Below are 115,343 nucleotides of genomic sequence, written 5' to 3' on the forward strand. Positions count from 1 at the left end.
CTGAAATCTTTATTAAAAGATCCACTGTGCGAGGCATGGGAAGGAGATAAAGATGTTACAAGTCAGGAGACCTGCCGCTTTCTTAAACAAGAAACTTTCGCGATCTGAAGTTTTATTGATCTGATGGATTATTTCAGGGATTTCCAAAGTTCCTGTCATTATTCTGTTGTTTTGATACTATTTCATTTCGCTTTAATTAATAATGAAATATGACTACAGAAGAAAGAATTGAAGCTGCCGAAACCAGAATCTTTAAAGCGGTTTTCCCTAACACAACCAATCATTATGATACCCTTTTCGGAGGTACTGCCATGCAGCTTATGGATGAAGTAGCCTTTATTGCAGCGACTCGTTTCGCAAGAAAAAGAGTGGTAACAGTAAGCAGTGATAAAATCGATTTTAAAAAACCTATTCCTGCAGGAACGATTGTAGAGCTTATCGGAAAAGTTTCATATGTTGGAAAAACCAGTATGAAAGTAAGTGTGGAAATCTATACAGAGCAGATGTATTCTTATGAAAGAGAAAAAGCAATTGTAGGTGACTTCACCTTTGTAGCAATTGATGAATTCAAGAAACCAATCCAGATACTATAAATAAAAATTTTCGGGCGGCCTTTGGCCGCCCGAAAATTTTATGATATTTATTTTACTCTAAATTCAGAATAAAACATTTCTGTTTTTTTGATATCAGAAAGGCCAAACAAGTGACTTTTATTAATTACAGGAATAACTTCCAGCCTCCATGTTCCCAACTGACCATCCTTATCAAACTCAGATTATTTTAAGACCTTTTCTGTTTCCAGACCTCTGCTCAACAACATTTCAAAAGCCTCTCCCATTTCGTCTGACGCTCTGGTAATAGCATTTTCAAGCATATTTCTGATCTGTTTTTCAGTCACTCCAGCTTCTGTCCAGCTTTTCCCGGAAGTATAGGAATTAAGAATAAAAGGCATAATTCTGTCGATAGAACATGCAAAAATAGCATCTGGAGTTGCTTCTTCCTCAAACTCAAGCCATAGATTAAAGAATTCTGTTCTTAAAGGTTCATCCAGAATTCCGAAGATCTTCTGTGCGGAAATCTTTTCTCTTTCAAACTTCCCCACCATTGCTGCCTCATCAAAAAGGAAAGTATCACCTGCCTCAATCTCTACAAGATCATGAATCGAAAGCATTCTTATAACTCTTAACAAATCAATATCTGTGCGGTTTTTTGCATACGGATAAAGGATTTGGGCAAGAATAATAATCTGCCATGAATGCTCTGCTGTATTCTCTCTTCTGGAATCGTCTGCATTATAATTTCTTCGCTGTACATTTTTCAGGGCATCTACTGCCAGGATAAAATCAATTTCTTTCTGGATCTTCATCTTACTTATCTTTATTATATTGTTCTGATGTATATACCTTGGTTTTGGTTACCCATTTATTGTTTACTTTTTCTTTCGTGATCACTTTTACATGGTCTTCACTAGTCATATCCACTTCTTTTTCAAAAACTCTATCCAGTCCTTTATTCGGAATTATGGCATATTCTGTAGTGAAAATATCACAACATCCCGATTTTCCGGAAGTGATAAGACGTTTGCGTTTGGAATCAACATCAAAAATATCAAACCCATTCGATGCCAGATCCGTAAGCTCTTTACTTTTTACAAAACTCATTCTTGTACTGTTGAAAACGTATACATCATATGAAGCACTGTGATAGTTCCCCATATTTCCGTTCCTTATAGCTATATCTTCGGTACCATCAAAATTAAAATCATCTATGATAAGCGATCTCTGTTCATCGGTCAGCGTCATCATTTTTCCGGGCCTCGGTTTTTGATCCGGCTTTAAGTCTATTACCAGGTCATCAGATACAAAAGTCTGGACCTTGGTATTGTTGTTATTAAACAGATCTACTGTACTTTTGCCTTTACAACTACCTTCAAAACAGTTTTCAGAATGAATGACAGCACTATAATTTTTTGATATATTTTTGACTTCAAGCTGGTATTGCCCAAAACATAAAGGTCCTAATAATATAAAAGCGGATAAACTCCTGTAATAATTCAAAATATTCATGTTCATAGTAATATAGGTTCAAATGTTTTTTAAAAACGTCCAAACAAAAATACGAATCATTACTCCGATTTCAAAACCCAAACGTATTTACATGAGTGACAAAACTTGAAAAGATAACAGTCAGTTCTGTTATTTTGAATTTTGGATATTTTGTACACAAAAATTATCCAAATACTTCACTAATTATTTGGATCACTATACATAAAACACATTTTTACCACAGGTAAAAAACCAGGTATATAAACTATCAGTAAAAACGGTTTTCATCCTCTATATTTTTCCAAAATTCATCAAAATCTTAAACTTTTCAAAAGACTTTTTTCTCAAAATAAGATTTTCAAAAATATGAATTAAAAATTATAACACTGATTATTAGTTAATTAAATGTTTTATTTTAAAAATTTCACTACTTTGTATTGCATAATACCATTTTATTTACATATCTTTGTAATGTAAAATTAGAATAGGCTCAACTAGCTAGGAGCATTTTTCTAAAAATATAACCTAATTAACAAACTTATACAAGATGAATACTGAAAATACCAAAGCGCAAATGCGAAAAGGAATTCTGGAATTCTGTATTCTAAGTCTCATTAATAATCGCGAAATGTATGTTTCCGATCTTATAGATGAGCTGAAAAAAGGAAAACTGGATGTAGTGGAAGGTACCCTCTACCCTCTTCTTACAAGACTTAAAAACGGAGAGTTTCTCTCTTACAGATGGGAAGAATCTACAGGCGGGCCACCCCGAAAATATTATCAGATCACGGAAAAAGGAAAACTTTTCCTGAATGAACTTCTAAATACGTGGAATGAGCTTACAGCCTCAGTAAACCAAATCACACAACAACATTAAAAAACAAAGCTATGAACAAGACACTCTCAATAGGACTCGCAGGTTTTTCTTTTACGATAGAAGAACACGCATATATAAAGCTCAGCGATTACCTGAACGCTCTGAGAAGCTCACTGGATGCTTCCGAAGCAGATGAGGTAATGCATGACATAGAAATAAGAATGGTGGAGATCTTCAGAGATTCTCTGGGAAAACGTGAAGTGATCAACGATACAGATGTAGAAAAAGTAATCGCACAGATCGGAACCCCTGAAAAAATCGAAGAACAGGAAGAGGCTTATTTTTCTGAAAAAAATACAACTAAAAATACCAATACAGGAACTAATTACTCAGATAAGAAACAATTGTTCCGTGATCCTGAAAAACAAAAAGTAGCAGGTGTTTGTGCTGGTTTAGCTCAGTATGTAGGAATGGATATTACGGCTATGAGAGCGATTTGGCTGGGGGTTTTCGTCTTAGGAATCTTCACTGCAGCAATCTCCTCTTCATTAATAGGTCTTCTTTATGTAATTCTTTGGGCCGTACTTCCAAAGGCTGAAACTGCAGCAGATTTCCTGAAAATGCAGGGAAAGCCTATGAACTTCGACAATCTTAAGAATGAGTCTAACAAATTGGTACAGTTTGCCAATGAATCCACTCAGAGAGTCGGAGAAATCTACAACGAAAACAAGCCTTACATCAACAATGCAGGAAGTGGAGCATGGAATATAATCAAATATATTGTAGGAGGAATCTTCGTATTGATGGCGGTAGGAAGTATTATCGGAGTATTTGTGTTATTTGGTCTTTTCGGAATGGATACAGATTTTCCCGGGGCTAATCAGATCAGATTTTATATGGATGATCAGGGACTTGATAAAGTATTGGCAGCCATAATGGTAATCGGAAGCTTAATCCCTGCTATTCTGTTCAGTTTATTAAGCATCAAGATCTTTTCTCCAAAAACAAAGTTGAGAAACATCGGATGGGTAATAGGAGGTTTATTCCTTCTTCTAATAGGACTGGGAACTTACTTTGGAATCAGTATGGCTAAGAAAAATCTGATCTACAAAGGAAGTAAAGAAGATACTGAAAATGTAGCGATCAATACAACTTCTGATACGATATATGTAGACATGAAACAGGTAAGTATTCCACAGAACTACAAAGCGTATGATGATGATATTTATTCGGATAAGAAAAATGTGTATGAAGAAGATTATGTTTCTGTAGAAGTTACAAGAAAGCCGGATATCAAAACACCATACCTTATTATCAAAAAAGAAGGAAACGGATATAACTTCCCTATCCAGCTTACCGTTCCTGTAGAAGTAATTAATAATAAAGTAATGCTTCCTAACTTCGTAAAGTATCCTTATGATCACAGATTCAGAGATTACAGAGTGAACTATGAACTTGTAGTACCACAGAAAATGCGGGTAATCTCAATGAACAAAAACAGAATCAATATAGATGGAGATCTGGATGGTGATGGTATTAATGATGATGATCAGAACAGAGATGAAGACGAAAACGGAATCAGAATTGAAAAGAATAAAATCACAGTAAACGGTTCCAGCATAGAATATAACTCTGATGACAAGGACAGCATTATCATCAATGGTAAAAAGGTTCCGAATAACCAGGCTAAGAAAGTAATTGATTCTGTAGCATCTGATATTAAAAAGATCAACAAGGATGTAGATATCAAAATCAAGGACGGAAAAAACGAAATATCCATACAAACTAAATAATTAACTACAGAGAGTGGTAGAAGGTGTGAATGGAAAGCAACCGTTTGAAATTCACACCATTCTTCTCTCAGAAAAGTGAAAAAAGCTACTATTTAGTTCTCTATGTGAAAAAATTGTTTTAATTTCGTATAGTTAAAAATTTAATAACCAACCAACACTAAAAAAACACTCTTATTATGATACAATTTGCAATGGAATTCGTAATGAAAATCGTAGATTTAATCAACGGTTTGTTTTAAGAGCAATAATATTTCAATATATTTGTAAAAGTATAACCAATTTGGTTATACTTTTTTGTTTTTAATCCAAGAATCTATGAAAAAGCTGATAGGCAAACTGATGTTAAAATTATTAGGATGGAAAGTTGTCCTGCAGGGCGATGTTAACGTCCTCAACAGATGTATCCTGGTGGTGGCACCGCACACCCATAATATGGAATACATTTTAGGAAATTTTGCCTATTGGTCCCTGAATAAACCTTTGAAAATCATCATCAAAGATGCTCACACCAAAGCCTGGTACGGAGGAATTGTAAAAGGACTGGGAGGAATTGGGATAGATAGAAGCCAAAAAAACGACCTTGTTAATTTTGTGGCCAGTCAGTTTGCTAAGGAAGATTTCAGCCTTGTGATTACCCCGGAAGGAACAAGAAGCTGGGTTCCGAAATGGAGAAAAGGATTCTACCATATGGCCATGGCAGCAAAAGTGCCTATTGTACTGGCGGCAGGAGATTTTAAAAGAAATATTGTTTACCTGGGTTATACCATTCCTTATGAAAGAATTGCATCTGTCCCATTTTCTGAAATCATGCAGGAAATTCAGGATTATTATGTAACAAACGATATTGTACCTAAAATTCCGGCCAACTGGAACCCTAATATTATGGGAACAGGCGAATAATCAATTATTATATATTAATCATCACATATCTTTATAAAAATGAAAGGTCAGACCAAAGAAGAAATACTAGCATTCATCAACAATTGGGGTGATGAAACCCTTGCAAAAGCAATGGAAATTAAATTCATCGATATAGATTTCGAAAATGAAACTCTTACTGCCACCATGCCGGTATTGCCAAGAACACACCAGCCTTTTGGAATCATGCACGGAGGAGCAAGCTGTGTATTGGCTGAAACGCTGGGTTCAAGTCTTTCTAATATTTTCATTGATGGTGACAAATACTATGGTGTAGGAACCAATATCAACTCCAATCACTTAAGAAGTAAAAAGGATGGAATTGTAACAGCCACTGCCAGATTCATCAGAAAAGGAAAAACAATGCACGTTTCTGAAATTGAAATCAAAGATGAAAAAGGAACACTTATTAACCATACTACGATGACAAATAATATCATTAATAAGTAGGTTGAATTGACAGTAAAGAATCAAAGGCTCAAATTTTTTTGAGCTTTTTTTATATTCTTACTGCAACCTTTTCATTTTTTTGCATCTTATAAGAAACCAACAACCATGAAAATTCAAATTTTAGTTTTTTTAACTGCTTTCTTATTCTGTATTTCCTGTAATAATGAAGATTCAACTCTTATAGAAAAGAAAGCATCTTATGACGTCTATCTTGGCGGGGTGGATGAATTTAAAGCCTGTTACTGGAAGAACGGGCAGCAAACCTTTGTACAGGAAGGAGAAAACCTGATGGGAACTAAAATTATTGTTGATAATAATGATGTGTATCTCTTCTGAACAAATATAGATAAGATTGACCCAAAACCTGCATGGTATTTCTGGAAAAATGGGATAAAACATACTCTGTCAGAATATTTAAATGCATCAAATGACCCAAATTTTTCCGTTGGAAATGGGATCGTTCATAACGGGAATATTTATTTTCTAGGGACTTTAACCAATCCTTCACCTACCTCTCCAGAGGACAAATACCAATATTGTTACTGGAAAAATGGCGTAAAAACAGTAATATGGCAGTGTTTAATAATGACATCTATATATCTGTTCGCAAAAACTTTAATTATTCTTCAAATCCGTCTCAATCTTATATGCTAACAAAATATACCAATAATCTGAATAATTTTATTAGCTCTGCTAAAAATATTTCTTCAGGAAATGATACCTTTGCAGAAAGGAAAATCAACTTCGGAATTTCCTATATTATTTCCGGTTAGTGATTTTCAAAATCCATTCATAACTCATGATTTATTTCAAACTTCCCTTCAATGAAGGATTGCATACTGTAGAGGAAACAAACGATAAAGATGCTGTCAATTTTTATTCTTATAACAGCCTTACCCAAATTAACTTTAATGGAAATATCATCAAAGCCGATCCAATAAAGTTTCATGATCTCTCTGTTACCAATGAATTCCTTCCTGAGGATACAACCGGTTTTACAGCAGAAACCAAAGAGGAATACTGCAATACTTTACAGCAGGTAATTGAAATCATTAAAGAAAACAATCTTCCTAAACTGGTTTATTCAAGAAGAAAAATCTTTACAGCCTTTAATACGATTGATTATAAGGCTAGTTTTGAGAATTTATGCCAATCCTACCCTAATGCCTTCAGGTATTTGTTTAATGACAGAGAAAATGCGTGGATGGGGGCCTTTTCGGAAGTATTGGGAAAATTCAACAAAGCTACACATGAGTTTGAAACTATGGCATTGGCAGGAACTCTTCCTGTTTCTGAAGAATGGACAGAAAAAGAAATTGAAGAGCAAAAACCGGTTACCTCTTACATTCAGACTATTCTTAAAAACTATTCTGATCAGGTTCAGCAATCCGAAACGTATGACCATGTTTCAGGGAATATCAAGCATCTCCGTACAGATTTTAAAACAACTATAAAACCTGATGACCTTGATAACCTGATTCAGGATCTACACCCTACTCCGGCAGTTTGTGGTATACCTAAGGATTTTTGCAATGAAAACATCAGAAAGTACGAGAAATTTCCGCGTGAATTCTATGCCGGTTATATAAAAGTGGAAACTGAAGAGAGTGTTCTTTATTTTGTAAATCTTAGATGCGCAAGGCTTTATAAAGATTCTGTACACGTTTTCGTAGGAGGTGGAATTACTGCTCAAAGTAACCCAGAAAAGGAATGGACGGAAACAGAGCTTAAGTCTGAAGCTATTTTGAAAAACCTGGTTGTCTCCTAGTAAATAGAAAGTTTGTGTTTCAATAGTAAATTTTGGCTAAAGCCAATAATGGAATTATTTCATTTACTAGGATGGGCTAAAGTCCACCTCTATTGATACTGATACCAAATGGATATGTATACGGGAATAGTTGTTTAATGACAAGATCTTTTATCTTTTATCTTTTATCTTTTATCTTTTATCTTTTATCTTTTATCTTTTATCCATAAAAAAACCTCCTTCAAAACGAAAGAGGCTATATCTATAAATATTTAATTTATTTACTTCTTTACACCGATTCGGCTCCAGGTATCCATTACAAAAAGAAGGATAAGGCCTATTGCAGCAGCAGATGCAGAAAATACAAACTTAATGTTGTCTTCATCAGCGATAAGGTCATTCTGCCAGTTGATAGCATAAAGGTTGATGGCAATGAAAACAATGAACAGTATTAAAAATACTTTATAAAACTTCTTCATAATTTTTAAAAATTAACATAATTCAGCACCAATTGGGCAAAATTTGCAGTGAATAATTTAATTGAAATCGCTAAAAGAATAATACCGAAAACTTTCTGAAGAATCATCAAAGTTGCATCTCCTATTTTCTGCTCCAGCCATTTCGCTGATTTCAGCACCAAATATACGAAAATTGTATTAAGAATAATTCCGCAGATAATATTAATATCATGAAATTCAGCTCTGAGGGATAATGCTGTTGTTAAAGTTCCGGCACCTGCAACCAATGGAAATGCGATGGGCACGATGGATGCAGCCTTTGCTTCCGTTGTTTTATTGATCTCTATACCTAAAATCATTTCAAGCGCTATGACAAAAATCACAAAAGCTCCGGCAATGGCAAATGAATTGACATCTACTCCGATCAGCTTTAGAATTTTATTCCCTACAAACAGGAAAACAATCATAATTGCTCCGGCAGTAATCGAAGCTTTTCCAGCTTCAATCTTTCCGAACTTCTGCTGAAGGCTTACTATAATAGGAACCGAGCCGATAATATCGATAACGGCAAAAAGAACCATAAAGCTGGTAACGATCTCTTTAAAAGAGAAACCATCAAAAATTTCCATCTCTTTGTAATTAAAAATTTCGCAAAAATATGAAAATAAACTGACTATTTGCTAATTTGTGAATATAAATTAACAATTGTTTTCAAAAGTTCTTCAATACCTTCTTGAGATTTCACAGGAGAATATTTCTCCATTTGAATTTTCTGCTGCAATCTTGCGTACTCTTCTGCAACTGAAGAACCTTTATGCTTTTCAAGAAAAGTCTTAAACTCAGCAACAGAGCCTTGGAAATACTGATTTCGTACTTCCTGATCCAACTCTTCCAAAGTGGTAAAGAACTTTTCATACTCACCATTATCCTTGAGGTTTTCAAGATAACCAAAATAATCATTGATGTCCGTTTTCAGCAACTCTCTGATTTCTTTTTCTGTTTCAGCCACTGAACCTAAGGGTTTTTGAGATATAGTTTCATTAACTAATGCGCGCTTTTTTTGCCAAGTTTTAAATATCAGATAGACAACAAATAAGCCTAAAAGAATAGTAATATTGGTCAAAAGAATATTCCAGTGGAATTTACTTTTTTCTTTTACTTTAAATGAGGTGGTTTTTAAGACCGGTGTATTTACCGTTTCCAGCAGATTATTGGTATATTCATTTACCTTTTCTACTGTAGAACGGGACTCCATTACCTGGTCGTGTGAAAGTGCATTTACATCTAATGTTTTCTGGCCCAAATCCACATATTCCTTATTTTCAGGATCAAAAAAGGCAAACGGCTCTGTCTTAATGGAAATGGCTCCTGATTTATTAGGAATCACTACATAGTTAGCCATGATGGTACCTTTCATCCCGGAAGCTCCAGGAGAAACCTTCGATGTGATTTTTGGTGCAAAAACTTCATAGTCTGGAGAAGCTACAATTTTAGGAAGCTCCATATCGGGTAAATTCCCTTCTCCAGTAACCTTTACAACAACATTTAGTGGTTTTTTGGCTTCGGGTTTTTCCTTAGTTGTATTATGAACGCTTACACTGAAGTTTCCTACTGCATTTTTAAAACCATCAGGTGCTCCTTCCGGAAGCTTTCTTACATTAAGCTTTATCTTATTGGAAACAATTTTATTTTTGTTTGAATAAGTACTTACTGATGCTGATACTCCAGGAACTTCAACATATCCGGCTTCATTCGGGAATACCATAAACATGGCCAGGATCTGTGATGACATATTTCCGTTACCGGAAGGATCAATCTCGGATTTAGTGAAATTGATAGGATGTACATTGATATTTTCCTGTTGCGGAAGACGGATATTTTTTACTTTTCTGAGATTATCCATATTTCTGGAATATACTTTCAGAACAGCAATAGTAGGCTGATCCTGATAGACATCCCTGTCTTCGATTTCCATATTCAGAAACACTTCATTGGAAGTATTACCTGCTAAGGATCTTTTATCAACAATATCGCGGATATTAACGTCGAAAGGCTCTGTTTTATAGATTTTGTTATTTACAGTAACCAGTACGGACCCTATTTTGATTTTACCCTTTTTCTTGGGTTCAAGGGCAATTCTGGATACTTTTTGAGTAATAAGCGTATTGGTAGCAGGATCAATTACAGTATTGGTTACAGATCCACTGCCTATAATATTAAATTTTGAAAGGTCCGGAAGCTGGAAACCTGTCTGCTGAACAAGGTCTGTTCCATTAAGTTCGAGAACAATGGTAAGGTTTACAACATCTTTTCCACCATACTCTGTTTTATCAGCATCAAGAGAAAGATTTACCTGTCCGTAAGTAATTACGGATGCCAGAGTAAGCAATATGTAAATCAATCTATACTTCATCACCAATCTTTCTCGTTGCTTTCGGGCATCGAATAAGAATTTTTGTTTAAAATTCTTCTGGCGGTTTCTTTTTCTTTTTCGTTTATTTTATCTAAGAGCTGATTTTCAAGATTTTTGGGCATTTTACCCTCATTATTCTGATTCTGCTGAGGATTGCCTTGGTCACTTTTGCCTTCGTTTTGTTGGCCATTTCCCTGATCCTGCCTTTGGTCTTTTTTATCACCCTGATCATCACCTTTGTTCTGATCGCTTCCGCCGCCACCTTTTCCAGAGTTATTCTGCTGGTTTTTATTTTGTTGCTTTTCTTTTTCTTTCAGCTTGGCAATTTCATAATTCTTACGGGTAGCCTCACTGTAAGGGTTTTGTTTAAGCGCTTTTTTATAATAATCTGCCGCTTTTTCCGGCTGATTCATCTGCATATAGGTATTTCCTAAGTTATGAAGTGCTGCAGCCTTATCAGGAAGAGTTTGGGAAAGCTGTTGTGCTTTTTCAAATTCGGACTTTGCCTCTTCATATTTTTTACTTTTATATAAAGCATTTCCCATATTATAATGAGCCGTAAAATCCTTGTCATTGGATTTCACAGCCTCCATATATTTGGAGGACGCTCCATCATAGTCTTTACCGTCAAATTTCTGATTGCCTTCATGAACCAAAGTTCTGTAGTTTTCCTGCCCAAACAAAAAGCCTGAGAATGAGAAAGCAACTATAAACGATAAAAATATGGTTTTAGTATTCATTACTTGCAAAATTATTCCTTTATATGTTAAGAAACAGAGTTTTATTTGTTAAAATTCGGTTAAAGTATCCGTAGATATTCTTCTATAAATAAAGGAAAATTATAAATTAAAATCATTTTTAGGATTAAAAATATAAATTAAAAAGAAAAACAGGATAGAGACCGCTAAGAAATATTGATAATAATGATTGGCATTCTGTGATTTCACAAGTGTTTCCGATCCTGAAGACTTCTTATTGATCGCATCAATGATCCTATCCGGAGCTTCATTAATGTTATTTCCATCAATATAGGTTCCTCCTGTAGATCCCGCCATTTTATTTAAAGCTTCGGTCTGTCTTTTAGAAATTACAGTACCTCCGTTTATGTCTGTTTTATATCCCATCAGCTGCCCATCATTGTATACCGGAACGGGAGCTCCTTCATCTGTTCCTATTCCTACAGAGGTAATAGCTATTCCTTCTTTATTGGCAAGTCTTATTGCTGCATTATCATTTCCTTCATTATCCTCACCATCACTCAGCAGTATAATTTTCCGGGATCCTTTGCTTACATTTTTAAATTTTTCAGTAGCTGCCTGTATTCCTTTCAGAAAATCTGTTCCCTGAATCTTCATAGAGGTGGTTTCAATACCACTGATATAAGTTTCTGCAGAGTTATAATCTGTTGTTAATGGCATAATGGATATTGCCTGTCCCGCAAAAATGACAATTCCGATCTTATCGTTTTTCATTTTCGACATGGTCTGTATCATCACATTTTTCGCTTCCATCAGTCTGCTTGGTTCAATATCTTCAGCATTCATGGAATTGGAAACATCCAGCATAAAGATCACATTATTTAGTTTTTGGTTGCTTTTCACTTCTTCGGAACCATTCAGAAGATCAATGATGGAAAATATCAAAAACAAAGTTCCCAACAGATATAATGCCGGGAAGAACCTTGTAAATCCCGAACTTTTTTCAAATAAATTATCATGAAACTGGCTTGCTGCAAAGATGTCTCTCTTTTTCTTTCTCCATTTCAGAAAATGAATCAAAAAGGAAGCTAACAGCGGCAGAAGCAGCAGTAAGAACAAATACCAGTAATTTCCTAAAGACCAACTCATCAGCTTAAAATTTTATAAAACATCCATCTCAATAATGCATCCAGCACCAGCATCGCCAAAGCAATCCACAAAAAGATTTTAAAATACTCTTCATAGTTGTACAGCTTTGACACTTTCACATCAGATTTTTCCAGATGATTGATCTCATCATACACTTCTTCAAGACTGCTGTTGGAAGTAGCTCTGAAATACTTTCCGCCTGTCGTTTGGGCAATTTCTCTCAATGTATTCTCATCAATCGTCACCTCAGCCTCAGTAAAGATAAGATCTCCGAAAAAATCTACCGCTGTAGGCATCAGCGCATAACCGTTTGTTCCTATCCCAATGGTATATACTTTTATGTCATTATTTTTTGCAAGTTCTGCAGCAAGCTGTGGTGGAATTGCATTTTCTATATTACTTACCCCATCAGTCATCAGAATGATCACTTTACTTTTTGCTTTACTTTTCGTTAAATGATTTACGGCAACAGAAAGGCCTTCTCCGATGGCTGTCCCGGGCTCTAAACCTGTAGAATTAAGATTTTTAATCTCATCTATCACCACCTGATGGTCTGAGGTCACAGGAACTTTGGTAAATGCTTCTGCAGCATAAGCCACCACTCCTATTCTATCATTTGGACGTTTCTGTACAAATTTAATGGCAATATCTTTAAGAGCAGTAATACGGTCAGGATTTAAATCCTTCGCCAGCATACTGAGTGAAACATCAATAGACAGCATAATATCAACTCCTTTGGTATCATCCCTGTCCTGTGAAACTGTAAAGGTTCTCGGTCTTGCCATCGCAATAATAAGTGCAGACAGAATAATATACTTGGATATTTTCAATAAGAAAAGAATTCCTTGTATTCCACCACTCATTCCCATATTTTTTATGGTAGGAACTTTTATACCTTTTCTTTTATTTTTACCCGCATCTTTTACAAAAAGAGGAATAAACAGCAAAAAAAGCAGTAAAAACCACGGACTGTAAAACTCAAAATTAAACATCCTTTCTTAAGTTTTCAAATTCTAAATCCTGGGACGACCTTTTCACAAAATCTCTGATATCTGCAAAATCTTTCTCCATTGTAATCTGATCCGGGAATGTTTTGGCAAATTTCACCAGATCCCCTCTCAGGAATACTTCTTCAATAATTTTCTCATTATCCTGAGAAATGGTATTATTCTTTTTCATCACCTCAATAAGATCATCTGTCAAAAGAACATCAGCAGGAAGGCGATATTGTTTGGTAATAAAATTTCTGGATATTTCGATAAGTTCAACATAAAAGGAACGGAAATTACCTTCTTCAATATATTTTTTCTTTTTAAGAGAATCCAGCTCCTTTAAAGTCTGATTGGTAGCCACTACCGGAGATCCTTTTGCTTTTCTGCCCCATTTTACAATCATAAAAATGGCAATAATCAAAGCAATGGCTGCCAATGCTGCCAGAATATAAAGTTTGTAAAGCTCCCAATAATCCTGAGCAGCAAGTTTTATCTCCTTATTTTTCATGATATCATTAATCTGGTCTGCTTTCTGAGCAGTATTAATGACATCTATTTCATAAGGAATGGTTTTAAGAATTTTATCTCCAACTTTAAACTCCAGTTCCGGAATAGTAAACTTTCCTTCCTCAAAAACAGCAAATTCTATTTTCCTTTCATAAAAATTAGCGTTTTGCCCAATACTGTCCTTGGTTTCTTCAAAATGAAAAGGCAGCAGTTCGTTTTTGGCCGCAGAATTTACCTGCTCATTATTTAGATTATCAATCTTTATCGTAAGATGATTGAGTTCCCCCAGAGCCAGGGTTTTCTTCTCTACATTAGAAGATAAGATCTGTGAAAACGCATTTGCACAGACTAGGAAAGATAATATTAAAAGTATTTTTCTCAATGTTAAAATAATAATAAAGGCTAACGCCTGATTTACTGCGGGCAAAACCCGATGTTATTTTTTCTGAAAATAATTATACAACAATTTTGAATAATCTGAGCCGGTATTTACATTCATAAAACTGGCCGAACTGTTGGCAAAATCTTCCTCCAAAGCTCTTAATTTTTGTTTCTGAGCTTCAGCAAAGGTATATCTCCATCTTGCACTGGAAGTATTCGCCCATATCTGTTTTCCTGTTTCTACATCGTACAGCAAAGTATACCCTACATCAGGAATCTCATTATCTTTCTCATCAAATATCCGCATTCCTAAAAGATGATGCTTCTTTGAGGCTACTCTCAGCATTTTGGAATCATATTCGTCCTGAAAGTCTGAGAACAGGAAAACCAGAGATTTTCTTTTAAAAATTCCCATCATATATTCCAGCGCCTTATCTATTTTAGATTCTGCAGGGATATAATCTGCGGTAAGAATATTACTGATAATGGAAAGGATATGCTTTCTTCCTTTTTGGGGAGGAATTACTTTATACACTTTATCTGCAAAAAGAATCAATCCGACTTTATCATTATTCCCGGCTGCTGAAAATCCCAGGCTGGCTGCTATTTCTGCAACATATTCTCTTTTCAGCTGAGCTTTTGTTCCATAATCCATAGAGGCAGAAATATCTACCACAAGCATCATAGTGAGTTCCCTTTCTTCTTCCATTACCTTTACAAATGGCTCACGGAAACGCGCGGTTTTGTTCCAGTCGATTCTTCTTATCTCATCACCGAACTGATAAGGACGCACTTCTGAAAAAGTCATTCCCTGCCCTTTAAAGGCGCTGTGATATTGTCCCATCAAAGCAGCCTCCGTCTTTTTTCTGGTACGGATTTCTATCTGCTTTACTTTTTTTACAATATCTTTTATCTGCATAGAAGAATTTTATGTTTAAGGTTCAATGTTTCTTGTTTTCGACCTCTAGTTTTTAAACTCAATAGAAACATTCAACCATTCGTCGTCAAACTTTGGACTGTATTTTTTATAAAAGTTAATGGCCGGTTCATTCCAGTTCAATACCTGAAAAACCATTCCGCTATATTCATTAGATTTTCCATGTTCAAGAGTTGCATCAAACAGAAGCTTTCCGATCTGTTTTCCTCTCATTTTTTCTGTTACTACCAAATCTTCAAGATAGAGTCTTCTTCCTTTCCATGTTGAATATCGGTCATAATATAATGAGATCCCTACAATTCCGCCATTCAATTCTGCAACGAAAGCTCCCCAAACCGGAGATTTTCCAAATCCGTCTTCAGTAAACTGATCCAGGGTTACCGTTACTTCATGCAACGCTTTTTCATATTCTGCAAGCTCCTTAATCAAATCCAACATGGAAGCACAGTCTTCCTGAACTGCCTTTCTAATAGTAACATCACTCATTATGGTGCCTGTATTTTTGCTAAAATCCTGTTAATGATTTCTTCAGTTGTTATCTCTTCTGCCTCTGCCTCAAAAGTTAAGCCCATTCTATGTCTCAATACATCTTTAGCCAATGCTTTTACATCTTCAGGGATTACGAATGCTCTTCCTTTTAAGAACGCGTATGCTCTTGAAGCAATCGCAAGGTTGATAGATGCTCTTGGAGAAGCTCCGAAACTGATATAGTTTTTAAGCTCAGAAAGTCCGTAATTTTCAGGATAACGTGTTGCAAAAACCATATCCAGAATATATTTTTCTATTTTTTCGTCCAAATAGATTTGGTTGATAATCTCTTTTGCCTCAACAATATCCTGAAGTGAAATCACTGGTTTTACAGTGGGCTGATGGGATGTGGAAACCATTCTCATCACCAGTCTTTCGTCTTCAAAAGAAGGATAATCTATAGTACATTTCAGCATGAAACGGTCACTCTGTGCTTCCGGCAACAGATAAGTCCCCTCCTGATCGATCGGGTTCTGGGTAGCCAGTACTAAAAATGGCTTTGGAAGCTTCATGGTTTCATCACCAATGGTCACCTGCTTTTCCTGCATCACCTCTAAGAGTGCCGACTGTACCTTTGCCGGAGCACGGTTGATCTCATCCGCAAGAACAAAATTCGCGAATACCGGACCTTTTTTTATAGAAAAATCATTGTCTTTGATATTGTAAATCATGGTTCCTACCACGTCTGCCGGGAGCAAATCCGGGGTAAACTGAATTCTTGAGAACTCACCATGAACAGCATCTGCCAGAGTTTTGATGGCTAATGTTTTTGCCAATCCGGGAACACCTTCAAGAAGAACGTGCCCGTTTCCTAAAAGCCCTACCAATAAGCGGTCTACCATGTATTCCTGCCCAATAATCACCTTGTTGATTTCCTGTCTCAGAAGAGAAAATAAGTAGTTTTTTTCTTTTACTTTTTCCGTCAACTGACGGATATCCTCGGCTTGATATGTATCTGACATAGCTTGATTTAAATAAGTGGTAAATTTCTGATAAATACTTGCATTAATCAACATAATGAATGCCATATTTGAGTTAAAGTTTGTTAAATATTCCGGGTTTAACAAACTTTTAGAATTCAAAATAAATTCTGCTGCAATGATCTTATGGTCATATTTCAATCTTTCCCATTATAATTCAATTCATTATAAAAAATGTTGTGACAATAATTGCCACAACACCTTTTTATCAATTTATATTTTCCTTAATACGAAAACCCTATGTAAAGAAAATTACAGTTTTGTAATATTTATTGTAAATGCACCCTCCGGCATATCTACCGAATCTTCGTAAGACCCTACATTTATATAATATTCTGTTCCTGCAGTTGTTGTAATTGTCATTGTTTCAGCAGAACCGCCACCACCGTTATCCATTGTTCCTACACAAACCAAACTATTACAAGCTCCGCTGTACACTCCTATTTTAGGATCAAAAGTAGCCGCTGAAGGAGTAGCCTTGATCTTATACTGACTGCCATCTCCTGTAAATCTAAACCATAGACCATCGTTCATTCCATCATTAGCACATGCCAATATAAATCCGCTGTTATTAGTGGAAGACATCCCATCAGACTGTGTATAAGCATAAGGAAATGCAGTAGCCTGCAAAGCTCCGGAACATGCATCATTTACAGGCACAGGAGGAATTGTTTTGAAAGTATAGTCTGCACAGCCGGCAGACTCCCCGTTTGCCGAAACAGCTGTAACTTTTAAATAATAATTAGTATCATTGTTAAGAACAATAGATGGAGAAAGATTATAACCCACTCCGTTTACAGTTTGATGGTTAATAACATCCGTCCCTCCAGGGGTTGTACCTAAAGACACTCTATAAGAAGCTGCATCCATTACCGATTGCCAGGTAATACTAGGTGACAAAGAAACGAATTGAGCATTATTAGCTGGCGAAATCACGAAGGGACAGCCTGGAGCAGAATTCACCGTCAGACCTGAAATAGTTATTGCAGATTTATAATCTACTCTTATCCCTCCCGGCGGAGATGCCGGATCTACAACAGCACGGTCACCTTTGTAAACAAGAGTGGAATTCTGCAGGTAGGAATAAACACGAAAAACTTCATCAAAATTATTAATGTCAATACTTGGCGAATTTTCTTTAGCAGCCACTACCAGATTATCAATATTATTATAAGCGAATGGTGTTGTAAAAACTACTTCAACCTTATTCCCATTTTTAGTTACTGTACCCGCAAAAACCTGTGTCAGCTGAGCGGCGGGAACCCAGTCTGTATTGGATACAAAAGATATTTTTGGGGTATGCCCCAGATAAACGGTCCAATTGGATGAGTCATTAATGGTTGCAGAAGGATCAAGATAAAAAGTAAGACCCGTAATATTTCCTGCTGCATTAGCATTAACTTCCTGCTTAGGATAAATCTGCTGAACATAGGAATAAGAAAAAAAACTACTCACTGGTGCAGTTCCCAAACTTGTACTTCCGATATTGATATTGATCTGAGCATTCGCAGTAAACACTGCAAACAACAGGGATAAAAGTAAAATTCTTTTCATTATTAATAATATTACCATTGAATATAATGCTAATTTAATAATAAAATATTGATTCTTGTAATAAAAAAAAATATTCAATCATATCTATTTATTAATATGCATACTTTTAGCACCAACCCTAGTATTTAATTAAAATATTTAAACATTCAACAACAAAAACACTATTAATACAAAAACAAAACTAAACAATCATTATTTTTAATACATATTTTAATATATTTACATTAAATACCAACGATATGTATAAAAGATTATTTTTTGCAAGTCTATTCCTTACAGGTCTCTTCAAATCACAGACAACAACCGTGACGAATCTGATTTCAGATGCCGTATATTATGACGGCTATGCTGCTCCTGTAGCCAATCCGGTTCCTACCGGTCTGATCAGACTGGGAAATACCAGATACGCAAGAAAGCTTACAGATACTGAACTGGATTCCTTTAAGGCAAAAATTGCCATGAGAGTGACTATAGGTGCTTTATGTGATAATTATGATCGTCTGGGAGAGGTATTTCTGGCATTGGTTCCTAAGAATCAGCCCACCTATACAATGGATGATGCTAATGTGAAAAGAATTGAAGCTGCCCGATACATTACACCGTTCATGAACAAAAACCGTTCTCCAATAGAAGTTCCCTACACCTATGATATAAGTAATCTCTACAGTGTATTTCATAATACTGACCTGCGAGATACTTATGACATGTATATGGAATTGGATGTTTTTGGAGTTCCTTATGCTGCACAGAACGAGGTGCCAGGATGCACTGGCAGGATTGATGTTTTTTCAGGAAATCTGACCTTTTTCTCTACTGATGTCGGAGCAACCCCTACAGATTACAACACTCTTGTTCCTATATTAAGCTATAATAAACTCAACAACTACAACAGTACTGACACAACAGGAGAAACAGTAAGACTTGTCACCTTTAACCTTCCTGCTGCTGTTAACAATGCTAATTTCATTGTAATTTCTACCCCACACGGGGCCAATGCAGGTGGAGAAGAGTACATAAGAAGACAAAATTACACCTATATAGATGACGTGCAAATGCTGACGTATACTCCAGGAGGAATATCCTGTGAACCCTACAGAGCATACAATACACAGGGTAACGGAATCTATGGAGCAGTCCCAAAATCTTTTGATAACTGGACTTCATGGAACAACTGGTGCCCGGGAAATTCAGTACCTATCAGAGGGTTTACTTTACCCTCTATGACAGCCGGAAATCACACTTTAAAACATACCATTCCTACTGCCGTTTTTAACGGACAGGAAGGAGATGTTTATTTATCAGTTTACATGCAGGGAAAAAGTAATGCTACTTTAAATGTAAAAGATGTAAAAAGCATTGATGTAAATATCTACCCAAATCCTACTACTGATTTTGTCAATATAAGATCGAAAGAAGATGTAAAATCAATGATCCTTTACAGCATTGGTGGAAGAAAACTGGCTGAAACCTACAGGGAAACCAAAATTAATCTTTCCTCTTATCCCCCTGGAGTTTACTTTTTAAATATTATTCTGAAAGATGGGACCACATTTAAACATAAAATCATAAAAAAATAGTCATCATCAGTTAAAAGGTAAAAACTTATAAAAAACAGTTAACAAACAATAAAAAACCCTCCTTTGACGAAAAATCATCGGAGGGTTTCAGCTTCTTAAAAATTGATAAATATCTAAAAAGGAGTCGTTAAATTTTCTAAAACAGATTGTAATCCTGTCAGATTTCTACCTAAAAAGAAAATAATAAATAATCTATTTTTCCGGCATTGTGCAACTTTTACTTTAATCCTTTAGCCAAAAAATTGTCATTTCCAGTTTATTAAACTATTTTTGGTGATTAAAATTTTCTGCAAAATGAATTATCATTTTCAAGCACACAGACAGGTGAGAAGAAACCTTTTAGATATCCTACAGAACACTTCCCATGAGGATCTTCTGCTGATTCCGGATGGCTTCAACAACAATATTTACTGGAATATTGCCCATACGGTTGCCACTCAGCAGCTTCTGCATTATTATCTGAGCGGAAACCCTTTCCGTATTGATAAATATTGGATTGAAACTTACAAAAAAGGAACTTTACCGAACCTTAATGTTCAAAAATCAGAGGTGGAAGACCTGGAGTTTTTACTAACGGAAACCTCAAAGATATTAATGAAGGATTATGATAGTGATTTCTTTTCAGACTATACTCCCTATACTACCAGTTTCGGGATGGATCTGAAGAGTATTCAGGATGCCATTATTTTTAACAATATGCATGAAAGCCTGCATTATGGATATGCAATGGCGCAGAAAAGAGCAATTTTAGGAGAAAAGTACTAAAAGGAAACTGGAAGAAAGGAAGCTGGAAGTTCGTAATCATAATAAATCATGAACCACCTGCTCTAGATTCCGATAACCTTAAACATAAAATTTTAAACAAATCAATGAAAGACGATTTTATTTTCGGGCTGCGTCCCGTGATTGAAGCAATTGAAGCGGGAAAAACGATTGACAAGATCTTTGTGCAAAATGCACTTCAGGGTCCTATTTATGCTGAACTGAAAGCAATTTTAGCAAAAAATAAAATCCGTCCCAATTATGTTCCGGTTGAAAAACTGAACCGTTTTACAAGAAAAAACCACCAGGGTGTGGTTGCTTTTATTTCAGATGTTCCGTTTCATAAAGTGGAAGATCTTGTGCCACAATTATTTGAAGAAGGGAAAACTCCATTCTTATTAATTCTGGACAGACTTACAGATGTGAGAAACTTTGGAGCCATCTGCAGAACGGCAGAATGTGCGGGTGTAGATGCTGTTATTATTCCTGAAAAAGGTGCTGCTCCTATTAATTCTGATGCTATTAAAACGTCAGCCGGAGCGCTTTATAATATTAAAATCTGCAAGGAAAATAATCTTGCTCACGTTGTAGATTTCCTTCAACAGAGCGGAATTACTGTATTTTCAGCATCTGAGAAAGCTCAGAAACTGATCTATGATGTAAATTTCACAGAACCATGCGCTATCGTTATGGGAAATGAGGAAACAGGAATTTCTAAAGAAGTACTGCATCATTCTGATGAAAAAATAAAACTTCCTATTGAAGGAAAAACTCAGTCTTTGAATGTTTCCGTAGCATGTGGCGCAATCCTGTATGAAGCGGTGAGACAGAAAAGTCTGAAATAAATTAATTCGATAACACAACACTTAAAAAATCAGAAAATGAAAAATATAGCAGCAATAGCGCTATTATCATCTATAGCTCTTGTATCTTGTAAAAAAGAAACGGCAAAAATTACAAAAGTAGATCCTAAGACCGGAAAAACGGTTACCGTGGAAGTTCCTGCGGATTCTGTAGCGAAAGTTGCAGAAAACCCAGCAATCAGAGACTCTGCAGGGATTGTTTCTCAGTCTTTCAAACTTGAAAAAGGAAAAACTTATCCCCTTACTACCTACCAGAGAGATGTAAAAACGATGACTGATCCTCAGGGAAAATCTATGACAGCTACTGTAGAATCTACTGACGAAATGAACTTTATTGTAAATGATATTAAGGGAAATGTATATGAAATGACCCTTAATCTTGTTTCTAAAAGAAGCTCTCAGGCTGCACAGGGTAAAACGGTTGTAGTAGATACTAAGCTGCCTCTTCCTAAAGAAGATGATCTTAAAATGATCTGGAATATCAACAAAGCTCTTACCAATAATAAGCTTGATATGAAGATGGATACCAAAGGAAATGTGATTTCTATTACAGGTTTTGATGCGGTATATACCAAAGTTACCAATGCGGTAGGACCGCTTATCAAGGATGCTAATGAAAGAGCAAGTGTTGTAGCAAGTCTTAAACAGTCCTTCAATGAGAAAGTATTGAAAGATCAGTTCAATAAAAACCTTTCAATTATTCCGAAAAAAGGAGTAAAAATAGGTGAAAAATGGTCAACTTCTGAAAATGCAGATCCGAACGGAAGCATTAAAGTAACTTCAAATTATGTTTTAAAGAGCTTAGGAAACGGAATTGCTGAAATCAGTGTAACCGGAGGTATTCCCAAGAAAACTGAAAAGAAGGCTCAGGGACCAATCACTCACAGCATGAGCAGTGAACTTGCTCAAAACGGAACCATTAAGTTTGACGAAAATACAGGATGGATTATCAACCAGAACATTAATGTAAAAACTACACAGATTGAAACTATTTCAGACGGAAAACAATCCCAGTCTATGAAAAGTGTTTCCAATTCTTCTGTGATGGTAAACCCTTCTGCAAAATAAGTAAAGCTTAAAAGTTTAAGGATCAGAGACAGGAAAGTGATATCATGACCAGCATACCTTTGAACCTTAAACTTTAAATCTTAAATAAATTTATTATGAAGTACATTCTTGAGTTAGTACTCTCTGCCATTATTATATTCTTCGTCTGGAATATTCTGAAAAGAATCTTCTTTAAGACATTTTACAGCTACAGGTTCAATAACCAAAAGCAAAATAACAATCAGCAGGACCTACATAACTCGAATAAGAATAACAAAAAAAACCTTAAATGGGATGCAGAAACCGTAGACTATGAAGAGGTAAAAGAGAGTAATGACAAAAGGTGAAAAATCCGAGAAATAAAAGATCATAACCAGCATGGCAAAAAACAAAAACTTAATTTATATTGCAGCTTCATTAGTAGTATTTATAGTTTTAGCATTTTTATATTCCACTCCTGTATTTTCAGGAAAACAACTTTTCCAGCATGATATTGTACAGTACAGAGGGGGAGCAAAAGAACTTTTAGATTATAGAGCTAATACAGGAAATGAAACCTATTGGAGTGATTCCATGTTCGGGGGAATGCCGACTTACCAGATGGGTAGCCAGTTTAAAGGTGATATCATCAAGAAAATCGACAGCAATCTGAACTTTCTACCAAGACCTGTTAATTATCTTTTCCTTCTTTTTGCAGGTTTTTTCCTTTTGGGAATGGTCGTAGTCAGAAACTGGAAATATGCCTTACTAGGCGCAACCTTTTTCGGGCTTTCCACTTATTTCTATATCATTATTGCGGCAGGACACAATGGAAAAGTCAATACCATTGAATATTTCGCACCGCTTTTAGCCGGAATTTTATTAGTTTACATCAGAAAACAATACATCTGGGGATTCATTGTTACTACCCTGTTTATGGGGCTTCAGATAGCAGCGAACCACCCGCAGATGACCTATTATCTATTTCTGGCACTAGGATTTTTATTCCTGTCTGAGCTTATCAGGGCGATTCAGAAAAAAACTCCAATAAAACACTTCCTTATTTCTTCAGGAATCATTGCAGCATCTTGTGTGATTGGTGTTGGCATGAACTCTCAAAGGATCATGGCCAACTCTGAATATGTAAAGGAAACCGTTCGTGGAAAACAGATTTTAACCAATGACAGCCATACTTCAGGAAAATCCGGAATGGACAAGGAGAGTATGCTGATGTGGAGCTATGGGCAACTGGAAACTTTAAACCTTTTTATTCCAAGATTAATGGGTGGTGGAAGCCAGGAACCGGAAGCTAAGGAAATGATGAATAAAGTTCAGGAACTTGTTCAGGAAAATGTAGGTTCACAGGCTGAAATGGACAGAATTTCAAAAGGTTTCAGCGGAATGACTTATTGGGGTGACCAACCGGGAACTTCAGGCCCAGCCTATCAGGGAGCTATTGTATGCTTCCTTGCATTATTAGGATTTTTCTTTGCATGGAAAAAATACCGTTACTGGATCCTGGGAGCTTCTATTCTAACCATTTTACTGGCTTGGGGAAGTAACTTTATGCCATTATCTGATTTCTTTATTGATTACGTTCCGTTTTACAATAAATTCAGGGCACCGTCTTCTATCCTTGTTGTCGTGGAATTACTATTCCCTTTGATCGCAATTTTAGGATTATACAGATTCTTTACAGATGAAAAACTGACTGAAGAGTACAAGCAAAAAATTCTGACGTATGTAAGTGGTGGAACATTAGGATTATTATTAATTCTTTTAATATTTGGTAAATCATTGTTAGGATTTTCAACAGCAGGAGAGAAAACGTACTTCCCTCCTTTCCTTCTTGATTTTCTGGTAGATGAAAGGTACAAACTGTTTAGAATAGATGCTATAAAGGCATTTATTTACGTAGCCATTGCTGCCACAGTTCTATTTTTAAGTTTAAAGAAAAAACTTAGCTCTAATATTGCTTTGGTCATCATTGGTGTAGTAAGTTTATTTGACCTATGGACTGTAAATAAGCGTTATTTAAATGACGAAAATTATGTAGACAAGATTTTTGCTGAGAACCCTTTCCAAACAGAAAGTTCTGAACTTCTTGCTGAAAAAGTACAGGGAAATCCAAATCTTGAATCTATTTTATCTACCGTAAATATCAACAAGACATTAGAGACTATTGCGGATAAAGATAAAGCTCACTACCGAATTTATAACCAGACTTTAGGAGTTACAAGTGAGACTAATACTTCATATTTCAAAGCTTCTATCGGAGGTTACCACGCTGTAAAATTAAGGAGATATGATGATGTACTGAATGCATATATCAATAATATCGACAGTGTAAAAACCCCTAAAATACTCAACTTACTGAATGCAAAATATATGGTTTTCGGAGGTCCGGATCAGCCTCAGGTAGTTCCGAATCCTAAAGCAAATGGAAACGCATGGTTTGTAAGTGATCTTAAATTTGTAGATACTCCTAACGAAGAAATTAACTCTCTTGGGAAAATCGACAATAAAAAAACAGCTGTGATTGCATCTTCTGACAAAGCTTATTTCAGTAATAAACCTGTTCAGGCAGATTCTACAGCATTTATTAATTTAACTACATACCAACCTAACGAACTGGAATTCAAATCTCAGTCAAAAACGCCTCAATTGGCCGTTTTCTCTGAGGTATATTATCCTCACGGATGGAAGGTTCTTGTAGATGAAAAAGAGGTTCCTTATATCAAAGCAGATTATCTGCTTCGTGCAGTACATGTTCCTGCCGGGAATCACCACATCAGAATGGTTTTTGAGCCGGAAGTAATTGAAACAGGAAAATGGATTTCTCTATTAAGCTTCGGATTGTTTATCGCACTGGCAGCATTTGGAATTTTCTGGATGAATAAGAATAAGAAAAAAGAGACTCTTATCGAACAGAAAGCCTGATCAAAAAATTAATTAAAGCATTTCAATTCCGATTGGAAATTTCTGAATGAAGAGATAGAATGAGATTCTTCACTACCCTACGCTTCGTTCAGAATGACAATTGAAGGACAGACGACCAAAAGAATGGAACGAAAGAAAATATTGATTATCACCTATTACTGGCCTCCTGCGGGAGGTCCTGGTGTTCAAAGATGGCTGAAGTTTGCCAAATATCTGCCTGATTTCGGGTGGAAACCCGTTATCTATACTCCGGAAAACCCAAGCTATCCATTGTTGGACGAAACCCTGATGAAGGATGTTCCAAAAGATATTGAAATCGTCAGAACAAAGATCTGGGAACCTTATCAGCTGGCTGAAAAGCTTAATAAAAGCAACAAAAAATTCAAAGCAGGCCAATTTGATGTAGGAAAAAACCAGAGCTGGAAATCCAGACTTTCTATATGGGTAAGGGGAAATTTTTTTATTCCTGATGCCAGAGTTTTCTGGGTAAAGCCTTCTATTCAATTTCTGGAAAGATACCTGAAAGAACACAACATCGATACGATCGTAACTTCCGGTCCACCCCACTCTCTTCACCTGATTGGATTAGGTCTAAAAAATAAACTTCCCAATATTAAATGGATTGCCGATTTCCGTGATCCATGGACAGAGATCTCGTATTATAAACACCTGAAATTAACCAAAAGTTCAGACCAAAAGCACCGCCAGCTGGAAAGTGCCGTTTTCAAAAATGCAGATATTACCCTGGCCACAAGCTATACAGATGCTGAGAATTTCAAAAAAGCCGGAGCTAATGCAGTTTGTATCACAAACGGTTTTGATGAAAGTGATTCAAACGAAGGAAATAAACAGCACAACAAATCTTTTGTATTAAGTTATATTGGAGTTCTGGAACAGCTTAGAAATCCGGAGAACCTTTGGAGGTCATTGGATGAACTGGTAAAGGAAAATGCAGAATTTGCAAAACATTTCAGCTTAAAATTTGTAGGAAGAATTGATGATAAAATCCTTCATACGATTGAAAACTCAAGCCTGAAAAATCACATCCTGAATTTGGGGTATCTTCCACACGGTAAAGCTGTTGAAGAAATGCAGACTTCAGAGATGCTGCTGATCACCAATTTCCCGAATGAATCTTCAAGAGGAATTATTCCCGGAAAAATATTTGAATATCTGGTAAGCGGAAAACAGATTCTTTCATTTGGACCGGATAAAGCTGATGTTGCTAAGATTCTTGAAGAAACCCATGCAGGAAAACATTTCAGTTATGATGATTCTGTGTCTGTAAAAAAATTCATTCTGGAAAAATTCGACCTTTGGAAAAACGGAAATCTTTCTGAAAACACTCAACAGATAGAACAGTTTTCAAGAAAAAATCTCACTAGGCAACTGGCTGATATTTTATAAAGAAAGGAAGCTGGAAGAACTTTAATTGAAAAAAAACATCTGTAGTTTTTAATTACAATTGAAAATAAGAATAACACATGTTTTTCCCAATTCTATAACTTCCAGTTTCCAGCTTCCTACATCCAGCTTATAGCTTTTAAATTGTCCATTGGTCATTAACAACAGCAATGAGATAATATTTTCCCTGAAATTCTTCAAATACAAAACGGAGTGTTTTCCAGTCCATTTCACTATTTTTTTCTGTTCCTTTGATATAGTTTTCTGTAAAATCGCTTTTAGGATAGATCTCTTCAAGATTATTCAGCGAGTTTCCTCTGCCGAGAAATGTATTGAAAGAATATTGAGAAGCTGTAAAATCACCAGAGAACACCCATTTTCTTAGATAATCATTGATCGTCGCTTTATAAGGATCCCCTGAGCCGTCTTGCGCTCCCCAGGTAAACAATGTTTTGGTAGGCTGGTATTTTTCAAAATCTTCTTTCGAAAAATGCTTATCTGATTTCGGATCTACAAAAGCATACATTGAAAAATTAATCCCCTTCTCTGGGTGGATAAATGAAGCAAATTTCTTATAATCTTTAGCTTTTAAAGCCTGTAAAACCTCATCATTAGTCTTTTTAAGCGCTCCTTCTTTCAATGCTTTTTCTTTAGCAACTGCTGCACTGTCCAGCGGTTTCACACGGGTAACAGTATCAATTTCACTTGGAACTGGTTTTCCTGCCTCCTTTTTACAAGCTACTGCCAGTGCCAGTACCATCATTGAAATAAGTAGTTTTTTCATATTTTTAATTTAGTGGTGAATAAAAAAAGCACCAAAACTAATGCCAATACGAGATATAGGGAGTTTTAGGATTTGACACCTGAGCTATAAAACCGTATCTTTATTTTTATTCTTTGTTCCTAAGTGTCAATGATCTTATCCCTTCTTATGGATACAGTTTCCCAATTACATCGTACCTTTGTAATATGGAAATTTTGGATATTCTTATTATAGGAGCAGGACCTATTGGTATCAACTGTGCTATTGAAGCCAGTAAAAACAATTTGAATCATTTAATTATAGAAAAAGGAACTATTGTCAACTCATTGTACAACTATCCTTTGTATATGCGTTTCTTTTCAACAGCTGAAAAGCTGGAAATTGACGGTGTTCCTTTTATTTCTACCGCACCCAAACCGGGAAGACAGGATGCTTTGGAATATTATCAGGGAATTGCCCGACAAAAACAGCTGAATATCCATCTTTATGAAAAAGTACTGAAGGTATCCAAAAAATCTGATGCATTTGATATTGAAACAACGAAGGGAAGCTACAGAGCTAAAAATGTAGTGATTGCCACCGGATTTTACGATATTCCTAACCTAATGAATATTCCGGGTGAAGAACTTCCGAAGGTAAAACATTATTATACCGAACCTTATCCGTATGCAAAGCAGAAAGTGGTGGTGGTAGGATCCAGCAATTCAGCGGTGGATGCAGCTCTTGAAACCTATAGAAAAGGTGCAGAAGTAACTATGGTTATCCGTCATTCCGAGATTTCAAAAAGTGTAAAATATTGGGTAAAACCGGATATTGAAAACCGGATCGCAGAAGGAAGTATTAAAGCTTATTTTAATGCTGAAATGACAGCAGTAAAAGAAAATTCCGTAATTTTTAAGGATGAAAATAATCAGATGCATGAGATTGAAAATGATTTTGTTCTGGCCATGACCGGCTACCTTCCTGATTTTGAATTTTTAAAAAATTCAGGAATTGAACTAAATGGCGATTGCCTGAATCCTTTTTATAACCTTGAAACCATGGAAACCAATATTCCCAATTTATATCTTGCAGGAGTCGTGTGCGGCGGAAAAGATACGCATCTCTGGTTTATTGAAAATTCCAGGGTTCATGCTAATATGATTGTCAGTTCAATTCTTTGTAAGTGTACTGAAAATTCATAATTTTAAAACAGATCTAATTAATAATAAAAGCAGCAGATACAGATGGAGAGGAAAGTGTAGAAACATAAAGATATGATGAATAAATACTTGTTTTTGGGGATTCTTTCTATTCTTCTGTTGAGTTGTAAAGAAGAAAAAGGACAGGATAAATTTCCGGATATTCCGGTTTTCCCAGCTACCTCTAATTCCAACATCGTAATACAGCCTGTAGTTAATGAGATAAATAAAATCTTATATAATGATTCTTCTCTGGTTTACAAACACTATCCGGACACTATCAGTTTTTATTCTGTTCGCACTGGTGTGAGTCATAGTATTAAGAGCAGTGTTTTCGTATATGGTGACGGCTTTTTTATTGTAGAAAATAAAAACAAGGAATATGAAGCCCTTAATGATATTACATTAGAAAAACAGGACATAAAAATCATTGACGAATCTGCCAGATATAAAAGAGGAGAAGATAGTTTAAGAAGTATTCACACTCAAAAATCGGATTATGAAATCAACCAGATCAATGATTCATTGTTTATCCGGTATTTTTCTGCTGAATATAATATTCCGAAGGATAAAATTCCATATACAGATAATCTGAAAAAAGGAGATCTTTATGTACATACGGGGCAGGATCAATTTATAATATTGAATGCTCCTTATTCTTTGGATCAATTTCTAAGCCCTTTGCTACAGCCCACAGAAAAAAAAATACTTCCTAAATTTAAAAGGCATTTCACTTCTCTTGAAGATGCTCAGCCTCCTAAAAATATTTTTAAGGAATATGACTATGCCATGATGAACAAATCCTGGGTATGGGGCGGTGGCGGAAATCATTATGTTTTATCCATCCCGTATAGGGTTGAAACTGGGTATTATTATATCGATATATTCATGAATCAACAGAAGGGGAAATTCAAAATAATGTCAAGCAGCGATCCGGAATTTAAAATCATACCTCACAAAATCAACAACCAGCTTTATTTTGTAAATAACAGGCAATTGTATAAGGCTTTCACAAAATAGAAGATGAGTACAGTAAATATTCTACCTATCATCCTATTAATACTACAGCTGGCCGGAATCAGTCATGTATGGTACTCTTATTTATATAAAGACGGCCGGATTCCTCAGTCATTCATAGAATTGAATATTCTGGCTGTATTCAGTATTGGAGTCTTAACTCTTTTCCGGTTCAGATATTATAAACCTGGAAAAAAAAGAGGTTTATGGCTCTTTCCTGTTAGTATTTCATTTCTTATCATCCTTACTCTTCTTATTTCTTATACAGTAATGGGAATTGAAAAATACAGATAGTCCGTATCAAACCTCTAAACCATGAAAATTAATCCTATTACTATTTTAAATATCTTAATTACCATTTTTCTGATCATTGCCATTATGGTTATTGTCCTGATGATAAAAAATAAGATGAATATTTATTACATTTCAGCGGCGGCTATGGTAAGTTTCCTTCTGTCTTTTATTTTATACACCATAAACAAAGGGGTTACCATGTCAAGCCATACAGAAGAAATTAATAAGTATAAAGCAAAACTGGTATACCATCAGGATTTCTTTACAATTGCTACCTACACTCAGAATCAGATCATCTGCTGGAGTGAAATAGAAGCCATCTTCTTTATCAGTTCTCCACCTCTTGACGGAGATTATCATACTATGGAATATCGGATTTTTTTAAACAAAAAGCCTGAAACGGTACGCAAGCAGCCTCTTAAATGGTATGATAAGATCTTACCTGAGCCCAGACAGGAAAAATTCCCAATGGTAAAAATTGATGATTATTACAATGTTGATTTCAATACGTTTTACCCGTCTATTGAAAAGTTCTTACTTACCGAAAAAATATCATCTGCTTTCCTAAACGGTACATTTGGAAATGATGTGAAGTATACCCAAAAGCAAAATGAAATAATAGGTATTCCTTACAGTAAACCGCTAAAAACAACAGGCTTTTATAAGCTATTTGACAGGGGAACTTATGCTGATAATGGCAGTTTGAAAGATTACAGAGAGCAGGCAACAGAAATATAATTTTGTACCGCGTAGGCCAGAGTAACAGAAAAATTTGAATTTTAGCCCATGAATGATGATAAATTAAGAACAATGACATTCAATCCGGAAGGTTTTATTCTCAATATTCCCATATTGGATGAAACCCATTTCTTTTCCTGGGATTCTATAGATACGATTCTTTATGGTTCTGAAATACTATACCATGACCATTCAGAATTTATTATTTATCTGAACCAGCCGCCGATCATTAAATTAAAGGAAAACGCATGGTGGCTGAACAGACTTACCTTTTGGATGAAAAACAGAAAAAATAAAAAGATCAGAATCTCTGATGAATGGAACAGGGATTTTTCAGGCTTCATAAGTCATGTACAAAAATACCTTCATCATGTTCAGAATATTGATTTTGAAGAAAATAAAAGGAAAGGAACTCTTATCAGTAGAAACGAAATAAAGAAAAGTAACAGTTCTGTAACCACTGAAAAATGGAAACCGGTAAAAACAACAGATCTTCCATGGAAAATGGTATACGACAGGCATCACAGAACCGTTGAAGATATTTACAGCAGGGATAAGGGAATTTAAAATACCTCTAAAAGATCCGTTTTTGCTCACGTACAGAAAATGAGGAACTTTTCTCATCACTGTATATATCTGCTTATTTCAAGCTATTACAATATAAATTATAAAGCAGCCCAAAAATGGGCTGCTTTATAATTTCATGCAATTATGATTTTATTCAAAAAAAAATATTATTCATAAAAAATAAACATTCAGTTTTTTTAACACAATATGATTTTCAACGAAAAACAATCACAAAACAATGATAATCAATTATTTAACATAAAATAAAATATTTCAAACCTATGAGATTAATTTATACTTTTAACAACGTTATTATCAATTTAATAACCTAAAAAAGTAAAAACATGAAAAAAAAAATCTACCTATTTCTGGCCATTGCTGCCATAGGGAGCCAAAGCCTGTATGCACAGAATTTTTGGAAAAAGACAAAAGTCAATGAGAGAAATTTAATTGAATCCAAAAGAAACATTGGAGCTGATTACTCCAACACCTACTTACTGGATATCAATCAATTGAAATCAGTATTACAGACAGCACCTGTATCCAAGACAGGAATAGCCACCCGATCTACTGTAATCATAGACATTCCCAGACTGGATGGGGAGTTTGAAAGGTACAGTGTTTATGAAACTTCCAATATGGCACCTGAGCTAGCTGCAAAATTTCCGGATATTAAATCTTACAGAGGAGTATCTGTAAATGATCCTGGGAAAACCATCAGCTTTGGACTTTCACCAAAAGGAGTCAACATTATCCTGTTCAGCCCCGGCCAGAAACCAACGGTCATTGAACCAGCAACCAAAGATGCGCTTGTATATCTGGTAAGTCCGGCTGTACCGGAAGTACTTTCACAAATAGATAAATTTGATTGTTCTACTCAAGAGAAAAATAGTAATAATAAAGACGGAAACTTCCCTACAGACAATACAGATGATAAAAAATTCAGAACATTCCGGCTTGCAGTATCTGTAGATGGAGAATTCAGTGAATTTCATGGAGGTACTGTTGCCAACTCCCTGATCGCCATCAATAACCTGATTAGCTATATCAATCCTGTATACGAAAGAGATCTTTCTATCCACATGAATCTTATTGCTAATAATGATCAAATTATTTATTTAGATAAAACCACAGATCCTTATAGCTCTGCCGGGACTCTTAATAATGAGGTACAGACAGCAATAACCAGTACCATTGGAGAAGCTAATTATGATATTGGAATTTTATTTACTAATCAGACTGGAGGTGGAAATGCCGGAATGATTGCCTCTGTATGTCAGGACAGCCAGGGACAGGTAAATGGAGAAGTAGATAAAAAGAAAGGAAGTGCTTATGCAGGACCCGTAAATGGAACAGGACCTCAAGGGTTTATCTACGCGATGGTCATCGCACACGAAATGGGTCATCAATATGGTGCCAACCACACATTTTCCAGACCGGAAAATTTAGATGTAAAATTTATGTTATTTGGAATACTGCCTATCCAGACTATTACAAATCCAGTAACAGGTGCTAACAGAGAGCCTGGAAGTGGAACCACTATTATGGGATATCCTGGTGTAACAGGAACTCATGATGTTGATTCTAAACATAGCGATCAATTTCTTCATTACAGTATAAGCCAAATCAATAAATATGTTAAAACTACAAGCTGTGCGGCAACCGTTGAGATAACGAATACTCCACCCACTGTAAATGCAGGCCCTGATTATACCATTCCTAAAGGAACTGCTTTTAAACTAACAGCTACAGCCACAGATCCTGATAATAATAGTTTAACATATTCCTGGGAGGAAAGTGATATTGCAGAACCTAATGTACCTTTTAATGTTAATGTCACTATTCCTGTAGATGAAGCTGATGTTTCAAATCAGCTAAGACAGAATATGAAAAATTATTCATTCCCGGATCGTATGTCTACTGTAACTCCAAATTTCAGAGTGTATCCACCAACATCAAGTCCTACAAGATACTTACCTCCACTCAACGAAGTTCTTGAAGGGAGCTTATACAGTACCTGGAATATGACTTCTGATGTGGCCAGAAGTATGAAATTCATAAGTTTGGTAAGAGATAATGCTACTGGTGGTGGACAGACGGCAACAGATGAAGCCATCATAAATGTAGATGCAAGCACCGGTCCATTTAAAATTACATCTCTATCATTAAATCAGAATTACTCATCCGGATCCACGCATCTTTTAAAATGGAATGTGGCTGGCACCAACGCAGCTCCCATCAATACTCAGTCTGTTAATATTTTAATTTCAACGGATGGGGGAACTACTTTTACGCCACTTGTTTCCAATACGGTTAATGACGGGGAAGAAATGATTACCATTCCTTCTACTCCTGCCAAAAAAGCATTTATCATTGTAGAATCTGTAGGAAACATCTACTATGCGGCAAGTCCGGCTTTCGCTATTGATTACAATATAACTATGAACTGTACCCAATATCCGGCTGATGGTACTTTTGCATTCAGCCCGGGTTCACCTGCCAATATTAATATCAATGTATCCAATACCACTCTGATTGAGGACATCAATATCATCATGGATCTTACTTATACTGATATTAAAGAATCAGCATTGCTGCTTAAAGGTCCTAATGATCAGGGCAATCAGATATTCTGGCTTGGAAACTGCTCCGGAACCAATGTGTTAAAAGCAACCTTTGATCAGGAAGGTGAATCTCCAGTGATAAACTGTAATAATATGGGAACCAATCCACATATAGAACCTATAAGACTGGATCTGAGCAAATATTATGGCCAAAGTCCAAATGGAAACTGGCTTATAAAAGCACTGCATACATCGGATGTTCTTAACAATGTTACTGCAAACAGTACTTCAGGAACAGTAAATGCTGCCTCTATCGAACTTTGTACCAGACAACCAGTCTCTACACTTGCTGTAAATGATATGGCATTAGAAAAAGACGGATTCCAGATCTATCCTAATCCTTCTAATGGAAAGTTCAATGTCCTGATGAAAAAGAATGCTTCTACAGAGGTACATATCTTTGATATTGCCGGAAGATTGGTACACAGCCAAGCCGATATTACGAATGAAACCCGAATAGATCTGACCAGCTTTGCTAAAGGAAACTATATTATGGTCTTCAATGTAGGGGGTAAAAAAGTAGCTAAAAAAATCATTATCAAATAAATTTCAGATTTTTATTTCCAAGAAAAACCCAGCCGAATTGATTTCGGCTGGGTTTTGTATATTGTACAAGAAACGGTTATGAATTTAAACCAAATCCCCTTCCACTTTCTTCCTATCTTTAAGCATCCACGGAATAACAAAGTAAAATGCAATCGCAATTCCTGTTGCCAATATTCCTGTTCCAATCCATAGAGTATTAAAACCTAATTTATCAGCAATCAATGTTCCTATATAAGGAGTAATAATAAACGCGATGGAAAATGACATCCCATTCAGTCCCATATAGGCTCCTTTATTATTCTCTCCAGAACGAAGAGCTGTAATGGTTGCCATAAACGGAAGCGTCCAGATCTCCCCTATACAAAGCAATGTCATGGATACCAATAGGGTAACAATACTATAATCAAAAGCAAGCATTGCATACGAAAACCCACAAAGGAAAGTTCCGATCAGCATGGTAAAAGCCAGAGTAAAATATTTCTCTGAAAGCTGTACAAACCCCATTTCAAGAAGAACAATCAGAAAACCACTGTATCCTAAAATATATCCTATATTCTGTTGGCTTAAATGAGCGGTATCTTTGTAAAAGATCGTGAGTGTACTGAACAGCTGGAAGAAACAGATCGAGAACAGCATACATAAGAAACAGAAAATTAAAAACTTATTGTCCTGATAAGGAGAATTTTCCTTTTTAACAGCTATTGCTTCCTTTACTTTTTTAGCTTCCTGTTTGGCCAGTTTTGCCCGGCCTCTGAAAAACCAAATGTACATTAACCCCGCCAATAAAGCAGCTAAAGCATTACTGTAGAATAAAAATTCATAGGAAATAGCAGATAGAATACCTCCTAATGCCGGACCGATGGAAAAACCAAGGTTTACTGCCATTCTGTTCAGGGAAAATGCTCTCGTAATATTTTCCGGTTTGGCATATTTTGTAATAGCAACTGAGTTTGCCGGACGGAATGTTTCACTCACAATACTTTGCGCTAAAATAATCCCGGCCAATCCCGCTTCTGTTGTGAAAAAAGGGATCATACAGAAGAGAGGCACACTGAGCAGTAAACTCAGGCTCTGTACACTATATTCTCCAATCTTATCCGTGATCATTCCTCCAAACCATGAACCTATCACCGAACCTATTCCAAAAAAGCTCAGGACAATTCCTGAATTTTCAATACTGAAATGTAAATGATTGGTCATATACACTCCCAAAAATGGAAGTACCATAGAACCTGCCCTGTTGATAAGCATTACCAACGCCAGCATCCAACTCTCCTGTGAGAGTCCTTTAAAAGAACTCGTGTATACATTTATCAGTTTCACAATAATATTTTGGGGGAAAAATTTGAAAGTGCAAAGTTAGGGAAAAATAGGCTCAAATACCTTTATTTTAAGCCTTTTTCTAAATAACAATCATAAAAACAAACAATCAACTGCATCCGAATAAAAACAAATATTTTAGACACATACCCTTAATAAACATTTATAAAATTCGTAAATTGCAGTAACAATAGGCTTTTTAACCTTAAATTTCAAAAAAAATCTATAAAAAATCAATCAACAGCAAAAATGGTAACCTACGAAAACTTACACGATACGCTGTCTTTTTATAGTATTGACTGCCGGCAATCCTATTATATCTCCTCCGGAAACCCCATTTTCGAATTTCCTAAAGCTCCTTTCAGGATGGATTATTATGCCCTTTGCATCTGTACGGCAGGAGAAGTAAGTGTTGAAATAGACCGTCATCAGTATAAAGCTGATGCCCATAGCATTCTGGTTGCAGCTCCGTCTACTATTGTGAGATTTATGAAAACCAGTCAGGATTTCAGGATAAAATTATTATTCTTCGACAAGAATTTTCTGATCAAAAATATATCTAATCCTTTTATCATTGAGAAAATGAACCTGTTCTCCAACGGTTCCTACAGTATTGTAAAAACCTCTCCTAAAAATGCTTTGGTATTACAAAACCTTTTGGATTACCTCAAAAAGAAATCCAGAAAACAGGGAAAATTTACTGAAGAAATTGTTCGCACTATTATTTTCAATCTTCTGCTGGAAACCGCCGAAATTCTGGATGCTAAATATGCTACAGATCCTGAGAAAGAAGAAGGAAAAAAGGATCTCTATCTTAAATTCAGTCAACTTATCCGGGAAAATATCAGACTCCACAGAACCGTTCAGTTCTATGCCAATGAACTTTGTATTTCGAACAAATACCTTATTGAAATCATTAAAAAAGCCTGTGGCAAGACTCCTCATGAAGTTATTGATGAAACCCTGTTGAAAGAAGCCTATGTCATGCTGGGAAATCCGGACCTGACAATCTCGGAAATAGCTTTTGAACTTCAGTTCAATTCCACCTCTGCTTTTGGCCGTTTTTTTAAAAAGCACACTTCTCTTTCTCCTTCTGAGTATAGAATAACGGAAAATATCCAGTCGTAGGAATTTCGGGACACTAATTCTGACATTAGGGATATACATTGCTTTTTGAATAGGGGTACCTTTATCATGTTCATTAAAAACAACATAAAAATGAGTACGATCAATTCAAAATTCAACAAAGTTTTAAATACCTCTGACCAGTTTGGGAAAGTGAACCACGAACCGGATTCAAGCAAGGAAGTTCAGATTAACACTCCTGAAAAGACAATGCCTTTTTCAGACCAGATCGGAAACTATCAAAGAAATAAAGGAATTCCTTTACAATCCTACGAAAACAGTAAAATCTATATTGTCGGAAGCGGCATTGCAGGGATGTCTGCAGCATATTATTTCATCCGTGATGGCCATGTTCCCGGTAAAAATATTATCTTTCTGGATCAGCTGGCAATTGAAGGTGGATCACTGGATGGTGCCGGGAATGCAAAAGATGGGTATATCATCCGTGGTGGCCGTGAAATGGATATGACTTATGAAAATCTGTGGGATATATTCCAGGACATTCCTGCTTTGGAATTGCCTGCACCTTACAGTGTTCTGGATGAATACCGTCTCATCAATGATAACGATCCCAACTATTCAAAAGCAAGATTGATTCATAATCAGGGACAAATTCAGGATTTCAGCAAATTCGGGTTGGAGAAAAAAGATCAATTGGCGATTGTCAAACTTTTATTAAAGAAAAAAGAAGAGCTAGATGATCTGAGTATTGAAGACTATTTTTCAGAATCTTTTCTGAACAGTAATTTCTGGTTCTTCTGGCGTTCTATGTTTGCTTTTGAAAACTGGCACAGCTTACTGGAACTGAAACTGTATATGCACAGATTCCTTCACGCTATTGACGGAATGAAAGATTTTTCATGCCTTGTATTCCCTAAATACAATCAATATGATACCTTTGTTACCCCTTTAAAAAACTTCCTGGTAGAGAAAGGAGTACAAATCCAGTTCGATACTTTGGTAAAGGATCTTGATGTTCATATTAATACGGAAGGAAAAACAGTAGAAGGCATTATTACCGAGCAAAACGGAGAAGAAGTCAGAATACCCATCGGAAAAGATGATTACGTAATCGTAACTACCGGATCTATGACGGAAAGTACTTTCTACGGAGATAATAATACAGTTCCGGAAGTCACCATAGACAACAGCAGTGCCGGACAAAGTGCCGGATGGAAATTATGGAAAAACCTTGCAGCCAAATCTGAAGTTTTCGGAAAACCTGAAAAATTCTGTAGCCATATTGAAAAATCATCTTGGGAATCTGCAACATTAACATGCCGTCCTTCTGCATTTACTGAGAAATTAAAAGAATTATGTGTAAATGATCCTTATTCCGGAAAAACAGCTACGGGAGGTATTATTACGATTACAGATTCTAATTGGGTAATGAGCTTTACCTGTAACAGACAGCCACACTACCCTACCCAGCCGGATGATATTCTTGTAGTATGGGTATACGCCCTACTCATGGATCAAGAAGGGAACTATATTAAAAAAGCAATGCCTGAATGTACCGGAAATGAGATCCTTGCAGAACTGTGTCACCATCTTGGAATGGCAGATCAGCTTGATAACGTCATTGAAAATACGATTGTCCGTACTGCCTTTATGCCTTACATCACCTCTATGTTTATGCCCAGAGCTCAGGGAGATCGCCCGAGAGTGGTTCCTGAAGGCTGTACTAACTTAGGATTGGTTGGCCAATTTGTAGAAACCAATAACGATGTTGTATTCACGATGGAAAGCTCTGTAAGAACAGCCAGAATAGCAGTATATAATCTCCTTAACCTCAACAAGCAGGTTCCTGATATAAACCCATTACAATATGATATCCGACATCTGTTAAAAGCAACTCAGGCATTAAACGATTATAAACCTTTCCTGGGAGAAGGAATTCTAAGAAAAATCCTGAAAGACACTTACTTTGAACATATATTGGTTAACCGTCCTGAAGAAAAAGAGGAACATGAGTCTTTCTTTATGGAACAGGTTGGTAAATTCCAGGATTGGATCAAGGGAGTAAAAAGTTAGAAAACACTGGATTCCTACTATTGGAAAATAGAAGACGCAAAGTTTTTTATTGCTACTAATACACGAGTTATTTTATTAGATTATTCGTTGTAAAAAATAAAAAATCAGGACTTATTTCTAAGTCCTGATTTTATTTATATTCATTCCTTACAATTATTAAGGCTTGAAAGAATCTTTTAGTGTTACTGTACGGTTGAATACCAATTCAGTATCTGTAGAGTCCTGATCTTTTGTAAAGTATCCGATTCTCTGGAACTGAAGCGGTTCTCCAACAGCTACATCCTTCAGACTTGGTTCAGCAAAACCTTGAACTGTAGCGACAGATTCAGGATTGATGAAGTTTAAGAAATCTACATCTTTTTCAGCATCCGGCTGTTCTACCGTAAACAATTGGTTGTAAATTCTTATTTCTACAGGGATTGCATGTTTGGCAGATACCCAGTGAAGTGTTCCTTTTACTTTTCTTAAACTTTCTTCTGTTCCGCTTCCGGATTTACTCTTCTCATCATAAGTAGCATAGATCGTAGTAATTTCACCATTTTCATCTTTTTCTACTCTTTCAGCTTTGATGATATATGCTGATTTTAAACGAACTTCTCCGCCTAATTTCAGTCTGAAGAATTTATTGTTAGCCTCTTCTTTGAAGTCCTCACGTTCAATATATAATTCTCTTGAGAAAGGAATCTCTCTGGTTCCTGCATTTTCCTGTTCAGGATTGTTTTCTGTTTCTACCCATTCTTCTTTGTCTTCAGGATAGTTTTCAATCACTAATTTTACAGGATCTACTACAGTCATTACACGCTTAGCCACCTTATTAAGGTCTTCACGTACACAGAAATCAAGTAACTGAATTTCGATCAGGTTTTCTCTTTTCGCAACCCCTACTTTATCAATAAAGTTTCTGATAGAAGTGGGTGTAAACCCTTTTCTTCTCATCCCTGAAATGGTAGGCATTCTAGGATCATCCCATCCTGTTACTGCTCCTTCAGCCACCAATCTTTGCAGTTTTCTCTTAGAAGTAATCATATAAGAAACGTTCATCCTTGCAAATTCTCTCTGCTTAGGAGCTACTTTCGTTTCATCATATACCTGCTCCAGGTACCAGTTATAAAGAGGTCTGTGATTTTCAAACTCTAATGAACATAATGAATGTGATACCTGCTCCAGATAATCAGATTCACCATGTGCCCAGTCATACATCGGATAGATTTTCCAAGCAGTTCCCGTTCTGTGGTGAGGTCTTTTCAGGATTCTGTACATTACAGGATCACGCATATTCATATTGGGAGAAACCATATCGATTTTTGCACGAAGTGACATTGTACCTTCCTCAAATTCTCCATTCTTCATTCTTTCAAACAGATCCAATGATTCCTCTACCGGGCGGTTTCTGTATGGTGATTCCACTCCTGGTTCTGTAGGATTCTTTCTCTGCTCGGTAATCATCTCAGAAGGCTGCTCATCTACATAAGCTTTTCCATCTTTTATTAATTGTACTGCCCATTCGTAAAGCTGCTGGAAGTAATCTGAGGCATACAATTCCTTGTCCCATTTGAAACCTAGCCATTCAACATCTTTCTTAATAGAATCTACGAATTCCTGCTCTTCTTTTTCAGGGTTCGTATCGTCGAAACGAAGGTTTACAGGAGCGTTGTATTTTTCACCAAGACCAAAGTTGATGCAGATAGCTTTTGTATGCCCTACATGCAGGTAACCATTTGGTTCAGGCGGAAAACGGAAACGGATCTGATCTTTGTTCAAACCGTTTGCCAGATCATCTTCAATAATTTGCTCAATAAAATTGAGTGATTTTTTTTCTTCTTCCATTAAATTAGCTTTTATTTTATAGCAAAAAAAGTGGTACAAAGTTACGGAAAAATAAGCGTTTCTGAAAATGATAATTTTAAAGCCATTTGCATTGTAATTCAGTATTTTTCACTAATTTAGGTCAAGCTAAAACCATTGTACCAAATTATCGCTTATGGCCGTTTACATCTTAAGCAACCGGAAAATCATCCGTCATAAGGGTGAAAAAGTGGATTCTTTTTCCAATGACGAATACTCAATTCCTAATTTCAGGATTGCAAAATGTGATTTTGATAATTATAAGGAGCCCACTGCTGCTGCCAAAAAGAAAAAAGACTACACCAACAGAAACATCCTGAACTACAAACTGTTTTCAGAACCTGAAAAACAAGGCTATGAAGAAGTTCTGGAAGTTCTGCAGAATGAAAAAGGCATCAAAAAATCCTCTCTTACAGCCAATAATCTCGGCGGAACCCAAAGACTGTTCTACGAACTGTACAAAAATATGTCTGCCACTAAGGACCGAAGTGATGTACTGATATTTATTCATGGTTATCTGTACAATTTTGATGATGAATTAAAGGCTATTCTTGATCTAAAAAAAATATTCATTGACAATCCCGCTTCTCCTGTTGAACATATTTTATTTGTGAGCTGGCCGGCTTCTGGCAATATTATTCCATTGAGCTATTTTGACGACAAGGCATCAAGCATCAATTCCGGAACCTCATTATTGAGACTGTTTTACTTTTACACTCAGTTTTTAAAGGATATTTTTTCCAACCGTGATCTCATCCCATGTAACCAGAGAATTCATATCATGGCTCACTCTTTGGGCAACAGAGTACTTCAAAGCATGCTTTACAGTCTTAAAAGAGAGAATATCCTCAGAGTGATTGATCAGGTAATCCTATTGAATGCCGATGTATCCTATAAAGTATTTGAAGACTCAGAAGATTCCTTTAATAAATTACCATTGCTTGCCAACCGGATTTCCATTTATCTGAACAGGCAGGATCTGATCCTGGGAATCTCACAGTTTACCAAAAATATTCTTACCCCAAGGCTTGGTAAAAACGGGCCGAGTGATATTAGCCCTTATAAGGATATCGTATCTATCATCGACTGTACTTTTGTGAAAGATGATGTACTGAGCAGCTTTAAATTTGAAGTCGGAAATCATTGGGGATACCTTTCCAGCTCTCAGGTTCAGAGTGATATTTTTCAGAATTTATATGGAATAGATAGGAATCTTATCACCAATAGAACAATAAATAACGAAAATATTTTCACAATTGTTTCATAATGATTAATTAAAAAAATGCTATAAAATCAGACCTATGTTAAAGTTACCACAGACCTGACAAATGGCATAATGATTGCCAATTCAAATAATAGAGAATTACAATTTTTTTATCATGAAAAAGATTAAAAAAAAGTTTTCTTATATCTTGACCTATATAAGGAAAGCCATTTTTGTAAAAGATGTCATTTAATTACAACTACAATCTAAAAAAAAACCTATCCGAGCCAACAATTACTTTATTCCTTAAAACAAATCAAAATTTCATTTAAAAATTCCTACAGATCTATTGCAGGAATTTATTTTCTTGTTTTTTATAATAAATAATTTAAATCACTTCCACTAAAATTCTTTTTTTTTATTCTTAATAATGTTTGAGTGATTGATCATTTAATGCATTTTCTTACAATGCTAAAAAATATTCAAATTGATCTTTTTATAAAAAAAAATCCCCAACAATAAAACTGACCACTAGATAGTTATATAAATACACCCTAAGAAAAATAAAAAAAAATGCCCCTTTTTTTTCTTGAGAAGTTTGAAATAAAGATGTTCAATCTGGGTGTAAAAAGTAATATTACTGAACAGCTAGGGATAAGTATTTAATCTAAAGAATTCCCCGAAGCAAGTCTCAGGGTTAAAAGAGGAAAAGTTTGAAAAACGGTTGGTTTTTCCCATGAAGTATAGGAGGGAAGTACTAGCTGAAGAAATAGGAAATAGCCTCAAGTTAATATGAGTAGGTATTTCAGAACGCTATGAGATTCAATTTGTGAACAAGTGGTTACTATGTCAATACAGTTAGTCAGTACGGAAATAAAGATGTTATTCGAAAATATATTAAAAATCAAGGAAAAGAAGAATATAAAAAAATCCACGGTGAACAACTCAAACTATGGGGTTAACCAATACCTCGGGGTAGTTTGTTTAATGACTTGGTAATCTATTGAATATACAGTGTTTTATCCAATTGAACAATCTTTTTCTTATTTATTTCCTAAATGCGCAACAGGTTTTAACTAAAATATATCAAAAAAAATGAAAGAAAAAAACAGCAATCCATCCCGAAGGAAATTTATTCAGCAAACGGCAATTGCAAGTGCAGGTTTGTTGCTTGTAAATCCAATTTCAATTTTTTCGCAAACAAATAAGTCAAAAAAAATGAGCACAAATATTAAATCTAAAGGTTACGCAGGAAATGACGAGGTAGGAAAATTAACAGCCTGGAACTTTGAAAGAAGAGCGGTCGGCGACAATGATATTTTAATCGATATTAAATTTTCGGGTATTTGCCATTCCGATATTCATATGGTTAAAGGACATTGGGGCAAACAACAATATCCGCTAGTTCCAGGTCACGAAATTGCCGGAATTGTAACTGCAGTTGGTAAAAATGTAACCAAATTTAAAGTTGGCGACCAAGCTGGAGTTGGCGCTATGGTAAACAGCTGTATGCAATGCGACAGTTGTAAAAGTAGCCAAGAACAGCATTGTGAAACAACAGGATGGGTGGAAACTTATGGCACGCCAGATAAATCATCGCCTACTGGAATTACACAAGGTGGATATGCCAACAACATTGTAGTAACAGAACATTTTGCCATTAAAATTCCCGCGACTATTAAACTGAAATATGCAGCACCATTACTTTGTGCAGGTATCACGACGTATTCGCCAATAATGAAAGCAAAATTAAAAAAGGGCGATAAAGTTGGTGTGGTTGGCATTGGCGGTTTAGGTCATATTGCTGTGAAATTAGCGGTTTCAAAAGGTGCAAAAGTTTTTGCTTTTACCACGTCTGCTTCAAAAGTGAAAGATATTAAATGTTTTGGTGCAAAGGAAGTAATCGTGGTAAAATCGGCAGAAGATTTAAAACCCTACAAAGGCAAATTGGATTATATGATTTCTACCGTTCCTTATGCTTACGAAATGTCACCGTACATCGACTGTGTAAAACCTTACGGCTTTTTTACGCAAGTTGGGGAACCAATCAATGGTGTTTTGGAAATCAATAATTTCAATATGACTCAAAATCGAGTAAATTTTAATGGTTCGTTGATTGGTGGTATTAAAGAAACCCAAGAAATGATAGATTATTGTGCAAAAAATAAAATTTATCCTCAAATAGAAGTGATAAAAGCATCAGAAATAAATGAAGCTTGGGACAAAGTAGTAAACAAAGAAGCCCGTTATCGTTTTGTAATTGATGCCACAACATTTTAATCTAAAGAATTCCCCGAGGCAAGCCTCGGGGTTAAAAGAGAAAAAGTTCTAAATGAAGTTTCCGGAGAAACTTTACAACTCATATGCAAAGAAATTTCAGAGCGTTATGAGATTGAATTTATAGAAATTGGTTATGAATCAGATCATGGGTATTTTCTGATACAAAGTGTTCCTTCTTTGTCATTAAGCCAAATTGTTCGAACAATAAAAAGTATAACAGATAGAGAGTTATTTCGCCTTTATCCTGAAATAAAACAAATTCTTGGGGAGGAAATATATGGATAAATGGATTCTATGCTAATACTGTAGGGCAATATGGTAATAAAGAGGTTATTCGGAAGTATATTGAAAACCAAGGTAAAGAAAAACAATACACAAAAATTTATACAGGGCAACTCAAGTTATTCTAATATCTCGTGGGCCTGCCCTGAGGTAGTTTATTAGAAATAAGTAAATCAAATATTATGAATAAAACTATAATTGGTCATTACATTCACCCGGTCTTATTTTTATTGTATGTACCCTTATTTTTATTAACTTTGATCTTTTTCATTCTTTATAAACAGGATGCACTCAATACTGTCGCCTATATAGGTGTTCAAGAGCACTGGTTCTTTTTTTTAAATTCCAAATTATCACAATATCCCAAACTGCAATATAACTTAACTCAATTGGGAGATGCTCTTGTTCTTTTGCCTTTTCTATCCATTTTCGTAATCTACATCCCAAAAATCTGGCAGTCTTTATTATCTGCATCACTTCTGTCGGCTTTAGTTTGCAACCTTTTAAAAAGATTATTTACTGTACCAAGACCGGCAGCTGCATTTGATAATGAAAGCTTTGTCATCATAGGGAAAACATTATCTGGATACACCAGCCTGCCTTCCGGACATTCCATTACTATTTTTACAACGCTTACTATTCTGATGTTTACTTTTATGCCTCAGAAATCAGGATATAAATTCATATGGTGCTGTTCTCTGCTCTTAACAGGATTAATTATTGCATTCACAAGAGTAGCCGTTGGAGCCCATTACCCTCTTGATGTCATTATCGGAAGTATTATTGGATATATTTTAGGACTTTTAGGTATTTTTATCAATCACCAATATAATATATGGGCATGGGTTGGCAGTAAAAAATATTATCCGGTTTTTATCATAGCATTTACCATTGGTAGTATCATTTTAATTAACAAAATAATTAATGAGAATTTGATTATATTTTATTTGTCATTTATAAGCTTAATAATATCACTTTATATAATCACCTACACTTATGTTAAAAAATAATTTGAAATTATTGGATTTTGCCCTCTTAATGAGCTTTCTTAATTTCATATTCTTTCATATTCCCTTTTTTACCTTTGTCTTCAGTAAAGTTGATTATAAAAGTTTAAATGGCGTTGTGCTCATCATAAGTTTAATCATTCTCATGTTTGTTGCCAATGCTTTTGCGTTCTATTTAATCTTTTTTCTGTCGAGGATTGTTGGGAAAATTTTATTGGTACTTACCTTTATAATCAGTTCCATTGCGGTCTATTTTATCAATACCTATAGTGTTATCATTGATGAAAGTATGATTGGCAATATATTCAATACCAATTACGAAGAGTCCAGCAGCTTTTTTTCCATAAAATTAATTCTCTATATTATTTTCCTTGGTATACTTCCCGGCATTTATATCATTAATGTCAAAATCATTAGTATCCCACTAAAAAAATTTTTAATCACATCTTCATTAACTCTGTTATTCATAATTATTGTAGTATTTGCGAATGCAAGTAATTGGTTATGGATTGATAAAAATTCTAAAACATTAGGTGGTCTTGCCATGCCATGGTCTTATTCTGTCAATATCTCTCTTTTTTACATTCATGAATATAAAAAAAACGAAAAGGAAATTTTATTACCTCCCGCAACCATTGAAAATAATGAAAAATCAGTTGTCGTTCTGGTTATCGGAGAATCGGCACGAAGCCAAAACTTCTCGTTGTACGGATATGGAAAAAATACAAATCCATTGCTTTCCAAAGAACAAAATCTACACAGTTTTAAAGCCACCTCTTGTGCAACATACACCACTGCTGGTGTAAAATGTATTTTGGAACATACTAATACAGATGATCTGTATGAAATCTTACCTAATTATTTATATAGAAATAATGTAGATGTTATCTGGAGAACAACAAATTGGGGGGAACCACCGGTGCATATTAAAAATTATCAATCCAAAGAAAACCTGTTTCCAAATTGCAAGGGGGAAGACTGCAATTATGATGGGGTACTTTTAAACGGTCTCAAAGAGCAAATAGCAGCAAGCACCAAAAACAAAATATTGGTCATATTGCATACAAGTACAAGCCATGGTCCGACGTACAGTAAAAAATATCCATCCCGATTTGAGGTCTTTAAGCCTGTCTGCAATAGTGTTGAATTGGGTAATTGCTCTCAGCAGGAGCTTATCAATGCCTATGATAATACAATTGTTTACACAGATTACCTTTTATATAATGTCATTGAGGATTTAAAACAATTAAAAGACTATAAAAGCACAATGCTTTTCGTCTCAGACCACGGAGAATCATTGGGAGAAAAAAACCTGTACATGCATGGAATGCCCCTAAGTATAGCCCCTAAGGAACAGTATGAAATTCCTTTTATAGTATGGGTTTCTGATGGCTCGAGACAACTAAAGCCTAATGATATAGTTTCTCAAAATCACGTGTTTCACAGTGTTTTAAATTTCCTGAGTATACAAAGTCCAGTTTATAAAGAAGAGATGAATATATTTAAATAATGACCTCCCAACATTCATTTTCATTTTATTCAATTCTCGATATCTCACAATATTTACTTGTCTAAAAAATTGTATATCTGAAAAAAAATTCAGACATTTAACTATCATCAAGCTAAAATATTAACAATGAAAAATCTAAGAAAATTAAACAAAGGAGAATTAAAACAAATTAGTGGAGGACGACCTCCTCTTGGATGTAATAGCTGGAGTCCACAGGAAGGATGCTGCAGGGCATGGGCACCAGATTACTGTGGCGGCACTACCTGCCCGGATTCACCACCTCCATATTGCTAGGTAATTTTGCTCTATTCTATTTTGAATCAGCTTAACTCTTATTTCTGAGATCTAAAACCGGGTTCAAAATTATGACCTCATATAGCTCCAATGTCCCAACTTTGCGGCATTGGAGTTTTTTATTAAATAAGATGGCAGTCTCTATGCTCCCGACTGTTATTCACTAGATTCACTATCACCAAAACTCAATACCAATTATGAAAAATCTAAGAAAGCTAGAAAAAAAAGAATTAAAAACCATTCATGGAGGAAATATTCCGGTAGTCCCTATAGGCTGCAACAACTGGGATGCCAGAGCCAGATGCTGCAGAGAATGGGATTGGGAACATTCAAATAACCCAACCTGTTAATTCATTTTTTATTTTTTGAACCACAACAACTCATTTCTGAGCTCTAAACTGGATTCAAAATTATTTGTAAATAAAGCTCCGGTACCTAAACCTTGTGGCATCGGACTTTTTTTTGTGAATGTATATTGTGCAATGGCATTCAGGCCAATATTACTTTCTAACGCAGAAGTAATCCACCAGCCGATATTCTGTTCTTCAGCAAGGGAAATCCATTCATCAGATCCAGCAAAACCACCTATTAAAGCCGGTTTTAAAATGATGTACTGCGGTTTTACCGTTTCTAAAAGTTTTTTCTTTTCTTCCGGATCTGTAATCCCAATCAATTCTTCATCCAAAGCAATAGGAGTTGGCGTCTGGGCACACAATTCCGTCATATTCTTCCAGTTTCCGGCTTTAATAGGCTGTTCAATGGAATGAATGTGCAAATCTGCCAGCTGCTGCAAAACAACGGCTGCTTCTTCTTTACTAAATCCTCCATTAGCATCCACCCGAAGTTCCAGTTGCTCTTTTGAAAATTTCTTTCTTAGCTTTTGAAGAATGATATGTTCAGATTTCCAATCGACTCCAATTTTTAATTTAATGCAATGAAATCCTTTTCCCAGTTTATCCTGAATCTGTTCTTCCATATACCCCACATCTCCCATCCAGATTAATCCGTTGATGGTAATGGCAGATTCCCCCTCGGTAAACTCACTTGGAAAATAAAGATCAGCTCCAAATTTCAGGTTCAGAACGGCCTGTTCGTATCCAAACCATATCGAAGGGAAGTCTTTTAGTTCTTCTTTTAAGAAATCCGGATCCTGACTAATGTTTTCACAGAGCCATTTTAACTTGTCTTCATAATCAGACCTGTCATCAAAGCTCAGGCCTCTGAAAACAGCACACTCCCCTATTCCTTTTTTTCCATTTTCTGAAATTTCAAAGATGAAGGTTTCCTTATCAAGCAAAACGCCGCGAGATGTTCCACTCGGGCGCTTAAATTGTAATAAATATTTAAAATATGATGCTTCCATTATTTTACGCTGTCGATTCGCATAAACTCTTCTGCTTTCTCCACCATATCAATGCTTCCGCAGAAAAACGGAATTCTCTGGTGAAGTTCTGTAGGTTCTACTTCCAGAATTCTTCTGAATCCGTCTGTTGCTTTTCCACCAGCCTGTTCTGCAAGGAAAGCCATTGGATTACATTCGTATAATAATCTTAATTTCCCATTGGGTGCCTGAGAATAAGATGGATAAATATAAATCCCACCTTTCAGCATATTTCTATGGAAATCGGCAACCAAAGACCCAATATATCTGGAAGTATAAGGACGGTCTCCTTCCTCCATCTGGCAATATTTAAGGTAGTTTTTCACTCCCTGAGGGAATTTGATGTAATTTCCTTCGTTGATGGAATAGATTTTACCAGTTTTTGGGAAAGTCATATTGGGATGAGAAAGATAATAGGTTCCTAAGGATGGATCCAGTGTAAATCCGTTCACTCCGTTTCCTGTTGTATAAACGATCATCGTGGAAGAACCGTAGATGACATATCCTGCTGCAATCTGATTGACTCCTTTCTGTAAAAAATCTTCAAGCTGCACAGGCGTTCCCGGTTCAGTAACTCTTCTGTAGATAGAGAAAATGGTTCCTACGGAAACATTCACATCAATGTTTGAAGATCCATCTAAAGGATCAATCAACACTACATATTTGCTTAAATGTCCGTTTTCACCACATTTAATATCAATAAAATCATCATTTTCCTCTGAAGCAATACCACAAACAACCTCTCTTTGAGACAAAGCCGTAATAAAAATTTCGTTAGCGATTACATCCAGTTTCTGCTGTTCTTCCCCTTGAATATTCTGGTTTCCTGCAGCTCCTGTAATATCTACAATTCCGGCTTTATTTACTTCTCTGTTAACCACTTTCGAAGCCAATCTTATTGCACTTAGAAGACGAGAAAATTCACCTGTTGAATACTGAAAATCGTCCTGCTTATCGATAAGAAATTCTCCTAAAGTCTGTAATGGTTGATTTGACATATTTTTCTTTTTACGTTTTCCCCAAATTTCGGAAAATTTATTGCATTAAGAAAATTTAATTACAAAAGAACTTAAACCTTGTATATCAATACAATACAATCAAAACAAAACATAATACTGAATATCTGCCTGTGATTACCTCTCCATTTCTTTATCCCAAACTAATGAAAAATTCTGTTTACTTATTTTAATGCAGAACATGAAACGATTCAAATGAAAAATTGAAAAACAAATCTTATTATATTATATTTATTTTTGACCTTATCCTCAGGTTTTGAATAAAGTGACTTTCTATTAAATTCCTTATATTACAGATAATGACACCAAATTTTGTCATTCAAAAAAATAAATATCAAATAAATGTATGGAATAAATAAGATTCTTAATAGAGGTTAATCTCCTCTATTCCTGCATTCAAACATAGTCAGGCATTCCCTTCAGAGCTATTTTAAGGAAATCTTAATTTCATCACATCATCAGCCTATTTCATATCTCGCTGTAAATTTATAATTTTGTCCTCCGTAAAAAACTCATGTAATTTTTATCTAACAATTTTATTTTTAACAATTTAATGAAAATTTTCAAGTTTGGTGGCGCGTCTGTGAAAGACGCCGAGAGTGTAAAAAATGTGTCCATGGTTCTAAAAAGCCAAGGATTTGCCAAATGTTTGCTGGTAATTTCAGCAATGGGCAAGACGACCAATGAATTGGAAAAAGTTGTAGAACTTTATTTCAAGAAGGATAACTATCAAACTGAGATTGAAAAGATAAAACGAAAACACATCGAGATTGCGGACGGTCTGTTTCCTGAAAATCATGCGGTTTTTGCTGAAATCAATCTCTTTTTTGACGATATTGATTCTTTTTTAAGAAGAAACAAATCACCTAATTATAACTTCGTGTATGATCAGGTGGTAAGCTGTGGAGAGATGATTTCTACCAAAATCGTAAGTGAATACCTGAATGAAATCCAATTTACCAATCAATGGCTGGATGCAAGAGATTATATCAAAACGGATAATTCATACAGAGAGGGTGCGGTAGACTGGGTAAAAACGGAAGAGTTTATTTCAAATCTAAACCCTGAAGTCTGCTATGTTACCCAGGGATTCATCGGATCAGATGACAATAACTTCACGGTAACCTTAGGAAGAGAAGGGTCAGATTATTCAGGAGCCATTTTTGCGTACTGCTTAAATGCTGATGCCATGACGATCTGGAAGGATGTACCTGGAGTAATGACCGGAGATCCAAGAAAATTCAATGATGTATCGCTGCTTTCCAATATTTCTTATGAAGAAGCTATTGAAATGGCCTATTATGGGGCAAGTGTTATTCACCCAAAGACGCTACAGCCATTACAGCAAAAAAACATTCCTTTTTATGTAAAATCTTTTGTGGATCCTACCAAAGCAGGAACCAAAGTGGGAGCTTCAGACCAAAATCAACAGGAAGAAACTTATATTCTGAAAGAAAACCAGGAACTTTTAAAGATCTCTACCAGAGACTTCTCTTTTATTGCAGAAGACCATATGAGTTTGATCTTCGGATATCTTTCTAAATATAAGATCAAGGTTTCCCTGATGCAGAATTCTGCCATTTCACTGGCATTATGCCTGGAAGATAAATTTAATCACCTTGAAGAACTCAACGAAGAGCTTCAAAAAATTTTTAAAACTGAAGCAATTAAAAATGTATCTTTATTCACAGTAAGAAATGCGAAGATGGATCACATTGACAGATTTTACCACGAAAAAAATGTATTATTGGAGCAGATTTCCAAGAATACTCTTCAAATGGTAACACAATAATATTAATTGCGACTAAACACACATGAGTTTAATTTCGAAAAACGATCTGATCAAAGCTTCCGGCTTAAGTAAAATCGGGTTCCTTAAGAATCCGGTGGCATCTGCTGTAATGAGCATTGCCAAAATAAATGAAGTAAATAAATTATACGATAAATTAAAAGATAAGGAAGGCAAAGACTTTTTCGACTCATTTGTAAGAGAAAGAAACTTAAGCTATGTGGCTTTTGAAGAGGATCTGGCAAAGATTCCGAAAACGGGACCGTTTGTTCTGGTTTCCAATCACCCGCTGGGTGCTATTGACGGAATTCTGATGTGCAAGATCTTATCAGAGGTTCGTCCGGATTTTAAGGTAATGGGAAATTTCCTTCTGGAAAAGATCAAACCTATGGAACCGTACGTAATCGCAGTGAACCCTTTTGAAAACAGAAAAGAAGCTTACAGCAGCTCTTCAGGAATGCGTGAGACCCTCAAGCATTTGCAGAATGGAGGCTGTGTAGGTATTTTTCCGGCAGGAGAAGTGTCTAATAAGAACAATCCTTATGGAGAAATTTTAGATAAAGAATGGGAAAAAACGGCACTTAAGCTGATCAGAATGGCTAAAGTGCCGGTAGTTCCTATGTATTTTCATGCCAAGAACAGCCGTCTTTTTTATCAGGTAGCTAAACTTCATCCAAGCCTGCAAACGCTTATGCTTCCTTCAGAAATGATGAATGACAGGGAAAAACCTATCAGAATCAGGATTGGAAAACCAATCTCTGTAAAGGCAATGGATGAAATGGAAACTATTGAAGAATTGGGAGAGTTTCTAAAACGTAAGGTTTATATGATGAAATCTTACTATGAAAAAAGAAAATCTCTGGCTCAAAGTATCAACCTACAGAACCTTACTGTTAAGTTTCCTTTATTAAAAGAAGAAAACATCGTTCAGAACATTATTGATGAAACTCCTATAGAGGATATCGTCAAAGATGTTGATAAACTGAGAGGAACAGAAAAAATGCTGTTCAGCAACGGAAACTACGAGATCTATTTTACAACTTACGAGGAAATTCCTTCTATTATGAGGGAAATCGGGCGTCAGAGAGAGCTTACATTCCGTGCGGTAGGAGAAGGAAGCAATCTTCCTTTTGACCTGGATGAGTATGATAAACATTACCATCACCTGTTCCTTTGGGATAATGGCGAGAAAAAACTTGCAGGAGCCTACAGAATGGCATTGGGTAGAGAGGTCATGAAGAAATATGGCATCAAAGGCTTCTATACCAGCTCTTTATTTGAGTTTGAGCAGGATATTCACCCTTTCTTTAAAAAGGTGATTGAAATGGGCCGTGCTTATATCTGTCAGGAATATCAGCAGAAACCGCTTCCACTTTTCCTTTTATGGAGAGGAATCGTGCATGTATGCCTGAGAAATCCGGATCATAAATTCCTGATGGGAGGGGTAAGTATTTCCAATAAGTTCTCAGAATTCTCAAAGTCTCTGATGATTGAGTTTATGCGTTCCAATTATTTTGATTCTGCAGTAGCTCAGTACATTACCCCGAGAAATGAGTATAAAGTAAAGCTTCGCGACAGGGATAAAAACATTTTCTTTGAGGAAATGGAGTCTGATCTAAACAAACTGGATAAGATCATTGACGATCTTGAACCGGAATTGAGATTACCTGTGCTTATCAAGAAATATATAAAACAAAATGCAAAAGTAATCGCATTCAACGTTGATCCTAACTTCAATGATGCAATTGACGGATTAATGTATATCAGGATCAGTGATCTTCCGGAAAACACGATTAAACCGGTATTGGAAGAGATGAGTGAACAAATCCGAAAGGAGCAGGAAAATAATTCGTCTGATAATCAATAGTTTTTTAGGGTTAAGTAAAAAAAGTACGATGAATACTTGCTTTATATACCAAAACTTGCTACTTTTGCATCACTTTAAAACAACGAAGTAAGTCAAACAAAAATATAATGGTTTCTTAGCTCAGTTGGTAGAGCAATGGATTGAAAATCCATGTGTCCCTGGTTCGATTCCTGGAGAAACCACTTTAAAACCTCTGATTAGTCAGAGGTTTTTTTGTTTTCTTATCTGGTCGCCAATTCACGGATTATTCATGGTAAAGTTATACAGTTGTTCAACACTCTCAGGAAGCCTATTTAAAGGAGATATTTTGTTCATGGCTCTTACAGTACAAGTTTACAGAATAAGCTCATAAATGTCAATTATTACCATGATGGCTGATATTTTTTGAAGGCTATGCTTATTTTATATTACCATCAGCAGTTTTCAATACAATAAGATCCTTTGAAATATTTTGATTTTCGGGTTCCTTCTCTGGATCCCCTTCCCCATTTTCAAAAACATATTCTTTTCCATCTTTATCCAAAAGGCTTATCTGAAGTTTATTTTTTTTCCGAACAGCGCGGAATTCATGGGGATTTGTCCATACATCTGCTGAAAGTGTTCTATTTAAAGTGACAACATTTACAAACTGAAGTGTGTTGTTATTAAACTCATATACAAAGTAAGTCGCATATTCTTCGGTAAAACCTGGAAATAATAAAACGCCTGATAAATCTGTACCATTATAAAGTAAATGACAGTCCTCCTCCACTGTTTCCCAGGAACTGTCATAATAAAAATTAACATTACAGAACTTCCAATCAGCAATGATTTTATGATCTATTCTATATTGGATATAAGCTCTGTCTTCAATATATCTGATCTTAAAACTGTAATCTTTAAAACTAAAATCAAAGCTCTGCATCGGTCCTTCTGCATAATTGCTTACTTTTTTAACCTTCTTAATTTCATTATATATGATTGATCTATTCTCTTCCTCCATTAATCTTTTAAAAGCACTGCTATCTACGACAACAGCTCTGGTATCTACTGTGATGCTGCTACCTTTCTGAATTGCATCATTGGTTTCAGATTCTTTTTTGCAGGAATAAATAACGGTCACCAGACTGATTAATAAAAGGAATTTTACTTTTTTCATATCATTAGTTTTTTAGATCAATACATGGCACTAAATATAGAGGTATTTATCTTATTTTCTGGCTGTTCCAGTAGAATGATAAAAAAGAGTGGACTTCCGCCATTGAGATTTATTACAACAGAACTCTTATTAGAAGGTTTAATAACACTGTCAAAAGACTTCTAACATTGAAAAAAAGACACAAAAAGCTTGTATGGTATTATAAAATATTCTATTTTTGCACCACTTTAAAAACGACAAAGTAAATCAAACAATATAATGGTTTCTTAGCTCAGTTGGTAGAGCAATGGATTGAAAATCCATGTGTCCCTGGTTCGATTCCTGGAGAAACCACTTGAAAAGCCTCTGATTATTCGGAGGCTTTTTTGTTTTTATAGTAATCGTATCTGAATATAGTAAGAATAGCTACATCCTAAACAGGTTTTTCCTTTTACCTGACATACCCTAAATGCAAATCACCTGGATTTGATTTCAAAAAGTGATCTTTCACTTTGCTTTTCTACCTTGATTAATTATGTGTTTTTATTAACTTTCTATTTAAAAACTTTATTACATTTGGGAAATACGACAAAAAACAATTTTAACATTTATGAAAAATCTAATCTTTCTTTTTCTGCTATCTCCATTGGCATGCATGGCTCAATTAAATTATAAGGATCTTACTTTTTTAGCCAATAATAAAATCGATAAAAATATCAAATACATTCAAAATAAAGGTTATACTTTCAGGCAGGAAAAAGTCACCGGAGATGGTACAAAACAAGTTTATTATGAAAAGGGAAAACTAAGCCAAACAATGGTCGTAATGCGAATATTAAATAATCTAAGCGTTGTTGTATCTTATGTTCCTGAAAACAAAAATAATTTTGAAAATATACAGAATGAAGTCAATAAAACAGGATTTAATCTGATAGATTCTACATCAAGCGACAGAGATTCCTGCACTTCTTATCAATCAAAAGAATATTTTACTAAGCTGTGTGAAGTACAATTTCCCGGAAGCTCTGAAAAATCTCACAATATTACTTTTTACAGAAATGATATTGCATCAAACAACTAAATGTCATTCCCAACGGATGATGCTGTATTGAAGTCGGTTTATCTTGCTTTAAAAGAATATAAAGTTACTATCGGCTCTGTATATTCATACATCATTAGGCTTCCTTTCTATCAATATTAAATCAATATTATTATCAAAAGAAAATTTTCCATAAATTCTAGATAGTGAATTGGAATATTCATTCTTTTTAAAAGTATTATCATAGATATAATAACCGTTTTTGTCTTTATTATAAACAAATGATTTAGAATCAAATATTTAATCATGGATAGAGTTTCACAGCCCGGAATGCAAAGAATTATGCATATAAATGAACCCGATCAAAGCATACTATACTATTAGCAATTGCCCGATATAAGTATTATTTTCTTTTTGATACTTATCTTCATTCTTTTATATTATCCAGTACCTACTAAACAGTATTAAGATAGATACAGCCATTACAATTGAAGATTATATTACGTTTAGTATTCTATTAGTTTCAATAAGATTCCAGATATATTAAATTCACTGATCTTGTCACTTTTGTGGTAAAAGCAAAAAAAATCAAACATAAGCAAATCGCTGATGAACAAACGATTGGTATTAAAAGAAAGCCCTCACCATCTATCTTTTCAAAAAAACATTAGAAAAACCTTGCATGGTATTACAAAATGTTATACTTTTGCATCACTTTAAAACAACGAAGTAATAAACAAAAACATAATGGTTTCTTAGCTCAGTTGGTAGAGCAATGGATTGAAAATCCATGTGTCCCTGGTTCGATTCCTGGAGAAACCACTTTAAAGCCTCTGATTTTTCAGAGGTTTTTTTGTTTTTATATAGATCAATATTTTAATAAAAAATAAACTCCCTCAAATTAATTTGAGGGAGTTCTTATATTTAAAAGTAATATTGAATTGTATTATTTTTTAATAATAGCCTTAAGGTTTTCTATTTCTTTATTCTGAGAAATGGCATAGAGTGTTAGCTCTTCAATCTTTTGAAGTAATTTAATCTGAAAATCGCCTAAAGACAATCCGTTATCTGTCATTTCTTTTGCGGAAGGAATTTCAGGAAGATGGCTTTTTTCGGTGATAAATTTTTCAAGATCATGAATTCCTCTTAAGTTATAATCGGAAGCAAAAACATGATCTGCTGTAGGGGTGGCAGACACTAAAAATTCTTTAGCTTCCACTTTTCCCTGAAAGGCTGCATTTCCATTCCTGCTAATAACAAGCTGCCTTCCTCCGTCATATGTTCCACTAGAGATTATAAATGCCTCCGGACCTCCATTTCCAAAGAACCAATTGTTCGTACCATCCGATAATCTGGTCTGAATACCTTGGGTATATCCACCAAAATCAACACTTCTATCTAAATAAATCGTTGGTGAATACTCAAAAACTCTTTGACTTGTGGATTTTACTTCTCCATTTACATTAATATTTCCACCAAATGAGCTTTGTCTGTTTTCAGGGTTAAATGAAACGATCTGATCTTCATACTTTCCAATATAATATTTGTAAATCCTGTTCTGTTCTCCTACAGCTGCAAAACCACCTATATTCTGAGTTCCATCGGATGAAATAAAATGATATCCTCTTGCCCACATTGTTTCATATCCTTTAATGGCAGCACCTCCAATAACAGGAGATTCAGGATCAAATAATATTTTTCCCTGCACATCAAGTGGAGCAATAGGATTCCTTGTTTTTATCCCTACATTTTCATTATAGTGTACAAAATGTTTTCTCTGTCCTGAAAGAGGATTAGTATAGATATCCGAAATTTTAACATCACTAAAATCCTGTGTATCAAACGGACAATAATAAGTAAGCCTAACATCGTATATATTCCCTGAATGATGAGTGTGGTAAATAGTTATTTTATATTGATTGATATTAGCATCCCAGACTATATCTCCAATGTAAATATGATCAGTAATAAGCTCACCTGCTTCTACAATTCTTGATGTAAGTTTATGCCATATGTCATTATCCGGATTAAATCCCAGCTGAAACATTTTTTTTATATTTCCGGCACTATTCCAGTACATATATGTTCCTACAATTTCGATTTCAAGCCGTCCCGCCATTCCTCTGTTTCCCAACAGGATATCGACTGCCTGGTCAGATACATTATGAGGAAATTTAATATCTAAACTTTTTTTAATGTAATTCTTAGGAAATAGCTCTTTGTCTTCCAGACTAGCAAAGCTATCCATCACGTCACCAAATTGTGCTTCTGTAGGTCTTTTCCCAGCTTTGAAATATTCTTTTAGTGCTGCTATTGTTTTTTTTGCCATGATTATTTTGATTTTAAAACATCAATCTCTTTTTTCATGGAGATCATGTATAGTGTCAATTCTTCAATTTTCTGAAGGAGTTTGATTTGAAAATCGCCTACTGAAACTCCATTTTCTGTCATTTCTTTTGCGGAAGGAATTTCCGGAAGGTGGCTTTTTTCAGAAATAAATTGTTCAAGCTCACTGATCTCTCTTAAGCTATAATCTTCTGCGAAAACATGATCTGCTGTAGGAGTAGCTGTGATCACTACATCTTTTGCTTCCAATTTACCATAGATAGCCACATTACCACTCTCTTTCCAGCTCAGAACATTGAATTCATTATCCCCTTTCTTAATTCCCAAAGCACCTCCTGTCCAGCCATAAAGAAAAGGACCATCCAACAATGTGTTATCACTGTTATTCCTTTTATATTTCAGACCATGAGCTAAATCATTACCACCTAACTGGATAGGAAATCCAGCAGCAATATTGATTCCTCCGGCAACATCAAGTTTAGCCTGAGGACCGATGGTTCCAATCCCTACATTTCCAGTATCGGCAATAGTCATTCTAGAACCATAATTATTTCCGTCAGCAGAATAGCTCCAAAACTGTAGCCCATCACCATACTCCCCTGTCATATTATAGATTGTCCAGCGTTCAGCATTATTAGATGCAGTTTTATTAGGATTCTGTAAAACGATAGCACCTCCTTCACTACTATTAACCTTAGATGTAATTGATCCTCTTACGTCAAGCTTCTCCTGTGGATTATCGGTACCAATTCCTACACTTCCGTTATAGTATACTGAATGCTTTCTTTGTCCAACCAATGGTTTAATATAAATATCAGAAAGTCTTGCTTGGTCTATAAATGCTTTCTGACAAGAAAACTGCTTCATTCTTATAGCATATAGGTTTCCTGTGGAGCTTGTATGGTAAATGGTCAGTTTATATTCATGTATAGCTGAATCCCATACAATATCTCCTATATAAATATTATCTACAATAGTTCCTGCTGCTTCTACAATTCTAGCTGTAGTAGGATACCAATCATATCCATCAGGATTAAGTCCAATCTCAAATTGTTTTTTTATAATACCAACACTTGACTGATTTGCGAATGTACCTGCAATTTCAATTTCTAAACTGCTGTTCAGATAGGTATTTCCCAAAAGAATATCTATCGCCATATCAGCCTGTAGATGTGGAAATGTGAAATATAAATCCTTATATTTATAATTATCCGGGAAAATAGTTTTATCTTCTAAATTGGCATAGCTCTCTATAAAATCTCCAAACTGGCTTTCAGTTGGTCTTTTTCCGGCCTTGAAATATTCTTTTAATGCTGCAATTGTTTTCTTTGCCATAATATTTGTTTTTTGGTGAATAGTTCCCCCTTTTCCTTCCGGTAAGGGGGAATTATTTTTGTTATTATTAATTGTGTGAAAGGTTAATTAAGGTCTTACAATGAAAGTTCCCTGTAAGATCATTCCATCTGTTCCGTCATGAGAAATTCCACCGATGTCGGTCCATGTTTCTTCTTTATAAATAGTAAGAATCTTTTCTTCTGTACTGAACATATTGGATGTATTCTGAGATACCATTTTGAAATGATGATACAATACTCTTCCTTCTTCATCTTTAATCTTCATAGGATCCAGTCCTAATTTTTCTACAGGAAGGAAAAACTCATTTCCGGTCATATCAAATGCTTCTGCAAAGAGCCATTCTTCTGTATTGGTTGCCGGATTATTGCCATACACATAGAGTTTTGCTTTTGAGGTATCTTTTTCATCTGTATCTATTCTGGCAATCTCCTTCCAGTTACCCGTTGGGCCCATTTTATAAAGATGATATTTCCCTTTATAGCAAACCTGATCCCAGGATAGAATTACCCAATTGATCACATCAGATTCAACCGGCTCTGAATGATACCTTAACACTGGTGCCGGCGGATTATAATTTTCCACCAACATGGTTACCGTTGTCTTTGAAGGTAATGATGGAGCCTGCTCCTGTACCGTTTTAGTAGCAGGTGGTGATACATTATAATCTGTTGTTGTATACTCTACTTTTCTGGAAGCGACTACACGATAGAAAAGCGGATCGCCATAAGGTTTCTCATCCAGATCTTCAAATTCATCATATACCGTCCATGACCCGTTTTCAGGATTTACTTCTAAATCAGCAATCTTCACTGTTTTAATGTGTTTCATACTTAAGATGGAATCTGCATCCAGTTTGTTGGTTGCCCTGTAAATAGAAATCTCATTGATCTTGTGTACATCAGTATAAGAGTTCACTTCAATCCTTACTTTTGCAGAGATTCCTAATGTTGCATTGTCTACAACCGGCAATAAGCTTAAGATCTTTGGCGGTTCAGCAGGATTGGTATTCACCAGTTTAATAGGTCCCTGAAATTTACTGAACTCTCCCATCTGCATTTGATTTCCTAATTCTCTTACTCCGTAGAAGTAGAAGTTATCCGAAGCACCATCAAGCGTAAAATCGGTAAACAATGTTGAATGGGCAGTTCCTCCTTGGCCTTGGCTATATACAGCTGCCATTGGAGCCATGTCAAAATCCTTATGATCAGTAGGTAGTAAATACCCTGAAGCATCCCTGACATTCTGCTTTTTATTTTTAGGCCTGTGCCCTTTCAGACTGTTGAAATCAAAATTATGAATCTGCTGATAAATAATAGGAACCTCCGTAAGAGGCAGGAAACAGTTGATCATTGCTTCTTTGATAAACTGACCCAGACGTAGCTCACCAGACTGGCCAGATACTGCCTCAATTACAATATAATTAATTGGGTATTCTCCTTTTTTCCATTTTGTTTCATCCAATTGATTAACATATCCACTTTGCCCTACTTTCAATTTAAAATGTTCGTTATGATTTTTAATAAAAAAGTTAATGGCATCAAATAATATTTTACTATTCGGAAGCGGCATGGTAAAGTTTACAGGATTATCCGGCGGAAATGCTTCAAATGATGTTTTAGTATTATCTTCAAGCATTTTGAAGTCAACAAAATTCATCCATCTGTCAGTAAAAAACTCTTCATCATTCCCTCCAAGAGCATTAAGACTGTTTTTAATTTCCACAATCTTTTCCGGTTCATATAAGGAAGCCAGTAATACTGCATTATTCGCTCTGAAAAACTGTACTGAATATGGTTTATGATCATATTCTGTAATAAAGCTATAGGTTGCCTTTCCGAATTTATCCGGTCTGGTGGCATATTGAGAACCTTTTGGCTTTCTAGGCGCCTTTGGTTCCACAATTCTATTGGCAAACATTACAGCAGGAACACTGAATTTAGACTTATACTGAGCTCCCTGCATATCTACATTGTCATGATCTACACTCTTGAATCCAAAGATCGAGTATCTTACATCCTCATTTTCGGGAGGTAAAACAGCATCCTCAATTAAATTATTGGCTTCATTTTTATACAGGTATACCCTGTAAGAAGGATAGTAATTGACAAGAAGATTTTTCCCCATAATAGGGTCTGTAGAAAGTGGTACCGGATCCATAACGGGATCTTCTAGACTAGGTTCAAAATTGAAAATCGGTAGATGAGTAGTATCATCCTCCAGGATTCTGAAGTTCTCATCATAGATATAAAGTACAAGATCTTGGTTGATGTTGATATTTTCAGTTTTCACCACTTTAAAAATAGACCTGGATTCTTTAGGAACTCCATTATTATAGTTTTCCACGGTGAACAATCTCACAATACCATTAAACCATTCTACAGAGTTGGCATTCGGTAAATACTGGGAATTCTGTGCAAGTTGGAATCCTGGGAATGTAATCCTATACACTCCCCTGTGAACCTTACGGCTATTAGCTGGATTATCAATAACCTCACCTTTTTTATTCTGATATTTGTCTAGTAATTCGAAATGCAGTTCCACTTTTGCATTTTTCCAGAACCCTCTACTCTTTTCAAGGAATCTCTGAACAGATCCGTCTGATTGCTGAGTATGAATAATCTCTCTATGGATTTTCCAATCATTAGTCCCAATCTTCACCTTCAGTGAGTTCGGATTTTTAGGACCCCAGGTTGGTGTATTCTGCATATTTTCAGTGGCGCTGAACAACCCTTCAGTTCCGGGACTGAATGCAGGAAGCACTAAACTGCTCTGATCGATTACTGGTGAAGTACCGGAAATAATAGCCGCACTTGGTGCTTTTTTAAACACCGTAAATTTCAATCCTAAAGGTTTTACTTCAATACCATTAATGATATAGCTTTCACCATCCAATAAGAAAATTCCTCCGATAAAATCATTGACGGTAGTTCCTGCAGGAATTTCCGATTTTAAAGTATTCTCCTGAATTGAAGGTTGGGCAGGATTAGCAGATCCTGAAGGAATAGTTCCTCCTGAACTTGGAAGGGTATAATCTACCGTTTCAATCTCAGCCAAAAGTTGATTATTCGGGTGATGGTTGATACTTTCGACCTTCGCAGAAATCTCCTTCATGGTATAATTTCTGTAGAAAATCTCCACTTCATCTGCCATTACTTCTTTATCATCCGGGAAGATGACATCCGGATCCAGGTAGTAATCATCATCTAACGTAGAATCAAATGGAATAGGATATACAATTTCGTCCTGATAAATGTGATGATCAAAGCCTAATCTTACCAAAGTTTTATCCGGATCTGCGATGTTACTTCGACGGGTTTGTTCTCCCCCAGAGGTAAGGGTTACCGGATTTTCTTTCTGAATAAGGAAAGCTGTTGTTGCCGTTGGAGGTAATAACCTGTTGTTGGGTTTAATCTTGGTATCTATTGACAATTCCTCTCCTCCTATCTGTGCTCTTGAAAACCAGTTGATTCCATATCCTTTATAAAAATAAGTTCCGCTTTTATCCTGCTTATGCATATACAATGGTGCATAAGTATTGGGAATCTGAAGAGGTAAGGTTTCATAAGAATTAGGGGAATTATCTACATTAAAATATTTTGTATCATGACATAATTCCGGTTTTATCCATGTGTAATCATCTGCTTTCCCAGGTTCTACAACACGGTATTCAAGACCTGCATATACAGGAACCGTGAATGAAGATGCATCAAATTTCTGAGCTGATCCAAAGAAAACAGGGTTTACTTCAAGTTCAGGAATCTGGTGATTATAAATACTGATGTAACGGTATTTTCCATTATGAGAATATCCTTCTGCATCATATAACCCTGCAGACTGCGGATTATCAGCATCCATTCCTTTATTCAGTTTCAACAGTTTTACAGGCAGTGAAAGTCTTTCGATTTCAGTAGAAACAGGAAGAGACATTGAAAGCAGCTGATAGCTCTTATCCTCTGAATTGATATCCAGATTTTTATTGGTATAGTATTCTGCGATGTAAATAAATTCTCTTCCGAAAACATCTTCTTTGATATCAAGATATCCTAACCCCAACATTCTTGCTACATGGTAATCCAGGGCAGCAATATTTAAAATATCCAGATTGGAAACCTGCATATCGCCTTGCTCAGGAAGGTTCGTGCTAACTTCAACCACCTGCTGTGAGCCTGTAGGTGAAAGGTTAATTGAAATGGTTTCATTCGCTTTTGGATTCTGCTGATCATTACTCAGCTCTACATATCTTTGAACTACCGTTTGAATATCTCTGTCTAAAGGCCCCACAGATGAATGTTCCCATTTTTTATGGTAGTTCCCGATATTTACATAAGCTTTATCATTATATCTTAGCCATGCTCCATCAACAGGATTCTCACCAGGTAAGGGATCTAACCTTTCAAAAGCGACATCTGCTTTATCCGTAAGAGAGAATTCTCCCATTAGTTCCCATGCGTTAGCCTGATTTCTATTGATGATAAAATCTGAATAGAACTCAAAGTTAATTTCAGTAACCATACAATTGTTAGCTCTGAAACGCAAAGTTTTTCCGTTCTCTACATTAAAATAAGTGTAGTTAAGATCGTTCCCGTAAGGCATTGCTCTATATGAAAGCTGCTGTTGGGATGTGTTATTCGGTTCTCCTACAGAAAGCGCCTCCAGCTCCAGACGTGAATCTGTCTGCGAGTCTATTTTCAGCTCTGCAGCAAAGAAAATATCTGTTTTACAAAGAATCTCTATAATTTCATAACCATATAGCTGCATGAATTTAAGAGGATCAGACATTGGATCTACAGACATTCTTACCTGTGCATATTTTGTTTTATTTTTGAAATAGACATAAAAAATTCTACTGTCATTATTAAACTTATACACCCACATTTTCTTATTGTCATCAATAAGCTGAGGAACCTGTGCAAATTCTAAAGTGAAAATCTGCTTTTCATAAGGAGCTCTGTATACATTTACAAAGTCACTAGGTTTGTTGAAATTGTTTTTATTGTCTGTCAATTTTCCTTTAGGAAGGTGATTTTCTCCTAATTCACCTCCAAATCCCCATCTCAGATGGATTCCCTTGGTACTGTCTTCTCCTTTGGAGCCTGCAGCCTGGAGATAGAAATTAGGGGTTTGCAGCCCCGAAAATTCATTGAAAGGAATTGTAATTCCATTTCCACTACATGCATCGCCCTGAGTACGTAATTTGTTTGTGATATTAAAATTCAGAGGTTCCTGCATCCAACCTGCACGATTAGTATGATAAGGAGCCTTCTCTTGCTCAAAAGTTCTTTCTGATAATCTAAATTTATTATCCTGAGATGTGTTACAGGTATTGATTGTATTGTCTACAAGCCCTGTAAAATAGGAGTTATAAAACCCTCTAATTGTCACCTCATTATCAGCAATCTGATCAATAACCATTTCTCTGCCATTGGCTTTTTTAACCCATATTGGGTCATAACCCGATGTAGGGTCTGCATATAAAGAAAAGCTAAAGTTACGTCCCTTTTCTGTCTGAGCATAGAAAAAGTCTTTTCCATAAGTAAATGTAGCTGGTTTACCTTCCCAAGCTTCATATAAAAACACATTTTTTCGATTGGCAACCAATGCAGGAATATTGTTAACTTTACCAGACATATACAACTCATATGAACTGTTAACCTTTCTGCAATGAACCCCATTCAAAACGATAGGTTTTCCGCCTGCAGAAACATACGTCACAGAATCTGCTGGTGTATATACCTGTCCAGATAAGCATACTCCACGTTCTACCTCATCGAGAGTTTCATTAGCACTGATAAAAACCAATTCACTGTAGGTGCTAATCCCGGTAACTTCCAGAGTTGCCTCTGGATTACCGTTATTAATAATATCTGCACTATACTCCGCTTTTCCATCACTGCGTAATATAAGAGTTTTGTTGGTCTTTTTGTCTACATTATGAAAAGTAAGATAAACCATTGAATCAACAAATATGGTTGCATAAATGTGACTTTCATCTGTTTCAATGAATGGATAGCTATAACACCATGCTATTTGTCCATTTCCGTTGATTTTCATCACAACAGGAGTTATCTTGGAAGTTATCCCCACAACAGCAAAATTACCGTCTTTGAATGGTAACACCTTAACAAAGGTTGTATCTTCTCCCTGAGGAGACTGAAAAACTTTACTCCATATTGGATTCCCGCTTTCGTCAAGAACTGTAATCAGTCCCGATGAATCTACGGTTCCTACCTCCATTACATATCCCTGATTCTTCGCAGAAGAATTAATTATTCCGCTAGAACCTGAATAATTATAATTTTTAAAAAAACTCATTTTAGATTTAATTAATTGTTTAGTTTTAATTCGTTGATTGTTACCGTAGATTTCACCCCATATTGGGTTCCATCCCAAGATTTGTAATTGAACTCTAATGCTAATTTTGAATCTTTGATCTTATTGCTCTTGTGTACCACTAAAATCTGAGAATAATCTTTAGCATAAATGAGTTCGAAACCTTCACTATGTTTGTTTAAAGCATTAAGAACCTTAAGACATTCCTTCATATCACCCAATGGAATTCTCGGATCATTGAATGGTTCCGGATTCCTTATCAGTAAAGCAACCACATCATTATTGGTATTTACTATTTTGACAAACTCTGTATGGGTAGGAGGGTTTAATGGTTTTAATCCCATTACTCCTTCAAAAGCACGATCAAATAATTCTGAATAGGTATTAGCTAATGCTTTTAAATTTGGATTTTCAGCACCTTTTGAAGCTAAGATATAAAGGTCATCAAGCTGCTGCTGTTTAAGGTCTGCTTTCACTTCATATATCGCATCTTTTTGTCCTATTACCGCATTATTATCATCGTATTCTTTCAGCTTATAGCTTTCTACCTGTTCTTTGAAGTCCCTGTATCTTGAAGTCCTGAATACAAACTCATGGATCTTCTGGTTTTCTTCATATACTTTCTTAGGATCTTCCACTGTTGGTGCAGGTTGTGTCTTATACTTTCCGTCTCCATCATCATCAAAGGCATTAAAAACCATTGCTGTATATAATTTTTCCGGATGCAGATCTGTAAGCTCTACTGAATACTTATATGATTTTGGCTTAACAGGTTTTCCCAGATCAATGCTACAAGCTATACCAGAGTTCCCCTGGTTAACATGATTCACATAGTTCAGCATCTGCTGAATACCCAATGGTAGATTTGGATCATTTTCACTCCAGCCTGGAATCACTCCCGGTACTGTTTCATTTTTCTTCCAGTCTTCAGGTAAAGGATATGGAACGCTCACATTCGTTACAGGATCTTTGATCACCATATTGATACTTCCTATAATTCCCTTCACTCCCATTCCTGTATGTTCAGACCAGTTCTTAAGCATATTATAGATATAAGGCTTGGTAAAGAAGAATTCTATTTTACACTGCTGATGACCATAGAATAATGGTTTTGACATTAAAAGATCTCCGTCCACATTAGGATATGATTTTTTCAGATCGATATATGATTTTAGAGAAGTAATAGGATATTCATCTATATTTTTCTTTTTATTCGTCAGGTTTCCATCAGCATCTTTAAGTTTTTCAATGTATTTGTCATTTTTCTTCTCAAAATGTCCGATAGGTCCAGCTGTTTTAAAGGCAAAATAATAATCAATGATATGTGGTGTATCTCCATTTACATTATCTTTCAGTTTAAGATTGATATAATATACACTGTTTGGTCTCCAAACCGGCTGCACCACTTTACTCATCGCTTCCTGCATCAATTGCATATCTGCCTGTACAGCAAGTTGTGATGGAATAGTCTGCTGATATTCGTGCTCTTCAGCTGTAATCCATTTCACTTTATGGAATAAAGTATAACAATTTGTCACTGTATTTCCAGAATCGTTATTGTCATCACTGCATCCACAATTTCCAAGAGTAAAAATGGTATCGCTGATTTCTTTGATCAATTGTAATGCCCCTGACAGTGTAGAACCTCTGGTACCCAGATATTTTTTCAATTTTTCTAAAAGATATCTTAAATATCCCGGATTATTTTTAATCAAACAATAGCTCTCGTTCTCATTATCAAAGTCAACAATATTCCTTATGAAGGTATCAATACATTTTGAATTATCATGCAGCTCTGTTACATCATCACCTCCGTAATCTCGAATACAGGTATTCAGTCTTTGCATAATCTCTTTAAGGAAATCACAAAGTTTCGTATCTTTTGTACATGGCTCTTCTTTTGGAACACATCCACAATCAGGAGTAAACTTCAGGTTCAGAGGTTTTTGAGTCGTTTTACTTACTTTAATGATCACCGCCTTATTAATCTGTTCTTTCGGATAATCACTTGAATAGCAGACATCAACACCATCAGATTTTTCCGTAATTTTTGTAATAACACTATTGTGTTTAACCAGTTCATTACTAGAAATTCTAGGTAAATACAGGAAAATCACAGAATGGGTATTGAAGTCCACAAATGGCGGAGTATCACCTCCTGTTATCATTTTATACGGAACTTCATAATCTTCCCATTTAGTCGCTATCCCGGACATGCTAAAGTTTACAGGTCCATTTCCAAATCCTCTATAACCATTCTGCACATGCATTACATTGAAGTCAAGCTCCTTACATTGAGAAGTCGTACATCCTCCTGATTTCAGGTATTTTAATTTCTCAAGAAGCTCATTATATTTTGCCTGTTCTCCCGGAGAAAGTACAATGCTGGTTACTTCACCGGTTGTATTGGCTGTTGCATGGGCCCAGATCTGATCTATCTGTGCATTGATATCATCAATCTCCTGCTGGTTGACATTATATGGAATAATTTCAATTTTACTCACATATTGACCGCCATAATCAACTGATTCATATGACAGCTCTGATGCCAGTTCCGCTTTCGTTTTGGTTACTTCTGCAATCAATTCATAATTCTGATAAATCGTAGTAGAGAATACATCTTTATAGTATCTGATGGTTACCGTACTTGCCATCGTAGAAAGCAATAAATTTACTTTTGCAGATGATTCAGGAAGCAGAACAACCATTGTATTTCCATTGGTCATTTTCAACGACTTCGGTTCATTATGTGGATTGGAAGCATTAGAAACCACCATATAGTCTGTAGTATCCGATAATGTTCCCAAAAGGTTATAATACGCTCCATTAATGAAGTTATATGGTGCTCCTGCCGGCTGGTTATAAACCGTTCCTACTGTTTTGTCGAGTACATTAGACTCATGCCATACATCTTCCGTTTTTGTACAGAATAATGATGAAGCTGTGATTCCGTATTGTTCAGGAATAAACCATCCCGGTTGTGCAGCATCTAAGAATGAGAATGGTGTAGACGCCAAAATCCTGATGGTATCATATTTCCCATTTATTTTCTGCCAGAATCCTAATTTGAATTTATCAATATTAGTGATGCTATTGGCTTCATTCTCCGTCAATACCGCTCTGTAAGGATTGTACTTTTTCCAATCCAACTCATGATTATTAGGATCACTATTTTTCTTGCCAAGAATTTTAATCTCCACATCTTCAATAGAATACTGGTGTTTCACTTGACGAAGTACGTGACCTCCCGGCTGGGTTTTCTGAGGCGGGATTAAATCTGTATATTCAGTTGCTCCACTTGTATGCCCTCCAATTTTCTCACCCGCAACAGGAGTTGGAATAAGTCCCTTTTCAATTTTAATATCAATATAGGTATCCAATGGGATTGTTGGCAGTTTTTTATCATCTTTAATTGTTGGTAACGGAACTTCTTTAACCAGCACTACAGGAAGATCAAAGGTCTCATTGGTCAACATATGAACTCCTTTCACTGCATTATTCAATCTCGCTTCTTTTGGATAATCAATCTCTGGTCGATCCGATTCATAAGTAAGAGGTGGTACAGCTCTTGTATCTACCTCAGCATTTTTCTCCCATTTGATACTTAAATGAACTTTAAGCTTAATTTTCAAGAGAAACAGCTTGATCCTAATTTCAAATTTAAGTTCTGCCAGGATCAGGAACGGGAAGATAAGTTCTACTCTGAAATAGATCGAAACAAATAAGGCTACACTGATAATGAAAAGATTGATCTCTGCTCCTCCTTCTACATAAATATATCCTCCTACCTGAGGTCTTTCAAAACTGATGTGAGCACCCACTTCAATAGCAGCATAGACTTTTACAATGATCAGATTCAGGTTAAAATCTACCCTTGCTCCAGCTTCAATTCCTTTGGCGGCAATCATCAAATAAGACTCTGCCCTGATATTCACAGAATCTTTAAACAGGCTGGCTCTGATCGGTTTTTCCCTCGTTCCGAAATTGACATACCATGGTCTTTGATTTTTAAAGAAGAAGCCCATCTGAACCTCAGCCTTAATATCAATAAATGACCCGTTATTTTTGTTGAGCTGGAAGTTACCTCCTGCTCCAATTTCCAGTGAATTGTCACCTACAATAACGAATGCATAGAATGGCGGAACTTTAGGGTCATCTTCTGTCAGCCCAAGACGTTCACTGATGATTGTTAATCCGGCATCAATGGCAAACATACTTGGTACTGAAAGCAATACCATTGCACGTAATGAGGCAAGACGTCCATCTAAGGTCGCCAGGGATGCTCCTGCTCCGAAGGCGAATGGTGCACTATACTCCTGGGTAAACTGAGGCCCGATAAACTTATCGGTATTGATTCCTCGCTGCGGATGTACATAATAATCATACCAGGTATCACTTTCTGTCATTCCGATAGCCTTTTTATGAGCAACATATCGGTATCCGATCAGTCCTCGGAATCCGAAAATACCAAATGAACCTAACGGAATCACAAATGGCAGTTCAACACTTGCATCTACCAGGAATCCCGGGTATTTAGGATCGAAAGCCATTTCTGCAGAACCGGAAATATTCATTTTCGGCAGCTGAAGAGAAACCTTCCCTCTATATTCTGTAGATACCCCTGGTTCCGGAATAGTAAGAGCTCCTTTGATAATGGCTACTGCAGAAGTTGCACTCGCCGTTCCAGGAATTACCAAGTCAACTTCTAAGGTTGAGATATGGAAATAAGAATCTCCAGCGCCACCATATTGATCGTTATCAGCAGTATAATAGTATTTAACCCCATTCCCTCTTACATCAAGACCTAATGGGTTGATATTGATTCCCCCATCAAATCCGATATAATTATAGGTACGCATATTGCCGTCATACATACGCTGTATGGTTCCCATATGGACAGCTGTAACCGCCATACGTACAGGTCCTAAATTCAGGTGAAGGTTGGTTGGAATAATAGAACTTCCTCCAGCAATCTCAAATTTACCATTGGCGTAATAACGGATAGCCGGCAGATCAATTCCTTCTTTTCCCAGCAATCTTTCTCCAAATGTACCCTCAGGGAAACTGATTTTGGTATCGGCTTCAATATAGAAGTTATCATCTTTCTTACCAATTTCTATTCTCTGTAAGTTAAAGATCAGGAATTTAAACAGGTTCATTTCCAATCCTTTTGGAAGAAATGCAGCCGCAAGCTTAAAGTTTTCTTTACTTTCCCATTCTCCATCTACGGCAATGATTAATTCGGAATCTCCATCAGCACCTTTAAATTTTTTGATCTTCAGTGCAGCACTCAATGAGGAACGTACTACCTGTCCCTGATGGAAATCAATATCAAAATGACTGAATCCTAATTCCCATGCTTTTTCAGGATCTTTCCCAAGATCAAACCACAGCGTACGGTCCTGGTCCGAAAGGCTGTCTACGGAAAGGCTGGACAGAAATTTATAATAATCTTCTTCTTTCTGGAACTCCTTATGCTCTCCCGCAGTAGTTGTTAATCCGAAAGGATATACAAACTTAAGCTGAGATGGTGCATCTAATCCATTTATGAAAGTCTTCAGTGCCTGCATATCAGCAATAGTATGCTCCGTAGGATCAGACATTGATTTCACTTTTAGATTTTGATACTTAAGGGTGAAAAACTCACTGAAATAGTCTACCACTTCGGTCTGTGTTCCCACAGCTTTAACGGCATAGCTAGGTCTGATAGCAATATTTCCTGAGAGACCTCCGGTTCCAATCAGCATATGATTGGCTGAAATACCGATGGTCTGTTTCTTATCTAATGCAGGATCTTTCTTTTTAAACCATTTTTTCGGCAGGAATATTTCGGTGTATTCCATATAGACCCCCATAAATTCTTTGGGTCTTCCGTCTGCGTCGGCTTCCGCAATGTTTTCTGTTCTACTCAGGTCAATTTTCAGATTGTGAATATCGATCACAAAGCCCGTATTTCCGATCTGAGCAGGATGGCTCATATTCAGAACCAAATCCATATTGTATCCGAAACCTTTTTCTGTATCGGCATAAAATAAAGCCTCTCCAAAACCGATGGTCACTTTTTGAGATTCATCTTCTATAACCTCTAAAGGAGCAGTCGGGTGCTTTAATGGGTATACCGGTTTTAAAATACTTCTTGGAAATTCAATCGCTGCAGACAATACTAAAGTTGCCTTAAATTTCGGAACAACCACTTCTTTGATGAACTCATCAATATCCTGTGGCATCAGAGATTTAAAGAATGTTTTTACTTTATTTCCTGTTTCCTGAAGATCGCTTGTTAACAAATAAGCTCCAAATGCTGCTAAAGAAGCATACTTCCCTGCTCTTGAAAAAATCTGTTGTACAACTTCAGTAATTGTTGTTGCATTGGTAGGAACAGGAATTGGATTTCCGGACCATCCTCCATATGCTGCATTCATATCTTTAACGAACTGCATCAATGGAGTAATATCCTGGTTTTCAGGCTTCACAAATGTATTCACAAAATGAGCAATGGCCTGTTCTTCCGTTACATTGAGCACTCTAAGTGCAACCTCGAAGATCTGCTGGGGTTCAAAGGAAAAGTTTCCTAAGCTGAAATAGCGTAAATACGCCAGGATCTTCCATTGGTATTCAACGGTGATGGGAAATGCTGAAATTTTGGAATCATTGTCTTTAAGATCCGGATTCAGAACCAAAGCGATTCCTGTTCCGGGAATTTCGATATCGATTCTTTTCGAAACGATCGATAAACTGTAAAAAGCCGAGTCTCCTTTTGGCCCTTTACTATACTGTAAATCTTTATAATAGATTTTGTCGAGGAGGTTGGTGACCCCATCTTTTATGAATCCCAGCATATCCGGGATGTCGTCTTTTGTAACCACAGAGGATAACCTCGGGTAATACCTGTGTGTTACCGGTGTTTGATTTGACATAAAAATAATTTTGTGTTTGGGTGAGTGGAAGGCTTCCGTTTAGGCAAACAAAAGCCTTATTAAGTAGGGTTTACTTAATTTCCCGTGGTGTTACATTCATTTAATAATTCCTATTTTTACTAGAACAAGTATTTATAACATTTAATTTCCAGTAATTAAGAAGTTAAGTTTGAATTAATATAATAACTTAAATCCACTTGCTTTTTACTTTGTAATTCTTGAAAATTATCATAATATTTCCAATCTTGTTCGTCCGAATGGTTAGGCGTCTTATCTATTGCTTCTTGCAATGAGCCATCTTCTTTATAGGAAAATTCAATTGCCTCATATTTCTCACCATCTTTATCTATGCTATACCAGTACTTTTTAGTTCTTTCTGGTATAGGTAGATTTGTTTGCCAATCGAGAACATGTATACAAATAAAATGCTCTGGCTCAAGATCATTAATATTATAAACCAACTTTGAAATTAGTGGTCCATTTCCAACCTGAAGCGAATAGTTTTTATTTGTGTCAACAACAAAGTTTCCAATAAATACTCTTTTTTTTATTTGAAATTGTTCTGATTTATTACGTAGATAATCGAATATAATTGATTCACTTTCATTATCGTAAATTAAATATTTAATAAAGCTTACCTGATTATTAATAATATGGCGCTCTTCCTTTACTAAATTGTTCGATAAATTATCTATGAAATTAATTACAAACTCATTCGATTGAAGCGCCTGTTGTTCAGTAATTTCTTTCCCTGACAGATTATTATATTGTTTAATCATAATTTCTTATTTAAAATTCAATTTGCGTTTCAGGTGGAATACTTCTACCATTTTTTGCAGCTGTTTTAGTGAAAAATGTAAAATCTAATCTTTTTCCTAATGAACTTCCCGGGTCTAAATTTAAGACTCTAAAAATATTATCCCCATTAACATTCATACTAGACTGAAAAATTTCATCTTTCATACGGTGTAATTTATAAATATCTCTCGGAATATTATTTGAAGGATCTGCTGAACGAATAAATTCTGGTAAAACAAAACTATTTATTGTTACTCTTTTATTATCAGCATCTCCCGTCATATTTTTTAAAGCTCCATTCCTTAATTTTTTATATTCTTCAAAATCAATCGCTCCCTTGTCTTTTGCATTTTTAAGATTATCTAATGCAAAAGCAAACAAAGCCAACATCTGATAATCAGATAAATAAGTCACTGTATCCACATCTGGTGGCACTATTTTAGTATGTACAGAGCCTCCATAAAAAGTATTTACTAACTTTTGACTTTCAGAAATATAATTTGTTAAGCCATATTTTTCTATATAATATTTTTTTAATTTGTCTTGTAAAATTAATTTTTGATTTTCATCTTTAAAACAATATAAGAGACCACCTCTTCCGTTTTGCAGTGATGTAGGCTTCAACAAATTAGATGCATTTGTTAAATACATTTCTGTTTCAGCAATTGTCTGGGCCTTTGGGACTCTAAATGCCTTTGTAATGATACCTTCAATCCAAGCATCTGGTAAGTTTTCTCGTTCTAAACCAAATTTAATCATATTATTAATTTCCGCATCAGTAAAGCGCAGATTTGGTGTTTTCTTAAAGCCATCTTCTCCAATATCTACCCAAACATACTGCGAAAGCCCTCTTTGTGCAATTTCTTCAGTCGGTTCTTCTTTGATTACACGGGTTTTGATCTTCACCCTTATTTCCTCCCCTCTTTTTGCAGGATCTTTTCTATTTGATAATTCTTGTATTAAATTTTTTGCATCATTATTATTAAAATCACTAGGCCAACCATTGGCTGCAACCCAATCTGTAATACTTTTAGCTATATTAAATAATTGTTCATCGATAGTTTTAGTCTTACTGGTGGAATAACTTACCAACCAAAAATCTAATCTATCAATCAGTATATTAAATTCTGACATTTTAAATAGTTTTAATGGGTTAAAGCATAATCGTGTATGAATTCTATTGCAGATTTAGGATGCATAGAATCATATACATCTTCAGTGATATCTAATAATTTATCCAATTTATCTGCTACTTTACCTACAAGAGGTATAATCTCTTTGGCTGTTTTCCAAGCTGCTGTTATAGGTAGCCAGTAAATAGAATAATATAATTCATCATATTTTGTCGACTCCATGTGATGATACAAAAATGCTGGAATAAAAGTAGTTTTATTTATTACATTGTTAATATCCCATTCATGGACAGGGACATCAACTTTATTATCTGATACATTAAGGACTTGTATTGGTTGAAATAAATGATAATAGCCATATGAATAAAAGTCACGCTTATATTCATATTGAGCTGGGGTCATCCAACCTCCTGTAAATTTGAATTGTTTATAATCATTACATTCAACTACAATTTTATCAGTAAAACAAAAACTTGTCCTCATACTAGTAAAATGTTTTGAAGCAGCGTAAATGAAATACTCAGAAACATTTATAATTAGAGGTGATGCTTCAAAATCAATAGATGGATATGTATATCTTCCTTCTACCTTCAATGTAGTAGCAGTATTTCGAGTATATTTGAATAATTTATTAACATCATCCTGATTACCTTTAAATCCAACAACATTATCGTTATATGTATTATTCCTGTAAGGATTATATTTACTATAAGTCCACAATGCATAAATACTCATAACAAACATATGAAGGGGTGTTGATTTTCTTCCCTCATCTTGTACAAATTTTGTATGTACATATTTATACAGTGGGGAATAATACCATAATTTATTTTGCAATCCGTCTAATTTTTTTACAATAGCTTCATACAATGTTATATTGACCCTTTGATGTCTGTATTTTTTTTCATCATTTTGAAAAAGTTCTTCGTTAACACAGATATAGTTACTGCCACCTACAAGCTGTCCTAAAAATTCATCAATTTCGTTTTGTTGGGTCTCGGAGAAAGACATTGCTAGATATACAATAGAATTGATGTCATTTTCTGATAACTCTTTATCTAAAATATCTTTTAAATACTGTATTTTAAACTGTACAGGAGCGTTATTAATAACTGATTTAAGAATATTGATAAGTAAACTAATTCTATCTTTTTCAGAATAATTTTGTATTTCAACAAAATATTTTTTTGCAGTTGTATAAAAGGATGTTAAATCACTATAATAGCTAATACAACTTTCTGAAGAAATACTTCCATAATTTAACTGATCACTTTCCCAAGCTGCCTTAAGGTTATTAATTAGTTGGTTTAAATTATTTAACGAAATATTATTGGGGTTTGCTGTAATAGTTGGAAAAACTTCATTTATTATCTGATTAATTCGAAGAGCAGAATAAATAGTATATTCAAGATATTTACTTTTTTTACTTTCTTCTATTTGTGATAGTTTCGCAATATGTTTACTATAAAATTTATTTATTAATGGACTATAATGAGTTTGATTTACAGTAGGTGTACCCATCATAGAAAAATTTAATTTCTCATAAGATAATAAATAATTATTCCCAGCTGTATGTAAAAATATATATTCTTTTTCTGTATAAAAAACATTAGATGAAAGATCTGCTGTTTTTACATTTACCATATCACCTGTTGTAGCATATTCAAAACTAGCAAATGCTTTAGGTCTTTGTAAAACCGCATCTGTTTTCAAGCTTTTAGAAATATATTCTGATAACTTGTATTCATCATAATATCCTTCTTCAACCCCACTTTTTTCATCTTTTCTATAATATGAGTATTTTTTGCCTGTTTCAATTACAGTAAATGAACTCAAAAAGCCATCTACAGCTAAGCTAATATTTGTTATTTTTGATTCTCGTACGGCATTACCATTTCTTAATATATACGCATTCATTTTTTTTAGTTTAAGTCGTTAAATCGTTTCTTTTTAAATGGCTGTAATTATCGTCTGGCTTAGGTACCCATTTTGCATAAGCATTTGAAGTGTATATCAAATCATCAATTGTAGATACATAAATATTATTATTTGAACTTGGAGAAACAAGTTTAAGTTTTCCTGTTTGATCTTCTCCAATTACTGATAAACTATATTTTTTATATTTTATGTTCTCTACAGATAAATACGTTGTATCTTCATCTACCAATAAATTTTTAAAGAAAAACTTAGGATTATTTAATTGAGCCTGACTAATAAGATCTATTAAAATATCATTCTCACTTGACGATATACCTAATAATTTTTTACTAGGTAATTTTCCATTTTCTATGTGTAATGAAAGTCCAGTAATTGTGTTTAAATTGTTATCTGTAAAAACTTCTGTTTTAAGATAATAAGGTTGTTCAGGCTGATAATAATTATTCCTTTCTTTATTATAAGATACAGTTCCTGAATTACTATTATCCAAATATGCAGTACGGCTCTGAAAAAAGGACCCTGTATTTTGATGGATATTATTTAACAATGTCTCGTAAGATACTCTTTGTAAACTCTCTGTTTCATCCTTTACAATAACATCTGTAACTCTTTTAGTTGTTATGGTAGCAACATCTTTACCCCCAGTTTTATTATTAAAATCGATTAGAAGTAAATTCTGATCAATTACATAATCAAGCTCATAAGGATTAATCTTTAGTTTAGGTTTTACATTGATCATTCCAAATACATCGTCAATATCTTTTAATACTAACTTTCGAGCTTCAATTGGCAAAGCAGGATCTGATGGAACTATATTCTCTTCAATATTAAGCTCCTTTCCTTCATAAATAAGTTGTATTAGTCCAGAAACCGTATTTTGTGCACTGGTCTTTATAATATCAAATAGAATTGGTTTTGTATAATTTAAATCATTATTAGATGATGGAGCTTGTAAAAGATTGCTATTTCGTATAAAATAGTTTTGATTTTCTGATAATAGAGTCCCCATCTTAACATACATCCCTGCCCATAAATAATTATCTGTTGTTAATTGTAATGCAACGGTTGACATATTAGACAACTCAAATAAAGGCCAGTTTTCACCAAATGTTTCCTCATTTAGATCATTTACTCCTGTGCCTATTTTCATATTGTGTGCGTTTGTATCACTTACTTTATAATTTCCATAGAAATTATAGGATCTCTGTCTGCTTCCCTGGATGTACAGATAGGTTGTGTCAGCTGTTTTAAAACCTGAAATCTGACCAGCAATTTCTTCTGTCGTTTGCAGAACAGAATTATCACTCATATGGATCTTTCCTTTCCCCTGCGTATGTAAACCATAAAAGGCTGCAATATCAAGGAACTGAGTAGCGGTTTCCCTGATCAGTTTCTTTTTAAAAGGTGTACTCCCAATAGCCTGATCTAAGACGTGGTCAGCACTTCGGGCAAAAGCCAGGTTCAGCTGAAAAGGGTTTGGATCATTGGCTACCGTGTAATCTCCTTCATTCAGTACGATATCAATTCCTACACTTCCTGTAGCATTTCCAAGATGCGTTCCTCTTGGGATCATCGGCAGCTCAAAAGCTTTTTTGGAGTCTACCTCAGTAGTGGTAGTTCCGGTAGTCTGAACTTTAGAAATCTTAAGGAAATAATCATCAATAAGGTCATCTGCTGACTGAGAATTCCCTACTGGAAACCCAATATGCTGAGCAGTAAACGGAGGGACAGTAATCCCCAGCATATTATAAAGACCCGTAAACTCTTTTTTGATGACGTCTACAAAACCAGTTGTAGCTGTTGATTTGATAAGATCTCCTTCAAAGAAATCTGATCTGTTCAGGCCTCTGTATACGATATATTTGATCGCAAGTCCTTTAACCGGCTGATTAAAAGGCTTCAGGATCGCATTTACTTTAGTGGAATCTCCTCCACAAGGTTGTAAAAATACCTGTCCCTGGCAAATAGTATATATTTTGCCGGTACCGTTAAGGCTTACTTTGGAGGTGGTCCTGAATACAGTTCCATTGGCTCCAAATTTCCCGTTCGTGTCCTGACTGAATGTCTGCCCTTTCTCCAGAAAGAAGAAAGACTCCGGCAGAAGATCAGGCCGTACGTTAAGCCCTTTGCTGTCGGGAGCTGTTGATAAGCTTCCCGATGGAATATTTTGTGGCATTTTTGTAATTTTTGGTGTTAATAAAAGATAAGACGGAGTAATGATAGGTCTTATAAAACCTGAAAAGTATCTGAACCCTTAAGGTTAATGAAGGCTGTAAGAATAATGAGCCTGGTTATTTTTTAAAGAGTGTTTTCCTAAAAATTTGATGTGATTTTTCTTCATGCATCTTAGCGGCTTCAATAATTTTTTTATTCAGAATTTTTTAGGTCGCAACAAGTGTTCAATAAGAAGCGTTTTATTTTTTTCCGGTAAAGACAAAACCCTTCCTGTACAATCATTCCGGTTGATTGTAGTATTGATTTTCACTGTGAAATAATCCTTGGATTATTGGGTGAAAATTACATATCCGTCTTTATCTTTTGGTAAATTCTGTAAGTTTCTCCAGGTTGCGTTGATCTTACGCTCTCCTTTCCAGATAAATCTGCGCTCAAAGTGAGACAGGTCTTTGAATGTTTTCCAGTTTCCGCCCCATTCCCAGCCATGTCTGGCAAAGATCTTTACACATTCGTACCAGTCGGCTACGCCATCATTATCCCAGTCTTTCGCAGTGTCCCAGCTTGCTATTTTTCCGTCGATAATCAGGCAGATATCTATCGCTAATCCGTAATTGTGAATACTTTGACCGGCTTTGGCATTGGTGACTTTCTTTCCGGCTTTTGTTCTTCCCTGCGCATATAATGCATCTTGTTCTTTAAAGGATCTTAATCCCTGGGTAATTCTTAATTTTGCTCTCCCGGTAAGGGCTTCATCACACTCTTTTACAATCTGTGTGACTTCTTTCCTTACCAATGGATGGAGATTTTTTATTCTGTTTTCACTTGGTTTATCCATGGATGATTACTATTTTGTGATTTGGTGTTTGATTCTTAAGCAAAGCTATTTCAGGCTGACGCCAAAACTTGACGTGTTATATTTTGTAATTAAAAAAAATGAAAAGTTTACAGTCCTTTGTTATGATCTTTGATTTTCGGATAGGTGAATATCATGTTCATAAAAAGTGGTATCATCATTATAGCTTGTTGTTTAATTCTGACACAAAAGTATAGGCCGCTAACGTCAAAACTTGACGTATTATATTTTTTTTCGATTTTCTAACAGATTTATCAACCACATTTCCGGCTGTTGCTGGGGACTCATTATGCCAGTCTACTCCCCACAGGCTCTCACATTCGTTACAAGCAGTCTGAAAAACAGACCTATAGAAGATTATGTGTAACACCCAGAGATCAGCAAAAGCTTCATGAAACTGAGGAGAAAAAAGTGAACTGATATTTCATTTCTCTGAATTAAAGTATAATTTTCCAGAAACAGTTCTGTTTTTTGGAAGTCATTTTTATGAAAACGCAAAGAAAAATATTCAGATGTTTTATTTTAAGGGGGCTAAGGTTTATGGTAAATAGCTGATGAAGCGATAGGCCATGCATCCATGTAATCAGTAAAGTGAAATTATTGGATAATTATTCGCTTAAAATATGCTTCCATTGTTGTAAAACTTCTATAAACTCTTCCAATGGCATTTCTACAACAGATTCCTGTATAAGGATTTCATTTTCCAGGTAGAATACCTGAGTGTCTGCATTGACATAGCCATTTAAATCATCAAATGCGATCACTGTAAACCAGTTTCCAGAGACATTATGGGCTTCTAATCCTTCCCAGTCCCAATATCCTCCTAATCTTGTTTCAATAAATGTGTCTCTTAATTGGATATTATTCCAATGTTTTTTTAAATACAATAATTCGTTCAAAAAACTGTCTAAAGTTTTCAGATGATTAAAATCTGAGTTTAATAAGTTTTGAAGGTTATTATATTGGGGATCATTAAAATTAATTTTATGATGAGTGATGATATAGTTCTTCAAATCCATTGTCTATGATGAATAATGTGATAGTATTGGATAATTATTCGCTTAAAATATGCTTCCATTGTTGTAAAACTTCTATAAACTCTTCCAATGGCATATCAATAACAGCTTCATTAGGAAGTAGAGAGTTTTCAAGATAAAAAGTTTTGGTATCAACATTAATATAACCTCCGAGATCTTCAAATTTGAAAAATGTAAACCAGTTTCCTGTTACCTTAAAATCCAGGAGGTCCTTCCAATCCCAATAACCGCCTTCTTTTTCTATAAATGCTTCTCTAACCGCTATATCTTCCCAATTTTCAATCAGGCTTATCAGTTCGGTTAAAAATTGGGTTACAACTGAGGTAGTTTTAAAATCGTTATTCAATAAATTTTCCAGATTGGCGTAATATGGATTATTAAAACTTATTTGATGACTGATAATGGTAAAGTTTTTTAAGTTCATCATTAAAACTGTGCTAAAAATGGATTAAAATGGATCACGATACTTCTTCTTCATATCAATCCTATGATTTATAAAAGCAGATAATCTGCACAAGCACGAAATAAAAGAAACATTGTATTCTTTGCAATACAATTCAGCATGCCGAACTATAGGATCATCATCTTCATCAAGATGAACAAATAAGAAAGATTCTGCAAAATCACAGATTTCAATCACATAGAACGGGTGGTTAATTGCTTTATTATTCTCTTTCATCCATTCTCTGGGATCTTCCTGAAATTCATTAATTTCAAGAATATTATGTTCCAACACATAACAGTATTTCCCAGCCAGAAATAAAAGCTCCCGTAATGCTTTAGGAAAAGGTTTTCCATTATTATAGATCATTTCATGGTTTTGAATTTCAGAGAAAGACATTGGTTGTATTCTGCCTTCATATTCCTTATTCTCTGGGTAAGCTGCCGGATTGTCTCTTAAATAAGTTAAAATTTCAATTTCCACAGTGTTTGACTTTTAAAATGTTCAGTAATATTGAATAGATGAATAGGCTGGTAAGCTATTTTTCAAATTCCCAGTTTCCATTTTTTTTCTTTAATCTCAGCCCAATAGTCCCAAACCTTACTTGTTCTTCGGGAAGATCAATCTGAATATAGGCTCTTTCTCTGCTTTTGTCAAACAAAACTCTGTGAAATGTATAATGTCCTACATAATTCTCATCCTTAACTGCTTTCGTCACTTTTTTTAGATTTTCAGGATATTCTACCTTGCTAAAGTCGATCGGAACAGCCTTGTCTGATCTATTTTCAATCTCATTAAAGTAATAGGTCTGATGAAGAGCATCCCGGTTATCTTTTGGAATGTTCACAGGAACAAGTGTGTCAGACATCGTGAAAGTATATTTCTCTTTTTTCCTATAGCTGTCTATAATCGATATAGCCTCAGGGCCGCTTATATTATATTTAGTTGCTGTATCTGATATAGCTCTTGGATCTAATTCTTTAAAGACATATTTACTTATTGTTAAATTTAAAATCTTGTATTCATCGTTATCCAATGAATTACAGGAAAAAAATACTAATAAAACAAATAGAGCCATCAATTTATTTATTCTACTTTCTTTTAACATTCTCATCTTTTCTAGTTTTCATTTAGTATGAAAGATTTATTTTATCTAAAAATTGGGAACAAGGGGTTCTGCATGGGTATAATAGTATATTTCTTCTTCAGAAAGACCCATTTCCTGAAAGAAATTACCCGCAGCGCGAAAAAACTGGGTCGCAGTATAAGCAAAATCATTACTAAAAAGAAAATCATTTACGTGCACTGCATCTAGCTCTCCATCTTCACTAAATCTAAAAAAAATTTCAGAATCCTCATCAAATACCGATCCTGGTTCTCCCCATGGAATAGGTTTATTTCCGAATTTATAGATTTTAAGCCCGCTTTTTACCTGGTGAGTAACGCTATCATAAGTTATAATAGCGACCTCAATTCCTTCAGTATCTGAAACAGTTTTTGAATATTTCGCATCTTGCTGTAAACCGGAGTAAGGCTTACAATCCCAAACCGTATACCCATGGATGTTCTGCTTATTATCTCTAAGAGTCCAATTCAGATGTTGCCCCAATGTGATCAATACCTCTGTAACATGCTCTTCAGGTGATAAATAATAAACTCCACCCCAAAGCTGATTTTCTCTATAAGATTCTTCTTTTTTTAAAGCATTATTGATCCATATGTGTTTTCTATAGTTCCCTACTTCCAATGCTTCTTCTTCTGTAAGAAACTCTTCATCATAGGCAGTGGTAAAAAAAATCATTTTTGCGCTCATTTCATTAGTTTTTTATTCGTTGTAGGATGAATACCTATTGTTCCGTTACATTTTGAATCTCTTACCATAATTCATTAACAAGTTAATATTTTGAAATTTGATTCATAGATATCAGTGAAAATTTGATTCATTATATATATCCAGATATCTTTTTTAGGAGTAAAGTATTTCGTGAAAACATCTAATATCCATAGAAAATTTTATATTCAAAGACAGTTAAAAATCTGACGCACTTTAGCTGCACCTGATGGAGTTGTCTTCAGGAAATTCCTCCATTCTGTAACAATTTTTTTAAAATCCTGCAATGGAATACTACTTACATATCCTTTAACATCATCATAAAAATCGACCTCATTCCTGTGCATAATGATATCTACCGTCGCAGAATCACTATCAATTTCTTCATCCGGATTGTTCAATGCATCATTAATATCCGGTAACAACGAGGCATTGATCTGTTCTGCAGAGTTCCAGCTGTTCAGAAAAATGGCTAAATATTGATTGTTTGTACTTACAATTTTATTGACGCTCTTCCCTTGTATTCCCCAGTCCTGTACTTTATCTTCAAAAGTGAGATTGTACTGATCTGCTATATTATTATTCATTATTTTTTCTGCTATTAATTTCAAAGTTGTTTTGTCTATTCGATTATAATCCACTATGCAAGCCCCATATCCTGGATATCATTTATTTCAAAATATTCTGTCCACGCCATTAAAATTTGTTTTAAATCTAATGTAGGAATTTCCAATGGTACTTGTTTTCTGAGACTCCTCACAACACAATTTACTTTCCCTACCGTTACACTGGCAAACGTTGGACAAGCATCCTCAGCTGGGTCGTAGTCAATATCATTGAGAGCTCTCTCAATATTTCTTAAAATAGTTTCAATAAATCCATCCGGATATCCTTCTATAAACAGATCTTCCAAGCTTGCACTTAATTTGTTTTCAGGAGCTGTTGTTCTTACAATACCTGTTTTTCTTCCATTCATCATTATAATTGAGAATTCTAAATGATGCTGGGTTAAAATTTGATAATTCATTTTTAAAAATTAGGGTAAACATCACCATTCACTACAAACTCCCGCCAGACTTTAACAATTTCTTTGAAGTCTGCTGTAGGTAAAGTAAAATCTGCTGTAATATCCGGATTTGAATCATACCTAGCAGAGTCGCGATAGATTTCAGTGGTAGCGTGTGTAATTTTGATAAGCTGCAACCCTTGTGTTGTATACAGTATTTCTCCCGGTGAGGATGGGGCCACCTTAAGATTAATAGCCCCTAATAAATTATCACAATTAATAATATTCCTAAACTCAGTAATAATTGAATCCAAAGAAGAACTTATAGTACGTATGAACTTAAAATCACGATCATGAATTCTTTTAACTCCAAAACTTATTTTATAATCTGTTACAATACTCATTATTTTTTTCGTGCTTTATTTCGATAATATTAAGGCTGTTTATTCAATAAATACCTCATACGTTTTATTCAGAATCTTCACTCTCTGATAAAAGTTTTTCAATTCTAATGTTTTCTGCATTAAATTAGGTATATACCCTGTATATCCCTCAATACTATCACTTTCATCAATTCCAATATACCCTAAATATACAGGTCCATCATAATATAGATTTAAAAAATTTCGCACTCCTCCATAAATATCTGTAACTATATCTTTATGCTGTAACGAGTTTTGCAGCGAAGGTATTAACTGACCATCGATAAAATGAATTAGCTCTTCCATATGATCCGGTCCATAGTGGGCTGAAGAATTATCAATGGTATAATTTCCTCTTGGTAAATCTTTTTCAACCCTATAGCTGTATTCAGATAATGTTGAATTCATCATTTTTTCGCCCATTACTGGATTTAAATTGTTTGCGAAAAAAATTAACGTTGCTATTGAACCTAAATCCGGATTAATTTTTTGGGTCCAATCAGTTTCTTCTGTTATTTCAAAGTATATTCTTCTTGACATTTTTAACTTAATTATTAATCTAGATTTAAATTTGAAACATTATTTTATGTGCAGAACTATTTTCTATCTATCCAAAGATAAAGGTAATAAAGGTTGTAAAGCATGATAGTATGAATGCTTATCCCAAAAATCTAAGCCCATCAACTCAATAAAGCCATCTTTGTTTTGTGTATGAATTTCACCTGTTGTTTCATTGAGATCTTTAATATAAGTAACAAATTGATTGGTAGTTTCATTAAATTCATACGTAAACATTAACTCTAAATTGGCCAGACCATTTGCTATATCTTCCGATGAAGCATAATAATACTTTATGGGTAGCGGAAACTTTTTAATCTCATTAGTTTGTATATCAAAATATACTCTTAAAATCAGTCTATCTTGAGAGTCAAATACAACTTTACTTTTAGCAATAAGTTCTCCGGTATTTGAGTAATTTTCAAAGTCCCACATTTTAAAACTAAAAGCGGTTTGCAAATTAGAATAAATACCAAGCCGATAATCATTAGTTTCGTCTGTATACTGTGGAATAATATCAGATTTGTTTTCCCCGGAATCAAGATAATATTCAAAAAACTTATAAGGTTGATTTCCTCTTTTTAATTTAAGTGTTTCTACTTTTTTGAGTAAGCCAGACTGATCATCTGTAGTATGAATCGCATATTCTTTTAATGAACTTATCTGTTGTTCACTAATTGATTCACCATTAAGATTTTTATATTGTATCATTATAATATTAGTATCTAAAAGTTATTCCCTGTGATTCATCATATTTGTCTTCTTTTATTAAAATAGCGAAATTTGAGTAAGTGCTGCTGCTTATTTTATGTTTAACAAAATCTGAGAGAAGAACGTTTAATCATAGTAGTAATCTATATCCATATCATAGTTTTTATGATCCCAATCTCCTTCAAGCATTTGAATCAAAGCATCTAACATCTTAATTAACTCAGCTGTAGGAAAAGGTTTTCTGTAAAATAGTTTAAAATCACCATCCACAGTTGGAATAGCCTGTAACTCCGTTAAAGGGATATAAGTTCCTTTATTATAAATCCTGGCTTTTACAATTTGAAGAATCTGAACCATCGTCTGTTCTTCTGAAGCATTTGATATATACTCATCCCAGAGAAAGGCAAACCAACCTGCCATCTGGCCATTTACTACAGTCTCATGATGATCTGTAAGAAGTTCTTTCCGAATGAAGGCATATTGGTCTTTTTTAAACTCTTCATGAATATAATAAAGGGCTAACTGCATAAAAATATCGGATGTTATAAACCCTTTATTCTTATAGTCCATTGGTTCTGTTGCCATCTTTTGGTATTTTTTCCTTGCTTCCCCAACTGTATGCTTTATCTTCAGGAGTATGATTGTATTGATCTGCTATTTTCTGATTCATTATATTCATGGACATTAACGCTTTAAACCATTCTGTCAAAAAATTCTCTTAATTTTTGCCATCCCTACGGAGGAAATTTATTTTTTGTGATATTTATTGCTGCTTTATTCAGGTAGTAAAGGTTCTGAATATTGATAATATTCGAAACTATTCCAGGTAAAGGAACACTTGGGATTTCCGATTTCCCAACCAAAAATATCCTTTTCTCCATCGGTTTCATTATGAATCATAAAACAGTTTCCGGACTGGTCATATTCGAAGGTATAAGATGACGTTTCATCTTTATAATATTTTTCGATAGCGTTATTAATCAATGATCCCGTTATGATGTCAAATTTTTGTAAACAGATATATTGATTTTTGTTATTCATGACCCATTTTTTCTGTTCTGTTAATCTTCCTTTTTCATATAAAAAAATATATTCAATTCTATAAGAACCTATATCAGTTATAGTGGAAAACAAAACTTTTTGATCCTGATAAAGAAGCAACAACTCATTGATACATTCTGAAGCATCCAAATGATAATAGGTAATCTCTACCACTCCATTTTCTAACTGCTCTATTTTCTTTATAACTCCATCCACAAAAGTCTCTACAGAATATTGCGTTGAAACTTCTGCTTCTTTTTTGGAAATTTCATTCCCAGAAAGGTCCTTGAATTGAGTTGTTATCATAATTGTAAATATCTTTCTGTGCTAAATAATATCCGACTCCGGTAAAAAAGGAACCGCCGAGTGAAAATAAGGATGCTGATCCCACGGAAATGCTCCTATACGAGCGTCCACAATAATCAATTCCTCCTTATCCATTGGCCAGCCGCCATCCAATCCCCAGGTATCTTGCTTATCATAAGCATAAACCAGTTTGTTTTGAGAATCATAATCTATAGTCAAAAGAAGAATATCATCACTGTTATAATATTTCTTTGTAGCTTCCTCCATTTGACCATTAGAGATATCTATTGAACAATTGAAAATCTCTCTGTTTTTTGAATCAAGTACCTGTTTCCCTTTAAATTTAAGATTTCCTTTCTCTCCAATATCCTCCGAATTCCATAAAGTATAACCAAATGCAGCAGATTCCTGAGTATAGAACACCCATCTGTGACCACCTTCTATGCATAATTCCTGTATCTTTTCCTGAAGATTCTCTTTGGCATCCAGATAATATTCCCCCATGAAATAATTAGGACTGATATGATCAGTTTTTTTGATTCTTCCATCTACGAAATAGCTGATATAAAAATGATCCAATTGATCAACTTCCTGTTCTGTGACTTCTTCGAAGAATTCGTTATAATATTTTTTATTGTTCATGAGGATATATCTTCATTGATCTCTATTTTTTACACTTACTGTAATCTGAAATGATCCTGATCAGATTTTCTTCATTCTTAAGATCAAGACTTTCATTTTTCAGCTGATCAGCAACAGACTTACAGTCTTTAAGATAGTCTGCCAGCTTTTCGGAAAGCTTATCATTGGATCTGTTGTCCAGCATTTGTCCTTTAGGCTGCAGATCTGTTTTGATAACATATTTCCAGTGTTCAACAGGATCCCGCAGTAACATTATTTTATTTTCTTTGGCAATCAGCCTGTAGAAATAGGCATTATTTCCATGCATGCTACCATAATTCTGAAGCTTTTTCATGAGCTCTCCTTTTACATCTAATCCGTAGTAACATTCTTCGTTTCCATTCGGAGAAACACAGAAATGGACTCCTGAATCGGCATCATATATTTTGGTAGCCATACTGTTCATACCCGGTAATCTTTTCTTCAGGGTTACACGCTGCCCAAAACGATCGGCACCATCCTGAGGAAGCTTTTGTCCCGTTCTTTCCGGATCAAGCATTTCAAACCAGATGGTTATTGCTCCTTCTGTTTTCTTACCTGATTTCTCAACCAAATATCCCGGAACGTCATATAAATTGATGCTACGGTTCACTGCATCATTCATTTTTGCCTGATGAAGTTCCTGATTTTTATAGTAAGCCTGATGTTCAAGAGTATAACCTTCAATAAAAAGATTAGCTACAAATTCATTGATAAACGCATAATCTGAAGGTGCATAAGGTCTTGTGGCTGTAAAGGTAAATTCATTATTATCAAAAGTTCTTACCAAATACGTCTTTAATCCCTGATTGGTCTGATACATAGAGGCCACCTTCACTCCATCCAGATCGCTCACTTCCAGACATGAGCCGGTATTATTGAATCCTACACAATTAAACGCTCTTGAATATCCAATAATTTTAGATTGATAACCTCCGCTATTGATCAAAATTTCTCCATTGGATCCCATTCTAGGGTTATAAAGACTTCTGATATTATCCAACCTGCTTTTTCTTGCATTATCTTCTGCAATACTATTCGTTTTGGCCTGTAGATATTTATCACCCAGGTTTTCTCTTGAGGTGCTAAAGAACTTTTCCAATTCTGTTTTATCAAAACCGTTTTCATTGAAAAGGTGATATTTTACCGCCAATTGATAAGCTACAATTCGATCTACCTTAAATGAGGTAACCAATACTTCATAAGGAATCTGAGTGGTTTTCCCATCTGCAGATTTCATATCGAGATAATAAAGAAACTGCTCTTTTGCTAAGGTCACTCCTTTTAAATCAGCATCAAAAACCTTCTCATTCGCCAGGTTATAAAACTCAAAGTGATCTCTGTAAGGCGATTTCAGGATTCCCACTTCCTTTTCATTGAATAAAATCTTATCCTTTTTCAATTGTATCTTTTGTGAAAATACGGCTCCCGAAAGCATTACAGTAAGAAATAAGTATATTTTCATAGTCCTGAGTTTAAACAATTAGTTTTGGCATGGAAAATACGAAAAAAATGAATAGGGGAAGGATGGGAAGCTGGAAGAGGGATGATGGAAGTTACTGTTCTATTATGAATGTTTACTTGTCTTTTGATGAACTTGGAGCTATATTCTATTTCGTTCATTAAAAATAGATATAACGCTACAAGGGTGACTAAGTGCAAATAAAAAAAACTTAATCAGATATACTGACTACAGGTACCTCCAACATCCAGCATCTTTTCAACTAAAAAAATAACCACAAAAGTCACAAAAGACTTTAAACACTTAAGTAAGTTAAAAACATTGAGTATAAGAAGTACACATAAGTTTTAGAAAATCTCTGATTTTCGTATCCGCAAAAATCTGTGGGAGGTTAAAAATCATCATAATACTTTATTTATGAGCTATGATGAGCAATTTCATCATCGATAAAGCTATATGATTCTTATGGGGTTAATAAAAAAACTATATAATCCAGCGAGGGTAATCTGGAAATGAGATGGCAAGATTATTCCTTTGTCAGAAATCGAAGATTCGGCTTAACCAATAACAAGTATGGAAATTCAAAAAAGACTTAATGATATATTTTAACTACAAGTACTTCCCTCTTCCAGCATCAAGCTTCCAGCCTTTTACTGATTTTTCAACCAGTTCAGACACTCCGTGATCTGCATTTTACTGATAAACACCTCATCACTTACTTCAGGTTTAGGAGATAGCTGTAATTCTACTTTCTGACTTGAATGTTTGATGATTTCTGTAATCGCCTCTTTATTGATGATAAACTTACGGTTCACTTTAAAGAAAACCTGTGGATTCAGTTTTTGAATAATGTCTTTGATGGTATCATCATAAATATAGGTCTGATTATCCATTGTGGTAAGGAAAAGATATTTTCCCGAAGCAAAGAAGTAGGCTGTATTCTGCTCATCTACAGATCTCAACTTATTTCCTTCTCTTACCATAAAGCGTTTCATCACCTCAGTATCTTCTCCCTGACGTAATGTGGAAATGGATTTCAATAAAGGTTCCGGATCAAAATTATTTCTGATGGAAACAAATTTTTGTAATGCCTGATGAAGATCTTCTTCTTCAAAAGGTTTCAATACATAATCTATCGTGAAATGTTTGAAAACCCGAATAGCATACTCATCAAATGCTGTAATAAAGATAATGGGAGCAAAAAGTTCTATCTGTTCAAAGATCTCCAGGCTCATCCCGTCACCAAGATGAATATCCATAAAAATAAGATCGGCAGCATCGTTTTCAAAAAAGTCTATTGCCTTTTTTTTGGAACGAAGAACCACTGTTTCCGTGACAGGAACTATGTTTTGTTTATCTAAAAGATCTTTCAGATAATTAACAGCCAGCAATTCATCTTCTATAATGGCAATTTTCATAAATGCAAAAGTACAAAAAAACCGCTAGAACGATTAAGTTCTAACGGTTTCAAGGGTTGTTAATATGAAGTGTTATAAATTAGGATTATTCTTCTTTGCACTTTGTGGATATGCAATCGTATATCTCGGATCATTCTGCTCAAGAATAAAATCCTTTCCTCCTACCTTATGAGTAATCTTTTTCTGGTTTGCTCTTCTTAAATCAAACCAACGATGACCTTCCACAGCAAATTCTCTAAACCTTTCATCCAGAATAAAATTCATGAAATCTGTAGTATTCATTGAAGCTACATCATTTTGAACTGATGTATATCCTTCAGGAGTATATCTGTTTTTTAATACTTTTAATAAAGTCTCTTTTGCTTCATCAAGCCTATTCAACTTCAATAATGCTTCAGATTTGATAAAATACATTTCAGATGTTCTGAAGGTTACTTTAAAGTCTGAATCTCCTTTTTTAATTATATTATAACGGTCTGGAGCTTTTTCAAAATAAAGTCCAAATCTCTTATCCGTTGTTTTATTATATGCTGAAATCAACTCAGGAGCAGCAAAAGATAAATTATTCTTTACAGATCCGTCAAACGCTTTTTCTAAGGCAAGGATTGATTCTACAGAAGCATAATGGTGAGGAGCTACATTGGTTGTATTTAAATCACTCAATCCATCTTTGATTGCAAGCACCTGCTGTGAATAATCTAAAGCTCTGTTCCAATCTCCCTGGTACAATGCCATTCTTGCCTGTAAAGCTTTTAAAGAAATTTTGGAAAATCTGTAATTAATTCCTGCTGACTGCTGTTGTTCCTGCATCAATACCTCAGCTTTTGCAATATCATAATGTACCTGATCATATACCTGCTGTACAGTAGAAGGCTTCAGTACAGCTTCTACATCAATTTCTAAACTAAGTGGTACTCCTTTATCAGTGGATGCAGTAGCAACATTGTATTGCTTACCATATAAATTAATCAAATCAAAATAAGAATAGGCACGTAATGCATATGCTTCCGCTAATATTTGCTGCTTCACAGGGGAATCCGTCATGGTCTTACTTCCTTCATTGATGATCTGATTCATATAAAAGATCACAGAATAGAATCCTACCCAAGGAAATTCTGTCGTGTTTGAATCATAACCGGTATCTTTCCACATCGCAAGTTCACGATTGTAAGCAAACCCACTGGCATTTTCATCCAGACTAAGCTCATCTGTACGCAATGCCACTAAAGATTTGTGAGTCGGATATCTTGAATAAGCGGATGTAAGTACCTTTCTGTAATCCTCTGCGTTTACAGGAACTACTTTACCTTCCGGCTGTATATCTAAAAATCTATCACAGCCTATGCTGGTAAAACTAAGCGCTGCTAATGCGATAAATGTTGTTATTTTTCTCATTTTTTTCAAGTTTTAAAAAGAAACATTAAATCCAAAGGTCACTGAACGAGAGATAGGTTGTGCGTAAATATTTCCATACGTTTCCGGATCGAAATATCCTTTATAGCCATTACTGAATACAAACAGGTTACGCCCTTCAACACTCAGTCTCAAACTACTGATTCCCATTGGGCTGGTAAATTTCTTGGGAAGTGTATATCCTAAACGGATACTACTGATCCTAATATAGCTAATCTCCTTCGCCCATATATCTAACAGATTATAGACGTTATAGTCGTTGTTAAGAAGCCATTTATTCCCCATCCATCCAGGGTTACTATCCGCTTCAGGACTTGTAATCCCCGGAAGTGTAGTTCCTGCCTGATAAATATCTCTTGTATAGTTTCGCCCTCTATCCAACTCCATTCCTTTGTAAGACGGTGTCTTCATAACGGTCTGTTTAAGATTGAACGTTGCAGAAACCGTCAGGTCAAAGTCATGTATTTTAAAAGTATTGATAATACCTCCTGTAAATTTAGGATCTCTGTCTCCCACATATGTAAATAACTCTCTTAGCTCTTTACTTGAAAGCTTTGACTGTGAGAAGTATCCAGGAAGGAAATCTTCATAAGGATCATATAATCCAAATAGATCTTCAATTTTTACTTTTTCATTACCTTTCCAGAACATTGGGTTTCCGTTTTCATCCATTCCTGCAGTTTTCAATGCAAAAACAGCATTTACAGGAAGTCCTTCTCTGGTAGGAAGACGGGCATTATCACGAGGCTGCTCCGTTATCACATTACTTTTGTTATGTGCAAAATTGATCGTAGTTGACCACTTGAAGTTTTCTTTATTAATATTTCTGGTAGAAACAGCCAATTCAAAACCTTTATTGGTAAGACTTCCCCAGTTTGCCATCGTATATTCGAATCCTGATTCAAGAGGAGTTGATCTCATACTGATCATATCCGTCCCTTTTCTGTTGTAAACATCAGCAGTAAGGTTGATTCGGTTTTGGAATAACCCCAAATCGATACCGAAGTTGGTATTCGTTGTTTTCTCCCAACGAAGCTTGTCATTTGGCGGACTGATTACGTTGATCACATTTTCATTTACTCCAGGTAATATGGTTGTATTATTATATTCCCCGATAAAGAATGGAGAAGTATTACGATCAATATTTCCCTGTAGTCCATAAGACGCTCTCAGTCTAAGATTAGAGATAACAGGAACATTGCTCATAAAGTTTTCCTTTGTTACCAACCAAGACCCTGAAAGTGCCCATATCGGTAAATATCTATACTTTTTATTTACCCCAAATAAGTTTGTTCCATCATATCTCACACTTCCGAAGAAAGTGTACTTTTGATCATAAGTATAAGAAGCCGTAGCAAACATTGATGCATAAGCATTCTCTACAACAGGCATTTCACGGTATGTTTCATACTTCTTGTCTGCTGCAAAATCCGAACTAGGAAATACAATAGGAATACCTGCCTTAGTAAGACTGTTGAATCCAAAGGCTCTTGTAAGTGTAGTATTATCTTTTGTTCTTCTGATTTCTGTTCCAGCCATCACATCAATTTCATGTACTGAATTGATCTTTGTGCTGTACATCCCCTGCAACTTCCAGTTATATTGGAAATACTCATTATCCCAATTCTGCTTTATACCTCCTGCAGGTAAGAAATATTGGTATCCTCCGTTTTTGAAATAAGAGGTTCCTTCTCTGAATTTTCTTGTAAAATAAGTATTTTCAGCAGCATATTTCTCTGTCTTATTGGAGTCATACTGAAGTCCCAACTGTGAAGTAAACTTCAAACTTTTTGAAACCTTATATTCTAAATCCAATATTGCTTTTACCGAATGGTTTTTCAGTGTATAGTTTGTATTTTCTCTTTCCTCCAGGAAGTTGAAAGGAATATATATATCTTTGTAACCATCCATATCCTTATCATATCTGTAGCTCCCATCAGCATTGTAAGGAGACAGATAAGGATTGGCATTTCTTGAATAATTAACAGGGCTTGCAGCGGCATCCGCATCTGTCATAAACGACTCTTTCTCACTTTTGGTACCAAAAATGGAGACCCCCGCGTTTAGTTTATCGCTTATTTTATAATTGTTTTTTAAGGTGAAGTTATAACGCTTAAAACCTGTACCAATTGTTGTTCCCTCTTCATCATAGTACCCTAGAGACAGGTAATAATCAGAACGGTCACTTCCTCCTGAAATACTTAATCCGTATTGTTTATTCACTGCATTTCTATACAGTAATTTACCCCAATCGGTATTGTTATTTCTTAAAGCATTAATTTGTTGTTGTGTCAGTAAATTCAAAGCCCCAAAACCTCCGTTTCTGAAATTCTCCAACTGCTTGTTCTGAGTTAAAATTCTCATTACCTCCCCTCTATCAGAACGATATGTTAATCCTGCATTTCCAGCAAGGGATAATTCAAGGTCAACTTTTTCTGAAGCGTTCAGAAGATTAAGTTTATCAAAATCAGGACGAGCTGTAATAAATGTATCTGCTGAAAAGTTTAATCTCAAGTTTCCTTTTTTCCCCTTTTTTGTGGTAATAGAGATTACTCCGTTGGCTGCTCTTGCTCCATAAATTGCTGTTGCTGCAGCATCTTTAAGAATCGTAATATCTTCAATATCGTTCGGGTTCAATCCTGCAATAGAAAAGTTCTGAAGCTGATCGATATTATCCTTATCGCTGAAATTAGGTACATCATTTCCTTCTAATGGAAGACCATCAATTACCCATAACGGATCCTGTGGTCCGGACAATGATGCTGTACCACGAATTCTGATTTTCGCCGGACTTCCCGGAGATCCTGTTTCAGGAGTAACCACTACCCCAGCAATCTGACCGGATAACATCTGATCTACACTTGCTACCCCAGCCTGGCTGATATTATCCATTTTAACCGTAGCAACCGCTGAAGTTTGCTTACGTTTTTCAATCTTCTGGTATCCGGTAATGATAACTTCCTGAATCTTGTTTTTATCTGAAACCTCAGCAGTAAGTCTTACCGTATAATTGGTTTTGTCTTCATTGATGAGAATAATTCTGGATTCATAACCCGGATAGCTTACCAACAGGGATTTTGTTCCTGCCGGGATTTCCAGTGTAAATTTCCCGTCTTTATCAGCCACCGTACCTACGGACACACTTTCGATAATGCCATCCAGGTCGGTTTTGGTAGAAACGGACTGTGCTTCAATTTTTATAGATGCTCCTGCAATTACGCTGGAAGTATTACCATCTTCTACCTTTCCGGTAATTGTTTTCTTTTCCTGAGCAAACGCAACCTGAGCAGCTAAAAGAGGTAAAAGGATTAGAGTTTTTTTCATTGCTGTTTATTTGTTTAAAGCCTCTTCAATACGAATAATTAAATCTGTGTAATGCGCTCTTGAAGCGTCATCACCTCTGTATCTGGTGCTGTTCAGGAAGTTCAGAACCTTTTGTAGCTCTGCTCTCTTGTACGTTGTTACTTCAGATACTCTTTTCATGGATGAATAATTGATGTTTCTAAGGTTTCTACCTTCTTCATGATAGTTGCAGATCATTGGCATATTAAGCGTCTGATCTGTTTTTAATGTTTTTACGGCTGTTTTTTCGAATAATTTGTTCACCGAAACAATCAATGCGTCCACGTAGTTTTTCTGTGCCATTTTTTCAAGCATCGTAAGGCTTCCTTTCTTATTAAAAATGGCTGTTCTTACCTGTTCAAATAAGTTTTCTACAGTGTAGATCTTATCTTTTGAACCTGAAACTTCATGCTTCAATTCGTTCTCAAGGAGTCTAAGCAATCTGTCATCCATAAACAGTGAATAGATATTGGCATACTGCATTCCTCTTGCAAGGGTATAAGGAGTCTGCTCAAAAGGTCCCATCGGAGAATTTTTTACCGAATATGTTTTCTCTGTAATCGGATTAAAGAATAACCATTCCGGAAGGTTGATCGAGTTTTTAACCAGATAATCAACTGCTCTTTTCTGGGTGTCAGCAGGTACTGCTTCATAGGCCTTTTTCTTATTACCAAAAACAGTATTGTTCAGGTAAATCCCTCCTACATTAGCCATCACATGTCCTGTATAAAGATCCCATTGCCCGATAACCCCCATATATAACCTTCCTGCATCTGTATAATCTTTACCGTCTTCATAGGTCCATTTTAAAAGATTATTGGATACAACCTTCAGGTTTTTCATTCCGTATTCGCTGGCTTTCATCGCATCATCACCCAAATCTTCAGACTGCGAACGCGGGTCTATTGTTTCCAGATAGCTTTGCTGTTCACCATAGAAATACAATGGATCATCTTCATGCTTATCTATAAGATTTCTAAGCGCTTTTTTCTCAACAAATTCATCCGGATACCAACGGTACCCCCATTCAATTGCATATTTGTCATAGATTCCGATCTTTGGAGTGATAGCTGTAACTCCATCTTCTGGCTGAGCAACATAATTGTAACGGGCATAATCCATAATGGAAGGTGCTGTTCCCCCCATCTTATCGGTAAATTCCTTTGAACGGAGAGATTCTACAGGGAATGCAAAGGAAGATCCCATATTATGCTTCAATCCGAAAGTATGTCCTACTTCGTGAGAGGATACAAAACGAATCGCTTCGCCCATATATTCATCACTGAATTTATTATCTCTTGCCCTAGGATCTATTGGTCCTATCTGAATTCTCATCCACTCCTGAAGAGAAGTCATTACATTGTGCCACCAGATGATATCCGCCTCAATGATTTCTCCACTTCTCGGATCCACTACAGATGGTCCCATCGCATTAGATTTTGGAGAAGCCGCATAGGTAATCACAGAATATCTTACATCATCAATATCAAAATCTTCATCTTTTTCATCCGGCATCTTAGCGATGACAGCATTTTTGAAACCTGCCTGCTCAAATGCCACCTGCCAGTCATGAACTCCTGCAATGATCTTTTCACGCCATTGTTTTGGTGTTGAAGGATCTATATAGTAAACGATCTGTTTTTTCGGTTCTACCAATTCACCTCTCAGATATTTTTCTTTGTCTTCATCTTTAGGTTGCAGATTCCAGCGGGTAATGAAAAATTTCTCATCCATTTTCTGTTGATGGTCATTAAAGAACCAGTGCTTTTCACTGAAAAAACCTACTCTTGCATCTGCTACCCTTGGTTTCATAGGAATTTTAGGAAGTAAAACAATATTACTGGTCACCCCGAGCGTTACAGGCAGATCAACACCCCCTTCGTTCACTGAAGTGCTCAGTTGGGATTTCACCACAAGGTTTTCCGGAAATGTTTTTACCCCTTCAATAAAAGAAAGACTTGATTTTACGGATCCACCAAGGCCTACATTTGCTAAAACATCATTAAAGCTCTTCTGGTTACCGTCAAAGACCTTGTTCACTTTAATAGCTACTGAAGTGGAATCATTATTCTGAGCTTCAATATCAAAAACTTCAATAACGGATTCTGAGAAGTTATCTTTAACAGATTTTGTAATCGCATCATTTTTAGGGGAAGAAACTTTCGCTTCGGATGTTTTCACCCATACTTTTTTAGCAACCCTGTCACGGTGAAAAGAGATGATCTTATTTTCATAATTCATTCCTTTATTCAGACCTGCTTCGTTCACCTGCATCGGCACCTGAGAGAGTTTATTGACAACCAAAAACTGGCGCCCCATCAAACTGTCAGGAATTTCAAAATAAACATCCGTTTTTACCTGAATCGTATTAAAAAGTCCTTTTTTGTAAGACCCTTTTTTGATCAGTTCGTCAATTTTTTTTGTTTTTTTTGATGATGAAATATCTGCTTTTTCAGTTTTTTCCTTGGTCGTTTTTACAGTATCCTTTTTCTGAGCAAGAACTGCGGGCGATGCCATGGCTAGTCCAAGATACAGAGCAAGTCTGTAATTCTTCATTACAATAGTCCGATTCATTCCAAATAGTAAATATCTTAGTTTCAGCTGGCAAAGCTATAGGTATAGTGAATTATATAGAGTGTATTAGGGAGTGAAAGGTGATTATTCGGGAGTGAATGGATTTTTTCATTTTATTTCATTAATGGCAAAAAACATATAAAATATTCACCGTCTACAGAAATATGAAGTGGATTTTCTCTAAAATACTCATAAACCTGATTCAAATAGTCAATCCCGAATTTCTCTCCCTGAACAATTTCTGTTTTGGGCTGGTACGTATTCTTTACCGTAATTCCGTTTTCTTCTACTTCTATTGTAATTTCCAAGGGTTGATCTACAGTCGCAATATTATGTTTTACAGCATTTTCTGTCACGATTTGAAGAGACAGATAAGGAATACGTTTTTCTAAACCTGCAGGGTCTTTGATAATAAGCTGAAAATTCAGTTCTTCATCAAACCTGCTTTTCAAAAGTTCCATATATTTCTGAATAAAATCAATCTCTTTGGCAACAGGGACAATATTTTCCTTTGGCGGAACAATCAGGTATCTGTAGATTTTTGAAAGATTCATGGTGAATTTCTGGGCATTGTCTTTATTAATTCCAATCAGCATATACAAAGAGTTCAGAGAGTTGAACAGGAAATGTGGATTGATATTATTCTTAAGCTGCTGAAGCTGGTTAATCACTTCTGCCTTGTGCATTTTTTCGTTCTCAATCAGCAGCAGGTTTTTTTCAGACTGTATCTTTTCTTTTTCTTTGTAAGCCATACTTGTAGACCGTTGGAATAAAATAAAAACAGTGACAATCAGAAATAAAGCAGCCAGAAATATATAAACTGTATAAGCTTTTACTTTATCTATATTTTCATCCGTAATAAAATTGACATAATTCACTACTGCATATCCGTCAAAATTGTCGGTTTTCAAAGGTTTTATAAAACGTGTCACACCTATTCCCAGGTATTCAGATGTGGCAAGGCTTTCTGTATGTCCTGATTTTACCTTACTACACAAAGTATCATTTGCCTTGATATCCGTGAAATCGAAAACATTTTTCCCGATGTACTTTTTCTCAGGATGGGTAATACAAATTCCTTCCCTGGTAAAAACGTAAGCGTAGGTATTTGAGCTTTTATCTACATTGGTAAAATATTGATGAAGATCATCTAAACTTACGGTAGAACCATAATACAGTATATTTTTCTCTGGTAATACAAGAGAATCATAACTCACCCAGAACATGCTGTCTTTACGGCTTATTAAAAGATCTTTAAAATGTCCGGAACCGCTATTTTTTATGGAGACAGATCCTTCTGCTTTGTTTCTATCCTTGAAAATGCTGGATAATGGATTATTACTTTCATACTTTCCTGTTTTATTATTGTCATAGTAATACCAGCTATATGTTAACAGGTTTCTTTTTTTATTTAAATCATTTAAAACCAAAGAATAATCTCTGTAGTTTTTCAATCCGTCTTTTTGAATCAATTCACGAAGCAGATACTGATAATCTTCAATATTCCTGAATTCACTTTCCACAGATTCATATTTTCTAAAGAAAGTTTTTTTCGCAAAGTCTTCATTATTTTTACGGTTATCTTCAGCAATTAAATGACTTAAAACGGCAAAAGCCACTACTGCAATTAAACAGGTGGATAGGGCGGCAACGTAAATAGATTTTTGGGATAAGGCGTGTTTAAAATTAATACTCAAGGTCTTCTACATTCTATTCTCGTACACAGAAAACCTTAATTACGCTATAGTAAAGCCTGTATTTTTAAGATCACCTCTGTAGATAAATTATTCGTTTGCAAAGATATAACAAAGATTTCAGGACCATTGAGTGAAATAAAATTATCTTAAAACTAAGCTAAATACAAATGATTCCTGACAAAAATATTTAGGATAAAATGATTTCCTTTCTAAAAATAAAAACTGCCATACACGTACAGCAGTTTAAATATATTCATGCTTCTAACTCTTTTCTACAAATCTTTAAATAATTCTTCACTATTCAGGACAGTTGCAAATTCTCCATTCAAATTGGCTAATGCCATGAGATGAACCAGTTCTGCATCATATTTTTCTCCATGTATTCCTATTCTGTCAAAAGCTGCTGTAGCATCTGAAATAACATAGGTTTCATATCCGAGGTTCCCAGCCATTCTTGTCGTTGTAGAAACACAATGATTTGTGGTAATTCCTAAAATAACGACTGTATTTATTTTCTGAAAATCTAGTTTTTCTTTTAAATCTGTTCCTATAAAAGCACTGTTTACATTTTTAGTGATAATACATTCCTCATTTTGAGGTAGGACATTATCATTGAATTCAAATCCCGGATCAGATTCATGCAGTTTAGATTGAGGATTTACTGAACTGTGCCGGACATGAAATACAGGCAAATTCAATTCCCGCCATCTTTCCAGTATTTTTCTGCTTATTTTTTCTGCGTCTTTATTATTTCTGTTTCCGCCCCAATAGTTTTCATCAAGAAATCCTTTCTGAATATCAATAAGAAGCAACGCCGGTTTTTTATCTCTTAATTTCATCTATTCTTATTTAAAGAGCCTGCTCATTAAAAACTTTTTATATTCATCAGTCAAAGGACAGCCAAAGAGATCGAATACATGTACCGCTCCGGGAACCACCCATAACTCAGTACTAACACCTGCCTGATATAAAAGCTGGGAGAATTCAATCCCTTCATCTCTTAAGGGATCAAGTTCACAAGCTACAATTGTAGTCTGAGGCAACGCAGAAAAGTTACGATAATGAGTAAGGTCTGAATAAGTTACTCTTTTGTCTCTATTTTCTTCACCCAAAAAATGCTGCCATGCTATTTCCGCATATCTTCTGCTCCATAATGGAGAATCTGTAAACTCCTGCATAGAAGGTGTATCCAGTCCATTATGGATAACAGGATATAATAAAAACTGGTGTTTTATATTATTAATATTCTGGTCTGCAGCCATCTGAGCTACTGCTGCAGCTAAATGTCCTCCAGCACTTGCTCCCATTACGGTAATCTGCTCAGCATTTACTCCAAGCTGGTTTTCACCTTCTTCAATCACCCATTTCAAAGCATCAAAACTATCCAAAACAGGTACAGGGAAACGATATTGAGGCGCTAATCTGTAATCTACAGATATAATTGTTGCCTTTAATTCATCTGCCATTTCAAACATTTGGCTGTCTACCTGTTCCGGCAAACCAAAAACATATCCCCCACCATGAAAATAAATCAAAGTATTATTCCTTTTAAATTCTTCAGATTGGTAAATATGCAACCGTATTCCTTCACCGTCCACCAAACTTCGGATAAAAATATCCTTCACCTTGATATGATCCGGCCGCTGAACAGGATAAGCCTTGGTAAATTCTATTCTTTCCTTCTGTATTATTTCCGGAGCATTCAAAAATATATTTTCATCGATCTCCAGTGAATACGGAACACTTTCTATACTGGCCCTCAGCTCCTTATTAATTCTATTCAAATCCATAATATTACTATATAAAAAATCTATAATAAAAGTTTATGAAACCAGGACATACATCCTATATTTCCCGTTTTATTTGTAAATTTAAATCATCAGTGCTCTATAGTACAAGTGTACAATAGGTTGTATGGAACGAACAAAAATGTTAGTATGAGTATTAAAGAATCATCCACCAATAATGAGAATAAAAAAACGTTGGAATCCAGCTGTTCTGAAATTTATGCCGTGAATCTCATCAGTGGCCGATGGATTCTTTCTATCTGTTATCATCTCAAACAGGAAAAACTAAGGTTTTTTGAACTGAAAAACAGAATTCCCAATATTTCCGAAAGAATGCTTACGCTACAGCTTAAAAAAATGGAACAGGAAAATCTGATTGTAAAAACAGTATATGCTGAGATTCCACCCAAAGTGGAATATGAATTATCAGAAATAGGGAAAAAACTATTGCCTGTCTTAAGCCAATTGGAAGTTTGGGGTAAGGAGCATAAAGAGTCTTTAAACAAAAAGTAAGCTTTTTTTATCAGGAAACTTTAGTGGTTCTTCTGCATCTTATTAGATAACTTAAAGTAACCGGATCAAAAAATATAAGTCTTAAAATTAGTTAATAAATCATTCAACCTTCAGATTCCCTCCTTTATATTTTGAAAATTATTTATCTTCGCTACAAATCTTATTTGAAAATGAAGAAGATCATCTCAGGGATATCTATTGTTTGCTCTATCATGATCTCCGCTCAGGAGACTATACAGTTCCAGGAACTACCATTTAAAGATATTATAGCCAAAGCTAAAAAGGAAAAAAAACTGGTTTTCATTGATGCTTATGCTTCCTGGTGTGGACCATGTAAGATGATGGAAAAAAATGTTTTTCCTCAGAAATCCGTAAGAGAATATTTCAATACCAATTTCATCAATGCAAGATTTGATATGGAAAAAGGAGAAGGAAGAGACCTTGCTTCTAAATTTGGAGTCCGTTCCTATCCTACTTATCTTTTCCTGAACGGTGAAGGTGAGCTTGTTTCCAGAAACACAGGCTATATGGAAGAAAGTATGTTTGTGGCTATGGCTCAGGATATCAATTCTCAAGGAAATAAAAAAGGTTCTTTGAAAGAGAGATTTGCCAATGGAGAAAAAGATCCCGAATTTCTGATCAATATAATGAGGTTAAATTCTGATACAGATTACGAGTTTGCTAAAAAGGCCTCCGAAAGGTATTTTGAAAACAAAAAAGCAGCTGAACCGCTTTCAAAAGATGACATAGGATTCATGTTATTTTTCTTAAAATCAACTGAAGATTCCAATTACAAAGCTTTTACTTCCAGAAAGGCAGAGATTGTTAAATTTCTTCCTGAAGAAACATATAATGAATTTGATGCTCAGCTTAAATTATCGAAGATCATAGAACAGTCCATTGATGACAAAAATAAAAGGATCAACGATGAATACTTTATGAAAATGGCTGAACCATTGGTAGGAAAACAAACAGCTACTACAAAACTCAACCAGACAAAGCTTAACTATTATGAGCGAAATGCCAATTTTCCTGAATACGAAAAAGCAGCATTGGATTATTATAAAACCCCGGATTCATTTAATCCTGATGAACTTTTAAGAGCAGCATGGGTATTTGTAGACCATGTAAAAACACCATCTTCATTAAAAAAAGCAACGGAATGGGCAGAAAAGTCCGTAATGAGAGGAGAAACTTCTGAAAATACTTATATCCTTGGTAAACTTTATTTCTTAACCGGAAATAAAGAAATGGCAAAAAACTACGCTGAAATGTCTAAAAACATGGCAGTTCAGGCTAACAGAGATTCCAAATTAGCTGAGGAATTATTAAAACAAATAAAATAAACATATTGATGAAATACAGAGTATTAATGGGAGCTTTGGCATTTCTGAGCATAGGATCTCTAAAGGCTCAGGAGCAGGAACAAAGCGAAGAGAAAAGTTTGTATGTAAAGGGAAATGCTCTTTTTTTACCGGTAGGTGTTTTTAATCTGGGTGTAGAAAAACAGATTAGTCCTAAATATACCCTTCAGGGAGATGTGTTTATCTCACCATGGAAGTCTTTTGCAGGACACGAATTACAGTTTTACTCTGTTTCTGCCGAAGGAAGATATTACTTCCAAGAGGCTTTCAAACATTGGTATATAGGAGCAAATATTGCTTTTGCTGCTTATAATCTTCAAAAATGGAATTATTGGAAAGACGGATCATTTACCAATGATGCTGGAGAGGTTTTCCAAAAAAGCAATCTTTATCAAAAAGGATATTCAATCATGCTAGGAGTAACAGGTGGATACCAGTTTCAATTATCAGAACGTTGGAATCTTGATCTATATGCTACTATCGGAACTTCCCAGGGATTCTATAAAGGCTATGATAAAACAACCGGTCAACGTTATGACGGCGCTGACGGACTGAACAGAAGTGGTGAAATCATCCCCTACAGAGGCGGAGTCATGATCTCTTATAAATTTAAATAATACAATGAAGCTTTTCGGAAAAAATCATATTATCATTTCAGTGATCACTTTTGTGATCCTTTTTTTAATGAATTATCTGGGAAATGATCTTCCAGACAAATTACAGAGAGCCTTATTAACTGCTTTTGCAGGAGTTGTCGGCTTAACTATTGGATTGTTTATATTAAATAGGGGCAAAAATGATAAAAATCCACCCCAAAATTTTGATTAATTAATAAAAGTTGGAAGCTGGAAGTTACTTACAGTCGCATTATCACTAAATGGTCTTTTAAAAGAATAAATGTCACACTTTATGACCTTTATAACTTCAAGCTTCCATCCTCAAGCTTCCTGTCTATTCTAATTAATCTTCGTACGTCACATATCGGGTTCTGATCTTTTCAAAATCCTCCAGATCCTTTTTCCATGAAGCCTTAATTTCAGGAATTGATTTTCCGGCAATAATCTGTTTTCTGAATTCATCAGTTCCCGAAAGGGTATCAAACCACAGATTCTTCAAAAAGAAATCCAGCTGCGGATTTTTATAAGCCTGATAAGCTTTGATTACCCATTCAAGATTCAGTTCTCTCAGGTCCTTAGGATAGCTGGAAAGGTCTTCTCCATAACACAGCTTCCCGTTCAGAAATGGATCCTTAGCTCCATAGCTTGGTTTAGGGGTAAATTTATAGGGTAAACTTTCCGTCCACGGTGAGCCATAAATCTGAAAAGGCTGATCAGTCCCTCTTCCTACAGAAACCTGAGTCCCTTCAAAAAAACATAAGCTAGGGTATAAATTAATCGCCTTATCATTAGGTAAATTTGGTGATGGTTTGTCTAATATCGTATAGCGTTGCTTTTTATGGTAATTTTTCATTGGAATCAGGGTATATTTTGCCTGAACACCATTTTTCAGCCACTTTTCTCCATTTACCATATTTCCATATTCTCCGATAGTCAGTCCATAAACTACCGGAACTTCGTGCATTCCAACGAAACTGGCCCATTTTTTTCTCAAAACAGGGCCGTCTGTATATCCGTCATGCGGATTGGGGCGATCCAGAACCATTACTTCAATCTTATTTTCAGCACCTGCTTCCATGAGATAAGTTAGAGTAGAAATATATGTATAGAACCTCACTCCTACATCCTGAATATCAAAAACAACAATATCTATTCCTGCCAATTGTTCAGGTTTCGGCTTTTTATTACTGCCATACAGGGAAACAATGGGAATTCCGGTTTTTACATCCACCCCGTTTTTCACTTTTGCTCCCGCATCAGCATCTCCTCTGAAACCATGTTCAGGGGCAAAAATAGCTTTGATCTTCACCCCATTTTTGACTAAAAAATCTACGAGGTGAGTTCTGTCACTCATCAAACCTGTCTGATTGGTTACTACTCCAATCGTTTTATCTTTTAATAAGGATAAATAAAGCTCAGGCTGATCTGCTCCGGTTTTAAAATCCGGTTGAACTTGAGTTTGAGAATAATATTGGTTGAATACTCCTAAAAAAATTAGGCAAATCAGAAGTAAATTTTTAATTTTGAAATCTAAATTCATAAGCTTGAAGTTTCCTTTATATTTCTCTAGAAAAATAGCATTTTCCAAAGATAACAAAAATAACCTTTCAAGGGTTATCATCTTCATTGGCAGGCTTTCCGTAGCACTGGGAATCATTGTTTCCCTGATTACTGTAGCCACCGGATTCGGTTCCAAAAAAGCTATTAAGGAGAGACTGGCAGATTTCAGCGGACACATTACGGTAAGATCTACCCGATCCAATTCCTCTTATAACACCTCGGTTTTAGATAACCAGGGATTGAATATTGCTAAAATAAGGGAACTTCCTGATGTGGAAAGCACCCAAAAATATGTGACTGTTACCGGGATTATGCGTAATGAGCATAATTTTGCAGGAATTATATTCAAAGGAATCGGAAAAGACTTCGACAGCTTAAGGTTTAAAAAATTCCTTATCGCCGGAACTACTCCCAAGGTTACAGAAGTAGGCTTCAACAATGATGTGGCCATTTCACAAAAAATAGCCAAAGATCTCCACCTTAAAGTAAACGACAGTATCGTTACGGTTTTCTTAAAAGCAGATCAAAAACCACTTTATCGTAAATTCAAAATTATCGGAATCTATAGAACGGATATCAAACTTATTGATGAACAGTTTGTGATTGGTGGAATTAATCATGCCAGAAAAATTCAGGATATGAAGCCTGATGAGATTGGCGGAATCGACATTTTCCTGAAAAACGTTAATGACATCGACAAAGATTTTCCTGAAATCGAAAAACTGATCGGCTATAAGAATTATGCTGAAAAAGCAACTGAAAAATTTCCACAAATCACGGACTGGATCAGTATTTTCGATACCAACATCGCTCTGATCATCATTATCATGCTGATTGTAGTGGTTATCAATATTATTATGGTTCTTCTGATTCTTATTATTGAAAGAACCAATTCCATAGGCTTGCTGAAGACTTTAGGAGCTAGCAATGCGCAGATCAGAGCTACCTTCATCAATTATACACTTATCATCATGATTCCAGGTCTTTTATATGGTAATGCCATTGGATTAGGATTAATTCTTATCCAGAAATTCTTTGGAGTTATTAAGCTTAACCCGGAAAATTACTATGTGAGTACAGTTCCGGTAGACCTTAACCCTGTGGCCATTGTATCTATTTCATTAGGAATTTTGGCTATATCTGCTCTTGCCTTAATTATTCCGAGTTATCTGATCAGTAAAATTTCTCCGGTGAAGGCAATCAAGTATAATTAAACTCAATATCAAAATTTAAAGTTTTTGCTGATCTGTTTTTGATCTTTAAAGACGTATGATCTCAATACAGATAATTTTAAAAGCATTATCTTTGCACCGCATATAAAACATTTATGAAATACGCAAAAAACATCCTTGAAACTATAGGAAATACACCATTGGTAAAACTTAACAATGTATTAGGTGAAGACTTTCCTGCATTAGTTTTAGCAAAAGTTGAGACCTTCAACCCCGGAAACTCTGTGAAGGACAGAATGGCTCTAAAAATGATCGAAGATGCCGAAAAAGACGGCAGATTAAAACCTGGAGGAACCATTATTGAAGGAACTTCCGGAAATACAGGAATGGGACTGGCGCTGGCTGCTATCATCAAAGGGTACAAATGTATCTTTGTAACCAATTCCAAGCAATCTAAAGAAAAGTGCGATATCCTTCGTGCTGTGGGTGCTGAAGTAATCGTTTGCCCTACAGATGTAAAACCTACAGATCCACGTTCTTATTATTCAGTATCTAAAAGACTGGCTAAGGAAACAGAAAACGGATGGTATGTAAACCAATATGACAACTTATCCAACAGAACCGCTCACTACGAGTCTACGGCACCTGAGATCTGGGAACAGACGGAAGGGAAACTTACTCACTTTGTAGCAGGAGCAGGAACAGGAGGTACCGTTACAGGATGTGGAACATTCTTCAAGGAAAAAAATAAAGATATTAAAGTGATTGGAGTTGATACTTACGGTTCTATCCTTAAAGAATTCCATGAAACCGGAGAATTACACTACGATCACGCTTATACTTATATCACTGAAGGAATTGGTGAAGATATCATTCCTGAAAACTACGATATGTCTGTTATCGATCATTTTGAGAAAGTAACTGATAAAGATGGAGCCATCTATGCAAGAAAACTGGCTAAAGAAGAAGGAATCTTCTGTGGATACTCCGCAGGAAGTGCTATTGCATCATTGATTCAGATGAAAGATCAGTTCACTAAAGATGATGTTATTGTAGTATTGCTTCACGATCATGGTTCAAGATATGTAGGAAAGATCTACAATGACGAGTGGATGAAAGAAATGGGGTGGCTGGAATAAGCGAAAGACAACATTATAAAATAAAAAATCAGAGCGTTTTGCTCTGATTTTTTTATGATTTTATATTCTCTTTTAAAATGGTCTTAAGTAAAGAATATTCTCTTTCACTCATTGCCTTTCTGGGAAACATATAGCTGTATTTTCCTTCAAGGGAAATGAAATCATTGTTACTGTCAAAAAACTCAAAGTCTTTCCATTCACTGGTCTCTTTTTCACCATCTATATTGACTGTAAAAAAATCATGTTCGATTCTGATTTCGTAAATTTTACATTTTTCCAGAGTATTCAGGTAATGATTTACCTGTTTTTTCCATCTTGAAACCTTATTAACACTTACAGACAGATAAACAGCACAAAGCAGTAAAATAAAGCTGAAAAAGTATAAGATACCTTGACTTTCTTTACTAAAATTGTCTTTCAGAAGTAATGCAACCAATAAAATGATGGCTGCTGCAATTGTAGTTATTGTTTTACCTTTAGTGGTAGGAGAAAAAAGCAGACTTCCCTGATTTCCGCTAAAATAAATATCTTCAAAATTCTTTCTCTCAGGTTTTAATGTAATTACCCTTTCCTCACTCATAATACATGGTTGCTTTAAAAAGCTACAAAACTAAGCTAAATATCTTCATATTGGTCACTGATTGCTGAAAGTTTATTCATCAGCTCTCTGTTTCTCCGTTTTAAAGTTTCCAGTTTTTTCAGCATATTATGAATAACTTCCAAACCGGGAAGATTGATTTCAAGGTCATAATGCCAGTTGGCAAATTTTTCCAGGTCCGGCAGGTCTTCATACATCAGATAATGAACTTCATTTTCAATGTATATGTTCAACAGACCGTAATCTACAAGCTCATCAAAAAAGGTGATTTCTATATTGTATATTCTTACGAGTTCTTCCCGTGATATTCTTTCACTCATAGCCTAGGAATTTTTAAGTTGTTCAAAAAGTTCTTTCTGCTTATCGGTAAGATTAACAGGTAGTTTCACTTCGTAGGTAACAAAAAGATCGCCATGTTCCCCATCTTTTTTATAGACAGGGAAGCCCTTTCCTTTCAGTCTTACGGTTATTCCGCTTTGGGTCTCCGGTTTTACTTTAAGATTGACACTTCCATCCAATGTATTCACTTTTACGTCCCCTCCTAAAACTGCGGTATACAAATCAATAGGAATTTTTGTTTTAAGATCATCTCCTACTCTTTCAAAATCAGGATCTACAGGAATATTGAATATGATATAAAGATCCCCGTTTGGTCCCCCGCTCACTCCCGGATTTCCATGGCCTTTTAATTTGATTTTCTGCCCATCATAAACACCAGCAGGAATTGTAATTCTCACTTTTTTACCATTGATTTCAAAAGTTTGCGGGTGGGTTATCGCAGCATCTCTCAAATTCAGGGTTAGTTCTGCCTGTACATCCTGTCCTTTAAACTTTCCTGAAGCTCTTCCTCTGGAACTTTTACCAAAGCCACCAGCTCCACCAAACATATTTTGGAAGAAATCTGAAAAATCTTCGCCTTCTCCAAAGTCTGTACCGGAGAAACCTCCATCATGGTTCTGTTGCTGGTACTGTCTTTGCTGTTGTTGCGCTTTTTCATATTCTTCACCATGTTTCCAGTTTTCTCCGTATTTATCATACTTTGTACGGTTTTCAGGATTGCTGAGAACTTCATTGGCTTCGTTCAGCTCTTTGAATTTTCTTTCTGATTCTTTATCATCAGGATTAAGGTCCGGATGCAGCTTTCTGGCCAATTTCCGGTATGCCTTTTTGATATCATCCTGGGTTGCGCTTTTATCTACGCCTAAAATTTTATAGTAATCTATATAAGCCATAGAAACGATATTTACTCAAATTTATGAAATTAATCTCTGAAATCTCATAAAATAATAACAAACAAAATATAATCTTCAGTAGGAAATCGGCCTTTAAAATAACAATTGAATTTATAATAAAAAACAGATGAATTACTGAGGTCACTGAAAGATAAAAAGGGGTTGAAAAATGTAAAATTTGTTCATTAAAAGAAGGTTGTTACAAAGAAGGTTCTAAAACAAAAACGCATTCAGTCTCTATAAAATCAGAATTACATCAAGATCAAATGGCTTTTCAGAAAAGTGATTATTACAAAGAAAAATCAAAGTATCGGTATGGAATTGAAGCTAAAAACAATGAACTAAAAAACGTACATGGGTATTTATGGCATTGAAAATATGCAAATGCAGAGAGCAATGGTTATTTTCGCAGTCAATTTAAAAAGAATATTGAAACTTATCTAGAAAAAAACATATTCATCAAAGCAGACTTCAAAAAAGCTCAAAAAAAAAGAGCTTAATACGAGGTTTAAAATCACGTAATAAGCTCTTAATTTCTTACCCGAAATATATGCATTCAAAATGAATACACTTTTTCAGTGGTCTTGAATTACTTCATCCCTTTTTTATTTAATTTATTAAACATTACCTATGAATAATATTGTCAATTACACCATCTTTATCAGAACGGTAGTCTGCTAAAACGTAAGTATTTGTCGGTCCATATTTACCTGTATAATATTTGCCAAATGTTCCGTTAGTTAAAAATCCGTATTTATATTCCCAATAAGCAGATTTCACACTACCGTCTGCTTTTGGTGTCCCCAGAAGCAACACACCCGCAGCATGTGGTGATGCCATAGAAGTTCCACTAATGGTATTGTAACCACCATTCAACCATGTTGATTTTACTTGATAGCCGGGAGCTGCATAATCCACACAAGTTCCATAATTAGAAAAAGAAGCCCAGTAATCGCCTTGGGCTACAGCAGAAATCGTATAAATATTAGCATGATTAACAGCTGCTGGCGAATAATAATTAGCATCGTCATAGGAATTCCCTGCTGCTATTGCTATTTTAATCCCTTTTTCAGCAACTTTTAACACGGCCTGATCGGTAGTAGAAAGTCTAAGTCTTCCGTTTGCTGGGCCTAAGCTCATATTCACTACATCATTTACTGAAGCATTGGCATATACATAATCCAAAGCAGAAACAGTCCATGAAAAGTCACCTAATCCATTATTTTTTAAAACCTTTAATGCAACAACTTTTGCTCCAGCTGCTACACCTACCACTCCAATGTTATTATTAAGAGCTGCAATAGTTCCTGCAACATGCGTCCCATGTCCGTTTCCATCATCAGGATTATTATCTCCTGCAAAAGAAACACTTCTCTGTGTATCTACATTAAGATCTGGATGATCTAAATCTATACCTGAATCAATAACCCAGGCTGTTTTTCCTGTCCCATCACCTGCCCCACCAATTCTGGTAATTCCCCAAGGGGTTTCTTGCGAAGAAGCAGCTTGTGTAACAGCTCTGGTTGACGTCCCTAAAGAAACTTGATAATCTTGTTCAACACTTTTGATTCTAGAATCTTTTTTAAGTGTTTCAACCTCTGCATCTGTAAGGTTTTTAGCTACAAATCCTTCCAAAGCATAGCCGAAAGCATTAGAAATTTTTTGATTATCAATACCTAGTTTCAAACCATCACTATTTTTTAATTTATCTAATAGTACTCCGGTTTGTCTTAAATAGCTATCTCTGCTATTATTCGTCCCTTTAGAAACAGTAAATCCATTTTTTTCCAAAACACCATCATTTAAAACAACAACATATTGTCCGGGAATAGGCTTAGCATCACCAGAAGCTGTAGCATCAGAATTCACTGCAGCATTTGCATCAGGATTAGATTCAGGAGTATCACTAAGTCTCTCAGAGTTACAACTTACAGTAATTGCTGCAGCAAGCAACAATAGCGAAATTTTGTTTTTTCTTTTCATAATTTACAATATTTTTTTATTTGTGTTTTGTAAAAATATCACAAACATTTGAAATAAAAAAGAATTTATTAATGTTTTTTAAAATAAATTATCAAAAACCAATAATATTAACATATAAATTACATATTAGATAATTTAAATATTTTCATTAATTTCAATTTTTAAAGAAAAAAAATATATAATTAATAATATTAACTATCCAATTTTATAGAAATAGATAAAAATCATTAAACAGGCAAATTCAGGTTAAATTCTAGTATATACATTGAAAATAAACTTATCTTTGATAAAAAGCACTCTATGAAAGAGGTACTGAAAAACTACTCCGGAATTCTATTTTTACTTTTGGGAATCACTATTGGAAGCATTATAGGAATTGTTGCTCCAAGTTTTGTGGAATACATTAAACCATTGGGAGATATTTTCCTGAATCTTCTCTTTGTAAGTGTGGTACCTCTCGTATTCTTTGCTGTATCTAATTCAATAGCTTCTCTGGAGCAGCAATCCAAATTTGGAAAGATCATTCTTGTGATGGCACTTACCTTTCTGTTTTTTATTCTTACAGCAGCTATTTTTACCATCTGTGCAGTCTATCTGTTTCCGGTTTCCGGAGTTTCAGGAAGTTCTGACATGATTACAGAAGCAGCGAGTGAGGACAGTTGGGGAAATAGAATTGTAAGCTTCTTTACAGTAGGAGAATTCACAGCACTTTTTTCAAGACAAAACATGCTGGCACTCCTTATTTTTGCTTTCATGACTGGGTTTGCAGCCAGAAAAACAGGCGAAGCCGGAAAACCTTTCAGAGTGTTTATCGCATCCGGATATGAAGTGATGAAAGAACTTCTTTTACTGGTCATGAAACTGGCGCCTATTGGCCTGGGAGCTTATTTTGCTTATCAGGTTTCCACACTAGGACCACAGCTTTTTGGATTTTATGCTAAACCTTTAGGGCTATATTATATTGCAGGAATTATTTATTTTCTTGTCTTCTTTTCCATTTATGCTTTTATGGCAAGTGGACAGAAAGGGGTGAAAAGTTTTTGGACCAATGCCATCTATCCTACTCTTACCGCTATAAGTACCTGCAGCAGCTTTGCTACGATGCCCGCCAATTTACAGGCTGCTTCTAAAATCGGAATTCCTAGTTCTATTGCCAATCTTGTGATTCCTATTGGAACTACTTTACATAAAAATGGGTCTTCTATGTCTTCAATTATTAAAATCTATGTGGCTTTTTTAATTATTGGAAAAGACTTCTTTGATCCATCCAATTTACTGTTAGCATTGGGAATCACAGTGTTTGTAAGTATTGTGGCAGGTGGAATTCCTAATGGTGGATATATTGGTGAAATGCTGATGATCTCTGTATATAAATTACCTCAGGAAGCCATTCCTGCAGTAATGATTATCGGAACACTGGTAGATCCTTTGGCTACCGTTTTAAATTCTGTAGGAGATATTGTTGCTGCCATGTTTGTCAACCGGTTTGTCAAGGATTGACGAATATCTAAATTTATTCACTGCGTTGCACCGGTTCAAGATTTCCATATTCTTCAGGGGTAAAAAGTCTGTATTGAACTTTAAATGTTTTGCCTAAAGGAGTTTCCAGTGAAAAGCCTCCCGGTCCGAAACCATCTGTCACATCAAGGGTAAAATGCGAGTATTTCCAATATTCGAAAAGGTCGCGGTCTATCCAGAATTCATGGCCGTTAATGGTTCCGATCATCGCATCATTCATTCTTGGAAAAAAGCCTCCTTTTTCGAAACATTGCGGTTGGGTTCCTTCGCAGCACCCTCCTGCCTGATAAAACATCAGAGCACCATATTTTCCTTCAAGTTCACGGATGACTTCAATGGCTTTTTCTGTAGCAGAAAGTCTGGATATTTTCGTTTCCATTTTATTGTTTTAAAGGCATTTATAAAAGATCCCGGTAAATAAACTTTTAACCGGGATCAATCACTTCATTATTTAATTTGAGCCTGCAATATCTAATACGATTCTGCCATCGATCTGTCCTTTTTTCATTTTGTCAAAGACATCATTAATATCTTCCAGTTTTGCTGATGTTACTGTAGCTTTTACAAGTCCTTCATTAGCAAAGTCCAATGCTTCCTGCATGTCTTTTCGGGTTCCTACAATAGATCCTCTTACTGTAATTCTTTTTAAAACAGTTTCAAAAATAGGGAGTTCAAATGATCCCGGCGGAAGTCCGTTAAGAGCAATTGTTCCTTTTCTTCTTAAAACATCTATCCCTTGTTTGAAAGCAATCGGCGAAACGGCAGTAATTAATGCTCCATGCATTCCCCCTACTTCTTTATGAAGATATTCACCAGGATCTGTATTTTTTGCATTCACGACAAGGTCTGCGCCAAGTTTTTTTGCCAAATCAAGTTTGTCATCTGCTACATCAATAGCGGCTACGTGCATTCCCATTGCTTTCGCATACTGAACTGCCACATGGCCCAAACCTCCGATTCCTGATATGGCAACCCATTCACCGGGTTTGGTTTCAGTTTCTTTTAGTCCTTTATAAACTGTTACCCCAGCACATAAAATAGGAGCAATTTCCAGAAAATTTACATCTGACTTTAGGTGTCCTACATATCTTGAATCTGCAATTACATATTCTGCAAATCCTCCGTCTACACTGTATCCTCCATTTTTCTGAGCTTCACAAAGTGTTTCCCATCCTGTAATACAGTAGTCACAGCAACCACAGGCACTGTAAAGCCATGGTACTCCTACTGCATCTCCTTCTTTTACAAAAGCTTCAGGTCCACAAGCTACTACAATTCCTACCCCTTCATGCCCAGGAATAAGCGGCATTTTAGGTTTAGCCGGCCAGTCTCCGTCTACTGCATGTAAATCTGTATGGCAAACACCACAGGCTATAACCTTTACAAGTACTTCATATCTTCCAGGGGCTCTAACAGGAACTTCTTCAATCTTCAGGGGCTGTCCATAGCCTTGCACTACTGCAGCCTTCATTGTTTTTGGGATCATATTTTATTTTTTAGATGAGTTTTTTATCATGGTTATTTAAGTAATTATCCAATTCTCATTTTAAAAATTTACTTTTTTAGTGTAGTATGTACATTAATAGTATTCTTTTTACGTGAGGGATGATAGTAAGGGCGGCTAGGCACGAGCCGATGCAGAATGTAATGAAGCATCAAAACAAAGTGAAGCCCCGCATAGCCCGGCCGGTTTGCCTTGGGATAAACCAAGGCAAGCGGCACGTCCTACATAATATTAAAAGAAGCCTAACTTATTTTTGTTATAGGAGATCAGCATATTTTTAGTCTGACGGTAATGGTCAAGCATCATTTTATGATTCTCCCTCCCGATTCCGGACTGTTTGTACCCTCCAAAAGGAGCGCCTGCCGGATACGAGTGATATTGATTCACCCAAACTCTTCCTGCCTCAATCTGGCGCGGAATATTGTATAGCTGATGGGCATCTCTGGTCCATACACCAGCTCCTAATCCATAGATAGTGTCATTCGCAATTTTCACGGCATCTTCTTCATCTTTAAAGGTCGTAAACGCCAGTACTGGCCCGAAGATCTCTTCCTGGAAAATTCTCATTCTGTTATTTCCTTTGAAAATAGTTGGCTGAATGTAGTATCCTTCTTCCAGGTCTTCCCCAAGATGGTTCACATCACCTCCTACCAATACTTCAGCTCCTTCCTCTACTCCTAACTGGATATAGGAAAGAATCTTATCTTTCTGTATTTTTGATGCCTGCGCTCCCATCATAACAGTTTTATCCAGTGGGTTTCCTACCTTAATCGCTTTCACTCTTTCTATCACTCTTTCTATAAATGCATCT

97 protein-coding genes, 3 tRNA genes, 1 pseudogene and 1 riboswitch (2 of these 102 cut by a window edge) are annotated in these 115,343 nt (G+C 35.4%); of the genes and pseudogenes, 44 read left to right on the forward strand and 57 right to left on the reverse strand.

The genetic code is table 11. The features are described from left to right. Positions 1 to 94: riboswitch (cobalamin riboswitch) on the forward strand; it begins 87 nt to the left of the window's first position. Between the two features lie 115 nt (positions 95 to 209). Further along, positions 210 to 593, forward strand: coding sequence for an acyl-CoA thioesterase (locus M2372_RS03690; protein ID WP_047098292.1), 384 nt, complete (start codon positions 210 to 212; stop codon positions 591 to 593). A gap of 182 nt (positions 594 to 775) precedes the next feature. On the opposite strand, the gene M2372_RS03695 is transcribed toward M2372_RS03690, so the two are convergent. Together M2372_RS03695 and M2372_RS03700 are read right to left on the reverse strand one after the other, a co-directional pair. Next, entirely contained in the window at positions 776 to 1,366 is a 591-nt protein-coding gene (locus M2372_RS03695; protein ID WP_115973190.1) for an HD family hydrolase, read from the reverse strand. Between the two features lies 1 nt (position 1,367). Next, the gene (locus M2372_RS03700; protein WP_148060712.1) at positions 1,368 to 2,072 is read right to left on the reverse strand and encodes an XAC2610-related protein; all 705 of its coding nucleotides are present in this window, start codon (positions 2,070 to 2,072) and stop codon (positions 1,368 to 1,370) included. A 520-nt stretch (positions 2,073 to 2,592) separates the two neighbouring features. Here M2372_RS03700 and M2372_RS03705 point away from each other — a divergent pair. The 7 genes from M2372_RS03705 (at position 2,593) to M2372_RS03735 (ending at position 7,791) form a co-directional block, all read left to right on the forward strand. Further along, positions 2,593 to 2,922, forward strand: coding sequence for a PadR family transcriptional regulator (locus M2372_RS03705; RefSeq protein WP_115973188.1), 330 nt, complete (start codon positions 2,593 to 2,595; stop codon positions 2,920 to 2,922). Between the two features lie 11 nt (positions 2,923 to 2,933). After that, positions 2,934 to 4,655 (forward strand): PspC domain-containing protein, encoded by a 1,722-nt coding sequence (locus M2372_RS03710; RefSeq protein ID WP_115973187.1) that lies wholly within the window; start codon positions 2,934 to 2,936, stop codon positions 4,653 to 4,655. A gap of 315 nt (positions 4,656 to 4,970) precedes the next feature. Beyond that, positions 4,971 to 5,555 carry a 1-acyl-sn-glycerol-3-phosphate acyltransferase gene (locus M2372_RS03715; RefSeq protein WP_123318299.1) on the forward strand — a complete coding sequence of 195 codons (585 nt, stop codon included), beginning with the start codon at positions 4,971 to 4,973 and terminating at the stop codon, positions 5,553 to 5,555. 39 nt (positions 5,556 to 5,594) lie between these two features. Then, complete coding sequence (locus tag M2372_RS03720) at positions 5,595 to 6,023, forward strand: PaaI family thioesterase (RefSeq protein ID WP_123318298.1); 429 nt, start codon at positions 5,595 to 5,597, stop codon at positions 6,021 to 6,023. Positions 6,024 to 6,128: 105 nt separating this feature from the next. After that, positions 6,129 to 6,359, forward strand: coding sequence for a hypothetical protein (locus M2372_RS03725; protein ID WP_123318297.1), 231 nt, complete (start codon positions 6,129 to 6,131; stop codon positions 6,357 to 6,359). A 233-nt stretch (positions 6,360 to 6,592) separates the two neighbouring features. Then, on the forward strand, positions 6,593 to 6,796 hold the full coding sequence (locus tag M2372_RS03730) for a hypothetical protein (RefSeq protein WP_123318296.1): 204 nt from the start codon (positions 6,593 to 6,595) through the stop codon (positions 6,794 to 6,796). Between the two features lie 26 nt (positions 6,797 to 6,822). Further along, entirely contained in the window at positions 6,823 to 7,791 is a 969-nt protein-coding gene (locus M2372_RS03735) for a chorismate-binding protein (RefSeq protein ID WP_123318295.1), read from the forward strand. A 260-nt stretch (positions 7,792 to 8,051) separates the two neighbouring features. On the opposite strand, the gene M2372_RS03740 is transcribed toward M2372_RS03735, so the two are convergent. The 11 genes from M2372_RS03740 to M2372_RS03790 all read right to left on the reverse strand — a co-directional run bounded on the left by M2372_RS03740 (position 8,052) and on the right by M2372_RS03790 (position 18,367). Further along, a complete protein-coding gene (locus M2372_RS03740; protein ID WP_123318294.1) occupies positions 8,052 to 8,249 on the reverse strand; it encodes a hypothetical protein in 198 nt (65 codons plus the stop codon). Positions 8,250 to 8,254: 5 nt separating this feature from the next. After that, positions 8,255 to 8,857 (reverse strand): MarC family protein, encoded by a 603-nt coding sequence (locus tag M2372_RS03745; protein WP_115973180.1) that lies wholly within the window; start codon positions 8,855 to 8,857, stop codon positions 8,255 to 8,257. Positions 8,858 to 8,901: 44 nt separating this feature from the next. Continuing rightward, positions 8,902 to 10,641 (reverse strand): BatD family protein, encoded by a 1,740-nt coding sequence (locus M2372_RS03750; protein WP_123318293.1) that lies wholly within the window; start codon positions 10,639 to 10,641, stop codon positions 8,902 to 8,904. Next, positions 10,641 to 11,381: a tetratricopeptide repeat protein gene (locus tag M2372_RS03755; RefSeq protein WP_115973178.1), complete on the reverse strand. Its 741-nt coding sequence runs from the start codon at positions 11,379 to 11,381 to the stop codon at positions 10,641 to 10,643. The genes M2372_RS03750 and M2372_RS03755 overlap by 1 nt, the downstream gene beginning before the upstream one ends. Before the next feature lie 99 nt (positions 11,382 to 11,480). After that, entirely contained in the window at positions 11,481 to 12,488 is a 1,008-nt protein-coding gene (locus M2372_RS03760; protein ID WP_123318292.1) for a VWA domain-containing protein, read from the reverse strand. Continuing rightward, entirely contained in the window at positions 12,488 to 13,480 is a 993-nt protein-coding gene (locus M2372_RS03765) for a VWA domain-containing protein (protein WP_123318291.1), read from the reverse strand. The genes M2372_RS03760 and M2372_RS03765 overlap by 1 nt, the downstream gene beginning before the upstream one ends. After that, positions 13,473 to 14,369 carry a BatD family protein gene (locus M2372_RS03770; protein ID WP_115973225.1) on the reverse strand — a complete coding sequence of 299 codons (897 nt, stop codon included), beginning with the start codon at positions 14,367 to 14,369 and terminating at the stop codon, positions 13,473 to 13,475. Before M2372_RS03770 ends, M2372_RS03765 begins: the two co-directional genes overlap by 8 nt. Positions 14,370 to 14,423: 54 nt before the next feature. Then, a complete protein-coding gene (locus M2372_RS03775; protein WP_123318290.1) occupies positions 14,424 to 15,287 on the reverse strand; it encodes a DUF58 domain-containing protein in 864 nt (287 codons plus the stop codon). 45 nt (positions 15,288 to 15,332) lie between these two features. Then, positions 15,333 to 15,791, reverse strand: coding sequence for a GNAT family N-acetyltransferase (locus tag M2372_RS03780; RefSeq protein WP_123318289.1), 459 nt, complete (start codon positions 15,789 to 15,791; stop codon positions 15,333 to 15,335). Continuing rightward, positions 15,791 to 16,795, reverse strand: coding sequence for a MoxR family ATPase (locus tag M2372_RS03785; RefSeq protein WP_115973224.1), 1,005 nt, complete (start codon positions 16,793 to 16,795; stop codon positions 15,791 to 15,793). The genes M2372_RS03780 and M2372_RS03785 overlap by 1 nt, the downstream gene beginning before the upstream one ends. 270 nt (positions 16,796 to 17,065) lie before the next feature. Next, entirely contained in the window at positions 17,066 to 18,367 is a 1,302-nt protein-coding gene (locus tag M2372_RS03790) for a hypothetical protein (protein ID WP_123318288.1), read from the reverse strand. A 239-nt stretch (positions 18,368 to 18,606) separates the two neighbouring features. Here M2372_RS03790 and M2372_RS03795 point away from each other — a divergent pair, with 239 nt between their 5' ends. The 7 genes from M2372_RS03795 (at position 18,607) to M2372_RS03825 (ending at position 26,942) form a co-directional block, all read left to right on the forward strand. Then, a complete protein-coding gene (locus M2372_RS03795) occupies positions 18,607 to 19,944 on the forward strand; it encodes a peptide-N-glycosidase F-related protein (protein ID WP_123318287.1) in 1,338 nt (445 codons plus the stop codon). Between the two features lie 294 nt (positions 19,945 to 20,238). Then, a complete protein-coding gene (locus M2372_RS03800; RefSeq protein ID WP_047487264.1) occupies positions 20,239 to 20,709 on the forward strand; it encodes a DinB family protein in 471 nt (156 codons plus the stop codon). A 104-nt stretch (positions 20,710 to 20,813) separates the two neighbouring features. Beyond that, positions 20,814 to 21,551, forward strand: a complete 738-nt coding sequence (gene rlmB / locus M2372_RS03805) for a 23S rRNA (guanosine(2251)-2'-O)-methyltransferase RlmB (RefSeq protein WP_123318286.1) — start codon at positions 20,814 to 20,816, stop codon at positions 21,549 to 21,551. A gap of 36 nt (positions 21,552 to 21,587) precedes the next feature. Continuing rightward, the gene (locus M2372_RS03810) at positions 21,588 to 22,637 is read left to right on the forward strand and encodes a DUF6263 family protein (RefSeq protein WP_123318285.1); all 1,050 of its coding nucleotides are present in this window, start codon (positions 21,588 to 21,590) and stop codon (positions 22,635 to 22,637) included. A gap of 95 nt (positions 22,638 to 22,732) precedes the next feature. Beyond that, entirely contained in the window at positions 22,733 to 22,963 is a 231-nt protein-coding gene (locus M2372_RS03815) for a hypothetical protein (RefSeq protein ID WP_123318284.1), read from the forward strand. A gap of 31 nt (positions 22,964 to 22,994) precedes the next feature. After that, positions 22,995 to 25,535, forward strand: a complete 2,541-nt coding sequence (locus tag M2372_RS03820; protein ID WP_123318283.1) for a YfhO family protein — start codon at positions 22,995 to 22,997, stop codon at positions 25,533 to 25,535. Between the two features lie 123 nt (positions 25,536 to 25,658). Further along, positions 25,659 to 26,942, forward strand: coding sequence for a glycosyl transferase family 1 (locus M2372_RS03825; protein WP_123319077.1), 1,284 nt, complete (start codon positions 25,659 to 25,661; stop codon positions 26,940 to 26,942). A gap of 136 nt (positions 26,943 to 27,078) precedes the next feature. Here M2372_RS03825 and M2372_RS03830 read toward each other — a convergent pair whose 3' ends face one another. Then, positions 27,079 to 27,723 carry a hypothetical protein gene (locus M2372_RS03830; protein WP_123318282.1) on the reverse strand — a complete coding sequence of 215 codons (645 nt, stop codon included), beginning with the start codon at positions 27,721 to 27,723 and terminating at the stop codon, positions 27,079 to 27,081. A 185-nt stretch (positions 27,724 to 27,908) separates the two neighbouring features. Between M2372_RS03830 and M2372_RS03835 the strand changes: the two genes are divergently transcribed. The 6 genes from M2372_RS03835 (at position 27,909) to M2372_RS03860 (ending at position 34,669) form a co-directional block, all read left to right on the forward strand. Next, a complete protein-coding gene (locus M2372_RS03835) occupies positions 27,909 to 28,886 on the forward strand; it encodes a YpdA family putative bacillithiol disulfide reductase (protein ID WP_123318281.1) in 978 nt (325 codons plus the stop codon). A 72-nt stretch (positions 28,887 to 28,958) separates the two neighbouring features. Next, complete coding sequence (locus M2372_RS03840) at positions 28,959 to 29,903, forward strand: hypothetical protein (protein WP_148060711.1); 945 nt, start codon at positions 28,959 to 28,961, stop codon at positions 29,901 to 29,903. 3 nt (positions 29,904 to 29,906) lie between these two features. Next, positions 29,907 to 30,194 (forward strand): hypothetical protein, encoded by a 288-nt coding sequence (locus M2372_RS03845; protein WP_123318279.1) that lies wholly within the window; start codon positions 29,907 to 29,909, stop codon positions 30,192 to 30,194. Positions 30,195 to 30,215: 21 nt separating this feature from the next. Further along, on the forward strand, positions 30,216 to 30,932 hold the full coding sequence (locus M2372_RS03850; RefSeq protein ID WP_123318278.1) for a hypothetical protein: 717 nt from the start codon (positions 30,216 to 30,218) through the stop codon (positions 30,930 to 30,932). A gap of 48 nt (positions 30,933 to 30,980) precedes the next feature. After that, positions 30,981 to 31,499 carry a hypothetical protein gene (locus M2372_RS03855; protein WP_123318277.1) on the forward strand — a complete coding sequence of 173 codons (519 nt, stop codon included), beginning with the start codon at positions 30,981 to 30,983 and terminating at the stop codon, positions 31,497 to 31,499. A 344-nt stretch (positions 31,500 to 31,843) separates the two neighbouring features. Beyond that, entirely contained in the window at positions 31,844 to 34,669 is a 2,826-nt protein-coding gene (locus M2372_RS03860; protein ID WP_123318276.1) for a reprolysin-like metallopeptidase, read from the forward strand. Positions 34,670 to 34,753: 84 nt separating this feature from the next. On the opposite strand, the gene M2372_RS03865 is transcribed toward M2372_RS03860, so the two are convergent. Beyond that, positions 34,754 to 35,935, reverse strand: coding sequence for an MFS transporter (locus M2372_RS03865; protein WP_123318275.1), 1,182 nt, complete (start codon positions 35,933 to 35,935; stop codon positions 34,754 to 34,756). A 303-nt stretch (positions 35,936 to 36,238) separates the two neighbouring features. On the opposite strand from M2372_RS03865, the gene M2372_RS03870 reads away from it, so the two are divergent. Then, positions 36,239 to 37,117 carry an AraC family transcriptional regulator gene (locus tag M2372_RS03870; RefSeq protein ID WP_123318274.1) on the forward strand — a complete coding sequence of 293 codons (879 nt, stop codon included), beginning with the start codon at positions 36,239 to 36,241 and terminating at the stop codon, positions 37,115 to 37,117. A 90-nt stretch (positions 37,118 to 37,207) separates the two neighbouring features. Beyond that, positions 37,208 to 39,148, forward strand: a complete 1,941-nt coding sequence (locus tag M2372_RS03875; RefSeq protein ID WP_123319076.1) for an oleate hydratase — start codon at positions 37,208 to 37,210, stop codon at positions 39,146 to 39,148. Positions 39,149 to 39,304: 156 nt separating this feature from the next. Here the strand turns inward: M2372_RS03875 and M2372_RS03880 are convergent, their stop codons facing one another. After that, positions 39,305 to 40,975: a glutamine--tRNA ligase/YqeY domain fusion protein gene (locus M2372_RS03880; protein ID WP_115973157.1), complete on the reverse strand. Its 1,671-nt coding sequence runs from the start codon at positions 40,973 to 40,975 to the stop codon at positions 39,305 to 39,307. Between the two features lie 154 nt (positions 40,976 to 41,129). On the opposite strand from M2372_RS03880, the gene M2372_RS03885 reads away from it, so the two are divergent. From M2372_RS03885 to M2372_RS03915, 8 genes are all read left to right on the forward strand, one after another. After that, positions 41,130 to 42,260, forward strand: coding sequence for an alpha/beta hydrolase (locus M2372_RS03885; RefSeq protein ID WP_123318273.1), 1,131 nt, complete (start codon positions 41,130 to 41,132; stop codon positions 42,258 to 42,260). A gap of 1,032 nt (positions 42,261 to 43,292) precedes the next feature. Continuing rightward, positions 43,293 to 44,477 (forward strand): NAD(P)-dependent alcohol dehydrogenase, encoded by a 1,185-nt coding sequence (locus tag M2372_RS03895; RefSeq protein ID WP_123318272.1) that lies wholly within the window; start codon positions 43,293 to 43,295, stop codon positions 44,475 to 44,477. Positions 44,478 to 44,570: 93 nt separating this feature from the next. Further along, on the forward strand, positions 44,571 to 44,762 hold the full coding sequence (locus M2372_RS25585; protein WP_409013128.1) for a transposase: 192 nt from the start codon (positions 44,571 to 44,573) through the stop codon (positions 44,760 to 44,762). Beyond that, positions 44,759 to 44,887 carry a hypothetical protein gene (locus M2372_RS25590; protein WP_409013129.1) on the forward strand — a complete coding sequence of 43 codons (129 nt, stop codon included), beginning with the start codon at positions 44,759 to 44,761 and terminating at the stop codon, positions 44,885 to 44,887. Before M2372_RS25585 ends, M2372_RS25590 begins: the two co-directional genes overlap by 4 nt. Before the next feature lie 54 nt (positions 44,888 to 44,941). Beyond that, positions 44,942 to 45,769: a phosphatase PAP2 family protein gene (locus M2372_RS03900; RefSeq protein WP_123318270.1), complete on the forward strand. Its 828-nt coding sequence runs from the start codon at positions 44,942 to 44,944 to the stop codon at positions 45,767 to 45,769. Then, complete coding sequence (eptA, locus tag M2372_RS03905) at positions 45,756 to 47,276, forward strand: phosphoethanolamine--lipid A transferase EptA (protein WP_123318269.1); 1,521 nt, start codon at positions 45,756 to 45,758, stop codon at positions 47,274 to 47,276. Before M2372_RS03900 ends, eptA begins: the two co-directional genes overlap by 14 nt. Before the next feature lie 126 nt (positions 47,277 to 47,402). Further along, positions 47,403 to 47,570, forward strand: a complete 168-nt coding sequence (locus M2372_RS03910; RefSeq protein WP_165852304.1) for a bacteriocin-like protein — start codon at positions 47,403 to 47,405, stop codon at positions 47,568 to 47,570. A gap of 197 nt (positions 47,571 to 47,767) precedes the next feature. Next, positions 47,768 to 47,920 (forward strand): bacteriocin-like protein, encoded by a 153-nt coding sequence (locus M2372_RS03915; protein ID WP_185018694.1) that lies wholly within the window; start codon positions 47,768 to 47,770, stop codon positions 47,918 to 47,920. 8 nt (positions 47,921 to 47,928) lie between these two features. On the opposite strand, the gene M2372_RS03920 is transcribed toward M2372_RS03915, so the two are convergent. Both M2372_RS03920 and fbp read right to left on the reverse strand, forming a co-directional pair. Then, positions 47,929 to 48,933, reverse strand: a complete 1,005-nt coding sequence (locus M2372_RS03920) for an o-succinylbenzoate synthase (protein ID WP_123318268.1) — start codon at positions 48,931 to 48,933, stop codon at positions 47,929 to 47,931. Beyond that, positions 48,933 to 49,949, reverse strand: coding sequence for a class 1 fructose-bisphosphatase (fbp, locus tag M2372_RS03925; protein WP_068944199.1), 1,017 nt, complete (start codon positions 49,947 to 49,949; stop codon positions 48,933 to 48,935). Before fbp ends, M2372_RS03920 begins: the two co-directional genes overlap by 1 nt. A 571-nt stretch (positions 49,950 to 50,520) precedes the next feature. Between fbp and M2372_RS03930 the strand changes: the two genes are divergently transcribed. The 3 genes from M2372_RS03930 to M2372_RS03940 all read left to right on the forward strand — a co-directional run bounded on the left by M2372_RS03930 (position 50,521) and on the right by M2372_RS03940 (position 53,805). After that, positions 50,521 to 51,759 (forward strand): aspartate kinase, encoded by a 1,239-nt coding sequence (locus M2372_RS03930; protein WP_123318267.1) that lies wholly within the window; start codon positions 50,521 to 50,523, stop codon positions 51,757 to 51,759. A 22-nt stretch (positions 51,760 to 51,781) separates the two neighbouring features. Next, positions 51,782 to 53,623: a lysophospholipid acyltransferase family protein gene (locus M2372_RS03935; protein WP_115973149.1), complete on the forward strand. Its 1,842-nt coding sequence runs from the start codon at positions 51,782 to 51,784 to the stop codon at positions 53,621 to 53,623. Positions 53,624 to 53,732: 109 nt separating this feature from the next. After that, a tRNA-Phe gene (locus tag M2372_RS03940) sits at positions 53,733 to 53,805 on the forward strand. Positions 53,806 to 54,020: 215 nt separating this feature from the next. On the opposite strand, the gene M2372_RS03945 is transcribed toward M2372_RS03940, so the two are convergent. Beyond that, positions 54,021 to 54,761 (reverse strand): hypothetical protein, encoded by a 741-nt coding sequence (locus tag M2372_RS03945; protein ID WP_123318266.1) that lies wholly within the window; start codon positions 54,759 to 54,761, stop codon positions 54,021 to 54,023. 260 nt (positions 54,762 to 55,021) lie between these two features. On the opposite strand from M2372_RS03945, the gene M2372_RS03950 reads away from it, so the two are divergent. From M2372_RS03950 to M2372_RS03960, 3 genes are all read left to right on the forward strand, one after another. Then, positions 55,022 to 55,094: transfer RNA gene (locus tag M2372_RS03950), tRNA-Phe, on the forward strand. A gap of 256 nt (positions 55,095 to 55,350) precedes the next feature. Further along, the gene (locus tag M2372_RS03955; RefSeq protein WP_123947287.1) at positions 55,351 to 55,821 is read left to right on the forward strand and encodes a hypothetical protein; all 471 of its coding nucleotides are present in this window, start codon (positions 55,351 to 55,353) and stop codon (positions 55,819 to 55,821) included. Positions 55,822 to 56,528: 707 nt separating this feature from the next. After that, positions 56,529 to 56,601 (forward strand) — tRNA-Phe (locus tag M2372_RS03960). 124 nt (positions 56,602 to 56,725) lie between these two features. On the opposite strand, the gene M2372_RS03965 is transcribed toward M2372_RS03960, so the two are convergent. The 30 genes from M2372_RS03965 to M2372_RS04110 all read right to left on the reverse strand — a co-directional run bounded on the left by M2372_RS03965 (position 56,726) and on the right by M2372_RS04110 (position 101,335). Then, positions 56,726 to 58,108, reverse strand: coding sequence for a hypothetical protein (locus M2372_RS03965; RefSeq protein ID WP_123318265.1), 1,383 nt, complete (start codon positions 58,106 to 58,108; stop codon positions 56,726 to 56,728). A gap of 2 nt (positions 58,109 to 58,110) precedes the next feature. Beyond that, a complete protein-coding gene (locus M2372_RS03970; protein ID WP_123318264.1) occupies positions 58,111 to 59,460 on the reverse strand; it encodes a hypothetical protein in 1,350 nt (449 codons plus the stop codon). Between the two features lie 87 nt (positions 59,461 to 59,547). After that, positions 59,548 to 65,793 (reverse strand): hypothetical protein, encoded by a 6,246-nt coding sequence (locus M2372_RS03975; protein WP_148060710.1) that lies wholly within the window; start codon positions 65,791 to 65,793, stop codon positions 59,548 to 59,550. Positions 65,794 to 65,804: 11 nt separating this feature from the next. Next, positions 65,805 to 72,728 (reverse strand): hypothetical protein, encoded by a 6,924-nt coding sequence (locus tag M2372_RS03980; protein WP_148060709.1) that lies wholly within the window; start codon positions 72,726 to 72,728, stop codon positions 65,805 to 65,807. A gap of 155 nt (positions 72,729 to 72,883) precedes the next feature. Continuing rightward, the gene (locus M2372_RS03985; protein ID WP_123318261.1) at positions 72,884 to 73,507 is read right to left on the reverse strand and encodes a hypothetical protein; all 624 of its coding nucleotides are present in this window, start codon (positions 73,505 to 73,507) and stop codon (positions 72,884 to 72,886) included. 10 nt (positions 73,508 to 73,517) lie between these two features. Continuing rightward, the gene (locus M2372_RS03990) at positions 73,518 to 74,660 is read right to left on the reverse strand and encodes a hypothetical protein (protein WP_123318260.1); all 1,143 of its coding nucleotides are present in this window, start codon (positions 74,658 to 74,660) and stop codon (positions 73,518 to 73,520) included. Between the two features lie 11 nt (positions 74,661 to 74,671). Further along, positions 74,672 to 76,576 carry a hypothetical protein gene (locus M2372_RS03995; RefSeq protein WP_123318259.1) on the reverse strand — a complete coding sequence of 635 codons (1,905 nt, stop codon included), beginning with the start codon at positions 76,574 to 76,576 and terminating at the stop codon, positions 74,672 to 74,674. Between the two features lie 10 nt (positions 76,577 to 76,586). Beyond that, a complete protein-coding gene (locus M2372_RS04000) occupies positions 76,587 to 78,773 on the reverse strand; it encodes a hypothetical protein (RefSeq protein WP_123318258.1) in 2,187 nt (728 codons plus the stop codon). A gap of 327 nt (positions 78,774 to 79,100) precedes the next feature. Further along, complete coding sequence (locus M2372_RS04005) at positions 79,101 to 79,607, reverse strand: M15 family metallopeptidase (RefSeq protein ID WP_123318257.1); 507 nt, start codon at positions 79,605 to 79,607, stop codon at positions 79,101 to 79,103. A gap of 626 nt (positions 79,608 to 80,233) precedes the next feature. Further along, positions 80,234 to 80,644, reverse strand: coding sequence for a hypothetical protein (locus M2372_RS04010; protein ID WP_115969623.1), 411 nt, complete (start codon positions 80,642 to 80,644; stop codon positions 80,234 to 80,236). A 34-nt stretch (positions 80,645 to 80,678) separates the two neighbouring features. Beyond that, positions 80,679 to 81,089: a hypothetical protein gene (locus M2372_RS04015; RefSeq protein WP_123318256.1), complete on the reverse strand. Its 411-nt coding sequence runs from the start codon at positions 81,087 to 81,089 to the stop codon at positions 80,679 to 80,681. Between the two features lie 21 nt (positions 81,090 to 81,110). Further along, positions 81,111 to 81,587 (reverse strand): hypothetical protein, encoded by a 477-nt coding sequence (locus M2372_RS04020; protein ID WP_123318255.1) that lies wholly within the window; start codon positions 81,585 to 81,587, stop codon positions 81,111 to 81,113. Between the two features lie 55 nt (positions 81,588 to 81,642). After that, on the reverse strand, positions 81,643 to 82,182 hold the full coding sequence (locus tag M2372_RS04025; RefSeq protein WP_148060708.1) for a hypothetical protein: 540 nt from the start codon (positions 82,180 to 82,182) through the stop codon (positions 81,643 to 81,645). A 75-nt stretch (positions 82,183 to 82,257) separates the two neighbouring features. Then, positions 82,258 to 82,917, reverse strand: coding sequence for a hypothetical protein (locus M2372_RS04030; protein WP_123318253.1), 660 nt, complete (start codon positions 82,915 to 82,917; stop codon positions 82,258 to 82,260). 206 nt (positions 82,918 to 83,123) lie between these two features. Further along, a complete protein-coding gene (locus M2372_RS04035; protein ID WP_123318252.1) occupies positions 83,124 to 83,522 on the reverse strand; it encodes a hypothetical protein in 399 nt (132 codons plus the stop codon). Positions 83,523 to 83,575: 53 nt separating this feature from the next. After that, positions 83,576 to 83,962: a hypothetical protein gene (locus tag M2372_RS04040; RefSeq protein WP_123318251.1), complete on the reverse strand. Its 387-nt coding sequence runs from the start codon at positions 83,960 to 83,962 to the stop codon at positions 83,576 to 83,578. A gap of 2 nt (positions 83,963 to 83,964) precedes the next feature. After that, entirely contained in the window at positions 83,965 to 84,345 is a 381-nt protein-coding gene (locus tag M2372_RS04045) for a hypothetical protein (RefSeq protein ID WP_123318250.1), read from the reverse strand. A gap of 39 nt (positions 84,346 to 84,384) precedes the next feature. Then, the gene (locus tag M2372_RS04050; protein WP_123318249.1) at positions 84,385 to 84,903 is read right to left on the reverse strand and encodes a hypothetical protein; all 519 of its coding nucleotides are present in this window, start codon (positions 84,901 to 84,903) and stop codon (positions 84,385 to 84,387) included. Positions 84,904 to 84,966: 63 nt separating this feature from the next. Continuing rightward, the gene (locus tag M2372_RS04055) at positions 84,967 to 85,632 is read right to left on the reverse strand and encodes a hypothetical protein (protein WP_123318248.1); all 666 of its coding nucleotides are present in this window, start codon (positions 85,630 to 85,632) and stop codon (positions 84,967 to 84,969) included. A gap of 126 nt (positions 85,633 to 85,758) precedes the next feature. Further along, on the reverse strand, positions 85,759 to 86,217 hold the full coding sequence (locus tag M2372_RS04060; RefSeq protein ID WP_123947284.1) for a hypothetical protein: 459 nt from the start codon (positions 86,215 to 86,217) through the stop codon (positions 85,759 to 85,761). 189 nt (positions 86,218 to 86,406) lie between these two features. Further along, positions 86,407 to 86,979, reverse strand: a complete 573-nt coding sequence (locus M2372_RS04065; RefSeq protein ID WP_123318247.1) for a hypothetical protein — start codon at positions 86,977 to 86,979, stop codon at positions 86,407 to 86,409. Positions 86,980 to 87,000: 21 nt separating this feature from the next. Further along, positions 87,001 to 87,621, reverse strand: coding sequence for a hypothetical protein (locus M2372_RS04070; protein WP_123318246.1), 621 nt, complete (start codon positions 87,619 to 87,621; stop codon positions 87,001 to 87,003). A gap of 22 nt (positions 87,622 to 87,643) precedes the next feature. Then, positions 87,644 to 89,104, reverse strand: coding sequence for a hypothetical protein (locus M2372_RS04075; RefSeq protein WP_123318245.1), 1,461 nt, complete (start codon positions 89,102 to 89,104; stop codon positions 87,644 to 87,646). 647 nt (positions 89,105 to 89,751) lie between these two features. Continuing rightward, positions 89,752 to 90,519 (reverse strand): LytTR family DNA-binding domain-containing protein, encoded by a 768-nt coding sequence (locus tag M2372_RS04080; protein ID WP_123318244.1) that lies wholly within the window; start codon positions 90,517 to 90,519, stop codon positions 89,752 to 89,754. A gap of 72 nt (positions 90,520 to 90,591) precedes the next feature. Beyond that, positions 90,592 to 91,914: a RagB/SusD family nutrient uptake outer membrane protein gene (locus M2372_RS04085; RefSeq protein WP_123318243.1), complete on the reverse strand. Its 1,323-nt coding sequence runs from the start codon at positions 91,912 to 91,914 to the stop codon at positions 90,592 to 90,594. 12 nt (positions 91,915 to 91,926) lie between these two features. Then, positions 91,927 to 95,256: a SusC/RagA family TonB-linked outer membrane protein gene (locus M2372_RS04090; RefSeq protein WP_123318242.1), complete on the reverse strand. Its 3,330-nt coding sequence runs from the start codon at positions 95,254 to 95,256 to the stop codon at positions 91,927 to 91,929. A gap of 6 nt (positions 95,257 to 95,262) precedes the next feature. After that, positions 95,263 to 97,848 (reverse strand): zinc-dependent metalloprotease, encoded by a 2,586-nt coding sequence (locus M2372_RS04095; RefSeq protein WP_123318241.1) that lies wholly within the window; start codon positions 97,846 to 97,848, stop codon positions 95,263 to 95,265. 113 nt (positions 97,849 to 97,961) lie between these two features. After that, on the reverse strand, positions 97,962 to 99,545 hold the full coding sequence (locus M2372_RS04100; RefSeq protein ID WP_123318240.1) for a histidine kinase: 1,584 nt from the start codon (positions 99,543 to 99,545) through the stop codon (positions 97,962 to 97,964). Between the two features lie 272 nt (positions 99,546 to 99,817). After that, positions 99,818 to 100,384, reverse strand: coding sequence for a cysteine hydrolase family protein (locus M2372_RS04105; RefSeq protein WP_123318239.1), 567 nt, complete (start codon positions 100,382 to 100,384; stop codon positions 99,818 to 99,820). 6 nt (positions 100,385 to 100,390) lie between these two features. Continuing rightward, positions 100,391 to 101,335 (reverse strand): alpha/beta hydrolase, encoded by a 945-nt coding sequence (locus M2372_RS04110; protein ID WP_123318238.1) that lies wholly within the window; start codon positions 101,333 to 101,335, stop codon positions 100,391 to 100,393. A gap of 147 nt (positions 101,336 to 101,482) precedes the next feature. Between M2372_RS04110 and M2372_RS04115 the strand changes: the two genes are divergently transcribed. The 3 genes from M2372_RS04115 (at position 101,483) to M2372_RS04125 (ending at position 103,826) form a co-directional block, all read left to right on the forward strand. Beyond that, positions 101,483 to 101,845, forward strand: a complete 363-nt coding sequence (locus M2372_RS04115) for a helix-turn-helix domain-containing protein (protein WP_123318237.1) — start codon at positions 101,483 to 101,485, stop codon at positions 101,843 to 101,845. Positions 101,846 to 102,015: 170 nt separating this feature from the next. After that, complete coding sequence (locus M2372_RS04120; RefSeq protein ID WP_123318236.1) at positions 102,016 to 103,191, forward strand: thioredoxin fold domain-containing protein; 1,176 nt, start codon at positions 102,016 to 102,018, stop codon at positions 103,189 to 103,191. Positions 103,192 to 103,199: 8 nt separating this feature from the next. Further along, positions 103,200 to 103,826, forward strand: coding sequence for a DUF3575 domain-containing protein (locus M2372_RS04125; RefSeq protein ID WP_123318235.1), 627 nt, complete (start codon positions 103,200 to 103,202; stop codon positions 103,824 to 103,826). Between the two features lie 343 nt (positions 103,827 to 104,169). On the opposite strand, the gene M2372_RS04135 is transcribed toward M2372_RS04125, so the two are convergent. After that, positions 104,170 to 105,366 carry an exo-beta-N-acetylmuramidase NamZ domain-containing protein gene (locus M2372_RS04135; RefSeq protein WP_123319074.1) on the reverse strand — a complete coding sequence of 399 codons (1,197 nt, stop codon included), beginning with the start codon at positions 105,364 to 105,366 and terminating at the stop codon, positions 104,170 to 104,172. A gap of 4 nt (positions 105,367 to 105,370) precedes the next feature. On the opposite strand from M2372_RS04135, the gene M2372_RS04140 reads away from it, so the two are divergent. Then, on the forward strand, positions 105,371 to 106,600 hold the full coding sequence (locus M2372_RS04140; protein WP_123318233.1) for an FtsX-like permease family protein: 1,230 nt from the start codon (positions 105,371 to 105,373) through the stop codon (positions 106,598 to 106,600). Between the two features lie 113 nt (positions 106,601 to 106,713). Beyond that, a complete protein-coding gene (locus M2372_RS04145; RefSeq protein WP_089737281.1) occupies positions 106,714 to 107,697 on the forward strand; it encodes a PLP-dependent cysteine synthase family protein in 984 nt (327 codons plus the stop codon). Between the two features lie 52 nt (positions 107,698 to 107,749). On the opposite strand, the gene M2372_RS04150 is transcribed toward M2372_RS04145, so the two are convergent. The 3 genes from M2372_RS04150 to M2372_RS04160 are packed head-to-tail and all read right to left on the reverse strand — an operon-like array spanning position 107,750 to position 109,527. Beyond that, positions 107,750 to 108,277, reverse strand: a complete 528-nt coding sequence (locus M2372_RS04150) for a hypothetical protein (RefSeq protein WP_123318232.1) — start codon at positions 108,275 to 108,277, stop codon at positions 107,750 to 107,752. A gap of 35 nt (positions 108,278 to 108,312) precedes the next feature. Next, entirely contained in the window at positions 108,313 to 108,615 is a 303-nt protein-coding gene (locus tag M2372_RS04155) for a chaperone modulator CbpM (RefSeq protein ID WP_123318231.1), read from the reverse strand. A gap of 3 nt (positions 108,616 to 108,618) precedes the next feature. After that, on the reverse strand, positions 108,619 to 109,527 hold the full coding sequence (locus tag M2372_RS04160; RefSeq protein ID WP_123318230.1) for a DnaJ C-terminal domain-containing protein: 909 nt from the start codon (positions 109,525 to 109,527) through the stop codon (positions 108,619 to 108,621). A gap of 161 nt (positions 109,528 to 109,688) precedes the next feature. Between M2372_RS04160 and M2372_RS04165 the strand changes: the two are divergent. Then, positions 109,689 to 109,971, forward strand: a pseudogene (locus tag M2372_RS04165) (transposase); the annotation flags it as partial. A 180-nt stretch (positions 109,972 to 110,151) separates the two neighbouring features. On the opposite strand, the gene M2372_RS04170 reads toward M2372_RS04165, so the two are convergent. Then, on the reverse strand, positions 110,152 to 111,510 hold the full coding sequence (locus tag M2372_RS04170) for a S8 family serine peptidase (RefSeq protein ID WP_123318229.1): 1,359 nt from the start codon (positions 111,508 to 111,510) through the stop codon (positions 110,152 to 110,154). A gap of 300 nt (positions 111,511 to 111,810) precedes the next feature. Here M2372_RS04170 and M2372_RS04175 point away from each other — a divergent pair, with 300 nt between their 5' ends. Next, the gene (locus M2372_RS04175) at positions 111,811 to 113,010 is read left to right on the forward strand and encodes a dicarboxylate/amino acid:cation symporter (protein WP_115969549.1); all 1,200 of its coding nucleotides are present in this window, start codon (positions 111,811 to 111,813) and stop codon (positions 113,008 to 113,010) included. Positions 113,011 to 113,023: 13 nt separating this feature from the next. Here the strand turns inward: M2372_RS04175 and M2372_RS04180 are convergent, their stop codons facing one another. From M2372_RS04180 to M2372_RS04190, 3 genes are all read right to left on the reverse strand, one after another. Next, a complete protein-coding gene (locus M2372_RS04180; RefSeq protein WP_123318228.1) occupies positions 113,024 to 113,407 on the reverse strand; it encodes a DUF779 domain-containing protein in 384 nt (127 codons plus the stop codon). A gap of 72 nt (positions 113,408 to 113,479) precedes the next feature. Next, positions 113,480 to 114,514 (reverse strand): alcohol dehydrogenase AdhP, encoded by a 1,035-nt coding sequence (gene adhP / locus M2372_RS04185; protein ID WP_115969545.1) that lies wholly within the window; start codon positions 114,512 to 114,514, stop codon positions 113,480 to 113,482. A gap of 249 nt (positions 114,515 to 114,763) precedes the next feature. Next, on the reverse strand, positions 114,764 to 115,343 hold the final stretch of the coding sequence (locus M2372_RS04190) for an aldehyde dehydrogenase family protein (protein WP_123319073.1). Its footprint extends 950 nt past the window's final position; 580 of the gene's 1,530 nt are visible here — the last part of the coding sequence; its start codon lies off the right edge, out of view; it ends in the stop codon at positions 114,764 to 114,766.

The organism is Chryseobacterium sp. BIGb0232, assembly GCF_024810195.1.
GTDB classification, from domain to species: Bacteria; Bacteroidota; Bacteroidia; order Flavobacteriales; family Weeksellaceae; genus Chryseobacterium; species Chryseobacterium pennae.

Coding starts and splice junctions, on each gene's coding strand:
- M2372_RS03855 (WP_123318277.1), top strand. CDS start 30,981: ATGAATGATGATAAATTAAGAACAATGACATTCAATCCGGAAGGTTTT.
- M2372_RS03825 (WP_123319077.1), top strand. CDS start 25,659: ATGGAACGAAAGAAAATATTGATTATCACCTATTACTGGCCTCCTGCG.
- M2372_RS04070 (WP_123318246.1), bottom strand. CDS start 87,621: ATGAACAATAAAAAATATTATAACGAATTCTTCGAAGAAGTCACAGAA.
- M2372_RS03820 (WP_123318283.1), top strand. CDS start 22,995: ATGGCAAAAAACAAAAACTTAATTTATATTGCAGCTTCATTAGTAGTA.
- M2372_RS03740 (WP_123318294.1), bottom strand. CDS start 8,249: ATGAAGAAGTTTTATAAAGTATTTTTAATACTGTTCATTGTTTTCATT.
- M2372_RS04145 (WP_089737281.1), top strand. CDS start 106,714: ATGAAATACGCAAAAAACATCCTTGAAACTATAGGAAATACACCATTG.
- M2372_RS03990 (WP_123318260.1), bottom strand. CDS start 74,660: ATGTCAGAATTTAATATACTGATTGATAGATTAGATTTTTGGTTGGTA.
- M2372_RS04155 (WP_123318231.1), bottom strand. CDS start 108,615: ATGAGTGAAAGAATATCACGGGAAGAACTCGTAAGAATATACAATATA.
- M2372_RS04055 (WP_123318248.1), bottom strand. CDS start 85,632: ATGATACAATATAAAAATCTTAATGGTGAATCAATTAGTGAACAACAG.
- M2372_RS04160 (WP_123318230.1), bottom strand. CDS start 109,527: ATGGCTTATATAGATTACTATAAAATTTTAGGCGTAGATAAAAGCGCA.
- M2372_RS04045 (WP_123318250.1), bottom strand. CDS start 84,345: ATGAGTATTGTAACAGATTATAAAATAAGTTTTGGAGTTAAAAGAATT.
- M2372_RS03815 (WP_123318284.1), top strand. CDS start 22,733: ATGAAGTACATTCTTGAGTTAGTACTCTCTGCCATTATTATATTCTTC.
- M2372_RS04015 (WP_123318256.1), bottom strand. CDS start 81,089: ATGATGAACTTAAAAAACTTTACCATTATCAGTCATCAAATAAGTTTT.
- M2372_RS03915 (WP_185018694.1), top strand. CDS start 47,768: ATGAAAAATCTAAGAAAGCTAGAAAAAAAAGAATTAAAAACCATTCAT.
- M2372_RS04125 (WP_123318235.1), top strand. CDS start 103,200: ATGAAATACAGAGTATTAATGGGAGCTTTGGCATTTCTGAGCATAGGA.
- M2372_RS03780 (WP_123318289.1), bottom strand. CDS start 15,791: ATGAGTGATGTTACTATTAGAAAGGCAGTTCAGGAAGACTGTGCTTCC.
- M2372_RS03795 (WP_123318287.1), top strand. CDS start 18,607: ATGTATAAAAGATTATTTTTTGCAAGTCTATTCCTTACAGGTCTCTTC.
- M2372_RS03755 (WP_115973178.1), bottom strand. CDS start 11,381: ATGAATACTAAAACCATATTTTTATCGTTTATAGTTGCTTTCTCATTC.
- M2372_RS04180 (WP_123318228.1), bottom strand. CDS start 113,407: ATGGAAACGAAAATATCCAGACTTTCTGCTACAGAAAAAGCCATTGAA.
- M2372_RS03765 (WP_123318291.1), bottom strand. CDS start 13,480: ATGTTTAATTTTGAGTTTTACAGTCCGTGGTTTTTACTGCTTTTTTTG.
- M2372_RS03690 (WP_047098292.1), top strand. CDS start 210: ATGACTACAGAAGAAAGAATTGAAGCTGCCGAAACCAGAATCTTTAAA.
- M2372_RS03885 (WP_123318273.1), top strand. CDS start 41,130: ATGGCCGTTTACATCTTAAGCAACCGGAAAATCATCCGTCATAAGGGT.
- M2372_RS04135 (WP_123319074.1), bottom strand. CDS start 105,366: ATGAATTTAGATTTCAAAATTAAAAATTTACTTCTGATTTGCCTAATT.
- M2372_RS04035 (WP_123318252.1), bottom strand. CDS start 83,522: ATGAATAATAATATAGCAGATCAGTACAATCTCACTTTTGAAGATAAA.
- M2372_RS04095 (WP_123318241.1), bottom strand. CDS start 97,848: ATGAATCGGACTATTGTAATGAAGAATTACAGACTTGCTCTGTATCTT.
- M2372_RS04050 (WP_123318249.1), bottom strand. CDS start 84,903: ATGTCAAGAAGAATATACTTTGAAATAACAGAAGAAACTGATTGGACC.
- M2372_RS03730 (WP_123318296.1), top strand. CDS start 6,593: ATGGCAGTGTTTAATAATGACATCTATATATCTGTTCGCAAAAACTTT.
- M2372_RS04085 (WP_123318243.1), bottom strand. CDS start 91,914: ATGAGAAAAATAACAACATTTATCGCATTAGCAGCGCTTAGTTTTACC.
- M2372_RS03720 (WP_123318298.1), top strand. CDS start 5,595: ATGAAAGGTCAGACCAAAGAAGAAATACTAGCATTCATCAACAATTGG.
- fbp (WP_068944199.1), bottom strand. CDS start 49,949: ATGTCAAATCAACCATTACAGACTTTAGGAGAATTTCTTATCGATAAG.
- M2372_RS04120 (WP_123318236.1), top strand. CDS start 102,016: ATGAAGAAGATCATCTCAGGGATATCTATTGTTTGCTCTATCATGATC.
- M2372_RS03995 (WP_123318259.1), bottom strand. CDS start 76,576: ATGAATGCGTATATATTAAGAAATGGTAATGCCGTACGAGAATCAAAA.
- M2372_RS03945 (WP_123318266.1), bottom strand. CDS start 54,761: ATGAAAAAAGTAAAATTCCTTTTATTAATCAGTCTGGTGACCGTTATT.
- M2372_RS03860 (WP_123318276.1), top strand. CDS start 31,844: ATGAAAAAAAAAATCTACCTATTTCTGGCCATTGCTGCCATAGGGAGC.
- M2372_RS04075 (WP_123318245.1), bottom strand. CDS start 89,104: ATGAAAATATACTTATTTCTTACTGTAATGCTTTCGGGAGCCGTATTT.
- M2372_RS04115 (WP_123318237.1), top strand. CDS start 101,483: ATGAGTATTAAAGAATCATCCACCAATAATGAGAATAAAAAAACGTTG.
- adhP (WP_115969545.1), bottom strand. CDS start 114,514: ATGATCCCAAAAACAATGAAGGCTGCAGTAGTGCAAGGCTATGGACAG.
- eptA (WP_123318269.1), top strand. CDS start 45,756: ATGTTAAAAAATAATTTGAAATTATTGGATTTTGCCCTCTTAATGAGC.
- M2372_RS03725 (WP_123318297.1), top strand. CDS start 6,129: ATGAAAATTCAAATTTTAGTTTTTTTAACTGCTTTCTTATTCTGTATT.
- M2372_RS03830 (WP_123318282.1), bottom strand. CDS start 27,723: ATGAAAAAACTACTTATTTCAATGATGGTACTGGCACTGGCAGTAGCT.
- M2372_RS04060 (WP_123947284.1), bottom strand. CDS start 86,217: ATGGCAACAGAACCAATGGACTATAAGAATAAAGGGTTTATAACATCC.
- M2372_RS03900 (WP_123318270.1), top strand. CDS start 44,942: ATGAATAAAACTATAATTGGTCATTACATTCACCCGGTCTTATTTTTA.
- M2372_RS03955 (WP_123947287.1), top strand. CDS start 55,351: ATGAAAAATCTAATCTTTCTTTTTCTGCTATCTCCATTGGCATGCATG.
- M2372_RS03715 (WP_123318299.1), top strand. CDS start 4,971: ATGAAAAAGCTGATAGGCAAACTGATGTTAAAATTATTAGGATGGAAA.
- M2372_RS03930 (WP_123318267.1), top strand. CDS start 50,521: ATGAAAATTTTCAAGTTTGGTGGCGCGTCTGTGAAAGACGCCGAGAGT.
- M2372_RS03975 (WP_148060710.1), bottom strand. CDS start 65,793: ATGAGTTTTTTTAAAAATTATAATTATTCAGGTTCTAGCGGAATAATT.
- M2372_RS03835 (WP_123318281.1), top strand. CDS start 27,909: ATGGAAATTTTGGATATTCTTATTATAGGAGCAGGACCTATTGGTATC.
- M2372_RS03850 (WP_123318278.1), top strand. CDS start 30,216: ATGAAAATTAATCCTATTACTATTTTAAATATCTTAATTACCATTTTT.
- M2372_RS04175 (WP_115969549.1), top strand. CDS start 111,811: ATGAAAGAGGTACTGAAAAACTACTCCGGAATTCTATTTTTACTTTTG.
- M2372_RS03785 (WP_115973224.1), bottom strand. CDS start 16,795: ATGTCAGATACATATCAAGCCGAGGATATCCGTCAGTTGACGGAAAAA.
- M2372_RS03880 (WP_115973157.1), bottom strand. CDS start 40,975: ATGGAAGAAGAAAAAAAATCACTCAATTTTATTGAGCAAATTATTGAA.
- M2372_RS03760 (WP_123318292.1), bottom strand. CDS start 12,488: ATGAGTTGGTCTTTAGGAAATTACTGGTATTTGTTCTTACTGCTGCTT.
- M2372_RS03865 (WP_123318275.1), bottom strand. CDS start 35,935: ATGCTGGCGTTGGTAATGCTTATCAACAGGGCAGGTTCTATGGTACTT.
- M2372_RS03700 (WP_148060712.1), bottom strand. CDS start 2,072: ATGAACATGAATATTTTGAATTATTACAGGAGTTTATCCGCTTTTATA.
- M2372_RS03750 (WP_123318293.1), bottom strand. CDS start 10,641: ATGAAGTATAGATTGATTTACATATTGCTTACTCTGGCATCCGTAATT.
- M2372_RS04090 (WP_123318242.1), bottom strand. CDS start 95,256: ATGAAAAAAACTCTAATCCTTTTACCTCTTTTAGCTGCTCAGGTTGCG.
- M2372_RS04150 (WP_123318232.1), bottom strand. CDS start 108,277: ATGAGTGAGGAAAGGGTAATTACATTAAAACCTGAGAGAAAGAATTTT.
- M2372_RS03775 (WP_123318290.1), bottom strand. CDS start 15,287: ATGCAGATAAAAGATATTGTAAAAAAAGTAAAGCAGATAGAAATCCGT.
- M2372_RS04110 (WP_123318238.1), bottom strand. CDS start 101,335: ATGGATTTGAATAGAATTAATAAGGAGCTGAGGGCCAGTATAGAAAGT.
- M2372_RS03970 (WP_123318264.1), bottom strand. CDS start 59,460: ATGGCAAAGAAAACAATTGCAGCATTAAAAGAATATTTCAAGGCCGGA.
- M2372_RS03735 (WP_123318295.1), top strand. CDS start 6,823: ATGATTTATTTCAAACTTCCCTTCAATGAAGGATTGCATACTGTAGAG.
- M2372_RS03910 (WP_165852304.1), top strand. CDS start 47,403: ATGAAAAATCTAAGAAAATTAAACAAAGGAGAATTAAAACAAATTAGT.
- M2372_RS03895 (WP_123318272.1), top strand. CDS start 43,293: ATGAAAGAAAAAAACAGCAATCCATCCCGAAGGAAATTTATTCAGCAA.
- M2372_RS03705 (WP_115973188.1), top strand. CDS start 2,593: ATGAATACTGAAAATACCAAAGCGCAAATGCGAAAAGGAATTCTGGAA.
- M2372_RS03875 (WP_123319076.1), top strand. CDS start 37,208: ATGAGTACGATCAATTCAAAATTCAACAAAGTTTTAAATACCTCTGAC.
- rlmB (WP_123318286.1), top strand. CDS start 20,814: ATGAAAGACGATTTTATTTTCGGGCTGCGTCCCGTGATTGAAGCAATT.
- M2372_RS03870 (WP_123318274.1), top strand. CDS start 36,239: ATGGTAACCTACGAAAACTTACACGATACGCTGTCTTTTTATAGTATT.
- M2372_RS04010 (WP_115969623.1), bottom strand. CDS start 80,644: ATGGATTTGAAGAACTATATCATCACTCATCATAAAATTAATTTTAAT.
- M2372_RS04065 (WP_123318247.1), bottom strand. CDS start 86,979: ATGATAACAACTCAATTCAAGGACCTTTCTGGGAATGAAATTTCCAAA.
- M2372_RS03920 (WP_123318268.1), bottom strand. CDS start 48,933: ATGGAAGCATCATATTTTAAATATTTATTACAATTTAAGCGCCCGAGT.
- M2372_RS04025 (WP_148060708.1), bottom strand. CDS start 82,182: ATGGCTCTATTTGTTTTATTAGTATTTTTTTCCTGTAATTCATTGGAT.
- M2372_RS04080 (WP_123318244.1), bottom strand. CDS start 90,519: ATGAAAATTGCCATTATAGAAGATGAATTGCTGGCTGTTAATTATCTG.
- M2372_RS04040 (WP_123318251.1), bottom strand. CDS start 83,962: ATGAATTATCAAATTTTAACCCAGCATCATTTAGAATTCTCAATTATA.
- M2372_RS04170 (WP_123318229.1), bottom strand. CDS start 111,510: ATGAAAAGAAAAAACAAAATTTCGCTATTGTTGCTTGCTGCAGCAATT.
- M2372_RS03745 (WP_115973180.1), bottom strand. CDS start 8,857: ATGGAAATTTTTGATGGTTTCTCTTTTAAAGAGATCGTTACCAGCTTT.
- M2372_RS03965 (WP_123318265.1), bottom strand. CDS start 58,108: ATGGCAAAAAAAACAATAGCAGCACTAAAAGAATATTTCAAAGCTGGG.
- M2372_RS04005 (WP_123318257.1), bottom strand. CDS start 79,607: ATGGATAAACCAAGTGAAAACAGAATAAAAAATCTCCATCCATTGGTA.
- M2372_RS03935 (WP_115973149.1), top strand. CDS start 51,782: ATGAGTTTAATTTCGAAAAACGATCTGATCAAAGCTTCCGGCTTAAGT.
- M2372_RS03840 (WP_148060711.1), top strand. CDS start 28,959: ATGATGAATAAATACTTGTTTTTGGGGATTCTTTCTATTCTTCTGTTG.
- M2372_RS03985 (WP_123318261.1), bottom strand. CDS start 73,507: ATGATTAAACAATATAATAATCTGTCAGGGAAAGAAATTACTGAACAA.
- M2372_RS03980 (WP_148060709.1), bottom strand. CDS start 72,728: ATGTCAAATCAAACACCGGTAACACACAGGTATTACCCGAGGTTATCC.
- M2372_RS03800 (WP_047487264.1), top strand. CDS start 20,239: ATGAATTATCATTTTCAAGCACACAGACAGGTGAGAAGAAACCTTTTA.
- M2372_RS03710 (WP_115973187.1), top strand. CDS start 2,934: ATGAACAAGACACTCTCAATAGGACTCGCAGGTTTTTCTTTTACGATA.
- M2372_RS03810 (WP_123318285.1), top strand. CDS start 21,588: ATGAAAAATATAGCAGCAATAGCGCTATTATCATCTATAGCTCTTGTA.
- M2372_RS04030 (WP_123318253.1), bottom strand. CDS start 82,917: ATGAGCGCAAAAATGATTTTTTTTACCACTGCCTATGATGAAGAGTTT.
- M2372_RS04000 (WP_123318258.1), bottom strand. CDS start 78,773: ATGCCACAAAATATTCCATCGGGAAGCTTATCAACAGCTCCCGACAGC.
- M2372_RS03790 (WP_123318288.1), bottom strand. CDS start 18,367: ATGAAAAGAATTTTACTTTTATCCCTGTTGTTTGCAGTGTTTACTGCG.
- M2372_RS03695 (WP_115973190.1), bottom strand. CDS start 1,366: ATGAAGATCCAGAAAGAAATTGATTTTATCCTGGCAGTAGATGCCCTG.
- M2372_RS03845 (WP_123318279.1), top strand. CDS start 29,907: ATGAGTACAGTAAATATTCTACCTATCATCCTATTAATACTACAGCTG.
- M2372_RS04105 (WP_123318239.1), bottom strand. CDS start 100,384: ATGAAATTAAGAGATAAAAAACCGGCGTTGCTTCTTATTGATATTCAG.